The organism is Pseudomonas sp. 21, assembly GCF_000955805.1.
Taxonomy (GTDB): Bacteria; Pseudomonadota; Gammaproteobacteria; order Pseudomonadales; family Pseudomonadaceae; genus Pseudomonas.
Map to the genome: position 1 here is coordinate 302,727 of NZ_JYOA01000005.1, position 99,480 is coordinate 402,206.

The window sequence follows — 99,480 nt, forward strand, 5'->3', positions numbered from 1 at the left end:
CCCGCTCCTACAGGGGGCAGTCCTGCACCGGACTCGTTTTTCTGTAGGAGCGAGCTTGCTCGCGAACCCGCACGGCAGCCCTGCTCAACTACAGAAGCCCCCATAAAAAAGCCCGGCGTAAAGCCGGGCATGTCCAGATCAGGACAGCTCAGTGTGTGTCCAGCAGCGCCAGCGCCTCACGGCTCAGGCGCTCGACCGTGGCCCAGTCGCCGCTGTCGACGGCGGCCTTGGGCAGCATCCAGCTGCCGCCCACGCACATCACGTTGGCCAGGCGGTAATAGTCATTCAGGTTGTCCGGGCCGACGCCGCCGGTGGGGCAGAAACGGATGTCCGGGAACGGTCCGCCGAAAGCCTTGAGCGCTTCCACGCCGCCGGCGACTTTCGCCGGGAACAGCTTGAAACGACGCAGGCCGTGACGGTACGCCGCCATGATTTCCGAAGCGGTGGCCACGCCGGGCAGCAGCGGCACCGGGCGGGTTACCGCGTACTGCAGCAGCTCGTCGGTACAGCCAGGGGTGACGACGAACTTCGCCCCCGCCTCTTCCGCCAGGGCGAAGGTTTTCGGGTCGAGCACAGTGCCGGCGCCGATGATCAGCTCCGGGCGCTGCTCGCTCAACTGGCGAATCGCGGTGAGGCCCAGCGACGTCCGCAAGGTCACTTCCAGAACGGTGATGCCGCCGGCTGCCAGGGCATCCGCCATGGGCAGGATGTCCGCCTCGCGGTCGATGGTAATCACCGGCAGGATGCGAGCACGCTGCGCCAGGGCATCGATCTGCTGGATGTGTTGTTCAGACATTGCGGTAACTCCGTGCCTCAGGGGCACCAGTGGATCGAAAGAGGCGAACGCAGGAACGCATTGATCGGCATGCGCTGGTCGTCGTTGTCGCTGAGCGCCTGGCTCAGCGTGGCCAGCTTGGACTCGCCCTGGATGGCCAGGATCTGCACCCGCGCGCCCTGCAGTACGGCGCGGGACAGGGTCAGGCGTTGGTGCGGCACGGTCGGTGCCCACATCGGCAGGCAACGGCGCGTGCCGGCCGGGTCGAGCGCCTCCACCAGGTGGGCGCTGCCGGGGAACAGCGAAGCCGTGTGGCCGTCGTCGCCCATGCCCAGCACCAGCACATCGATGGGCAGCATCAGTTCATGCAGGTAGCGGTCGGCCTTGTCGGCCGCCTCTTCCAGGCTGGCCGCCGGCTGGTAGATGCCGATGAACTGCGCCTTGGCCGCCGCGCCCTTGAACAGGTGGCGGCGCAGCAGGCCGGCGTTACTGTCCGGATGCGACTCGGGCACCCAGCGCTCGTCGGCGAGGCTGACGGTCACTTTCGACCAGTCCAGCACCGCGCCGCTCAAGGCTTCGAGGAAAGCCACCGGGCTGCGCCCGCCGGATACCACCAGCAGGGCGCGGCCGCGTTCGATCAATGCCTCGCGCAGCGAGTCGGCTACCGCTTCGGCCAGGCCGCGAGCCTGCTCGGCGGCGTTGTTCCAGGTCTTCCAGGCCATACCTTCAGCCAGTTGGGGTTCAAAGATCGCCATACCAGTCCCTCCCGTCGCGTGCGATCAGGGCAACCGAGGCCTGCGGCCCCCAGCTTCCGGCCGGATAGGGCTTGGGCTCCTCGCCCAGGCGACCCCAGCCGTCGATCAGACCGTCGCACCATTTCCAGGCAGCCTCGATCTCATCCTTGCGGACGAACAGGTTCTGGCTGCCTTGCGTGACTTCCAGCAACAGCCGCTCGTAGGCATCCGGCGTCCGCGCGGTCTGGAAGGTTTCGGAGAAATTCAGTTGCAGCGGACCGGTGCGCAATTGCATGCCTTTGCCCAGGCCCTGGTCCTTGGTCATCACCTGCAGGGAAATGCCCTCGTCCGGCTGCAGGCGGATGATCAGCCGGTTGCTGATCAGCGAGCGCTGCTCCGGGGCGAAGATGTAGTGCGGCGGTTCCTTGAAGTGGATGACGATCTGCGAATGCTTCTGCGGCATGCGTTTGCCGGTGCGCAGATAGAACGGCACGCCGGACCAGCGCCAGTTGCGAATATCCACGCGCAGCGCGACGAAGGTCTCGGCATCGCTGTTGGGGTTGGCGTTTTCCTCGGCGAGATAGCCGGGCACGGCCTTGCCGTCGATGTAGCCGGCGGTGTACTGGCCACGCACCACACGGGTCGCCAATTGCTCGGGGGCGATGGGTTCCAGCGCGCGCAGTACCTTTACCTTCTCGTCGCGGATGCTGTCGGCGGTAAGGTCCGCCGGTGGGTCCATGGCGATCAGGCAGAGCAGTTGCAGCAGGTGGTTCTGCACCATGTCGCGCAGCTGGCCGGCCTTGTCGAAGTAGCCCCAGCGGCCTTCGATGCCGACCTTCTCGGCCACGGTGATCTCCACGTGGGAGATGTGGTTCTGGTTCCACTGCGTTTCGAACAGGCTGTTGGCGAAGCGCAGTGCAATGAGGTTCTGCACCGTCTCCTTGCCCAGGTAGTGGTCGATCCGGTAGATGCGGTTTTCCGGGAAGAAACGTGCCACCGCGTCGTTCACCGCGCGGGACGATTCCAGGTCGTGGCCGATGGGCTTTTCCAGGACTACCCGGGTGCGCTCGGCAAGACCGGCGCCAGCGAGGTTCTCGCAGATGCCGCCGAACACCGAGGCGGCGGTGGCGAAATAGGCGACCAGGGTCTTCTCGTCACCCACCAGCTCGGCCAGCGCCTGGTAGGAGCCGGCGTCGAGGAAATCCATGCTCAGGTGATGCAGGCGCGCCTGGAAGCGGGCCCAGACGGTTTCGTCCCACTCCTTCGTCGGCACGGCCTGGCGCAGGCGGCTCTCGATGGTCGCCAGGGGCTCTTCGCTGGCGCCGTCGTCGCGGGCCAGGGCGAGAATGCGGGTATCGCGGTGCAGCAGGTCTTCGCGGTCGAGCTGATAGAGCGCCGGCAGCAGCTTGCGCAGGGCGAGATCACCCAGGGCGCCGAACAGCGCGAGGGTGCAGGGCAGAACACGTACTTCAGGCATTTGTTGTTACCAACCAAATTTTGGACGATAGTTAGCCTTCTACGCCGGCATTAAGACAAATATGTAGTAATTAAACAACATATTTTTGCCAACTCGCGCCGTTGTTGGTCGCCTGCCGGCCTGACGTTAGGATAGCGCCGCTGGCCGCACCTACCCGGCCAACCGTCGATTGCCCAAGGAGCACGGATGAAAAACCTGCTGGAGCAGATCCAGAGCCGTCTGGAAGAGCTGAACAAGGCCGAGCGCAAAGTCGCCGAAGTGATTCTGCGCGACCCGCAGCAGGCCACGCGCTTCAGCATCGCCGCGCTGGCCCAGGCGTCCAGCGTCAGCGAACCGACGGTGAACCGCTTCTGCCGCTCCTTCGGCATGAGCGGCTACCCGGAGCTGAAGATCCAGCTGGCCCAGAGCCTGGCCAGCGGCGCGGCCTTCGTGACCCAGGCGGTGGCTGCCGACGACGGCCCCGAGGCTTACACGCGCAAGATCTTCAGCAGCACCATCGCCTCGCTGGACAGCGCCCACAAAGTCCTCGACGCGAAGCTGATCGACCGCGCCGTGGACCTGTTGATCCAGGCCCGGCAGATCCACTTCTTCGGCCTCGGCGCGTCCAGCTCCGTGGCGCTGGACGCGCAGCACAAGTTCTTCCGCTTCAACCTGGCGGTATCGGCGCAGAGCGATGTGCTGATGCAGCGGATGATCGCTTCGGTGGCGCACACCGGCGACCTGTTCGTGGTGATCTCCTACACCGGGCGCACCCGCGAGCTGGTGGACGTGGCGCACCTGGCGCGGCAGAACGGCGCCTCGGTGCTCGGCCTGACCGCCGCTGGCTCGCCGCTGGCCCGCGCCAGCACGTTGAGCCTGGACATTCCGCTGCCCGAGGACACCGACATCTATATGCCGATGACTTCGCGGATCATCCAGCTGACCGTGCTCGATGTGCTCGCCACCGGCGTGACCCTGCGCCGTGGCGTGGACTTCCAGCCGCACCTGCGCAAGATCAAGGAGAGCCTGGTGCCGACTCGCTACCAGCTCGATGAGGAAAGCTGAGGTAGACGAGGCAACCAACCTGTAGGAGCGCGCCACGCGCGCGATCGCGGGCATGGCCCGCTCCTACAGGGAAAGACCGCAAACGGATCAGTCATCCGCCGCCGGATCGAGCCCCGGGAACAGCACCTCGGTAAAGCCGAACTTGCTGAAATCGGTGATTCGCGACGGGTACAGGCGGCCGATCAGGTGGTCGCACTCGTGCTGCACCACGCGGGCGTGGAAACCTTCCACGGTGCGGTCGATGGACTGGCCCTGCGGGTCGACGCCCTGGTAGCGGATGCGCTGGTAGCGATTCACCGCACCGCGCAGGCCCGGCACCGACAGGCAGCCTTCCCAGCCCTCTTCCAGCTCATCGCCGACGGGCGTGATCACCGGGTTGAGCAGGATGGTCGGCGGCACCGCCGGCGCATCCGGATAGCGCTCGCTGCGCTCGAAGCCGAAGATCACCAGTTGCAGGTCGACGCCAACCTGCGGCGCGGCGAGGCCTACGCCGCCGACGTGGTGCATGGTTTCGAACAGGTCGTCGATCAGTTGGCTCAGCTCGGCGCTGCCGATCAGCGCCTCGGGCACCGGTGGGGCGATGCGCAGCAGGCGCTCGTCGCCCATCTTGAGAATCTCGCGGATCATCTCGGCCTCGTTCGCCGTTGCGTGAAAGCGGCATGCTTCCAATGAGAGCTGCATCCTCGGCCCCTGCAAGCGGTCTGGCAAGCCCGCGACCGCCGGGCAGCGCCACGGAGCCCGCAGCGCCACGGTGTTAGACTGGTCTGCGACGGCAACCATCGAACGACGGATATTTGCCGAATTTCACGGCAGATGGCGGTCGGACCCTGGGGGAACTTTCATTCCGAGGGGCGTGAGGTTCGTCATGAACAGGCATTACTACATCAGCGACAACCTGGACGACCTGGAGCAGGTCGAGCAGGAGCTTTCCGAAAGCGGCATCGGCATCGAACAGATGCATGTGCTCAGCGACAGCGACGCGGAAATGCAGGAGCACCGTCTCCATGAAGTGCCCTCGATGATGAAGAAGGACGTGGTGCACTGGGGCAAGATCGGCCTGATGATCGGCGCCGCGCTGGCTGTGCTGGTGCTGGTGGTCGGCTATCTGAGCGGCTGGACGCAGACGGCGGCCGGCTGGATTCCCGTGGTCTTCCTCGCCGCGGTGCTGCTGGGCTTCAGCCTGTGGGAAAGCAGCTTCTTCGGCCTGCAGCGCCCCAGCGGCGACGTACGCCGATTCCAGGACAACCTGCATGAAGGCCGCCACGTGTTCTTCGTCGACGTGAAGCCCGAGCAGGAACCGGTGCTGGACATGGTGGTGCGCCACCACCCGCGCCTGGAGATCGCCGGCTTCGGCAGTGCCATGCCGGCCTGGTGGCTCTCCGTCGAGCAGGCCTGGAACCGCTTCCGCCACATGATGTAAGGCGCACCGGCCGCGCGCCGGTGACCATGCGTACCCTCTCCGCGCCCTGGCGGCCAGCGGCCTGCCAGTTGCGGGCCGCTCGAAATCCTGTCGGCAGGACGAGAATGGCTGCCGTTCAGGAATCATTCAGAAACCGTTAGCTTGCTATTGATTCATGTCAGCCGAGTGCCTCCGGTCGAACTCGAAACTATTCGAGCTCCCCATTTCTCAGGAGGCTGGGACATGTCTTCATCGCCCAACCAGAAACTCGGTCTGGCCGCGCTCACCGCCCTGGTGGTCGGCTCCATGATCGGCGGCGGCATCTTCTCGCTGCCGCAGAACGTCGCAAAAAGCGCCAGCCCCGGCGCGGTGCTGATCGGCTGGGCCATCAGCGGCATCGGCATGCTGATGCTCGCCTTCGTCTTCCAGAGCCTGTCCAACCGCAAACCGGAACTGGACGCGGGCGTCTACGCCTATGCCAAGGCCGGCTTCGGCGACTACATCGGCTTCAACTCGGCCTGGGGCTACTGGATCAGCTCCATGCTCGGCAACGTCAGCTACTTCGTGCTGATCTTCAGCGCGCTGGGCTACTTCTTCCCGGTGTTCGGCCAGGGCAACACGGTCATTGCCTTCGTCTGCTCGTCCCTGCTGCTGTGGGGCCTGCACTGCCTGATCCTGCGCGGGATCAAGCAGGCGGCCTTCATCAACCAGGTCACCACGATCGCCAAGGTCGTGCCGATCGTGCTGTTCATCCTGATCGGCCTGGTGGCCTTCGACATGGACCTGTTCACCGCCGACTTCTGGGGCCACGGCCACGTCGATTTCGACAGCGTGATGAGCCAGGTGCGCAACATGATGCTGATCACCGTCTGGGTGTTCATCGGCATCGAGGGCGCCAACCTGTATTCGAGCCACGCGAAGAAGCGCTCGGACGTCGGCACCGCCACGGTGATCGGCTTCGTCTCAGTGATGGCGCTGCTGGTGCTGGTGAACGTGCTGTCCATGGGCATGATGAGCCAGGCGCAACTGACCGGGCTGCCCAACCCGTCCATGGCCTACGTGCTGGAGCACGTGGTGGGCCACTGGGGTGCGGTGCTGATCATCGCCGGGCTGGTCGTTTCGCTGTTCGGCGCGCTGCTGGCGTGGATTCTGCTGAGCGCGGAGATCATGTTCGCTGCCGCCCAGGACCACACCATGCCCAGGTTCCTCGCCCGCGAGAACGACAAGGACGTGCCGGTGAACGCGCTGTGGCTGAGCAACGCCACGGTGCAGGTGTTCCTGGTGGTCACCCTGTTCGCCGCCAGCACCTACACCAGCCTGGTGTACCTGGCCGCCTCCATGGCGCTGCTGCCCTACCTGTTCTCCGCCGGCTATGCCGTACTGCTGAGCCTGCGCGGGGAAGGCTACGAAGGCCTGCTGCGGGAGCGCCGCAAGGACCTGGTAATCGGTGCCATCGCCCTCATCTACAGCCTGTGGCTGGTGTATGCAGGCGGCATGGATCACCTGCTGCTCTCGGCGCTGCTCTACACGCCGGGCGTGGTGCTGTTCATCATGGCCAAGCGCGAGCGTGGCGAGCGCGTATTCAGCAAGGCGGAAGGACTGATCTTCGCCGTCCTGCTGGCCGCGACGCTGGGCGCCGGCTACGGTCTCTATTCCGGACAGCTGAGCCTCTGAGGTTCGGCGCCGATGCCCGCGGCTCAGGCCGCGGGCTTTTGCTTTCCAGGAGAACTGGCTGACTTCAGGAGAAGAGAATGAGCACGCCCGCCGAGGTCACTATCCATTCCAGCACCGGCCTCGACCGCCAGCAGTACCGCATCCGCCTGAGCTACAGGGTGGAGAATGCCGCCAGCCGGGATGCCCTGGTGAAATTCGAACTGGACGGCGAGATCGACGGCCAGCCGTTCAAGGACGGCTTCGATCTGCCCGGCGACCTCGCCTTCAATTTCGCCAGTAGCGCCACGCGCATTCTGCGCCGCCACGGCTTGCGGGTCTGCCGCGGGCCGGTGCTGCGCTTTCGCAAGGAACATGACCGGGTGTTCGACGACCTGCGCCGTCGACTGAAGGCCGAGCCGGGCACGCCGGTCGACCTGCAGCGCATGGGCTCGCTGGCCCCGGCCGAGCCGCGTTGCGCGGTGGCCGAATCCATCGTTCGCGGACGCGGCTGAGCCGGTCAGACCAGTTCGATACCGTCGTCGTGGATGACGATCAGGCCCTGTTTGAACAGGCCGCCGATGGCCTTCTTGAAGTTGCCCTTGCTGACGCCGAACTGCTGCGCGATCAGCTCCGGCGGGCTCTTGTCGCTGAGCGCCAACTGGCCGCCGGCCTCGCGCAAGGCCTTGAGGATCTGCTCGCTCAGCGCATCGGAAAGGCCGGCGCCAGCCGGCTGCAGGCTCAGGCTGATCTTGCCGTCGGCGCGCATTTCCTTGATGTAGCCGGTCTCGCGCAGGCCATTGCGCATGAACTTGAAGACTTCGTTCTTGTGGATCAGGCCCCAGTGCTTGCCATCGATGATGGCCTTGTAGCCCAGGTCGGTGCGCTCGACGACGAGCAGGTCCACCTGCTGGCCGGCCTTGTAGTTCGCCGGGGTGTTGTCCAGGTAGCGGTCCAGGCGCGCCGTGGCGGTGATACGGCGGGTGCGTTCGTCGAGGTAGACGTAAACGACGCAGTAGTCGCCAACCTGCAGCGGACGTTTCTCTTCCGAGTGCGGCAGGAGCAGGTCCTTGGGCAGGCCCCAGTCGAGGAACAGCCCGACACGGTTGACCTCCACCACCTTGAGGCTGGCGAAGCCGCCGACCTGCACCTTGGGCTTCTGGGTAGTGGCGATCAGGCGGTCTTCGCTGTCCAGGTAGATGAACACGTTGAGCCAGTCGCCCACTTCAGTGGGTTCGTTCTTCGGTACGTAGCGCTTGGGCAGCAGGATTTCGCCGTGGCTCTCGCCATCCAGGTAGAGACCGAAATCGGTGTGCTTGGCCACCTGCAACGAATTGAACCGACCTATGACTGCCATGACGCTTACCTCGTGAACGGGGCGGGCATTCTACGCGCATTGGCACGATATGGCTGCCGCCGGTTGCCGGATCGGGCATGCGTCATCGACGCACATCGCGGGCATGGCCCGCTCCTACAAGTGTTCCGCCTGGCCGAACTGAAGCTCTGCCAGACGCGCATACAGAGGGCTGCTCGCCACCAGCTCGGCGTGTCGCCCCAGTGCGACCAGGCGGCCGTGCTCGATCACCGCGATGCGGTCGGCATTGAGTACCGTGGCCAGGCGGTGGGCGATCACCAGCGTGGTGCGGTCGCGCATCAGCCCTGGCAGCGCCTGCTGGATCAGGTGTTCGCTCTCGGCATCCAGCGCGCTGGTGGCTTCGTCCAGCAACAGGATAGGCGCGTCCACCAGCAGCGCTCGGGCAATCGCCAGGCGCTGGCGCTGGCCGCCGGACAAGCCCAGGCCGCTCTCGCCCAGGTGCGTTCGGTAACCCTGCGGCAAACGCAGGATGAACTCGTGGGCGTGGGCCGCGCGGGCGGCGGCCTCGACTTCCGTATCACTGGCGCCGGGTCGGCCGTAGCGGATGTTCTCTTCCACCGTGCCGAAGAACAGCGCCGGGTTCTGCGACACCAGCGCAAAGCTGCGGCGCAGGTCCGTCGGGTCGAGTTGGGCAATGGGCTGGCCGTCGATCAGGATGCGCCCCTGCTGCGGGTCGTAGAAGCGCAGCAACAGGTCGAACAAAGTGGACTTGCCGGCGCCCGACGGCCCCACCAGCGCCAGGGTCTCGCCCGGCTCCACGCGCAGGTCGATGCCGTCGATGGCCCACTGCTCCGGGCGCGACGGATAGGCGAAGCGCACGCCCCGCAAGTCGATGCTGCCGACGATGCGCTCGGGCAAGTGCCGCAGGTCGCTGGTCGGGGCATGGATTTCACTGCGCGCCCGCAAGAGCTCGGCGATACGCTCGGCCGCACCGGCGGCGCGCTGCAGTTCCCCAATCACCTCGCTCAGCGTGCCGAAGGCCATGCCGACGATCAGGCTGTAGAACACGAAGGCCGCGAGATCGCCAGGACTGATGCGCCCGGCGATCACGTCCATGCCGCCGACCCAGAGCATCACGCCGACGGCGCCGAGCACCAGCAGGATCACCACGCTGACCAGCCAGGAGCGCTGCATGATGCGCTTGCGTGCGGTGTCGAAAGCGTCTTCCACCGTACGGCCGAAGCGCGCGCGGTCCTGCGCCTGGTGGTTGTAGGCCTGCACCGTCTTGATCTGGCCGAGGGATTCGCCGACGTAGCTGCCGACGTCCGCCACGCGGTCCTGGCTGAGCCGCGACAGGCTGCGCACGCGGCGGCCGAACAGCAGGATCGGCGCGATCACCAGCGGCAGCGAGGCGACCACGATGCTGGTCAGCTTGGCGTTGGTGAAGAACATCAGGATCACTCCCCCCAGCAGCATCAGCACGTTGCGCAGCGCCATGGACAGCGAGGAGCCGATCACCGACTGCAGCAGCGTGGTGTCGGCGGTCAGGCGCGACTGGATCTCCGAGGAGCGGTTGTTCTCGTAGAAACCCGGGTGCAGCTCGATCAGGTGGTCGAACACGCGCTGGCGGATGTCGGCGACGAAGCGCTCGCCAATCCACGACACGAGGTAGAAGCGCACGAAGGTGCCCACCGCCAGACACAGCACCAGCAGGAAAAAGATGCCGATGGCGCGGGTGAGCAACTGCTCGGACTGGGTGATGAAGCCCTGGTCCACCAGCAGGCGGATGCCCTGCCCCAGGGACAGGGTGATGGCAGCGGTGAACAGCAGCGCCAGCAAGGCGCCAAGGGCACGCCAGCGGTAGGGGGCGAGGAACGAGCGGGCCAGGCGCAAGGCATTGCGCTGGCGGGACGACAGCAGGGACATGGCGGGCTCTGAAAGGCCGGAGTGCGCAGAGGGTAGCACTGCCGCTACAAGGCGCGCGAAGGACGATTCAGGCAGCCGAATGGGACCGTTCGTTCCAGAACCGCCCCGAAAGCTGCTCGTTTGATGTACAATGGGCGGCCAATTTGCGCAGACAGGTATGGCAGATATGACTACCAAGCCCTCCACCCGCCAGAAAGCCGCCCCCAAGGCTCCCGCCGCTACCGCGACCAGCGAAGCCCTGGAAGCCCAGATCGCCGCCTTCCTGAACTCCGGCGGTGAGATCCAGCAGATCGCCAAGGGCGTGACCGGTCAGAACTACGGCGCACCGAGCCGCCACATCAGCCTCGGCAAGAAGTAATACCCCGCCGGCAGGCCTGCCGAACCTCGGCAGGCTGCCCGCCTCCTCCGCTGTTCCCCCTCCCGCTTTTCTCGATCGCCGCGCAATACCGCACTTCCTTTATTGCCTGAATACCTTGCACTCGGGCAGAGTCCGCCGATAGTTAAGGACTGGGCCACGTCGCGCCCGCTGCAAGGAGCACCCCATGCTGCCCTCCCCGGAAAAGCTGCTGTCGCGCAACCTGCTCGATGTGCTGATCCGCGCCGGCCTGATCCTGTTGCTGGCCCTGTTCTGCTTCCGCATCTTCCATCCCTTCCTCGACCTCATGCTCTGGTCGGTGATCCTCGCCATCACCCTCTACCCGCTGCATCAGTTGCTCAGCGGCTGGCTGGGCGGGCGGACCAACAGCGCAGCGACGCTGATCGTGATCCTCGGCCTGGTGATCCTGCTGGTGCCGGTGGTGGTGATCGGCATGTCGATGGCCGATTCGGTGCGCGACCTGGTGCACGCCATCCAGAACCGAACCCTGCAGATTCCGCTGCCGCCCGACTCGGTGCAGACCTGGCCGGTGATCGGGCAGTACGTCTATCCCTTCTGGACACGCGTCGCCACCGACTTCATGGGCGTGGTGCACCAGATGGCCCCGCACCTGCAGGGCGTCGCCAAGACCCTGGCGGGCCAGGCAGCGGGTGCGGGCATGGGCCTGATGCAGTTCCTCGCGGCGTTTGTCATCGCCGGCATCATCATGGCCTACGGCGAACTGGGCAGCCGTACCTCCTGCGACATCGCCATCCGCATCTCCGGCCCTGACCGCGGGCCGGGGCTGGCCGAGCTGTGCACCGGCACTATCCGCGCGGTAGCCCAGGGCGTGGTCGGCGTGGCCTTCATCCAGACCATGATCCTCGGCCTGGGCTTCGTCGTCATGGGCATCCCCGGCGCCGGCCTGCTGGCCCTGGGGGTTCTGTTGCTGGGTATCACCCAGTTGCCGGTGGTGCTGATCACCATCCCGGCGATCATCTATGTGTTCATGACCAACGATTCGCTGCTGGTCGCCATCCTGTTCACGATCTGGACCATGGCCGGCGGCCTCTCCGACAACGTCCTCAAGCCGCTGATGTTCGGCCGCGGCGGCAAGGTGCCGATGCCGGTGATCCTGATTGGCGCCCTGGGCGGCATGCTCAGCAATGGCATCATCGGCCTGTTCGTCGGCCCGGTGGTCCTGGCGCTGGGCTACGAGCTGTTCATGTCCTGGGTCCACGAGCGCGAGGCGCCGGTCGCTCCGCCCATCGAGCCGCCCGTTCAGGACGCCCCCTGAAACCTCTCACCCGCGCAGCACGCCGCGGGATTTCCCCCTGCAATGGAATGCACAAGATGTCGAAACGCTGCTCCCTCACCGCTGCCCTGCTCGCCGCCGGCCTGCTGCTCTCCCCGCTGGCCTTCGCCGAGGACACCGCGACCGTCTGGCCCGCCGTGGTCAACGCTGCCGACCAGCAACGCCTGACGACCCTCGATGGCGAGGTCAAGCACCTGCTTGATCAGTTCCAGCAGAGCGTGGACGAAACCACCCGCAACGAAGCGCTGAACCTCTACCGCATCGTCCTGGAAGACCCGGAACCACTCGCCGATGCCGCCCTGACCGGCAACTGGAAGTGCCGGTCGGTGCAGCTCGAAGCGCAAGCGTTGTACGGCTACCCCAACTTCAAGTGCTCGGTGCGGCAGACGCCCAAGGGCCTGTTCCTGGAGAAGACCAGCGGCTCGCAGCGCATCAGCGGCTACCTGCAGCGCCTGGACGACAAGCAGTTGGTGTTCGTCGGCGGCGCTTCGGTGAACGAAGACCCGCAGGTCGGCTACAGCGGTCTCGAACAGGCCGCCGCACGCGAGACCGACGTGGTCGGCGTGGTGCGCAACTCCTACGACGGCTTCGTGCTGCTGGTGCCCGAACAGCTCGGCGGCTACAACCTGTTCCGCTTCACCCGCTGAGCCGCGCTCTCATAGCAGCGCCACCATCTCCTTGAGCGTCACCGCCCAAGTGCCCCTGGCGTTGAGGTAGCGATAGCCGAAGCGCGAGCCATTGGCCTGGGTGGTGAGCACCGCATTCCAGGCCAGCCCGCGCTGCAGGTCATGGGCCGGATCGAGCAGGAAGAAGGCGTCCTCGCTCATCCCTACCGCCAGGCACCAGTGGCGGATATCGCTGTCCTTGCGGCCGTGGAAGCCCAGTACTACCGGGATATTCTCGTCCAGATGGCGCCGGGTCAGCTCGACCATCCGCGCACCACTGCCGCGCTCGACACGGTATTCCTTGTCGCTGATGACCTTGAGCAGCTCCAGCAGATCCGCGCCGGTGGTGCCGACGCGCACCAGCGTCTCATGCTGGTTCAGCGCCTCCATCAGCCGCCCGTAGCGGGTCCGCGAATCCACCGGCGCCAGCCCCTTGGCCTGGCGCCGGGCCAGCTGATTGCGGGCAAGCATGGCCATCACCAGGCAGTAGGGCCCGCAGGCACCGTCCATGTCGCCCTGGCGCAGGTGCACCTTCTCGCCACGCTTGTTGATCAGGCCGCCGCTGCCGTGTTCGTCCAGGTCCCAGCCCAGGCCATCGATCAGGGTGATCCGCATCGCACTTCCTCGTAGCTTGGTCTGAGGTTGTGACCGGACACCGCGCGGATCATTCTGCCGGCTTGCGGTTACAATGGACGCTTTCCCCTGCCTGGTTACCCGAAATGTCCGAAGCCATCCGCCTGTCCAAGCGTCTCGCCGAGCTGCTGCCCTGTTCGCGCCGCGACGCCGAGCTGTACATCGAGGGTGGCTGGGTCACGGTCGACGGCCAGCGCGTGGAGGAACCACAGTTCAAGGTCGACACCCAGCGCATCGAACTGCTGCCGGGCGCCTCTCCCGAACCGATTCCGCCGGTGACCATCCTCGTGCACAAACCGGTCGGCCTGGGCAGCGGCAACGGCGCCAACTCCGCCCAGCAACTGCTGACGCCGGACAAGCGCTGGACCGAGGACAACCTGCAACAGCGCCTGCTGCGCAAACACTTCGGCCACCAGTTCAACACCACCGTGCTGGAGACCGACGCCAGCGGCCTGCTCGTCTACACCCAGAGCCGCGGCGTGCAGCGCCGCCTGGTGGACGAGGCGGACAACATCGAGCACGAGTACGTGGTCGAGGTCAGCGGGCAGATGGCCGACAACGGCCTGAAGCGCCTGTGCCGTGGCCTGGTCATCGACGGCCGCGAGCTGCCGCCGCTGAAAGTCAGCTGGCAGAGCGAGACCCGCCTGCGCTTCGCCGGCAAGCAGTTCCGCCCCGGGCAGATCGGCGCCATGTGCCGGGCCGTCGGCCTGCACGCCCTGTCGATCCGCCGCCTGCGCCTGGGCGGCGTGGCCATGGGCAAGCTGCCCGCCGGCCAGTGGCGCTTCCTGCAGCCGGGCGAGAAGTTCTGAGGCGGCTTCTGCAAAAGGAGCCAATACCGTCGTCCTTCGATCGTCCCTGCCTGGGCTCCCTCTCCCCCGCCCTGGCTCCGCGCCCCGCTCCGAAGGGAGAGGGAGCAGATCGTACCGACTGACATCTTGGTTTCGTCCTGTTCCGAACGGTCCCCTCTCCCTTCCGGTAGAGGGCCAGCCTCCGAGCAGGACTTTCCCTAAAGGAGCAGACCGCTTTTTTAGAAAAGCGTTGTGGGCGCGCTCCTGCACGAACCACCGCCCCACATCCCGCAAAGAGCCGCTCTGCCACGCGGCTTCCAGCCGTTATTGATAACGTCGATAGTCACCAGTCGACGCATTCAGTTCTCTTGATAGTCCGCGCGCGGCATCTTTGCCCCATCAACTCGCTGGCAGGAGATTCGCCGGCCCCGCAGACGGGCCGCAGGGGCGAACAAGCTACTCGCGAGACGCCCCCAACGGATCGTCAAGAGGACACCACCATGCAAGTCATTCTCGATTTCCTGCTGCTCGTTGGCTCCCTGGTGGAGTTGCTGCTTTACGTCGCGCTGGCCAGCGTCGTGCTCGCCACCACGCTGCTGGCCGGTGGCATCGCCGTGCTGACCCTGCGCTCGCCGGGCTCGGCCGTGGTGATACCCGACCGCCGCCCCTCGGTCAGCCGCCAGCCGCGTCCGGCGGTGAAACACCAACTGGCCCGACCGGTACTGGTCGCCGTAGCGAACGATCCGATCCTGGCGAAAACCGCATGAAGCCGTCCTCGCCAGCGATTCAGCCCGGGTAGCGCCCGAGTGCGGCCCCCAGGTCGCGCTCGAGATCCCCGTCCTGCTGGCCGCCGTTGTCCATCATCCAGCGCACCCGCTCCAGCGTTTCCGGGGCAGACATGTCACCGACGAAGCGCTGCGATTCCTCCACCAGCGCCGCCTGATCCGCCGCCGTCACCTGCTCCACCACCGCCTTCACATGGGCAATGCCCGCCGCCGGAAAGGCCGCAATGCGTCGCGCCAGAGCCTCGCAGAACCCCTCCAGCTCCGCGTCCGCCAGCGCCCGGTTGATCCAGCCGTGGCGCTCTGCCATGTCCGCGTCGAAATCCTCTCCCCCTAGGCAGACCTCCAGCGCCCTGCCCCTCCCCAGCATCTGCGCCAGGCGCACCGTGCCGCCCGCACCGGGCAACAGGCCGACCGCCACTTCCGGCTGGCCGAGCAGCGCACGCTCGCGGGAGGCGAAGCGCATGTCCAGCGCCAGCAGAAACTCGCTGCCGGCCCCACGGGCGCGGCCGCGCAGTTCGCCGATGGTCACCTGCGGCAGCCGGCTGAAACGACTGAACAGCGCACTGAGCGGGCTGGCCATGCCGGCGGGCATCTTCATCGGCGGCGCATCCAGCTGGCTGCCGAGGTCATAGTGGGCGAGGAAGAAGTCCGGATTGGCGCTGCGGAACAGCACCACGCGGGTATCGCTGTCGCGCTCCAGCTCATCGGCCAGGTGCAGCAGGTCAATGACCATGGCGCGGTCGACCAGGTTGATCGGCGGGTGGTCGAAGCTCACCACGGCAACGCCGTCACGGTCTTCACGGGTGAAAGTGCGGTAGTCGCTCATCGATGGGGCCTCCGTTGCGAAGGCCCGAGGATGCGCCGGGGCGCGGGTGGCGCCCCAGCACTATCGATGCGCGGAATGGCCCGTCAGTGGTGGCCGATGCCCTGGTCTTCCAGGTGGTCCGCCTCGAACAGGGTTTCCAGCTCCTTGCGCGCCTCGCGGGCGGTCTGGATGACCGCGGTCTCGTCGTCGTAGACGCGGTACTGGGCCATCAGCACCGCTTCGTCGTGGCGCTTGAAGCGGCGGATGCGGGCGGCGACCTGTTCTTCGTTCAGGCCCAGGCCGGTCAGCAGCAGCCGGCTCATCTCCAGGCTCGAGTGGAAGGTCTCGCGCACCGGGGTCGCGTCGGCGTCCAGCAGGTGGTAGACGTGCTGGCGGTTACGGGCCCGGCCGATGACCTTCAGGTGCGGGTAGAGCTTGCGCACCAGCCGCGCGGTCTCGATGTTGGTCTGCGGGTCGTCGGTGGCGACGACGAAGAACTCGGCCTTCTCCACCTGGGCGGCGCGGAGGATTTCCGGGCGTAGCGGGTCGCCGTAGAAGATCGGGATATTGCCGTAGCTGCGGGTCAGCTCGATGGTGTCCACCGAGGTATCCAGCGCGACGAAGGGCACGCCCTGGGCGCGCATGATACGGGCGACCACCTGGCCCATCCGGCCCATGCCGGCAATCACCACGCGCGGCGCGTCGTCCGGCAGCTGGCGGTATTCGGGCGGGGGCTCACGCAATACAGCGGGCTTGGGCTTGATGCTGCGCGCCAGGGCCAGCACCAGCAGCGGCGTCATCGCCATGGACAAGGTGATGCACAGCACCAGCAGCGAGTGCAGCTTGCCGTCCATCAGCCCCTGGGCCAGGGCCAGCTTGAACACCACGAAGGCGAACTCGCCGCCGGCGCCCAGCAGCACGCCCAGGCGGATCGCCGAGACCTTGTCCAGGCCGCCGGCCAGACGGCCGATGAGGAACAGCAACGGCAGCTTGATGCCCACCAGCAGCAAGGTCAGGCCGAGCACCACGAGCGGCTCGCTCTTGAGCAGGCCGAGGTCCGCGCTCATGCCCACGCTGATGAAGAACAGGCCGAGCAGCAGGCCCTTGAAGGGTTCGATCTGCGCTTCCAGTTCGTGGCGGTATTCCGAGTCCGCCAGCAGCAGGCCGGCGAGGAAGGCACCCAGCCCCATGGACACACCGGCCCATTCCATCAGCCAGGCGGTGCCGACCACCACCAGCAGCGCGGTGGCGGTGGACAGGTCGGCCTGACCGGTGCGGGCCACCGAGCGGAACACCGGGCGCAGCAGGAAGCGTCCGCCGATGACCACCACGGCAATGCTGCCGACCACTTCCATGACGTGGGCCAGGTCGCCGCCCGGAGCCGCCGAATCGGCGCGCGCGCCCAGCAGCGGGATCATGGCGATCAACGGGATGGCGGCGATATCCTGGAACAGCAGGATGGCGAAGCCGAGACGGCCATAAGGGCTGTTCAGCTCCTTGCGCTCGGCGAGGATCTGCAGGCCGAAGGCGGTGGACGACAGCGCCAGGCCGCCGCCCAGCACCACGGACGTATTCACCGGCATGTCGAAGGCCAGCACCGCGACGCTGCCGATGGCCAGCGCGGTGAGCAGCACCTGCGCCAGGCCGACGCCGAACACCTGCTTGCGCATCACCCACAGGCGCTTGGGCGAAAGCTCCAGGCCGATGATGAAGAGCAGCAGCACCACGCCCAGCTCGGACAGGCTGGCGACGCTTTCGGGGTTGTCGATCAGCCCCAGCAGCGACGGGCCGATGAACACCCCGGCGAGCAGGTAGCCGAGCACGGCGCCCAGCTGCAGGCGCTTGGCCAGCGGCACCATGAACACCGCCGCGAGCAGGAAGACCACTGCCGACTGCAGGTAATTCGTCCCATGTTCCATCTATCAAGACTCCTTGGAAGAGGTGGGGCGAAGCGAAAATCCACCCACATAGTTCATCTCACACATCCAGCGCCACGCCCTCGGCCAGCAGGTGCCGCTGAAACTGCCCGGCCAGGGCGTGCACCTGGTCCCAGGGCTGCTCGTAGCGCTCGTCCAGCGCGACATGGCTGCTGGCACGCACACGGGCTTCGAGCCTGCAGCGCTCGTAGAAGGCGTTCACCGCGGCGACCATGGGTTCGCGCTGGTTTTCCATCAGGATGGCGCCGTGGGCCAGCACCACGTAGCGCCCGTCGCTGGGCCGGCGGCGCCAGCGCTGGGCGGTGCCCACCAGCTTGCGACCGCCCAGATTGACGTTGTAGCGGCCGTCGCAGAAGGCGCCCTCCACTTCCCCCAGGCCCGGATCGAGGCCGAGGGCCGCCAGCCAGTCGCACAGCGGCTGGCACAGGCGCAGGTAGGCGGTCTCGATTCGCGTCTGCTCGTTGTCGCCCGGCGGGATCGCATAGACCAGCGCGACGTTGAGCACCCCGGCGGACTGCGGTACCGGCTCGCCGCCGGTGTCGCGCAGGGCGATCGGCCAGCCGAGCCCGGCGCAGGCGGCCTCGGCGGCGGCAAAGCCCTCCAGGCGGCTCAGCCGTCGCGGCATCACCAGGGACTGCTCCAGCGGGCTCCAGAACAGCAGGCCGCTGTCGCGCTCACCGGCGAAGGTGGCGTCGAGCAGCGCGCGCTCGGCGTCCAGGCCCTGTTGCGCCGACAGTCGTTGCACCTTGTTCATGAGAGCGACCTTGGATTCATGACAGCGTCCTGGGGGTTCATGGCAGCGTCCTTGGATAAACCGGGTTGCGGACTATGCCCGCCGAGGGCTTATCCGACAATGTTCCAAGCCAATTTGTTGCCGCACCCGGAAATTTCAGCGTAGCGGGCTGTGACTGCCGTGGCACCGCGCCAGGTCACGTCGATCTCAATCCATGCCGCAGCGAAGCGGCGCTGCGTCTATCCTGCTACTGGCCGGCACTTGCGCAGGAGGCCAGAGCCCGTGTCCAGGACGTTGCTTCAGCGTCTGCACCACGCCATTGCCGTCAACGACGCACTGGCGCTGCCTATCGCCCGGGAAAACCTGCGGCGCCTGTACTTCTCAGCCCTGCTGGCAGTGCCCTTCGACCTGGTCCACATCCTGGTCTTCCGCCTCAACCTGCAGGGTTCCCGCCCCGAATACGACGGTTGGCGGCTGGATATCATCCGCGTCCACGCCGTGGTCGCCGTGCTCTTCAGCCTGCTCGGCCTGCTCGCCTGGCTGGCCTCCCCACCCCGACGCCAAGCGCCCCTGTGGTACATGCAAACGTTGACCGTACTGGGCAGCATCCTGCTGCTGGGATTCGGCATCGCCATCACCGGCACCGACCAGCAGGTCACCAGCAGCATTACCCCCTTCCTGATGGCCTCGGTGGCCACCTCGCTGATCATCCTGTTGCGCCCGAGCCTGTCCGTCACGCTCTATATCCTCGCGCTGGCCGTCTTCGAGCTGACCATGACGCTGACCCAGGCCAGCCCGCAGCTGCGCCTGTCGAACCAGATGGGCGGGCTGACCATCTGCGGCATCGGCCTGGTGCTGTCGTTCATCCTCTGGCACAGCCATGTGCGCAACCTGCGCCAGCGCGAGTTCCTCCGCCAGCAAAGGCTGGAGCTGGAAGAAAAGAACCGCCAGCTGGAATACCTCGCCGGCCACGACCCCCTGACCGGGCTGTTCAACCGCCGCCAGTTCGACCAGCTGGTGGGCATGGAGCTCGCGCGCGCCGCCCGCCAGCCGGCGCCGATCAGCCTGCTCATGGTGGACCTGGATCATTTCAAGTTCATCAACGACCGTTACGGCCACCCGTTGGGCGACGAAGTCATCCGCCACACCGCCAGCCTGCTGAGGAACTACACCCGCACGGGTGACAGCGTGGCACGCCTGGGCGGCGAGGAGTTCCTGCTGCTGTTGCCCGACACCTCACAGCCCCAGGCACGGGTCATCGCCGAGAAGGTGCGCCGGCTGCTGGAGGAAACCCCGCTGCCGATGAAGGACGGTCTGCTCTACCTCACCGCGAGCTTTGGCATCGCCTGCCTGGAGGCCGGCATACCGGGCACCTACGAGGGGCTCTACGCGGCGGCGGACAAGGCGCTGTACAAGGCCAAGGCGAGCGGACGCAATCGGGTGGAGGTGATAGCGCTGGGGACGGAGATGGGGACGTTCGATTGAACGCCGCCTCGGTGGAACCTGCAGGAGCGAGCTTGCTCGCGAACGAGACTCCCGGCGACACCGGCGTCAAGCGGTTCGCGAGCANNNTCGCTCCTACGAAAAGCCCGCGTTATTGCGCGTATTTGCGCGTCAGCCCCGGCGGTACGCCGCTGCTGTCGGTCTCGGTCCACGGGCCTTGCGGGCCGACGCCCCAGTACCAGCCGTTGTCCCAGTGGTAGTAGGTACGCTGGCGGTAGAAGAGGTCCTTCTGGCCCTGGATCACATAGACGCCGAGGCTCGCGTCCCAGCGGCCCTTGCCGCCGGGCGGCGGGGCGAACTGGGTCGGGCGCTTGGCGGCCGGCGCTGCGCTGGGCTGCGGAGTGATCGGCGCGCTGGAAGTCCTGGCCGGCGGGATCGGCTTGCTCGGTTGCGAGGGCGGCGGTACGTGCGAAGGCGGTTGCTCCGGCTGCTGCGGCTGCACCACGCAACCACCCAGTACCAGCATGGCGCCCAGCGCCAGCAATCTGCCCTTCATCGCTCAACCCTCTCTTGTCGTGATTACTTCTGATCCGGGCTGTCGATTGTCACGCTCTGCTCGCCCGCCTGGGAAGTAGACAACGAAGCACTTCGTCCGATCCATTCCCCGGCGGTGGCATTGCCGGCGCGGGAGATGCGCGCGACCAGTTGCACCTGCGGATGCTGGGAGAGCTTGAGCTGCGGCATCATCGCGTCGGCGTCGCTGAGGGAAACCTCGCTGGGCAGGTCGGAGACCTTCAGGCGCTTCACCGCCAGCGGCATCGGCGGGCCGCTCACGGCGCGGGCGAAGACGAACACACTGTCGTCCGGCTTGACCTGGCCCTTCACGGCCTCGGTCAGGTCGACCTTCACCTTCAGGGTCACGCCAGCGGTGGCGGCGGCAACCGGCGCCTCGGGCGGAGTCTGGCCCTTCTCGACCATGCGCTGGCGAGCGCGCTCGATGCCACCGGCGATGGCGTCGCGGGACGGATCGTCCTGCGGCAGCACGGTGACCAGACGGCCCCAGTAATCGATGGCGTCGGCGTACTTCTCGTCCTCGAACGCGGCGATACCGAGCAGGCCGAGGGTGGTGACCTCCTGCGGGTCCTTCTTCAGCGCTTCGTCAGCCAGGTCGCGAACCTGCGGGCTGAGCGCCTTGTCGCCGGCGAAGTACAGCGCCTGGGCCCATTGGCCGAGCACTTCCGGCTGGCGACCGGACAGGCGCGCGGCCTGCTCGAAGGCCTTGGCGGCGTCAGCGGCGCGGTTCTGGGTCATGTAGGCGCGGCCTAGGAAATACCAGCCTTCGGCGGAGTCCGGCTGAGCCTTCAGCGAACGCTCCAGGCGCGAGGTCATCTCTTCCATGGACTTGGGCGCGGTGGCGAACTCGCGGGCCAGCTCGACCTTGTCGCTGGCGCCCCAGTGCAGGTAGAGACCCAGGGCGAGGAACGGCAGGACCAGCGCGACTACCAGCGGTGCGGCGCGGCCAAGGCGGGAGCGACGGTCCTCGCTGGCACCCTCGGTATCGGAGAGCAGCTCGCGGGCCGCTTCGGCGCGCCCGGCTTCGAGCTGGGCGTCGTCGAGGGTCCCGGCGTCTCGCTGGGCAGTCAGTTCAGCCAGGCGCTCCTGGTACAGGGCGACGTTGAGGGCGGTACGGTCTTCCTCGGCCTGGGCCTTGCGGCCGCGCAGCAGAGGGACGAGGAGGAATGCCAGGGCCACCAGCAACAGCAGGCCGGCGGCGAGCCAGAAATCGATCATTTGTCTTGGTTATCCAGCAATTGGTCGAGACGCGCCTGCTCCTCGGCGGACAGCGTGGTGGAAGTGGCAGCGGCGGGGCGACGGCGGCGCGCGACGATGGCGCCGATGACGATCACGCCCAGGCCCAGCAGCGCGGCGGGGCCGAACCAGAGCAGCCAGGTGCGCTCGCTGACTTCGGGCTTGTAGCGCACGAACTCGCCGTAGCGGTCGACCATGTAGTCGACGATCTGCTGGTTGCTCTTGCCGGCCGCCATCTGGGTGTAGATCTGCTTGCGCAGGTCGGCGGCGATCGGCGCATTGGAATCGGCGATGTCCTGGTTCTGGCACTTGGGGCAGCGCAACTCGGTGGTCAGGTCGCGGAAGCGCGCGCGCTCGGCGTCGTTGGCGAACTCGTAGGTGTCGATGGCGGCGTGGGCCATGCCGGTGAGGCACAGCCCGAGCGCGGCGGCGGCAAGCAGACGCTTCATTTGCCCTCCGCTTCGTCGACCAGGCCCTGGTAGATCGGCGCCAGCTGTTCACGCCAGACCTTCTCGTCGACGGCGCCAACCAGCTTGTGGCGGATGATGCCGTCCTTGTCGATGATGTAGGTCTCCGGCGCGCCGTAGACGCCCAGGTCCAGGCCCAGGGTGCCCTGTGCGTCGGCGATGTTCAGCAGGTAGGGATTGTGCAGCTCCTTGAGCCACTTCTGCGCAGCGGCGCCATCATCCTTGTAGTTGATGCCGTAGATGACCACACCCTTGGCGGCGAGGTCGGTGAGCACCGGGTGCTCGAAGCGGCAGGTCGGGCACCAGGTGCCCCAGACGTTGACCAGCGCCGGCTTGCCCTTGATATCGGCCTCGGTGTAGGTCTTGCCCGGCTCGGTGACGCTGGGCAGGGAGAACGCCGGGAACGGCTTGCCGATCAGCGCCGACGGCAGTTCGCTGGGGTCCAGCCACAGGCCACGGAAGAGGAATACCGCGACGACCAGGAAGATCGCCAGGGGCAACAGCAGGATCGCACGCTTCACACTCAGGCTCCCTGTCCGGCGAGGCCCAAGGCCTCGCGTACACGCGTTTTCACTTTCAGGCGATAGCGGCGGTCCAGCGCCGCCAGTACGCCGCCCAGGGCCATCAGCAGGCCACCGAGCCAGATGAAGCGTACGAAGGGCTTAATGTGCACGCGCACGGCCCAGGCGCCGTTGTCCAGCGGCTCACCCAGGGCGACATAGAGGTCGCGGGTCAGGCTGCCGTGGATGCCGGCCTCGGTCATCATCGAGTTCTGCACGCTGTACAGGCGCTTCTCCGGGTGCAGCGTGGCGACTTCGGAACCGTTGCGGGTCACGCGGATGGTGCCCTTGTCGGAGGTGAAGTTCGGGCCTTCGAAGTGATGGGTGCCCTCGAAGCGGAACTGATAGCCGGCCAGCTCCACCGATTCGCCCGGCGCCATGCGCAGGTCGCGCTGGGCGCTGAACTGGCTGGTCAGCACCACGCCGATGGCGCAGATGGCGATGCCGAAATGCGCCAGCTGCATGCCCCAGTAGCTGCGGTTCAGCCCCGCGGCACCGGCGATCACGCCCTTGTGGCGGACCTTGTCGAAGAAGTCACGCACACCGGCCAGCACGACCCAGGCGGCGAGCATGAACACGGTCAGCACTTCCCAGTGCAGCTCGCCGTACAGGAAGCTGCCGAGACCGCCCAGCACCACGGTGCCGATCAGCACCGGGGTGAGCATGTTGCGCAGCCAGCGGGTCGGGGTGTCCTTCCAGCGCACCAGCACGCCGACCGCCAGGGCCAGCATGAGGATGGCGATCAGCGGCACGAACAGCGCATTGAAGTACGGCGGGCCGACCGACAGCTTGGCGCCGCTGATGGCGTCGAGCACCAGCGGGTAGAGGGTGCCGAGCAGGATCATCGAGGCGGTGACCACCAGGATCAGGTTGTTCAGCAGCAGGAGGGTCTCGCGCGACCACAGGGCAAAGCCGACCTGGCTCTTGACCACCGGCGCGCGCAGGGCGAACAGCGTCAGTGAGCCACCGACCACCACCAGCAGGAAGGCGAGGATGAACACACCGCGCTCGGGGTCCGAGGCGAACGCATGCACCGAGGTCAGCACGCCGGAACGAACCAGGAAGGTGCCCAGCAGGCTCAGCGAGAAGGCCGCGATGGCCAGCAGCACGGTCCAGCTCTTGAACACGCCACGCTTCTCGGTCACCGCCAGCGAGTGGATCAGCGCGGTGCCCACCAGCCAGGGCATGAAGGAAGCGTTTTCCACCGGGTCCCAGAACCACCAGCCGCCCCAGCCCAGCTCGTAGTAGGCCCACCAGGAGCCCAGCACGATACCGACGCCGAGGAAGGTCCAGGCCACCAGCGTCCAGGGACGCGACCAGCGCGCCCAGGCGGCGTCGAGACGGCCGCCGAGCAGTGCGGCGATGGCGAAGGCAAAGGCGACCGAGAAGCCCACGTAGCCCATGTAGAGCATCGGCGGGTGGAAGATCAGGCCGGGGTCCTGCAGCAACGGGTTGAGGTCGTTGCCGTCCGCCGGCACCTGCGGCAGCAGGCGGCTGAAGGGGTTGGAGGTGATGATCAGGAACAGCAGGAAGCCGGTGCTGATCATGCCCATCACGGCCAGCACGCGGGCCAGCATCACTTCCGGCAACTGGCGGGAGAACACCGACACGGCGAAGGTCCAGCCGCCGAGGATCAGTGCCCAGAGCAGCAGCGAGCCTTCGTGGGCGCCCCACACGGCGCTGAACTTGTAGAACCAGGGCAGCGCGCTGTTGGAGTTGCTGGCGACGTAGGCCACCGAGAAATCATCGTGCAGGAAGGCCCAGGTCAGGCAGCCGAAGGAGAACAGCAGGAAGGCGAACTGCCCCCAGGCTGCCGGGCGCGCCAGGCTCATCCACTGGCGATCGCCGCGCCAGGCGCCGACCAGCGGGAAGAAGGACATCACCAGCGCCATGCACAGCGCGAGGATCAGCGAGAGGTGGCCGAGTTCGGGAACCATGTCAGTTGCTCCCCTGTTGCGGCGCTGCGTTGCCGCTCTGGCTGGCTTCGTAGTGCTCCAGCTTGCCGCTGTCCTTGAGCGCCTTGGTGACTTCCGGCGGCATGTATTTCTCGTCGTGCTTGGCCAGCACTTCATCGGCGGTCAGCACGCCGGCCTCGTTGATCTTGCCCAGGGCGACGATGCCCTGCCCCTCGCGGAACAGGTCCGGGAGGATGCCGCGGTACTTCACCGTGACTTCCTTGGCGAAGTCGGTGACCACGAACTCCACGTCCAGCGAGTCCGCCGACCGCTTGAGCGAGCCCTTCTCCACCATGCCGCCAGCGCGGATGCGCGTGTCGTGCGGAGCTTCGCCGTTGGCGATCTGGGTCGGGGTGTAGAACAGGTTGATGTTTTCCTGCAGGGCCGACAGCGCCAGGCTGACGGCGACGCCAACGCCGGCGACGATGGCGAGGACGATGTACAGACGCTTCTTGCGGACCGGATTCACTTGCTGGCCTCCCGGCGCAGACGACGCGCCTCTTCTTGCAGGTAACGCCGGCGCGCCACGATCGGCGAGACGACGTTGATCGCCAGGACCACCGCGCAGATGGCGTAGGCGGACCACACATAAGGGCCATGGTGACCCATGGCGAGGAAATCGGAGAAAGACTCGAAACTCATAGCGCGCGCTCCACCTCGGCCTTCACCCAGCTCGCGCGGGCTTCGCGCTTGAGCACTTCCAGGCGCATGCGCATCATCAGCACCACGGCGAAGAAGCAGTAGAAACCGGCGACCATCATCAGCAGCGGAATCCACATCTCCGGCGGCATCGGCGGCTTTTCGGTCAGGGTGAAGGTGGCCGGCTGGTGCAGGGTATTCCACCAGTCCACCGAGTACTTGATGATCGGGATGTTCACCACGCCGACGATGGCCAGCACGGCGCAGGCCTTGGCGGCGCTGTCGCGGTTGGTGATGGCCTGGCCCAGGGCGATGATGCCGAAATAGAGGAACAGCAGGATCAGCATCGAGGTCAGGCGCGCGTCCCAGACCCACCAGGCGCCCCAGGTCGGCTTGCCCCAGATGGCGCCGGTCACCAGCGCGACGAAGGTCATCCAGGCACCGATGGGCGCGGCGCACTGCACGGCGACGTCGGCGATCTTCATCTTCCAGATCAGCCCGACTGCGCCCGCCACTGCCAGCATCACGTAGCAGGACTGGGCGAGGAACGCCGCCGGCACGTGGATATAGATGATCCGGAAGCTGTTGCCCTGCTGGTAGTCCGGCGGCGCGAAGGCCAGGCCCCAGACGGTGCCGGCAACCATCAGCAGGATCGCGGCGACCGCGAACCAGGGCATCCAGCGTCCGCTGATCTCGTAGAACCACTTGGGCGAGCCAAGCTTGTGAAACCAAGTCCAGTTCATCATCAGGCTCTGTAATTCAAAGCTCTAGTCTGCCGCCGGTGCCGCTTCCCAGCCCGGCGATCGTTCGTTCACTCGCCGACGCTGATCTTCAGCCCGGCGGCGATGGCAAAGGGCGTCAGCGTCAATGCTAACGCCGTCAGGCTGGCCAGCCACAACAGGTGCCCGGCGGTGGGCAGCCCCTGCAATGACGCCTGCAGCGCTCCGCTGCCCAGGATCAGCACCGGAATGTAAAGCGGCAGGATCAGCAGGGCCAGCAGCAGGCCACCGCGCTTGAGGCCCACGGTGAGCGCCGCGCCCACGGCGCCCAGCAGGCTCAGGATGGGAGTACCCAGCAGCAGCGACAGCAGCAGGTCTGGCAGGCAGCGCGCCGGCAGGCCCAGCATCAGGGCGAACAGCGGCGACAACAGCACCAGGGCCAGCCCTGAAACCAGCCAGTGTGCCAGCACTTTGGCCAGGACCAGTAGGGGCAGGGGGTGCGGCGAAAGGACCCACTGTTCCAGGGAACCATCCTCGAAATCACTGCGGAACAGGCCGTCCAGCGACAGCAGCACCGCCAGCAAAGCCGCGACCCAGACCAGTCCCGGCGAGAGGTTCTTGAGCATTTCCGATTCGGGGCCGACCGCCAGCGGGAACAGCGCGATGACGATGGCGAAGAACACCAAAGGATTAGCCAGCTCCGCCGGACGGCGGAACAGCAGGCGCGCTTCACGGGCGAGCAACAGGGTGAAGACGTTGCTCATCGCGCCGCCTCCCGTGCGTGCTGGCCCAGGTCGAGGGCGCGATAGCCTGAAGGCATGCGTTCAAGGGTGTGGTGGGTGGTCAGCACCACCAGGCCGCCGCGCTCGCAATGGCCGGCGAGGTGCTCTTCGAGCTGCGCCACGCCCTGCTTGTCCAGGGCGGTGAAGGGTTCGTCGAGGATCCACAGCGGTGGCGCGTCGAGGTACAGGCGCGCCAGGGCCACGCGGCGCTGCTGGCCGGCGGACAGGGTATGGCAGGGAACGTCCTCGAAACCGCGCAGGCCGACCGCTTCCAGCGCTTGCCAGATGGCATCGCGATTGGCCGGCTGGTGCAGCGCGCATAGCCAGGCGAGATTCTCTTCGGCGGTGAGCAGGCCCTTGATGCCGGCGGCGTGGCCGATCCACAGCAACAGCCGGGCCAGTTCGTGGCGTTGCTCGGTGAGCGGCTTGCCGTTGAGCAGCACCTCACCGGCGGTGGGCTGCATCAGCCCGCTGAGCAGGCGCAGCAGGCTGGTCTTGCCGCTGCCGTTGGGGCCGACGATCTGTAGCATTTCGCCCGCGCCCAGTCGCAGATCGAGACGCTCGAACAGCATGCGCCAGTCCCGCTCGCAGGCGAGCGCCACGGTTTCGAGGAGGGGATGGGTCAAGGGCATCGGCAACCGTCGGGCAGAAAACAGTCAGTAGTGCAAAAACGCGGCCATACCACGCGGGCCGCCAAGCACGGCCTCGGGCGGCGCATTATACACAGGCGTTCCTACGCCCGACGTCAGGTTTTTCGACAGGGTGTAACGTCAAATCAGCGCACCTTGAGCCGCATCTATCCGCAACCACCGCCCTGCCCTCCTGCCGCCGGACGGTCTAAAGTGCGCGCAACCGCCGCCGATACACTGGGCGCAACCCCGCCACGCCGCCTGCAGGTCCCCGATGCCGAGTGAAATTGGCGCTTCCCGTCCGCTACCGCCTACCCCGTCGCTGCGCAGCCCGCAGAGCGCGGCCGAGCTGACGCTCAAGCTCGCGCAAAGCCTGGGCGACCTGCTGCCGCCGGGGGACAAGGCCCATGCGGAAGTGCTGGCAGTACGCGACGGGCAGGTGAATTTCCAGTTGCTGCTGCGCCTGACCATGGCCAGCGGCCAGCAAGCCCTGGTGGTGGCGGAAAGCCCGCAGGCGCTGCCCAAGGGCAGCACCCTGCAGCTTTCGACATTGAGCCAGACCAGCCTTGCCGCCACCCTGCTGACACAACCGAGCCTCGGCTCGCTCGGCCTGGGCGGCGCCAGCCAGGCGCCATTGGGCAGTCTCGACCTCGACGTGCTGCCGGTGGGCACACTGATCCAGGGCAAGGTGGATGCCAGCCAGCTGATCGCCCTCGGCAAGGCCGAGCAGGTGGTCTACAAGGTCCTGGTGACGTTGCTCAACACGCCGCTGGCCGGGCGCCAGCTGAGCATCGAATCGCCCAACCCGCTCCCGCTCAACAGCCTGCTCAGCGCCCGCGTGCAGGACCAGCAGGCCCTGCAGTTCCTGCCGATGAACGCCCGCCTGGACCAGCTCGACCTGAGCCTGCAGCTCGGCGCCCAGCAGAACCGCCAGGGCCCGCTGGACAACCTGTTCAAGGCACTGCAGGGCGCCGGCAGCAACCCGGACATGAGCCCGGAGCTGCGCCAGTCGGTGGACAAGCTGCTCGGCGCCCTTCCGGACATCCGCCAGCTCAGTGATGCCAAGGGCGTAGCCCAGGCCTTCCAGCAAAGCGGCGCGTTCCTCGAAGGACAGTTGCTGCGCGGCGTGGAAGGCCTGCCCCTGGACCTCAAGGCCAACCTGCTGCGGCTGATTGCCCAGATACTGCCAACCCTCCAGGGGGGTACGGCAGCCGCGGTGCTGGGCAACCTGCCGGGCAGCGCCCTGGCCGGTGCCAACAACCTGGCACAGGCCATGCCGGCGTTCGTGCGCAATGCGCTGGGCGTGATCGGACAGACCAGCGGGCGCACAGCGCCACCGGTCAGCTTCCCGCTCCCCAGCCGGCTGGCCAATGAATTGGAAGAAGAAGGCGACCTCGAGTCGCTGCTCAAGCTGGCCGCCGCCGCGGTCTCCCGCTTGCAGACCCACCAGCTGGGCAGCCTGGCGCAGAGTGACGTGCTGCCCGACGGCACCGTGCTGAACACCTGGCAGCTGGAGATTCCCCTGCGGCACCAGCAGCAGATGGTGCCGATCCAGGTGCGTATCCAGCAGGAAGAAAAGGACAGCCCGGCGAGCGAACGCGAGCAACAACCACGCGAAGTGCTCTGGCGCGTGGATCTGGCCTTCGACCTGGACAGCCTCGGCCCACTGCAGGTCCAGGCCACCCTGGCCCACGGCAGCATTGGCACCCAGCTGTGGGCCGAACGCGCCGCCACCGCCAGCCTGATCGACGGCGAACTGGCCACCCTGCGCCAGCGCCTGAACGACGCCGGTCTCAGCGTGGGCGAGCTGAGCTGCCGCCAGGGCAAGCCGCCCCAGGGCGCGCGCACCGCGGTGGAACAACGCTGGGTGGACGAGACCGCATGAAGAAATCCAGGAAAGCGCCGCGCCAGGCCATCGCCCTCAACTATGACGGGCAGAGCGCACCGACGCTGACTGCCAAGGGCGACGATGAGCTGGCGGAAACCATCCTCGCCATCGCCCGCCACCACGAAGTGCCGATCTACGAGAACGGCGAGCTGGTGCGCCTGCTGGCACGCCTGGAGCTGGGCGATGCGATTCCCGAGGCGCTCTACCGCACCATCGCCGAAATCATCGCTTTCGCCTGGTACCTCAAGGGCAAGAGCCCGCTGAATGACAAGCCAGGGGCGCCGCCAGACGCGCTGCCGCTGTTGCTGGAAGGGCCGGGCTCCCGGCACCGGTAAGCTTTCTCAGCCGCGGCACTCGCAGCCGCTGCGGGCAGGAGGAAGGTCGCTGGCCGGGGCGAAGTCACTGAACTCGCGCACCGCCTTGCGGATCGGCTGCTCGTCTTCGCTGTGGTAGAGCACCATACTGCTGGTCACCTCGCGCAACTGCGCCAGGGAAATCGGCTTGTCCAGCACATCCAGCAACGGCACGCGGTTGGCCCAGGCCCACTGCATCAGGCCGCGCCGTTCCTCCGCACTGTAATTGCCCACCAGCAGGAACTGGCGGAAGGTGTTGCTCTGGCTCAGCGCCTTGAGGCTGAGCAGCTCGCTCTGGCCCGGGCGGAAGTCGTCGTGGATGAACAGGCTGTAGCGCTGCCGGCCAGAAAGCGCCTTGCGCACTTCGTCCAGGTTCAGGCACAGGCTCAGGTGGTAGAACTCCAGGCGATTGAGCAGCACGCTGTAGTTCAACAGCCGGCCGGGATGCGAGCACAGCACCATGGCCCGACGGGAAATGGTCGCCATATCGATGGCCTCGAAAAAATTTTGACGAGGCCAATTTAGCGACGATATGCCGCCTTTCTTATCAGACGAGTCCTAATTGCATGTAGTGAAATTCTTACAAGCTAGAAATCCCGACAGGCGGCAGGGCGCGAAAAGGGCGACGACGCGGGCTCAGTCCCGCGCCTTGCCCTGATGCAGGCGGGCGACCAGCTCGGCTTCAGCCTGGGACAGGCCGCAACTCTGGGTCAGGTCTTCGGGGCTTGCGCCCATGCCGACCAGGCGTGCGGCCTGGCTGAAGGAAAGGCTGGTGGGGTCGCGCTGCTCGATGCGCACCAGGCGCTCGGGCAGCGGCGCAACCTGTTTGTTCAGCTCGCGCAGCTCCTCGCCCATGCGGATATTGATCTGCTGGTACGACTCGATGCGCTTGCCCTGCTCCTTCAGCCGCTGCTCGAACACCGCCAGCTGCTTGGCCAGCTGCACCGCCTGGGCTTCCTGGGCACGCTGCCGGCCAGACAGCCAGACACAGGCCATCGCAAGGCCCGCGCAGGCGATACCGAGCACCACCAGAGCGATCAGCACCTCAGATGCTCTCCAGCTCCGACCACTCTTCCTCGGTCATCATCTTGTCCAGCTCGACCAGGATCAGCAGTTCGCCGTTCTTGTTGCAGACGCCCTGGATGAACTTGGCCGATTCCTCGTTACCGACGTTCGGCGCGGTCTCGATCTCGGACTGGCGCAGGTAGACGACCTCGGCGACGCTGTCGACCAGGATGCCCACCACCTGCTTGTCGGCTTCGATGATCACGATGCGGGTGTTGTCCGAGACCGGCGCCGGGTCCAGGCCGAAGCGCTGGCGGGTGTCGATCACGGTCACCACGTTGCCGCGCAGGTTGATGATCCCCAGCACGTAGCTCGGGGCACCGGGGACCGGCGCGATCTCGGTGTAGCGCAGCACTTCCTGGACCTGCATCACGTTGATGCCGTAGGTCTCGTTGTCCAGGCGGAAGGTGACCCACTGCAGAATCGGATCTTCGGCACCTTGCGCTGACGTTTTCTTCATATCCCCTCGCCTCTTCTGGTTCCACGCCGCCTGCGGCGTGGAGGTTGTCTTTCAAATCCGGTTGCGCGCAGCCTCGGGGCTACAGGCGCTTGGCGGCGCCGCTGGCGATCAGTTCGGCCAGGGCCGAGACGTCGAGCAGCGCGCACATCTGGTCGATCACCGTGCCGGCCAGCCACGGGCGTTGCTGGCGCTGGCTGCGCCACTTCACCTCGGACGGGTCCAGGCGCACGGAGCGGCTGACCTGATGCACGGCCAGCCCCCACTCGTAGCCCTGCACGGAAATCACGTACTGCAGCCCCTCGCGGTAGTCGTCGCGGTAACGCTCGGGCATCACCCAGCGCGCGGTATCGAGCACCTTCAGGTTGCCGTTCTGGCCCGGCAGGATGCCGAGGAACCAGTCGGGCTGGCCGAACAGCGGGGTCAGGTCGTGCCCCGCCAGTGGATAAATGGAGCCCAGGCAGACCAGCGGCACTGCCAGGGTCAGCCCGGCGACGTCGAACAGCAGGCACTCGAAGGGCTCGGCGGCCCACACCGGGCGGCCGTCGTCGAGCAGCTTCAGCGGCGCGGCGGGCATCTCGGCGCTGCCGGGCTGGTGCAGGTCGATGACCTGGCCCAGTTGTGCCGACGGTTCGTCGGCAACAGGCGCTTCAATGACCGGGACCACTGTCTCGGGCACGCGCAGTTCTGCCACCGGAGTCTGGGCAACCGGCACGCGGGCGGTGACGTTCAGGCGCGCATCACGGACCTGCTCTTCGAGCACGGCCGCTTCGAATTCGTCGAGGCTGACGCTGGCTTCCGGCGCCTGTACGACGGCAGCCTGAGGCTCGGCGACCAAGGGCGCGACCGGCTCGCTGACCACCAGCGCCACCGGGGCGACCGGAGCAGGAGCAACAGCAGGAGCAACAGGCTGCGCCACCGGTTCCGGGGCGAAGTCTTCGAAAGTGGCCTCCTGCAGCAGCGCGTCCAGGTAGGACTGCAGCGCAAGCTGGGGGCGAGTGGCGGTAGCGGAACGACTCATGATGGATAACCGCGCAAGGTGACTTTCCAGACTATCGGCAGCGGGCGCGCCGCTCTTGAGCGCATCCGTCGGATTCTTTTGTTCGGGCCCGCCGGCCTCGGCAACGACATGTTCAGGCTACCTGGCTCGCCGGCACGTGGGCCAGCAGATGCTTGAGCAACGCGCGGTAGGCGATCACGCCACGGCTGTTGCCGTCATTGCGCGAGGGCACCGTACCCAGGCGGCTGGCGTCGCGCAGCTTGGTGTCTACCGGGATGAACGCCTGCCAGAGAGTCTCCGGGTAGGTATCGCGCAGCACCCGCAGGGTGCCCAGGGATGCCTGGGTACGGCGATCGAACAGGGTCGGCACGATGGTGAACGGCAGCGCCTGCTTGCGCGAGCGGTTGACCATCTTCAGCGTGTTGACCATGCGCTCCAGGCCCTTGAGGGCGAGGAACTCGGTCTGCACCGGGATCACCAGGTGCTGGCTGGCCGCCATCGCATTGACCATCAGCACACCCAGCAGCGGCGGGCTATCGATGATCGCGTAGTCGAATTCGTTCCACAGCTGCGCCAGGCTCTTGGCGATCACCAGGCCCAGGCCGTTCTGCCCGGGCGACTGGCGCTCCAGGGTGGCCAGCGCAGTGCTCGACGGCAGCAGGCGGATGTTCTCGTGGCTGGTGGGCAGCAACAGCGACTCCGGCAACCCCTCGGGCACGTTGCCCTGGTGCAGGAACAGGTCGAACACGCTGTGTTCCAGGGTGTCCGGGTCGTGGCCGAAATAGCTGGTCATCGAGCCATGGGGGTCCAGGTCGACGATCAGCACGCGCTTGCCGGCATCCGCCAGCAGGCCCGCCAAGGCGATGGAGGAAGTGGTCTTGCCGACGCCACCTTTCTGGTTGGCTACCGCCCAGACTTTCATAGTGCGCGCTCCCCGGTGGCACAGCATCGGCTCAGGATCGTAGTCATGGTTCTCATTGCCCTGTGGCCGATGACGAAGAATTGACGGCGCCACTGTCGGGCGCCTCGCTGGCAAGCACTGGTGCAGATTGCGTGCCAGCATGTCGCAACGCCGGGTCCGGCTGCGCCTTGCCACTGCCCACCCCGCTGATGCTGCGGCGCACCTCGAGGTTGCGGGAGATCACCAGCACTACCCGGCGATTGCGTGCGCGGCCATCCGCCGTGGCATTGTCCGCCACTGGCTGGAATTCGCCATAGCCCACCGCCGCCAGCCGACCGGCGTCGAGGCCGTCCTGGGCGAGCATACGGACGATGCTGGCGGCGCGGGCCGCGGACAGTTCCCAGTTGGTCGGGTACTGCGAATTATGGATCGGAACGTTGTCGGTGAAGCCTTCGACGTGCACTGGGTTGCGGTAAGGCGCCAGAATCCTGGCGACCTTCTCGATGATCTCGAAGGCGGCGTCATTGGGGATGGCATCGCCGCTGGGGAACAGCAGGCTGGAATTGAGGGTGATCTCGATCCAGAACTCGTTGCCGCGCACCGACAGCTGGTCGGTGGAGATCAGGTCGCCGAAGGCCTGGCGCACGCTGTCGGTGATCTGCTGCAGGGTATCGGGGTTGCCCTGGGCCTGGCCGTCGTCCTGCGGCTCGTTGAGCGACTGGTCCGGCTGCTGGGTGCGCGGGCGCTCCTCGCCGACGGGAATCGGGCGGATCGAACGGTCCGGCTGGTTGAACACGCCGGTCAGGGTTTCCGAGAGGATCTTGTACTTGCCCTCGTTGATCGAAGAGATCGAGTACATCACCACGAAGAAGGCGAACAGCAGGGTGATGAAGTCCGCGTAGGACACCAGCCAGCGTTCGTGATTCTCGTGTTCCTCATGGCGTCTGCGGCGAGGCATGCGCATCCCCTCCCCCTCAGCCGACGAAGCCTTGCAGCTTCAGCTCGATGGAGCGCGGGTTCTCGCCTTCGGCGATGGACAGCAGGCCCTCCATCAACATTTCGCGGTAACACGACTGGCGCAGCACGATGCTCTTGAGCTTGTTGCCGATCGGCAGCAGCAGGAGGTTGGCCAGGCCGACACCGTAGATGGTGGCAACGAAGGCCACGGCAATACCGTTGCCCAGCTGGCTGGGGTCGGCGAGGTTGCCCATCACGTGGATCAGCCCCATCACCGCACCAATGATACCGATGGTCGGCGAGTAGCCGCCCATGGCCTCGAATACCTTGGCGGCGGCCAGGTCGCGGCTTTCCTGGTTGAACAGGTCGACTTCGAGGATGCTGCGGATGGCCTCGGGCTCGGTGCCGTCCACCAGCAGTTGCAGGCCCTTGCGCGCATAGGGGTCGCGCTCGGCGTCGGCGACGGTTTCCAGGCCCAGCAGGCCTTCCTTGCGCGCCGTCATGCTCCAGCCGACCACATGGTTGATGCCGCCGACCAGGTCCACCTTCGGCGGCAGGACCATCCAGCGCAGCATGGTCAAGGCGCGCTTGAGCACTGCGACCGGGGTCTGCAGCAGCGCAGCGGCCAGGGTGCCGCCGACCACGATCAGCGCCGCCGGGCCGTTGGCCAGGGCACCGACGTGCCCGCCCTCGAGGAAGTTGCCACCGATGATGGCAACCAGCGCAAGGATCAGGCCGACCAGGCTGAGGACATCCATCAGCCGCAGGCCTCGGTCAGGTGGCGGCCGATGTCGTCCAGGCTGTACACCGCGTCGGCCAGGCCCGCCTTGGCGATCGCCATGGGCATGCCGTAGATCACGCAGCTGGCTTCATCCTGCGCCCAGACATGGGCACCGCCCTGCTTGAGCATGCGCGCGCCCTCGCGGCCGTCGGCGCCCATGCCGGTGAGGACCACCGCCAGGACCTTGTCGCCATAGGCCTTGGACGCGGAGCCGAAGGTCACGTCGACGCAAGGCTTGTAGTTCAGGCGCTCGTCGCCGGGGAGGATGCGGATCGCGCCACGGGCGTCGACCATCATCTGCTTGCCGCCGGGAGCCAGCAACGCCACGCCGGGACGCAGGATGTCGCCATCCTCGGCTTCCTTGACGGTGATCTTGCACAGCTTGTCCAGGCGCTCGGCGAAGGCCTTGGTGAAGGCCGCCGGCATGTGCTGGATCAGCACCAGCGGCGCGGGGAAGTTGGCAGGCAGCTGGGTCAGGACCCGCTGCAGCGCCACCGGCCCACCGGTGGACGTACCGATGGCTACCAGCCGGTAGGGCTTACGCTTTGGGGCGGCGGAAGTCGCCGGAGCCGGAGCAGCCGGCGCGTGGCTGCCGCCCGACGAAGCGGGAGCGGCCGGGCGCGCAGTGCCGGCAGCGGGAGTCGACGCCGCCGCGGCCGGGCTCGACGAGTACGAAGAGTACGCGGCAAAACGGCGGTTGCTCTTGGCGATGGTGTGGACCTTCTCGCACAGCAACTGGCGGACCTTGTCCGGGTTGCGCGAGATGTCCTCGAAATTCTTCGGCAGATAATCGACGGCGCCGGCGTCCAGCGCGTCCAGGGTCACCCGCGCGCCCTCGTGGGTCAGCGAGGAGAACATCAGGACCGGCGTCGGACAGCGCTGCATGATGGTCCGCACGGCGGTGATGCCGTCCATCAGCGGCATCTCGTAGTCCATGGTGATCACGTCGGGCTTGAGCGCCAGCGCCTGATCGATCGCCTCGCGGCCGTTGGTCGCCGTGCCGACCACCTGGATCTGCGGGTCAGCCGAAAGAATCTCCGAGACGCGGCGGCGGAAGAACCCCGAATCGTCCACCACCAGGACTTTGACAGCCATAGACACTCCTGAAAAAAACTTCTTCCATCACGGGCGCGGACCTCGCGGCCCGCGCACGGCGGTCAGATACGACGGGCGTAGCGCTTGAGCATGCTTGGCACGTCGAGGATCAGCGCGATGCGCCCGTCCCCGGTAATAGTCGCCCCCGCCATGCCCGGCGTGCCCTGCAGCATCTTGCCCAGCGGCTTGATCACCACCTCTTCCTGGCCCACCAGCTGGTCGACCACGAAGCCAATGCGCTGGGTGCCCACGGAGAGGATCACCACGTGGCCCTCGCCCGGCTCGTCATGCTGCGCGCCCGGCACCAGCCAGCGCTTGAGGTAGAACAACGGCAGCGCCTTGTCGCGGACGATCACCACTTCCTGGCCGTCGACCACGTTGGTGTTCGACAGGTCGAGGTGGAAGATCTCGTTGACGTTGACCAGCGGGAAGGCGAAGGCCTGGTTGCCCAGCATCACCATCAGGGTCGGCATGATCGCCAGGGTCAGCGGGACCTTGATGACGATCTTCGAGCCCTGGCCCTTGGTCGAGTAGATGTTGATGATGCCGTTGAGCTGGGAAATCTTGGTCTTCACCACGTCCATGCCGACACCGCGGCCGGAGACGTCGGAAATCTCGGTCTTGGTCGAGAAGCCCGGGGCGAAGATCAGGTTGTAGCAGTCAGACTCGGACAGGCGATCGGCCGCGTCCTTGTCCAGCAGCCCCTTCTCCACGGCCTTGGCGCGCAGCACGTCCGGATCCATGCCCTTGCCGTCGTCGGAGATCGACAGCAGGATGTGGTCGCCTTCCTGCTCGGCGGACAGCACCACCTTGCCTGAACGCGACTTGCCAGCGGCTTCGCGCTCGTCCGGGCCTTCGATGCCGTGGTCCACCGCGTTGCGCACCAGGTGCACCAGCGGGTCGGCCAGCGCCTCGACCAGGTTCTTGTCCAGGTCGGTCTCTTCGCCGATCAGCTCGAGGTTGATCTCTTTCTTCAGGTTGCGCGCCAGGTCGCGGACCTGCCGCGGGAAGCGGCCGAAGACCTTCTTGATCGGCTGCATGCGGGTCTTCATGACCGACGACTGCAGGTCGGCGGTGACCACGTCGAGGTTGGAGACGGCCTTGGCCATCGCCTCGTCGCCGCTGTTCAGGCCCAGGCGCACCAGGCGGTTACGCACCAGCACCAGTTCGCCGACCATGTTCATGATCTCGTCCAGGCGGGCGGTGTCCACGCGCACGGTGGTTTCCGCTTCGTTGGCCGGCTTTTCTGCAGCGGCAGCGGCGGGCTTGGCCGGCGCAGGCTTGGCGGCAGCGGCCGGCGCCGGAGCGGCAGCGGGCCTGGGCGCCGGCGCTGCAGCAATCGGCTTGGCGGCCGCGACCGGCTCTTCCTTCGCGCCCGTGAACTGGCCCTTGCCGTGCAGCTCGTCGAGCAGCTTTTCGAATTCGTCGTCGGTGATATTGTCGTCGCCGCCGGCAGCCGGAGCTTCCTCAGGCCGGGTCTCGGCAACAGCCTCGACGGGAGCGGGGGTTTCTTCCTTCGCACCGGTGAACTGGCCCTTGCCGTGCAACTGGTCGAGCAGCGCTTCGAACTCGTCGTCGCTGATCTCGTCGCCAGCACCCGCGGCAGGCGTCTCGGCAACCGGGGCCGGAGCCGCGCTGACGGGCTCCTTGGCAGCGGCGCTGAACTGGCCCTTGCCATGCAACTGGTCAAGCAGTGCTTCGAATTCGTCGTCGGTGATGTCGTCGCCGCCGCTGCCAACCGGCGCAGCAGGCGCCTCGGCGGCCGGCTCGAGGGCATCCATCAGCTGTTCGAACTCGGCGTCGGTGATGTCGCCATAAGCGGCCGCAGCGGCCGGGGCCTCTGCCACGACCGGCTCGGCAACAGCCGCAGCGGGAGCTGGCGCAGGAGCGGCGTTCGGATCCGCCAGGCGCGACAGCGCGGCGAGCAGCTCGGGAGTCGCCGGCGTCGGCTCCTCCGCGTCACGCACCTGCTGGAACATGACGTTGACGGTATCCAGCGCCTGCAGCATCACGTCCATCAGCTCGGCATCCACGCGGCGTTCGCCCTTGCGCAGCATGTCGAAGACGTTCTCGGCGATGTGGCAGCACTCCACCAGCGCATTCAGCTGGAGGAAGCCGGCACCACCTTTGACGGTATGGAATCCACGGAAGATTGCGTTGAGCAGGTCCATGTCATCCGGGCGGCTTTCCAGCTCGACCAGTTGTTCGGACAGTAGCTCGAGAATCTCGCCGGCCTCCACCAGGAAGTCCTGGAGGATTTCGTCATCGGCGTCGAAGCTCATTCGGTGCTCCCTCTACAGCGTCAGCGGACGCTTAAAAACCAAGGCTGGACAACAGGTCATCGACATCGTCCTGACCGGATACGACGTCCTTTCTTGTATCGGCAGCAATCTGCGGACCTTCACCCTTGGACGATCTTTCTTTTTCCACCGCGTCGCGCATGCTCTCGTGGTCATGCTCGATACCGGCGTAACGATCAACCTGCCCCGCCATCCAGACCAGCTTCACCAGGTTCGACTCGACCTCGGTCACCAGCTTGGTGACGCGCTTGATCACTTGCCCGGTGAGGTCCTGGAAGTCCTGCGCCAGCAGGATGTCGTTCAGGTGCGCGGAGAGCTTGCGGCTGTCCTGGGCGCTGATGTAGAGGAACTGCTCGACACGCTTGGCCAGGTCGCGGAAGGCCTCGGGGCCCAGCTCGCGGCGCATGAAGCGCGACCAGTCTTCCTGCAGCTCCTTGGCCTGGGTCTCGATGTGCATGACCACCGGGGTGCACTCTTCCACCAGGTCCATGGTGCGATTGGCCGCTTTCTCGGTCATCGTCACCACGTAGGACAGGCGATCGGTGGCGTCGGCAATCTGCGAGACTTCCTGGGCGCGCGGGGAGCTGGGATCGATCTGGAAGTTGACGATGGCGTTGTGCAGCTCGCGGGTCAGTTTGCCTACCTCTTGGTAGAGCCCGCGATCACGCGCCTGGTTGAGCTCGGAGATCAGCTGCACGGCGGTCTGTACGTCGCCCTGCTCGAGGCAGTCGACCAATTCGCGCGCGTGTTTTTTCAGGGTCGACTCGAAGTCACCCGCGGATTCGTTGAAATCCATGACGCCCTCTTGGTCAGCCTCAGCTGCCGACCCGCTCGAAAATCTTCTCGATCTTTTCTTTCAGCACCTGAGCGGTGAAAGGCTTGACCACATAGCCGTTGACCCCGGCCTGGGCCGCTTCGATGATCTGGTCGCGCTTGGCTTCGGCGGTGACCATCAGCACCGGCAGGTGCTTGAGGCGCTCGTCGGCGCGGACCGCACGCAGCAGGTCGATGCCGGTCATGCCGGGCATGTTCCAGTCGGTAACGAGGAAGTCGAAGTTGCCGCTGTGCAGCATCGGCAGCGCAGTGGTGCCATCGTCGGCTTCTGCGGTGTTGGTGAACCCCAGGTCTCGCAGGAGGTTCTTGATGATGCGCCTCATCGTGGAAAAGTCGTCCACGATGAGAATTTTCATGTTCTTGTCCAAACCTGCCTCCATCGATACCAAACGCGCCCTGGCGGGCGTGCCGTCAATTCATCGAGCGTCGTGCGCTCTTTGCTGTGGGCGCGTCAAAGGAACGTCACCCAAAAATTCGTAAGCCTATAACTTGCCTAAGGAAAATCCCTTCAGCACCGCCTCTCAGAAGCAGCCGACGCGAAACTACCCGATGCTCAGCGAGCGCGCCACTCCGCCAGTCGCGAACGCAGTCGCGCGGCGCACTGGCTGTGCAGCTGGCTGACGCGGGACTCGCTGACGCCCAGCACTTCGCCGATCTCCTTGAGGTTGAGTTCCTCGTCGTAGTACAGGGCCAGCACCAGTCGCTCGCGCTCGGGCAGCTTGGTGATGGCGTCAGCCAGGGCCGCCTGGAAGCGCTCGTCTTCCAGGCCATGGGATGGCTCGTTGTCGTGGTGCGATGCGTCTTCGGCAAAGCCGCCGCCCTGGTCGCCGTCCTGCAACATGTCATCGAAGCTGTACAGACGGCTGCCCTGGGTGTCGCTGAGGATGCCGTAATAATCTTCGAGGCTCATATTGAGTTCGGCAGCAACCTCCTGATCTTTAGCGTCGCGTCCCGTGCGCGCTTCGACGGCGCGGATGGCGTCGCTGACCATGCGGGTGTTGCGGTGGACCGAACGCGGGGCCCAGTCGCCCTTGCGCACCTCGTCGAGCATGGCGCCGCGGATGCGGATGCCGGCATAGGTTTCGAAGCTCGCGCCCTTGCCCTGATCGTATTTCTTCGCAGCCTCCAGCAGGCCGATCATGCCGGCCTGCATCAGGTCCTCCACCTGCACGCTGGCCGGCAGACGGCCAAGCAGGTGGTAGGCGATGCGCTTCACCAGCGGAGCGTGTTTCTGGATCAGCAGTTCCTGGGAGTTGTGCGCCTGTGCCTTGCTGTACATACGCGCTCCGGAGGCCGCGGTCATACGGCCGAACCCGTGGGATGTTGCACCAGGCGCTCGACGAAGAACTCCAGGTGCCCTCGTGGGTTGGCCGGCAGCGGCCAGCTGTCGACCTTCTGCGCCACCGCACGGAAGGCCAGGGAAGCCTTGCTGCGCGGGAACGCCTCATACACCGAACGCTGCTTCTGCACGGCCTTGCGCACCGACTCATCGTAGGGAATGGCGCCGACGTACTGCAGCGCCACATCCAGGAAGCGGTCGGTGACCTTGGTCAGCTTGGCGAACAGGTTGCGGCCTTCCTGGGGGCTGTGCGCCATGTTCGCCAGCACGCGGAAACGGGTCATGCCGTAGTCGCGGTTGAGCAGCTTGATCAAAGCGTAGGCATCGGTGATGGACGTGGGTTCATCACAAACGACCAGCAGCACTTCCTGGGCGGCACGGACGAAGCTCACCACCGAATCGCCGATGCCGGCGGCGGTGTCCACCACCAGCACGTCGATGTTGTCGCTGATGTCGCTGAACGCCTGGATCAGACCGGCGTGCTGCATCGGCGTGAGGTGCACCATGCTCTGGGTGCCCGAGGCCGCCGGGACGATGCGAATACCGCCAGGCCCCTGGAGGATCACGTCACGCAGGTCGCACTCGCCCTCGATGACGTCGGCCAGCGTGCGCTTGGGCGACAGCCCCAGCAGCACGTCGACGTTGGCCAGGCCCAGGTCGGCGTCCAGCAGCATGACGCGGCGGCCGAGGTCGGCCAGCGCCAGCGACAGATTCACCGACACGTTGGTCTTGCCCACGCCACCCTTGCCGCCGGTGACTGCGATTACCTGAACGGGATGCATACCCATATCAATACCTTGTCTCGTCGTTCGACCGTCACGCTTCTGGCGTTTCGGCTATTCCGGTTGCAGTGCTCTACCGCCTCCGGCGCTCGCGGATCGTCTTGCAGAGCATCCGCATCGCTTGGGTGGCTCAACCGGCCACCCCACGCCCCACGCGGGGCTCACAATCTTCAGCTGGCGCGACGCACCGGCTGTTGGTAAAGGCCGGCGAACATGTCCGCCATGGCATCCTCGCAGGGCTCTTCGGGCGACTGCAGGCTCACCGCACGGCTGACCAGTTGGTGCGCGCGTGCCACCTGCAGGTCGTCCGGGATCTTCGGCCCGTCAGCCAGATAGGCTACCGGTAGATGCTGGCTGATAGCCAGAGCCAGAGCTTCACCGAGGCTTCCCGCTTCGTCCAGTTTGGTCAGGATGCACCCGGCCAGCCCACAGGAACGATAGTTCTGCCAGGCGGACTTGAGTACCTGGCTCTGGCTGGTCGCGGCCAGCACGAGGTAATTCTTCACGTTCAGGCTCAGCGAAGACAGCGCCTCGAGCTGCATGCGCAGTGCCGGATCGTTGGCGGGCAGCCCGGCGGTATCGATCAGCACCAGACGCTTGCGCGCCAGCGGCGCCATGGCCTGGATCAGCGACTGGCCAGGGTCGACCAGGGTCACCGGCACATTGAGGATGCGACCCAGGGTCTTGATCTGCTCCTGCGCACCGATGCGGAAGCTGTCCATGGACACCAGGGCGATGCTCTGCGCGCCGTACTTCAGCACATAACGAGCGGCCAGCTTGGCCAGGGTGGTGGTCTTGCCCATGCCGGCCGGGCCGACCAGGGCGATCACACCGCCCTGCTCCAGCAGGTCGATTTCCGGGGTATTGATCGAGCGCGCCAGGTGCGCCAGCAGCATGCGCCAGGCCTGCTTCGGGTCGGCGATGGAGGCCACGCGCTCCAGCAGGTTGCGCGACAGGTCAGCCGGCAGCCCCATGCGCTGCAGGCGACGCCACAGGCCGGCCTGTTTCGGGCGCTGGTTCTGCAACTGGTTCCAGGCGATGGAGCCCAGCTGCACTTCGATCAGCTCGCGCAGGCCGTTGAGCTCGAAGCGCATGGCTTCCAGCGCCTGCTGGCCCACCGTGGCCGGCGCCGGGGCAACCGGCGCATCCATGGCTGCGGCCAGGGTTTCGGCAGCGCTGCGACGCGGCGCTTCGGTGCCGTACATTTGACGGTCCTTGCGCACGCCATCGGTTGCGCGGGCCGGGGCCGACAGGTCCGCCCTGGCCTGGGCGATCTTCGCCTGGGTCTTGCGCAGCTCGGCTTCCAGCGCCGGGTTCGGCTTGCTGGCGGCCACCGGTGCCTGGTAATCCAGCGCGGCGGTCAGCTCCACGCCGCCGGCGACACGGCGATTGCCGATGATCGAGGCATCCGGGCCCAGCTCGTCACGGACCAGTTTCATGGCCTGACGCATATCGGCGGCGAAGAAGCGTTTTACCTGCATGGCCTTGGACCTCAATCAGTTCTGCCCAACAGTGGCGACAATCGTGACTTGTTTGTTGTCCGGGATTTCCTGGTAAGCCAGCACGTTCATGGTGGGAACCGCCATCCGGGCGAATCGCGACATCATCGCGCGGATGGGACCTGCCACCAGCAGAATCGCCGGCTTGCCGAGCATCTCCTGACGCTGCGCCGCTTCAACCATCGAGCGTTGCAGCTTTTCGGCCATTCCGGGCTCCAGCAACATGCCGTCTTCGGAGCCTTGTCCGGCCTTCTGAAGACTATTGAGCAATATCTGTTCCAACCTGGGTTCCAGAGTGATCACAGGCAGCTCCGGCTCTAGTCCCACAATGGTTTGCACGATTGCGCGGGCCAGCGCGACGCGAACCGCCGCCACCATCGCGGCGGGATCTTGACTCTTCACCGCCACGTTGGCGATGGCTTCCGCGATGGTACGGATGTCGCGTACCGGCACCTGTTCCTGCAGCAGCGCCTGGAGAACCTTGAGCAGCGTCGACAGGGAAATCATCCCCGGCACCAGCTCTTCGGCGAGCTTGGGCGAAGTCTTGGCCAGCAGTTGCATCAGTTGCTGGACTTCCTCGTGGCCGAGCAGCTCGTGGGCATGCTTGTGCAGCACCTGGTTCAGGTGAGTGGCGACCACGGTGCTGGCGTCGACCACGGTGTAGCCCAGGGACTGCGCCTGGTCGCGCTGCGAGGCTTCGATCCACACGGCTTCCAGGCCGAAGGCCGGGTCCTTGCCGGCGATGCCGTTGAGGGTGCCGAACACCTGGCCGGGGTTGATCGCCAGGTCGCGGTCCGGGTAGATCTCGGCCTCCGCCACGCTCACGCCCATGAGCGTCAAGCGATAGGCGTTGGGCAGCAGATCGAGGTTGTCGCGGATGTGCACCGACGGCATCAGGAAGCCCAGGTCCTGGGACAGCTTCTTGCGCACGCCCTTGATCCGCGCCAGCAGTTGCCCACCCTGGTTGCGGTCCACCAGCGGAATCAGGCGGTAACCCACTTCCAGGCCGACCATATCCACCGGCGTCACGTCGTCCCAGCCCAGTTCCTTGGTCTGCTCGGCGCGCTGCGCCGGCAGCAGTTCCTGCTGGGTCTGGGCCTCCTGCTCGGCCTTCTGGCTGGCCTGGCGCTGGCGGTGCCAGATCAGGTACGCGCCGGCAGCGGCCAGGCCACCCAGGCCGACGAAGGACACGTGCGGCATGCCGGGGACCAGGCCCATGGCGATCAGGATGGCGGCAGAGATCGCCAGCGCCTTGGGCGAGGCGAACATCTGGCGGTTGACCTGCTGGCCCATGTCCTCGGAGCTGGAGACGCGGGTCACCATGATCGCAGCCGCGGTAGACAGCAGCAGCGAAGGCAACTGCGCCACCAGACCGTCACCGATGGTCAGCAGGGCGTAGACCTTGCCGGCGTCGCCGAAGCTCATCGAGTGCTGGATCATGCCGATGGCCACGCCACCGATGAGGTTGATGAAGAGGATCAGCAGGCCGGCGACGGCGTCACCGCGGACGAACTTGCTGGCACCGTCCATGGAGCCGTAGAAGTCGGCTTCCTGGGCCACTTCGGCGCGGCGCTTCTTGGCTTCGGCCTGCTCGATCAGCCCGGCGTTGAGGTCGGCGTCGATGGCCATCTGCTTGCCGGGCATGGCGTCGAGGGTGAAACGCGCGCTCACCTCGGAGATGCGCCCGGCACCCTTGGTGACCACCACGAAGTTGATGATCATGAGGATCGCGAAGACCACGATACCGACGACGTAGTTGCCACCGATCACCACCTCGCCGAAGGCCTGGATCACCTTGCCCGCCGCCGCGTGGCCGTCGTGGCCGTGGAGCAGCACGACGCGGGTGGACGCGACGTTCAGCGCCAGGCGCAGCAGGGTGGCGACCAGCAGGATGGTCGGGAACACGGCGAAGTCCAGCGGGCGCAGGGCGTACACGCTGACCAGCAGGACCACGATGGACAGGGCGATGTTGAAGGTGAACAGCACATCCAGCAGGAACGGCGGAATGGGCAGGGTCATCATCGCCAGCATGGCGAGCAACAGCAGCGGCACGCCGAGGTTGCCCCGGCTGAGCCCTACCAGATTGCTGCGAACAGTGCCGATCAGTTGCGTACGATCCACCCGTGATTCCCCTGCGCGTTGGCGGCCGAGGCGGCCACCGGATCAAACTTTTGACGCCCAACCGGGCATCCGCACAGGGTTTTGCAGGAAGCGTTCCAACTTTTTCGAAGGGCTGGAAATAGCCGATTCAGAGCGGCCGGATCACCAGCGCCCGGAGGCGCCGCCACCCCCGCTGGAACCGCCACCGCCGGAATAGCTGCTGCCCCCACCGGAGGACGACCCGCCTCCCGAAGATCCCGACCCTGACCCCGAACTGCCGCCACTCATGAAGGCGACCAGGAAGGGGAAATACAGCATGGGAATCAGCACCAGGGAATCGGGAAACACCCAGGGCCGCTGCAGGACTCCCACCGTATGGATGACGAATCCGGCGATCACCACGGCAAACCCCAGGCGGACGGAGAACTCCACACGGCTGCGCTTCCAGGTACCGAAGGCGAGGAAGAACGGCAGGCACAGAAACACCAAGCCGATACCTGCAGCAAAGGGCACTGCCAGGCCGAAGAGCGGCACGTCGCTGCCGAACTGCGCCGCGCCCAGCGCGATGGCGGTCAGGTAAAGGACGATACCGCCCACTATCATCGCCGCCTTGCCCGATGACGCCGCCACGGCGCCGACACCCCCACCCATCAGCAGGCAGAACGACAAGGCGAACAGCACCACCGGAGCGCTCTGCAGGCCACAGCCTAGCGCCAGCACCATCGCCACACCCGCAGCGCCCAGGATGACCCTCTTCACGCCAAGCCAGCGGCGGCGCAGTGCGGCTCCCGCCAATGCGCCGACGCCCAGGCCGATCAACAGCGCCCAGCCCTCCGCCGTCAGATGGAAGTCGCGACTTTCTTCCGGGAGGGTCTCGCCGTCGATCAGGCGCTCCAGCACTCCCACCGCCTGCTCGATGCCGCCGGCGAAGTTGCCCTCGCGGAACGCCGGAACCATCTCATCGCGGATGATGCGCCCGGCAACCACATCGGGAATCGCCCCTTCCAGGCCGTAGCCGACCTCGATGCGCATGTTCCGGTCGTCCTTGGCCACCAGCACCAGCACACCATCGTCCACCCCTTGCCGCCCCAGGCGCCATTGCTCGAAGACGCGGGTGGCGAACTGCTCGATGCTGTCCTCGCCGGTGCTGGGCAGCATCAGAATGGCGATCTGCGACCCCTTGCGCTGCTGCAGCGCCAGCAGCCGCTGCTTCATCGTAGCGATCCAGTCGCTGTCGAGGGTGCCGGTGAGGTCGGTGACGGGGCTTTCCAGCTCAGGCACCTTGATGGCAAAGGGAAGCTCGTCGTCAGCTTCCGCTTTGCCGGGCGCGGCGATGAACTCGTCCTGCGCCGGACGGGCGGCGTCGGTCGGAACCTCTGCCTGGACGCCCGCCGTACCGAGCAGGATGGCGAGCAATAGAGCACAGCGAATCCAGATGTTCATACCTTCATTCCTTGACAATCGCCCCAGGCAGCGCGAACCACACCGTCACCAACTGCCGGATGCGCCCCCGCCGCCGCTGGAACCACCGCCACCCGAACTGCCACCCGAACTGCCACCGGAGGAGCCGCCGGATGAACCACCGCCCGAGCCGGAGCGACCTCCCGCACCACCCCGCCCCGCGCCGAACACCCACAGCCCCGGCAGGGCCATGAAGGGCAGTATCACCAGCCAGTTCAGCGGCGCCGATGGCGCACCGATCGCCAAGCCCAGCAGCAGGTACAGGCCGATGAAGACCGCCAGGCGCTTGTAGAAGCCTTTGCGACTTCCCTGCGCGCTGGCCGCATTTCGGCCCTTGCGGTTCTTGCGGTTCTTGCCGGCCTTGCTTTCGCCGCGCCAGACGTCGCGCATCATCGAGATCAGCAGCCACCAGAGGCCCAATACGAACAGCGCCATGATGGGAACGGCGAGCGCGTAAACCCACAGGGCGCCGCCGAAGTGCGGCGTCAGGAAGCCGAGCAGGATGCAGTAGGCGATCAGCCCGAGCACCGTGTAGAACACCGCCCGCGTCGTCCACAGCGCGCCGAAGGTGGCGCCGCCGATGAGCAGGCACAATGGCGTGATCGCCACGGTCGCCAGCGCGTCCTTGCCGCTGGCCAGCAGCGCCACCAGCACAACGACCGCCACGCAGACCGCCAGTCCGCCGCGCCAGCCGATACGGCGCGCGGCCAGCAGCACGCCGCCCACGCCGCCCACAACGAAGGACGCCAGCAGCAACCAGGCTTCCAGCGGAATATTCAACGGTTCGGGCGCGGGCTCAGGCAGCGCCTCGCCGTCGACCAGCGTGATCAACGCATCCACCGCCGACTCGATGCCGCCGGCGTAGTCGCCCTCGCGGAACGCCGGCGCCATGCGCTCGCGGATGATGCGTCCGGCCAATACGTCAGGAATCGCCCCTTCCAGGCCATAGCCCACCTCGATGCGCATCTGGTGGTCGTCCTTCGCCACGACGACCAGCACGCCATCGTCGATGCCCTTGCGGCCGAGCTTCCAGAGGTTGAAGAGCTGATTGGAGAACGCCTCGATGCCCATCTTGCCGACGGTGGGCAGCATCACCACGGCGATCTGTGCGCCGCGCCGCTCCTCCAGGGACTTGAGCTTGTCGATCAGGCGGGCCTTGGCGGCCGGGTCGAGGGTATGGGTGACGTCCACCACGCGCTCGTTCAGCGGCAGCAGGACTCCGCCTTCGGCATCCGAAGCCGCCCAGGCGAACTGGGAACAGAACAGGCAGAGCAGAAACCAGAACGTCGAGCGCCAGCCGGCGGAGTATCCATGAAGCATCGAAGTGTCCCTTCGCGATCCTTGCAGCCGGAGCATGCGGCCCGGCCATGAACCGCCCATGCTACTGCGGTCTGACGGACGAGATATGTCGGACGCGTCCTATATCACTCGTCTCGCCGCAAATCCGGCGGGATCGGCAGGTCCGGCATCGGCCCCGGGCGCTTGCCCTTGCCGGCACGGTACTGCTTGAGCTGGTAGACGTAGGCCAGCACCTGGGCCACGGCGAGATACAGGCCGGCGGGAATCTCGTGGTCGAGTTCGGTGGAGTAGTACACCGCCCGCGCCAGTGCCGGCGACTCGAGCACGGTGACCTTGTGCTCCTGGGCGATCTCGCGAATCTTCAGCGCCATGAAGTCGTTGCCCTTGGCCAGCAACTTGGGCGCACCGCCCTTCTCCGCGTCGTACTGCAGGGCCACGGCAAAGTGCGTCGGGTTGGTGATGACCACGTCGGCCTGGGGCACCGCCTGCATCATCCGCCGGTTGGCCATCTCGCGCTGCATCTGGCGGACCTTGGCCTTGACCTCGGGCTTGCCCTCGGAGTCCTTGTACTCGTCCTTGACCTCCTGCTTGGTCATCATCAGCTTCTTGCGGTTGTCCCAGAGCTGGAAGGGAACGTCCGCAGCGGCAATGAAGATGATGCTGCAGGCCAGCCAGAAGGCGCTCCAGCCGACGATCCGGGCGCTGTGCACCATGGCCTGCTCCAGCGGCTCGTGGGAGATGGCCAGCAGGTCGTCCTGGTCGGACTTGAGCACCAGGATCGCCACGATCAGCACCAGCACGAACTTGGCCAGGGCCTTGAGCAGCTCGGTCACCGAGCGCACCGAGAACATGCGCTTGATGCCCGCCAGCGGGTTGAGTCGGCTGAACTTGGGCGCCAGCGCCTCGGCGGAGAACAGCCAGCCGCCCAGGGCCACCGGGCCGACCAGCGCCGCAACGAGCAGCACCGCGAGGATCGGCCAGACCGCATCGGCGCCGATCTTGCCGCCGGCGATCAGCAGGTTGAGCATGCTCTCGCTGTTCATCACCGTGGCGCGGTCCAGCTGGAAACTACCGCGCATCAGGCGCATCAGCGCATCGGCCAGGCTCGCGCCGAACATCAGCAGGGCTCCGGCGCCGGCCAGCAGCACGGCCAGGGTGTTCAACTCCTTGGACCGAGGGAGCTGGCCCTTCTCGCGCGCCTCCCGGCGCCGTTTCTCTGTAGGTTCCTCTGTCTTGTCTTCGCTACTGTCGTTCTCGGCCATCAGCGGGCCCCCACGAGTTCGCGAAGCAGGCGCAGGCCCTCACTGGCCAGCGCCTGGTACTGAGTGAGTATCTCGGCACTGCCAATCCAGACAATGACGAAGCCCATGATCAGGGTGAGCGGGAAACCGATCGAGAAGATGTTCAGCTGCGGCGCGGCGCGGGTCATGGCGCCGAACGCCAGGTTGACCACCAGCAGGGCCGTGATCGCCGGCAGGGCGATCATCAGGCCGGCCCCCAGGACCCAGCCGAGCTTCCCGGCCACGGTGATGAAATGGTTGCTCGACAGCCCCTCACCGACTGGCAGGGTGGTGAAGCTTTCAGCCAGCACCTCGAACACCACCAGGTGCCCGTTCATGGAGAGGAACAGCAGCGTCACCAGCATGGTGAAGAACTGCCCCAGCACCGGCACGGAAATGCCGTTGGTGGGGTCGACCATGGAGGCGAAGCCCAGGCCCATCTGCATGGAGATGATCTGCCCGGAAATGACGAAGGCATGGAACATCAGCTGCAGGACGAAACCGAGCATGGCGCCGACGAGGATTTCCTGGGCGATGTAAACCATCGCCTTGAGGCTCAGCGCATCCACCTGCGGCATCGGCGGCAGGTTGGGCACCAGCGCCACGGCAATGGCCACGGACAGGTACAGGCGCACACGGGTGGGCACCAGCTGGGTGCCAATGATCGGCATCACCATCAGCATCGCGGCAATGCGGAACAGCGGGAACAGGAAGGCCCCGATCCAGCCGCCGATCTGCGCGTTGCTGAGCTCGAGCATCAGCCGATCAGCGTCGGGATGCTGGTGATCAGCGACTGGGTGTACTCCATCAGCTGACGCAGCAGCCAGGGACCCAGCACGATGAGGGTGAGCAGCACCACCAGCAGGCGCGGCAGGAAGCTCAGGGTCTGCTCGTTGATCTGCGTGGCGGCCTGGAACATCGCCACGATCAGGCCCACCAGCAGACTGGGCAGCACCAGGATGCCGACCATCACGGCGGTCAGCCAGAGCGCTTCACGGAACAGGTCGACGGCGACTTCGGGGGTCATGGTGACTCCGTTCTTTCAGGCTTGGGCAGGAGCGAGCTTGCTCGCGAAGCTTTTGTGCCATTCCGGTTCGCGAGCAAGCTCGCTCCTACAAGAGCAGAGAGCATCGCTAGACCGTCCCGAAACTGCCGGCGAGCGTGCCGATGATCAATGCCCAGCCGTCCACCAGGACGAACAGCATGATCTTGAACGGCAACGAGATGATCAGCGGCGAGAGCATCATCATGCCCATCGCCATCAGCACGCTGGACACCACCAGGTCGATGATCAGGAACGGGATGAAGATCATGAAACCGATCTGGAACGCCGTCTTCAACTCCGAAGTGACGAACGCCGGCACCAGGATGGTCAGGGGCGTGGCGTCGGCGCTGGCGATGTCGGTGCGCTTGGACAGCCGCACGAACAGCTCCAGGTCCGACTGCCGGGTCTGCGCCAGCATGAAGGCCTTGAGCGGCACTTCGGCGCGGGTGATCGCTTCCTGCGCAGGGATCTGCTCGCTCAGGTAAGGCTGCAGCGCAGTCGTGTTGATCTTGTCGAACACCGGCGCCATGACGAACAGGGTGAGGAACATCGCCAGGCCGATCAGCACCTGGTTCGACGGCGTGCTCTGCAGGCCCAGCGCCTGGCGCAGGATGGAGAAGACGATGATGATCCGGGTGAAGCTGGTCATCAGCATGACGAACGCCGGGATGAAGCTCAGCGCGGTCATGATCAGCAGGATCTGCAGGCTGACCGAGTATTCCTGCTGCCCCTGCGGGTTGGTGGTCACGGTGATCGCCGTCAGCTGCGTCGGATCGGCGGCGAAGGCCTGCGGCGCCATCAGCGCCAGCAGGGCCAGTAGCAACGGTGCGATGGCCTTGAATGCGGCGATCAGAACGGAAGAAGTCGGCGAACGGGTCACTGCGGGCGGCCCTTGTCCTTGTTCAGCAATTCCAGCAGACGCTGGGCGAATTCCGGCTGCGCCGGCTCCGATTCGGCGGCATGCACCGGCTGGCGCAGGACGTGCAGCGGGGTGATGCGGCCGGGCGTCAGGCCCAGCAGCACCTGCTCCTCGCCCACCTGCACCAGCACCAGGCGATCACGCGGGCCGAGGGACTGGCTGGAAATCAGGCGGATCGCCTGGTTGCCGCGCGGCACGACCTGCTGCACGCGACGCACCAGCCAGGCCAGCAGGAAGATCAGGCCGACCACCAGCACCAGGCCCAGCAGCAACTGCATCAGCTGCGCGCCGGCACTGCCGGTGATGATGCTCGGCGTGGAGCTGGCGTGGACGATCGCCGGGTTGGATGCCGGCGCCTTGGCCTCCTCGCCCAGGGCGAAGAGGGACAGCCCCAGCAGCGGCAGGGCGCACAGGTTCGCGAGCAGGCGGCCCATGTCAGCGCAGCTTCTTGATGCGTTCGCTGGGGCTGATCACGTCGGTGAGGCGGATGCCGAACTTCTCGTTCACCACCACCACTTCGCCATGGGCGATCAAGGTGCCGTTGACCAGCACGTCCAGCGGCTCGCCGGCCAGGCGATCGAGTTCGATCACCGAGCCCTGGTTGAGCTGCAGCAGGTTGCGGATGTTGATATCGGTATGCCCGACCTCCATGGAAATGGTCACCGGAATATCCAGGATCACATCCAGGTTGGGGCCTTCCAGCCCGGCGATCATCGGCGTCTTGGGCGCCATGCCGAACTCTTCCATCGGTGCGCGCGGTGCGGCGGGCGCGGCCGGAGCCGCAGCGCCGGCCATCATCGCGTCGATGTCGTCCTGGTTGGCGTCACCGGATTCGGAGAGCGCCGCGGCCCACTCGTCGGCCAGCGCCTGTTCTTCGGGAGTCACGTTTTCTTCATCAGACATGGTGGGTCCTCGTGGGATCCGCTCAGCGCAAGCGCTCGAGGGGATCGAGAATCTGCAAGGCCAGGTTGCCCTTGTGCGAACCCAGCTTGACCTTGAAGGAAGGCACGCCGTTGGCGCGCATGATCATGTATTCGGGCAGCTCCACCGGGATCACGTCGCCCGGCTGCATGTGCAGGATGTCGCGCAGCTTGAGCTGGCGGCGCACGACGGTGGCCCCCACCGGCACGCTGACGTCGAGGATGTCTTCGCGCAGGGCATTGATCCAGCGCTCGTCCTGATCGTCCACGTCGGACTGGAAGCCGGCATCGAGCATCTCGCGGATCGGCTCGATCATCGCGTAAGGCAGGGTGATGTGCAGGTCGCCGCCGCCACCGTCCAGCTCGATGTGGAAGGTGGAGACCACCACCACTTCGCTGGGGCTGACGATGTTGGCCATCGCCGGGTTCACCTCGGAGTTCACGTACTCGAAGTTGATCGGCATCACCGCGTGCCAGGCCTCGGCGAGATCGACGAAGGCCTGCTCGATGACCATGCGCACCACCCGCAGCTCGGTGGGGGTGAACTCGCGGCCCTCGATCTTGGCGTGGCGACCGTCACCGCCGAAGAAGTTGTCCACCAGCTTGAACACCAGCTTGGCGTCGAGGATGAACAGCGCGGTGCCGCGCAGCGGCTTCATCTTCACCAGGTTGAGGCTGGTGGGCACGTACAGCGAGTGAACGTACTCGCCGAACTTCATCACCTGCACGCCGCCCACGGCGACATCCGCCGAGCGGCGCAGCAGGTTGAACATGCTGATGCGGGTGTAGCGGGCGAAGCGCTCGTTGATCATCTCCAGGGTCGGCATGCGGCCCCGGACAATGCGGTCCTGACTGGTCAGGTCGTAGGACTTGATCGCCCCCGGCTCGACGTCGGACTCGGTTTCCACCAGACCGTCGTCGACGCCGTGCAACAGCGCGTCGATCTCGTCCTGGGAAAGTAGATCCTGCATGGCCATGGCGGGTACCTACTGCAATACGAAATTGGTGAAAAGCACTTGCTCCACGGTCAACTGACCGGTCGCCTTCTTCGCCAGTTCCTGAAGACTGGAGGTCGCCTGCGAGCGAAGCATCTCCTTACCGACCGGCGTTACCAGGGTGTCGAAATTCTGGCTGGAGAACAGCATCACCAGCTGGTTGCGTACCAGCGGCATCTGCTCGCGCAGGGCATCCATCTGCGCCTGGTCGCGGCCCATCAGCGCAACGGCTACTTGAAGATAGCGCTGGCGGCCGTTCTGATTGAAGTTGACCACGAAGGACGGCGCGAGGATCTCGTAGACCGCCTGTTTCTTCGTCGGCTCGGCATGTTCCGCGGCCTTGGCTTCGGCCTCGTCGGGCTTGGCGCTCTTGTGCAGGAAGAACCAGGTACCGCCCACCGACGCACCCACCGCCAGCAGGAAGGCCAGCACGATGATGATGATGAGCTTCAGCTTGCCCTTGCCGGGCGCCTGGCCATCGGGGAGAGAAGGCGTCTGTTCTTTCTTGGCCATGCCAATAATCCGTCACTTTTGCGGCGCGATGCGCTGATACCGGGGTAGCAGCAAGGGCTGTGCCAGTTCGGACGAGTCCTGCTGGCGACGCCGCGGATATTACAGGCTAGACGGAGGATGTCACGGGGAGGTGTAAGAATTTTCGCCTGGGACGATCCAGACAGATTGACCAGGGGGCGAATCGAGGCTGGAGCTTGATGCTCGACGCTCCCCTCTCCCCAGCCCTGGCTGCGCGCCCCGCTCCGAAGGGAGAGGGGCGCGCAGCCAGGGTTAGGGAGAGGGCGCTACAAGACCACGCCCATCGCTCGCAGGATCGCCAGGGATCACGCGTAGTAATCCACCAGCCCCCTGCCCTGCGCCGCCGCCTGCGGGCGAATCTCGGACACGCCACTGATCATCGGCTCGTCGTCACCGCTGCCGGTACCGCCCATGCGCCGCGAGCCGCCGCGGTCATCACCCTGCTGCTGTTGCTGCCAGCCACGGGCGGACTGGTCGGAAACGTTCACGTCCAGCTGCATGCCCTGCTGGTTGAACATCTCGCGCAGGCGGTGCTGCTGGCTGTCCAGCGCTTCACGAACGTTGGCGTTGGCACTGACGAAGTTGACCTGGGTCTGGTCGCCGGTCATGTGAATGCGCACTTCCAGGCGGCCGAGGTTGGCCGGGTCCATCTGGATCTCGGCCGACTTGAGGTTCTGCGAGGACATCCACATCACCCGGTCCACCACCTGATCGGTCCAGCCGTTCTGCTGCACCGACACGGCCTGTCCCGGCACCAGCGGGTTCACCGGGCGACTGGTCATGGCCTGCGGCGTGTTCAGCGCCTGCGTCAGCGACTCCAGGCGCGCGGCGAAGGCTTCGTTGCGCGGCATCTCCGGCTTGGCATCGGTCTGCACGTCCGCCAGCCGCTGGGTCAGGTCGACGCCATCCTTCAGCGCACCCTCGGCAAGCTTGCCTTCGGCGCCCTTGGCTGCCGCATCCGGGCTCAGCGCAGCGAGGGCGGCCGTCAGATCATTCTTGCCGCCGGCATCCAGTGGCTTGTCCCCCGACTTGGCGGCGAGGTGGCCGGTAAGCTGGGTCTGCTGCGCCTGCCCGGCCTGGTCGTCGGCGCCCACGCCGAGCGTCAGGTTCACCCCCGGAATCTCGTTGAGCTTCTGCAGGTCGCCATCGCTGCTGGCCTCGGTCAGCTGGCTGCTGCCGGTGCTGACCACCAGCGGCGGCGCCTCGGGCTCCGGCAACTGGCCGGTCATGCCGAGCATCAGCAACGGGTCGAGGGTGGCGTCGGGACTGGTCTCGGTATCCGCCACCTTCTCGTCCGCCTTGCTGGCGCCATCGGCCGGCAAGGCCTTGCCGTCCTCGGCAACCTTTGGCTGGTCGGCGGCAGCCGGTGCGCCGGCGTCCTTGCTCGCGGTGTCCTTGTCGGCACTGTCCCGCGGCTTGTCGTTCTTCGCCTTCACTGGCTTGTCGGTCCGCTCGCTGGCGGCCGGACGCTGCTCCTTGGCGTAGACGTCGGCGAAGCTGGAACCCTTGTCGCTGCTGGTGCTCGAGGAGCCCTGGGCAGCCTTGGAGAGCGCCGTCCTGGGCCGGGTGTCAGGCGTCGACGTCAATAAAATATCCGGGGCGACAGCCATCGGAGTTCTCCGTTGATGTGAATATCCAACACGGAGATAGCAAGGCGCGGGCCAACTCGGAAAAGGTCAGGGGCGACCGGGCAACAGCAGGGTGCGGACGATGGAAAATTCGTGCTCGATCTTGCCGATCAGGCCTTGCGCGCCGGCCAGGTCGTTCTGCCGCGCGGCCTCCTCCAGGCGCTTGCACAGGCTGCTCAGTACCGAGGCCCCCATGTTGCCGCAGCTGCCCTTGAAGCTGTGCGCGGCGTGGCGCAGGGCCGGTGCATCGCTGGCGGCGAATGCCTCGCGGATGCTGCGCAGGCGCTCCTCGGAGTCGCTGAGGAAGGTTTCCACCAGGAGCGGGTACTCGTCTTCCATGATCGACAGCAAATTGCTCAGCACGGCGCCATCGAGATGCGGCTCGGACATTGGGCACTCCCTGAAGGACGGCTCGCCACCCTTCAGGGGGACAAGAAGGCCTCGATTATGCCTGAGCCGACCAGAAGAACTCCACGGAGACCGCCTTGCCGTCGCCCGACCACTGACAGCGGTCAGACAGCTGCCGGACCAGTGTCAGGCCGCGCCCGCAGAGGCTGCCGGCAGCCCGCTGCGAAGCCAGCACCGCGCCCACGTCGAAACCGTCGCCGCTGTCCTCCACCCGCACCAGCAGGCGCCCGCCATCGCCGTGGGGGGCGAGGTCGAGATGGAAGCGCACGAAGCCGTCGCGCAGGGTGACCAGGCGCTTGCTGCGCTCCTGGTAGTAGCGGGCGAAGCCGGCGGCGTCGCACTTGAGCGAGGAGTCCAGGCCCATCACGCCGTGTTCCAGGGCGTTGGAGTACAGCTCGGCGAGCACGGTGTAGAGCGCACCGCCGCGCGGGCGCAGGTCCTGCACTTCCATCAGCAGCTGCAGCAGGAAGGGCAGCGGGTTGAAGTTGCGCAGGGTCGGCGCGCGGAATTCGAAGCTGGCGGACCAGTCCAGCGGGCTGCTCAGGCCGTTGTCGGAGAACGCCAGCGGCGGGCGCTGCAGCGAATCCTCGGGGACCAGCGCGATCTCCAGCATGCTGACGTCGTCCTGGGCCTCGCCGCGAAACCGCGCCACCGCCGCCTGAATGCCGTCGAACAGGCGCGACGGCGCGAGGCCCTCGCCGAACACTTGCTGCAGGCGCTCCTCACCGAAAGCTTCGCCCGCGGCATTGCGCGCCTCCAGCACGCCATCGGAGAAGAGGAACACGCGGTCGCCCTCCTCCATCGCATAGACCTCGCAATGGTCGCTGAAGGCCGACGAGTCGAGAATGCCCAGCGGCAGATGCCGCGAAACCAGCGGCTGCAGTTCGCCGCTGTCGTGGCGGTGCAGGTAGCCGTTGGGCAGGCCACCGTTCCACACCTCCACCAGGCCGCGCTGGAAGCTCAGGTTGAGCACCGCGGCGCAGCAGAACACGCCGACCGGGAGAATGCGTTTGAGCTTGGCGTTCATCTCGCGAAGGATGTCCGCCATGGGGTAGCCCTTGGCGGTCATGCCATAGAACACCTCGGCCAGCGGCATGGCGCCGATGGCGGCCGGCAAGCCGTGGCCGGTGAAATCGCCAAGCAGCACGTGCATGCCGCCGGAGGGCTTGAACGCCGCCAGCAGCAGGTCGCCGTTGAACAGCGCGAAGGGCGATTGCAGGTAGCGGATGTTCGCCGCGTTCAGGCAGCCCGAGTGCGCCACCTTGTCGAACACCGCCTTGGCCACCCGCTGCTCGTTGAGCAGGTGTTCGTTGTGCCGGGCGATCAGGTCGCGCTGCTCCAGCACCATCCGCTGCAGGTGATGCAGGCGCCCCATGGCGCGGATCTTGGCTTCGAGGATGACGCGGTTGTAGGGCTTGGAGAGAAAGTCATCGCCGCCTGCCTCCAGGCTCTGCACCAGCGCTTCGGGCTCGCTCAGCGAAGTGAGGAAGATGATCGGGACCAGTTCTTCGCCTGCCTGCCGGCGAATCCGCCGCGCCGCCTCGAAGCCATCCATCACCGGCATCAGCGCATCCATCAGCACCAGCTGCGGGCGCTCCTGGGCGAACAGCGCGAGCGCTTCCAGCCCGTTGGCGGCGGTGAGCACCCGATGGCCCTGGCGGCTGACGATGGTCGACAGCAGCAGGCGGTCGGCGGCGTTGTCGTCGGCGATCAGGACGGTGAGGAGTTCGGACATGGCCGTTGCCACTGCAAAGCGCGCCGCGTCAGCTGATCTTGAACAGCTGCTCGAAATTGGAGATGGACAGCACCTTGCGCACGTCCGGGTTGCAATGCGCCAGGCTGATCTGCGCGCTCTCGCCGCCAGCGTGGTCGCGCAGCAGCAGGAGCATGCCCAGCGCCGAGCTATCGAGGTAGGTGGCGCCCTTCAGGTCCACCACGTAGCGCTTGGGCGTCGCTTCGACACGCTCGTAGGCATTGCGGAATTCCTGGTGTGCGCCGAAATCGAAACGTCCCTGGACCACGATGGTGAGCTCCTGCCCGTCGGCGGAGGGAACGGAAGTGATGGCCATGGGATTCTCCTTATCGATCGATGGTCGCGCACGAGCTTGAAGATGTAGCAGCTAGCGATGACAGCGGCAACCTCGGCGAGCGATGGGAAACCGCCTCGCCAGACCGGTCGAACGGCACCCGCCAGGTCGATTAATGGACCACCGGTCGCCACAGACCCGACGAATGCCTTTACCCTTTTACGCGTGCGACGCAGGACGAAGGCTCGCAAGAGGCCTTGGAGGGGTCGCACCCGCAAGCAGGGGGGAGCATGTACAAGTCCATTCTCATCGCGGCCTGCGTGTTGTGCGCGGCGCCGTACGCAGGTGCCCAGGTGATGCAGCGCGAGCTGGGCGATTTCGACCTCAAGTTCGCCAACTCGCCGACACGCAGCATGGCCCAGGGGCTGGTCCAGCCGGGCCAGGCCAACAGCGCCCAGGGCGGCCTCGACATCACCCACGACAGCGGTTGGTACGTCGGCAGCTGGACCTCGAACATCGAGCAGGAAAAGCCGCTGGAGATCGACAGCTACGCCGGCTTCAAACACCCGCTGGGTGACGGCAAGCTGGGCTACGAAGTGGGCACCCTGCGCTATAGCCGGCCGGAACAGCCCGACTACGACAGCCAGGCGCTGTATGGCGGCCTCTCGGTATTCGGCAGTCGTCTCGGCGCGGCCTACAGCGCCCAGGCCGGGCGCAGCACCACCACACTGTTCACCGACCTGGGCGTGCAGCCTGACCTCGGCTTCGACGTGACCTTCAAGTACTCCACCTACAACCTTGCCTCCCCCGTGAGCCTGAACAGCGGTGGCAGCGTCAGCGAATTCGGTGACTGGTCGGTGAACTTCAGCCGCCCCTGGAACGGCATCGACCTGAACTTCTCCTACAGCGGCAGCAGCCTCACCGGCGGCGACTGCAGCGCCTACTCCGGGCATAACGCCTATTGCGACTCGGCGTTCATGTTCAAGGCCTCGCGGCCGTTCTTCTGAGCCTGGGCATTTTCAGTCCCCGAAGCACCCACACCCCAGCCCTCTCCCTCTGGGGGAGGGCTGGGGTGAAAGGTAAACCGAGTACCGACGGTCGGCGGCGGCGAAAGAGTCAATTTCATTCAAGAGCACCGCTGCACAAGGGGCTACTCTGCCAGTCACCACCCCACGCCCGCAGGCTCTGACCCATGCTGCACCGAGTGAACTGCACCTCCGCCGCCCTGCCCGGCCTGCGCATCGTCGAGATACTCACGCAGCGCAGCTTCCCGCGCCACGCCCACGACGAGTACGGCATCGGCGTGATGCTCGAGGGCGGGCACCGCTCCTGGAGCGGCCGCGGCCAGGTCGAAGCCGGGCCCTGCGACATCATCACCGTGAACCCCAATGAGCTGCATGACGGCATTCCCCTGCGCGGTGCGCCGCGGCGCTGGTGGATGCTCTACGTCGAGCCGACGCTGCTGGCAGAACTGGCCGGCGGGGAAATGGCCCGTCGCGAGTTCACCCTCCCCGCCCTCGCCGACCCGCCACTTGCCCAGCGCATCGCCAGCTTGCTGCAACAGCTGCCGGGCGCTTGTGCAGATGAGGCCGGCGAAGGCGTGCTTGACCTGTTCGGCGAGTTGCTCGACCCGCGCCTCGATACGAGTGTGGTGCCCCTGCCTTCGCGGAGCGTGGCGCGCATGCTCGAACGGATTCACGACGATCCGCGCAATGCCCCCGCGCTGGCGGAACTGGCCGGCATCGCCGGGCTGACGCCCTACGCGGCGCTACGTCGCTTCCGCCGCGAACTGGGCACCACGCCCCACGCCTACCTCCTGCAGTACCGCGTGCGACAGGCCCACAAGGCCATCGGCGAGGGCCGCACACTGGCCGACGCCGCCCTGCTCGCCGGCTTCGCCGACCAGTCGCACATGACCCGCGCCTTCGCCCGCCAGCTCGGGCTGACGCCGGGGCAATGGCGCTCATCGTTCAGGCAACCACCAGCGCCCTGAATCCGCAGGCCCCACGGCCTCGCCTCTCCCACACAGGAAACCCACGGGAATGAACTCAGAATTCCTGCTGACGGCGTTCGTCGTCGTATTGCTGCCCGGCACCGGCGTGCTCTACACCCTGGCTGTCGGTCTCGGCCTTGGCGCCCGCGCAGCCAGCCTCGCGGCACTGGGCTGCACGCTGGGCATGGTCCCGCAATTGCTGCTCGCCACTTTCGGCCTGTCGGTGATCCTGCAGGCCAGCGCGGCCAGCTTCCAGATCATCCGGCTACTGGGCACGGCCTATCTGCTGTTCATTGCCTGGCAGGTGTTTCGAGGCAGCGGCGCCCTGGCGCTGGATTCGGCCAGCAGCCCGCGCAGCACCCCGCAACTGGTGGGTACCGGGCTCTGGCTGAACCTGCTCAACCCCAAGCTCGGGCTGTTCTTCCTGGCCTTCCTGCCGCAATTCGTACCGGCCGGCAGCGAGGACGCGCGAGGGCTGTTCCTGGTGCTGGGCCTGGTGTTCGCGCTGATGACCTTCGTCGTGTTCATCGGCTACGGGCTGCTGGCTTCCTGGGTACGCGATTACGTGATCGGGCGTCCGGCGGTGATGACGCTGATCCGCTGGAGCTTCACCCTCGCCTTCGTCGCACTGGCGCTACGACTGGCTGTCGAGACGCTTGCCCCCTGAACACCCGTCCTAGCCGATCAGCCCCGCGCCCATATTGATCGCCAGCCCGAGGATCGCGGTGTTGAACAGGAAGCCGATCACCGAGTGCGCCAGCACCACTTTGCGCATCGCACGCGAGGCGACTTCCACGTCAGAGGTCTGCACCGCCACGCTGAGGGTGAAGGAGAAGTAGAGGAAGTCCCAGTAGTCCGGATTCTTCTCGCCCTCGGGGAAGCGCAGCACCGGCTCCGCCGCAGCGGCCGAATAGAACTGTCGGGCGTAGTGCATGGTGAAGATGGTGCCGATGAGGAACCAGGACCCCAGCACCGTGCTGGCGGTAAAGGCGTAGCGGACGATCCTCTCGCTGCCGTTGGCATGCCCGGCGGTGGCCAGCTCGACGACGATGGCGACCAGGCTGGCCACGGCGGCTACGGTGACCAGCACCAGCACCGCCTCGGCGTTCTCGTCCTCGATCTCGGCCAGCCGGCGCACTTCGGCGGGCGCAGCGCGCAGGGCCAGCCAGCCGATCAGCAGCACGTAGAGCCAGGCCATGCAGTTCCAGCCCAGCAGCACGCGGGTCATGGGCGCAAACGGGTAGCACGCCAGCCCCACCAGCACACCCATGACGACGGAGCTGATCAGTCGCGGATGCGCCTGCAAAAGGGCTCGGTTCAGGCGCAGCATGCCATGCGGTCCAGCTCGGCGGCGGCCAGGTGCGCCACACTCAGGTCGCTGTCGGCGGCCATGCCGTCGTCGAGGAACCAGGCGGCGGAGAGTCCGGCGAAAGCCAGCACCCATTCCAGCAAGCGGCGCCGGTCGACGCGCGCGTGCTCGACGATCACGTCGAGCTGACGCAGGAAGCGCGTACGCTCGCGGGAGGTCGGCAGGTCCGGATTGCACAGCAGGTTGGCGTAGTCGAACAGCCGCTCGCCGCAGAGACGCTTGGGGTCGATGGCCCGCCAACCGCGCTCGGCGAAATCCAGAATGTTGTCATGGTGAATGTCGCCATGCAGCACGCACTGGTCATGCTCGCTGGCCAGCAACGCTTCGGCGGTTTCCAGGCAGCGCGGGAACAGGCCGCCATAGCGCACGGCGGCAGGCGCGAGATCGCGGAACCACTCGCGCAGGCCGATCACCTCCGGCAGGGGTTTTTCCCTTGGCTGGTGCAGCTTGCGCACGACATTGCAGACGATCCGGCTGGCCTGGTCGTCCTCGCCGTGCAGCGCCATGTGCATCAGCGACCGCGTGCCCTCGGCGCGCTCCATGAGGATGGTGTCGCCGTCGTAGGCATAGACCAGCGCAGCGCCGTCGCCGTCCCACCAGTCGAGCACCTTCGAACCCAGGCGCTCGTCGACGTCCAGGGCGCGCTTGAGCATTGCCGCCCGGCCCTGCCAGCGAACCGGCAACAGGTGGCTGCTCGGCGTGATGATCGGCTCGCCTTCGGCGCTGAGGCACCACAGGGAGAAGACGTGCTGGAAATCCACAGGCACGGGAGCGGGAAGCGGCATGGACAGGTTCCGGTCGTGATCTGACAGCAGCCTAGCACGGCCGCGGGCCGGGTCAGTCGGCGGAAGGTTTCAGGCGCTGGGCGAATTCGTCGAGCTGCTTCTGCTCGTACTTGTCGGCGGCCAGGCGCGCTTCCTCGCGGTAGCGTTCCACCAGCTTGCGCAGGCCTTCGAGGCGAGCGTACTTCTCCTGCCAGATGACCCGCGCCTTGCCCACGTTGGTCTCGTGGAAAGCCACCGAGCGATTCTGCTGCTCGACGGCGCCTTCGAGCTGGGACAGGAAGCGCTGGTAGTTGATCAGCCACTGGCCGCTGACGCCCTGCTGGCCGTTGCTGATCCATTGCTGCTGGTAGTCGTAGCGGTAGCGCTCCAGCTCGGCGAGCTTGCGCTGCGCCTGCTGCAACTGGCCCTGCATCTGGCCGAGCTGGCGAGCGGCCTCGCGCTCGGCCTTGAGCGCCATGTCCACCACCGGGGCGAGGCGTTCGGCGCGGCGGTTCATGCGCTACACCCTCCGTGCGCAATGCTCATCAGCCGGCCTTGCCGCTGACCACCGCATCCAGCAGCAGGCGGCTGTCGTCGAGGTTCTGGCTCTCGTCGAGGGCCTGGCGCAGGAACTGGCGCATGATCGGGAAGCGCTGGATGGCCAGGTCGGTCTCCGGATCGCCACCGGCCACGTAGGCGCCAACGCTGATCAGATCGCGGCTCTGCTGGTAGCGTGACCACAGTTGCTTGAAGCGCTGGGCATCACGCAGGTGTTCGGGTGTGGTGACCTGCGGCATCACCCGGCTGATCGAGGCTTCGATGTCGATGGCCGGGTAATGGCCTTCCTCGGCCAGCCGGCGCGACAGCACGAAGTGGCCGTCGAGAACGCCCCGTGCGGCATCGGCGATCGGGTCCTGCTGGTCGTCGCCCTCGCTGAGCACGGTGTAGAACGCAGTGATGGAACCGCCGCCCTTCTCCCCGTTGCCGGCGCGCTCGACGAGACGCGGCAACTTGGCGAACACCGACGGCGGGTAGCCCTTGGTCGCCGGCGGCTCGCCGATGGCCAGGGCGATCTCGCGCTGGGCCTGGGCATAACGGGTCAGGGAATCCATCAGCAGCAGGACGTTCTTGCCCTTGTCGCGGAAATACTCGGCGATTCGGGTGCAGTACTGCGCGGCGCGCAGGCGCATCAGCGGCGCATCGTCCGCCGGCGAGGCGACGACCACGGAGCGCTTGAGGCCTTCCTCGCCGAGGATGTGCTCAATGAATTCCTTCACCTCGCGGCCCCGTTCGCCGATCAGCCCGACGACGATGATGTCGGCCTTGGTGAAGCGGGTCATCATGCCCAGCAGCACGGATTTACCGACGCCGGTACCGGCGAACAGACCCAGGCGCTGGCCACGGCCGACGGTGAGCAGGGAGTTGATCGAGCGGATGCCGACGTCCATCGGCTCGTGGATCGGGTCGCGCGCCAGCGGGTTGATGATCGGGCCATCCATCGGCACCCAGTCCTCGGCGCGCATGCCGCCCTTGCCATCCAGGGCACGGCCGACACCGTCGAGCACGCGACCGAGCATGGACATGCCCATGGGCAGCCGGCCGGAATCCGGCAGCGGCACCACGCGGGCGCCGGGGGCGATGCCAACGAGGCTGCCCACCGGCATCAGGTAGATCTTGCTGCCGGCGAAACCCATGACTTCGGCTTCCACCTGCACGGGGTGATAGCCGCCGTCGTTGATCACCTGGCAGCGGCTGCCGACGGCGGCCTGCAGGCCTTCGGCCTCCAGCGTCAGGCCGACCATGCGCAGCAGGCGGCCTTCCACCACCGGCTGGGTCGGCAGGCTCACGGCGTCGCTGTAGCCCTGCAGGCGGCGGGCGAAGCTGACGCGGTCAAGACGCATCGGAGCCGCCCAGATCGGCTTCGAGGTTCACATGCAGGTCTGGCTCCAGGGCGTGGGTCGCCTGGTCGCGCTGCTGCTCGAAGAGCTGCTTCACCGCCTGGGCCAGGCGCGTCTCGACAGTGGCGTCGATGCGCGAATGTTCGGTCTCGATGCGGCAGCCGCCGGGCAGCAGGCCGTCGTCCTCGATGATCTTCCAGCTTTCCTCGTGGCGGTCGCGCAGCGCTTTCACCAGTTCGAAGTCCTGCGGGTTGACCTGGATGCGGATATTGCTGGCGCCCATGGGCAGCAGCTTGAGCGCCTCGCGCAGCACCAGGCGGATCTGGCTGGAGTCGGTGGCCAGCTCGCGCTGCACCACCTGGCGCACCACGTGGGTCACCAGGTTGAGCATGCCCTGTTCGAGCATCTGGTCCTGCTCGGCGATGGGATCGAGCAGGTGCGACATCAGGGTTTCGAGACTCTGCAGGCGCGGTTGCAGCGCCGCGTCGGCATCCTGACGCGCCTTGATCTGGCCGGCGTGGAAGCCGTCCTTCTCGCCGGTGGAAAAGCCCTCGTTGTAGGCCTCCTGACGGATCGCCTCGAGCTCGTCGAGCGTCAGCGGCTTGACCTCTTCCTCCGGCACCTCCTCGATCTGCGGCGGTTCCTCGATTTCCGGCTCGGGTTCCGGCTCGGGCTCGGGGGCCGGCCGCGCCGGGTCGAAGCTGGGCAGCGACCAGCGGTCGAAGCCCGCCACGTCGCGCGCGCGGATCAGTTCGCTGAGTTTGTCTTCGTCCTTCGCCGGCGGTACCACGTCAGATCATCTCCTCGCCGCCCTTGCCACCCAGCACGATTTCGCCGGACTCGGCCATACGGCGGGCGATGGTGAGGATTTCCTTCTGCGCGCCTTCCACTTCGCTGACGCGCACCGGGCCCTTGGCCTCCAGGTCGTCGCGCAGCAGTTCGGCGGCACGCTTGGACATGTTGCGGAAGATCTTCTCGCGGATCGCTTCGTCCGAGCCCTTGAGGGCCAGCACCAGCACGTCCGAGGAAACCTCGCGCAGCAGCGCCTGGATGCCACGGTCGTCGACGTCGGCAAGGTTGTCGAAGACGAACATCAGGTCTTCGATCTGGCCCGACAGGTCCTCGTCGACTTCGCGGATGGCGTCCATCAGCGCGCCTTCGACCGAGCTGTCGAGGTAGTTCATGATGTCCGCCGCGCGCTTCACGCCGCCCATGGTGGTGCGGGTGGAGTTGGCGTTGCCGGCGAACTGCTTCTCCAGGATCAGGTTCAGTTCCTTGAGCGCGGACGGCTGCACGGTGTTGAGCGAGGACACGCGCAGGATGATGTCCAGGCGCACCTTGTGGTCGAAGTGGCTGAGCACTTCGCCGGCCTGGTCCGGGTCGAGGTAGGCGACCACGATGGCCTGGATCTGCGGGTGCTCGTAGCGGATCACGTCGGCCACGGCGCGCGGCTCCATCCACTTCAGGCTGTCCAGGCCGCTGGTGTTGCCGCCCAGCAGGATGCGGTCGATGAGGTTGTTCGCCTTGTCCTCGCCCAGGGCCTGGGTGAGCATCTTGCGGATGTAGCTGTCGGCGCCAACGCCCAGGCTGGTCTGGTCGCCGACGATCTCGACGAACTCGCCCATCACCTGCTCGACCTGCTCACGGTGCACGTTACGCATCTGAGCCATGGCCACGCCGACTTTCTGCACTTCCTTCGGGCCCATGTGGCGCAGCACCTGCGCGGCATCGGTCTCACCCAGGGAGAGCAGGAGGATGGCAGCCTTGTCGACCTTGTTCAGTTTGGCGTTCATGCGCGCTTCACTCATCGGAATTGATCCAGTCCTTCACTACCTGGGCAACGCGCCCCGGGTCCTGGGCGACCAGTGTCTTGATCGCATTCAATTGTGCATCGTACCCCTCGGAGGGGCTGGGCAGCAGGATGCTGGCCGGGCCACCGAGGCTCACGCGGTCTTCGGACAACTCGCCCTCCAGACCGCCCAACTCGCCCAGGCCACCTTCGCCTGCTGCGCCACCGGCCACCAGGGCCTTGCTCTTGTTGCCCGACAGGTTGTTCAGCACCGGGCGCAGTACGCCCAGCACCAGCACCAGGATGAAGACGATGCCCAGCACCTGCTTGATCACGTCCCAGAACCAGGGCTGCGAGTAGAACGGCGGCGACGCGATTTCATCGCCCAGCTCCGGGGCGAACGGAGCGTTGATCACGCTGACGCTGTCGCCACGGCTGGCGTCATAGCCTACCGCGTCCTGCACCAGGCGGGTGAAGCGCCCCAGCTCGTCGGCGGTCCAGGGCTGGTGGCTGACTTCACCGGTCTTCGGATCGGTGATCATGCGGTCATCCAGCACCACCGCGACGGAAAGCCGGCGCAGGCGACCCTGCTGCTGTTTGGTGTAGCTCACCGAGCGATCCAGCTCGTAGTTGCGGGTGTTCTGCTGGCGCTTGTCGGTCGGGTACGGGGCCAGTTCCGGCTTGCCGGTCTTCGGATCGATGATCGGCTGGCCGTTGGCGTCCTTCAGCGGCTGGCCCGGCGCGACGAAGTCCGCCGGCTTGTTCTGCGCAGTGGTCTGCGGTGCGCTGGCCGGGCCCGGAGGCTGGTTCGACAACGCACCCGGCACGCCCTGCGGGCCATTGCTGTTCTGCCGTTCCTCGTTGTTGCTCTGCTCGCTGCGCAGGGCCGGCTGGTCCGGGTTGAACGACTCCGAGGTGGACTCCACCGCGCTGAAGTCGACGTCCGCCGACACTTCCGCCTTGTAGCGGCCGCTGCCCAGCACTGGCGCAAGGATGCTGTGCACGCGCTGGGTGAAGTTGGTTTCCATGCGACGGGTGAAATCGAACTGCTTGCCGGCCATGGTCAGCTCGGAGAGCTCCTGCTGGTCGGAGAGCAGGTTGCCCTTCTGGTCGACCACGGTGACCTGGGATTTATCCAGTTCCGGCACGCTGGTGGCGACCAGGTTGACGATGGCCAGCACCTGGCTCGGCTCCAGGGTGCGCCCCGGGTACAGCTCGACCAGCACCGAGGCGCTGGGCTTGCGGTCGTCACGGACGAACACCGAGCTCTTGGGGATCGCCAGGTGCACGCGGGCACCCTTGACGTTGTTCAGGCTGGAGACGGTGCGCGCCAGCTCGCCTTCCAGGCCGCGACGGTAGTTGGTCGCTTCCATGAACTGGCTGGTGCCCAGCGCCTGTTCCTTGTCGAGGATCTCGAAGCCGACGTTGCTGTCGGTCGGCGCCAGGCCGGCGCCGGCGACTTTCATGCGCGCGCGGCCCAGGTCATCGGCCTTCACCAGCAGCGCGCCGGAGTTGGGCTCGATCTTGTAGCCGATGTCGGCGGCCGACAGCGCCTCGACCACCTTGTTGGCGTCGACGCCATTGAGGCTGCCGTACAGCGGCTTGTAGTCCGGCTGCTGCGACCACAGGACCATGCCGAAGCCGATGGCGATGCTGGCGGCGAGGCCGACCAGCAGGCCGACCTGGCGCAGCACCGGCATGTCCGCGAGGTTCTCGAGGAAAGTCAGGCCGAGCAGCGGCTTTTTCGGCGCGTCGGCGCCGACCTTGGCCGGAACCTGACTGTCAACAACGGAGGCTTGGGACATTACCTACGATCCTCGCCGCTCAAACCGGCATCTGCATGATGTCCTGGTACGCCTGCACGAGCTTGTTGCGTACCTGGGTCATCGCCTGGAAGGAAACACTGGCCTTTTGGGATGCGATCATCACCTCGGTGAGATCGACACCGCCCTGCCCCATCTCGAATGCGTTCGCCATGTCGGAGGCGACCTGCTGGGTACCGTTCACCTTGTCCACGGCCTGCCCGAGCATCTGCGAGAAGCTCGGCGCCCCCGCTTCGACCGGCGCTGCCTGCGTCGTCTTCGCCTTGGCCATGGCCTCCATTTGCATGGAGCGCATTTCCAGCAGCAGACGATTGAACTCGATACCCTGACTCATCACTTACCCCTCCGACTGGCCGCGGTTTTTTGACACTGCGCGGCGCTTTGCAGAGGTGATTGCAACTTGGGTGCCAGGTTTTAGCGGCGTGGGAAATATGCGAAAGATGGCTCTGGGGCGGGACTTTCAAGGGGAAGGGAAAACGCGCTCAAGGTCCACCCTCTCGCCCTGAGGCCGCGGCCTTTCTGTAGGAGCGAGCTTGCTCGCGAACTGCCTGCCTCTGGCGTCGCCGGTTGGCCTTGTTCGCGAGCAAGCTCGCTCCTACAAACAGCGTTCGCCGCCTGCGCGTGAAGACCGTCAAGAAAAGGCCCGCACGAAGGCGGGCCAAGAGGGGGTTCTTAGTTCACCGGTCAGCTGGCGTAGAGGTAAGCCTCCACATCCATGCCGGCATCGCGCATCTGCGCAAGCTTGTAGCGCAGGGTGCGCGGGCTGATGCCCAGGCGCTCGGCGGCTTCCTTGCGGCGGCCACGCTCGCTGCGCAGGGTGTCGATGATCATCTGGAACTCGCGGCGCTTGAGGTCTTCGCCCAGTTGTCCGGCTTCGGCGGAGGCAGGCGACGGAATATCGACACTGGCGGGAACCGACGGAGCAACAGACGCCGGAACTGCCGCCAGCACCGGGCGCGGCGCCAAGCCGATAGGCGCAGTCAGGCACAGGTCGGCGGCCTGCACCTGGCCGCCCTGCTGCAGGATCAGCGAGCGCTGGATGGCGTTGTCCAGTTCACGCACGTTGCCCGGCCAGGGATGCGCCAGCAAAGCGGCGCGGGCGTCGTCGGCCAGGGTCACCGGTGCGTGGTTCATCTTGCGGGCGTACTTGGCCAGCAGGCGTTCGGCCAGCGGCAGGATATCGGCAGGGCGTTCGCGCAACGGGCGCCAGGCCAGCGGGAACACTGACAGGCGATAGTAGAGGTCTTCGCGGAAACGCCCGGCCGCCACTTCGCCCAGCAGGTCGCGGTTGGTGGTGGCGAGCACACGGATATCGAGGCTGATCGGCTTGCGCGCACCGACGCGCTCCACTTCCCGCTCCTGCAGCACGCGCAGCAGCTTGGCCTGCAGGGCCAGCGGCATCTCGGAGATTTCATCGAGCAGGATGGTGCCGCCGTCGGCCAGTTCGAACTTGCCCGGCTGGGCGGCAATGGCACCGGTGAAGGCGCCTTTCTCGTGGCCGAACAGGGTGGCCTCGAGCATGTTGTCCGGGATCGCCGCGCAATTGATTGCCACGAAGGGTTTGCCGACACGCGGCGACTGCTGGTGGATGTACTGCGCAAGGACTTCCTTGCCGGTACCGGATTCACCGGAAATCAGCACGGTGGAATCGCTGCGCGCCACACGGGCAGCCAGCTCCAGCAGTTGCTGGCTGGCCGGTTCCAGGGCTACCGGACCTTCGCCGGCACTGGCGGGAACGGCGCCCAGTGCATGGCGGGCCACCAGCTCCAGCAGCGCGCGCGGCTCGAACGGCTTGACCAGGTAATCGGCGGCGCCCTGGCGCATGGCGTCCACGGCGCGATCCACGGCGCCATAGGCGGTCATCAGCAGCACCGGCAATTGCGGGTAGCGCTTGCGGATCAGGCCGAGCAACTGGTGCCCGTCCATGCCCGGCATGTTCACGTCGCTGATCACCAGGCTGAAGCTGTCCTTCTCCAGCGCCGGCAGCGCAGCCTCGGCGCAATCGACGGCGACGAAGTCGTGCCCACCGAGCGACAAGGTATCGGAGAGGGCTTCACGAAGGGCACGGTCGTCTTCGACCAGCAGGACTTTGGCGGCCATGGAAATCACTCCTCGTGGACGACGGGTTGAGCCAGGATCAGCGGCAGGATCAGGGTGGCGCAGGTACCGACACCGGGACGCGAGCGCAGGCGCAGCTCGCCCTGGTGAGCCTTGGCGACGGCTTTCACCACGGCGAGGCCGAGGCCGGTGCCGGTGGTCTTGGTGGTGAAGAACGGCTCGCCGAGACGCGCCAGGGTTTCGGCGCTCATGCCCGGGCCGTTGTCGCTGATGGACAGCCGCAGGCTGTTGTCACGCTGGTACAGGTGCACCTTCAGGCGCACATCACGGCCAGCGGCCTGGATGGCGTTCTCCACCAGGTTGAGCACGGTGCCGACCAGCGTGTCGCGGTTGCACAGCAGCTCGCCGACGCGAGCGTCGCACTGCCAGCGCAGGTTCAGGCCGGCGACGTGGGATTCGGCGGCGGCGCGCAGGCTGCTGAACAGTTGGCTCGGCGCAATGCGATCCGGCAACGGCAGCTCGCCGCGGGCGAACACCAGCATGTCGCGCACCTGGCTTTCCAGTTCGTGCAGGCGCTCCTTGATGCGCCCGGCGAATCGCTGCTGCTGCTCGACCGGCAGCTCGCCCTCGCTCAGGTGCCCGGCATAGAGCATGGCGGCGGACAGCGGAGTACGGATCTGATGCGCCAGGGAGGCCACCATGCGCCCCAGGGCGGAAAGACGTTCGTGACGGGCCAGCTGGTCCTGCAGGCGACGGGTTTCCGTCAGGTCATTGAGCAGGATGAGCTGGCCGGGCTCGCCGTTCAGCGGGCGGATGGCGATGGACACGCGGCGTCCATCGCGCAGGGAAACTTCGTGGCCGTCGTCGGCACGCGGGGCGAAGCTGCGGGCAATGACTTCACGCCAGAGCATGCCCACCAGCGGCTTGCCCAGCAGCGCGACCGCCACCGGATTGGCGTCGCGCACCACGCCCTGGCCGTCGATCATGATGACGCCGCCGGGCAGTACATCGAGCAGGCTCTGCAGGCGGTTGGCCTGACGCTCCTTCTCTGCCAGCTCCTGCATGCGCTGCGCGCTGACCAGGGCCAGTTCGCCCTTCAGTTCGGTGACGCGGGCTTCCAGCAGGCTGTAGGACTGGTTGAGCTGGCTGGACATCTGGCTGAACAGCTCGAAAGTCTGCTCCAGATGGGCACGGCTCTGCTGCTCCACCGGCACCTGCAGCGGTTCTGCTGGCAGCTGGGGAGCAAGTTCAGTCTGGCGATTGGCGGCTGGCATCATGCGGGTTTTCCTCATCCGTCCGACGGCGTGAATCTGTCGGTCGGATGAGTCTTAGCAAACCCCGTGCCTAAAATTTACTCGTTATATTTCAATGGCTTGAAAAAACGAGTGAGGCGAAGGCGTCAATCCTCCGCCATTTCCTCTTCGCGGCGGCTCATGCCGTACTTGCGCATTTTCTCCACCAGGGTGGTACGGCGGATGCGCAGGCGTTCGGCGGCACGGGCGACCACGCCGCTGGCGTCGTCCAGCGCCTGCTGGATCAGTCCCTGCTCGAGGTTGGCCAGGTAGTCCTTCAGGTCGATGCCCTCGGCCGGCAGCATGGCCGGCGAGTCGAGGCCCGGCAGCCCGGCGGTGATCGCCGCGCGCTCTTCCAGCTCCTCGCGCAGGCTGGTCGCCAGTTGCTCGTCCTCGTCGTCGACGTGACGGAATTTCTTCGGCAGCTCGCCCACGCCGATCACGCCATAGGGATGCATGATCGCCAGGCGCTCGACGAGGTTCGCCAGCTCGCGCACGTTGCCCGGCCAGTCGTGGCGGCAGAGCGACATGATGGCGGCGGAGTTGAAGCGGATCGAGCCGCGCTTCTCGTGCTCCATGCGCGAGATGAGTTCGTTCATCAGCAGCGGGATGTCCTCCACGCGCTCGCGCAACGGGGCCATCTCGATGGGGAAGACGTTGAGGCGGTAGTACAGGTCTTCGCGGAAGCTGCCGTCCTCGATCATCTTCTCGAGGTTCTTGTGGGTCGCGGCGATGATGCGCACGTCCACGTTCTGCGTCTTGTTGCTGCCCACGCGCTCGAAGGTGCGCTCCTGCAGCACGCGCAGCAGCTTGACCTGCATCGGCAGCGGCATGTCGCCGATCTCGTCGAGGAACAGGGTGCCGCCGTTGGCGAGCTCGAAGCGCCCGGCACGGGTGGTGATGGCGCCGGTGAAGGCGCCCTTCTCGTGGCCGAACAGTTCGCTTTCCAGCAGCTCGGCCGGGATCGCACCGCAGTTGACCGGCACGAAGGGCGCATCGCGGCGCTTGGAGTGGTAGTGCAGGTTGCGCGCTACCACTTCCTTGCCGGTGCCGGATTCGCCGAGGATCAGCACGCTGGCGTCGGTATCGGCGACCTGCTGCATCATCTGCCGTACCTGCTGGATGGCACGGCTGGTGCCCACCAGGCTGCGGAACAGGTTGGGTTCGCGCTGACGGCCGCGCTCTCGGGCCTGGTCGTACATCTCGCGGTAGACCTGGGCGCGGTGCAGGGAGTCGAGCAGCTTGTTGTAGCTGGGCGGCATCTCGAGGCTGGCCAGCACGCGGCGACGCAGCTCTTCGGGCCACTCGTTGGGTACCGGTTCACCCATCAGCAGGACCGGCAGGTACTCGTCCCAGGACGCGAGCTGCTTGAGCAGCTCCAGCGCCCCGCCCTTGCTTTCCACGGCGCCGACCAGTACGCAGAGCACGTCACGGCTGCCGTTGGGCAGCGGGTCGACGACCTGGCGCCAATCGCGGCTGCTGCAGGACAGTTGGTCTTCACCCAGGAAGCTGATGATCACCGAGAGGTCCCGGCAACGGTCCTGGTTGTCATCGATCACGAGGATTTTCGTTTCGCGCCACATCTTAGCTTGTCATCCCGGGCTTGAAGGCCGTACTACGGCGGCTGACACGATCTGGCCACAGCACAATTTCCTCATGCTAGCCAGCATTTGGCCACTAGTTAAGTCAAAATTGTGGCTCGAGTCAAATTTATGGCGTGTTTTTTTTGGTGCGGCCCGACGAAGGGTGTTGATCCCTGTCATGGCAATTGAAGTGGAGCGTAGTTCGAAGCGGAGGCGGCGGCCACCGGCACCTGGCCGATCACCGCCGAAAGAGAGCCGATCCGGATGGATCAGCCGAACATCTGGTAAACCTTGGCGCCCTGGTGCGAACGGTTGACGCGGACGATCTCGGTGGCCACTTCTTCGCGCTGCCGGGTAACCGCCTGGACCAATTCGCGGTACAGCGCCAGCAACCCTTCGAGGCTGCGCTTGAGATCGCTGTCATCGTCCATCGGCTCGACCATGGCGGCATCCACATGCTCGCGACACTGGAGGTCGAGTTGAGCGACGGCTTCCCAGTCTTCCTGGGCCAGCGCCGCCCCCAAAGCAAGGCGGGTCTGTTCGATCTGCTGGACGGCGAGCGTCATGTTCGGTATCTCCTGGCAGGCCGCGATCACGGAGCGATGGCGTCCCAACCTTCCTTGATGGTGCGCAGCAGGCCGGATACTTCGTCGAGAACCTCGACTTCGTTGCTGCGGTTGGCGTCGCCCAGGCGACGACTCATGTAGTCGTACAGGTTGGCATAGTTCTCCGCCACCTCACCACCGGCTTCGAAGTTCAGCGCTTCGCGCAGGCCGGCGATGATCGCGGTGGCCTTGGCGATCAGCATGCCCTTCTGGGCGAACTGCTCGCGCTCCATCGAACCACGAGCCTGGGCGATGCGGCTCAGGCCACCATCCATGAGCATCTGGATCAGGCGATGGGGGGAGGCGTCGTGCACCTGCGACTGGTTGTTCACATTCTGGTACTGACGCAGTGCGGCCGAAGCATTCATCTGATTTCCCCTTTGATTCGCTGAACGATCAAATCGTCGATGTTCAAAGTATCGGCGCGGGCGGGAAAAGCTTTAGGCAAAAATCTGCACTGGCGTACTGCCTCGCAACCCGCGTTTCAGACACGGGCGGCTCAGAAATCAGCTGTCGGAACTGCTGGTCTTGTTCAGCGCGTTCAGCGTGGTCAGCACGCTGGACTTGGTGGCATTGAGCTGAGCGACCAGGGTGTCCATGGCGGTGTACTTGGCCATGAGCGTTTCGGTCAGCTTGGTCATGCGGTTGTCCAGCTTGGTCGACTGGTCGGCCAGGTCGCTCAGGGTGTCGTTCAACGACGCCTTGCGCTGGTCGAGCAGGCCGTTGGACTTGGTATAGATATCCATGCTGCTGCTCATGCGGTTGAGCAGGCCGCCGTCACCGGTGAAGAACCCTTGCACCGACGCAAAGTTTTTCTCCAGCGCCTTGTCCAGCTTGGTGTCGTCGACGTCCAGGGTGCCATCGGTCTTGGTGGAGATACCCAGCTGGGACAGCAACTTGATGCTGCCACCCTCGGTCGACGACCCGACCAGCTGGGTGCGCAGCGTGTTGAGCAGGTTGCGGGTCATCGAGTCACTGGCCAGCGAAGCGGCCGTGGTCGTCGGGTTGCCGCTGGAGTCGGTGGTGTTGGTGACCTTGGTCAGCGAGTTGATGCTGGTGATCAGCGCGTTGTACGCCGAGACGAAGGACTGGATGGAAGTCTTCAGGCCGTCGGTGTTGGTGTCCACGGTGACGGTCGACTTGCCCGTGGTCACCAGGTTGAGCTCCACGCCGCTGATGGCGCTGGAGATTTTGTTCACCGAACTGCTCATTTCCAGGCCGTCGATGGTGTACTTCGCATTCGCCGCGGGCGCACTGACATAGCCGCCGGCGGTGGCCGAGGCCTTGGTGCCGGCGCCATCGATCTTGAGCACATCGAGGCTCGAGTCGCCGCTGGTGGATACGCTGATATCGCTGCCTGCACCGGTGACACTGGAGCCCAAAACCAGGCGCGGGCCGTTGGCATCAGTGATGATGTTGGCGGTGAGGCCCTGGTCCTTGAGCTGGGTGTTGATGCTGTCGCGGATGTCGGACAGGCTCGCCCCCGCCTTGACGGTGACGTTGTAGGTGCTACTGCCCTGGGTGATCGTCAGCTTGCCGGCGCCGAAGCTGGCCGACTTGTCGATGTACTGGGTAGCGACCTTGGAGCTGGTGGCCAGGCTTTCCACATCGATGGCATAGGTACCGGCGGCAGCGCCGGTGCCCAGGGTGGCGGTCAGCGCATCGGTGTTCGACGATTTCACGGCCAGGCCGGCGAAGGAGTTGGCGTCGTTGAGCTTGCCCATGGCCGTCTGGAAGGTATCCAGGGCACTCTGCAGCGAGCCGATACCGGACAGCGTGGTATTGGTCGCGGTCTTCTGGGTGGCGATCTGGTTCGATTTCGGCGCTTTCTGCGCATTCACCAAAGCAGTCACGATGGAGTCGATGTCGTATCCCGACCCTACGCCATTGATCGAAGTCCCGGCCATTTGCCTACCCTCCTGTCCAAATTTCTGGCGGTTTTCTGATTGCCGCCTGCGTCTTGTGACGCTTCATTCAAGAATCGCGCCAGAGCTCTCGAATTCGATGACTCTCAACCGAGATCAGGCGCGTTCACTGAACAGCAGATTACCCGCTTCCTTCAGGCTTTCTGCCAACTTGAGCGCAACTTCCGAAGGTATCTGGCGGATCACCTCGCCGGTATCGGCGGCCACCACCTTCACGACGGTTTCGCCGCTGGCGTCATCCACCGAGAACTCCAGGTTGCGTTGCACCGACTGGGCCTGCTCGCGCAGACGGCTGACGGCTTCGTTCAGGCTGCGACGGTTGTTGGCCGCCGGCGATTCCTTGGCGCTCTGCGGCAAGCTGTTGCCGCTGGCCGGCTTGCTGCCCGCGGCGGCGTTGTCGGCCGGTCGCAGGGTGTTGATTCCGAGGCTGGTATCCATCAGGCATTACCCTCCGAATGCAAAGCAAGGAAGGGCGCAGGGCGCCCTTCCTTTCCGTTTTTGCCTTGCGGCAACCCCTTACTGGAGCAGCTTCAGGACAGCGGAAGGCAGCTGGTTGGCCTGGGCCAGTACCGCGGTGGCGGCCTGTTGCAGGGTCTGCTGCTTGGTCATCTCCGCGGTTTCTGCGGCGAAGTCCACGTCCTGGATGGTGCTGCGTGCAGCGGTGGCGTTCTCGGACACGTTCTGCAGGTTCGAGATGGTGCTGTCCAGACGGTTCTGGATGGCACCCAGCGCGGAACGCTGAGTATCGATCTGCTTCAGGGCGGCGTCGATCACCTGGGTAGCCGATTGAGCGCCCTTGGCAGTGGTGATGTCCAGTTGCTGCACGGTGAAGGCGGAGCTGGTGGCGGTGGCAGGGGAGCCTGCACCTGCGCTGACCAGACCGGCACTGGCAACCACACCGGCGTTGAAGTCGGAGCTGGAGGTCAGGGTGATGACCGGGGCAGCACCTGCGCTGGCTGCGCTGTTGACTGCAGCGACACCGCTGACGTTGGTGTTGATCGCGCCAACGATGTCGTTGACGGTGGCGCCCTTCTCGTAGGACACAGCAGTGCCGTTGATGGCAATGGTGCCGGCGGTGGAAGCCAGGCCGGCGCTGTCGAAGGTGATACCGCTCAGGTTGGCCGAGGCCAGCTGCGAGGAGCCTTTCAGCGCGGTGGCGCTCATGTCGCTCAGGGTGAAGCTGACGGTTTCGTTGGCGTTGGCGCCGACCTGGAAGGTCAGGGTGCCGTTGGTGCCGGCAGTGCCGTCGAGCAGCTTGATGCCGGAGGTGCCGCCACCGAAGGTGGTGGTCTTGGAGATACGGGTCAGTTCAGCGGTCAGCGACTTGAACTCCTGGTTCAGGGAAGTCTGGTCTTCGCTGCTGTTGGAACCGTTGGCGGACTGCAGGGACAGTTCGCGCATACGCTGCAGGATGTTGGTGGACTCTTGCAGAGCACCTTCAGCGGCCTGGGCGATGGAGTTGGCGTCCTGGGCGTTCTTCACGGCTACGTTCAGGCCGTTGACCTGGCTGGTCAGACGGTTGGAGATCTGCGAGCCGGCGGCGTCGTCCTTGGCGCTGTTGATACGCAGGCCGGTGGACAGACGGGTCATGGAAGTGTTCAGGTTGTTGGCGGCCTTGGTCAGGTTCTTTTGAACCGACAGCGAGGCGATGTTGGTGTTGACGGTAAGAGCCATGACGAATTCCTCGTATTAGGGCTAAGTGGCCTCCCTGCCGCGATTTGTTTCGAAATGGCGTGGAGAACCTTCGTTAGGGTTATCGTCCCAACTCGGGGGGGCTTTAATTTTTTTTCGAAGAATTTTCAGGAAGGCCATTTCTGCCCGCTGGCCCCAATCTTGCTGTACCCACGCAAAGCGCCAAACTGCCGCCACATGGAACCGCTCATGTCTGAACAAAACGATCGGGCCGAAATACAACGCATCGCCCATGCCCTCCAGCAGGCAGAACTAGCCGACGACATGCCTGGCCAGGTGCAGCTGTACGAACGCCTGGTAGCCATCACGCCCCAGGTCGCCCTGATTCATGCCAAGCTCGGCCACCTCCACTTACGCCTGAAACAACCGCAATCCGCCCGCCCCTATATTGAAAGGGCACTCTCGATGCCGGGCGACGACAAGGTGGATGCCGAGATCTTCGATCGCATGGCTGAAACGGCCGAGTTCAGCGATCAGCTCGCGCAGGCGCGCAGCTGGTATCAGCAACGTCCGAACCTCTGGCGCTTCAAGCTCTACATCAATGCCCTGCAAGCAGGACAGCAGAATGAAGAAGCGGAGCAGCTTCTGCTGGAGACCCTGCAGGGCAAACTCGATGCCAGCCAGCAGACCTGGATTCTCTGTGCGCTGTCAAAGCTCTACTTCGACACCGGCCGTTACCATGATTGCATCGCCTGCTGCCAGCTGGGCCTGGAAGCCTCGCCGGACGACATACGCCTGCACTTCAACATGGCCACGGCACTGGAGCAGGTAGGGCGATATGAAGATGCCTTCCGGCACTACCGGGTAGTACTGGACAAGGATCCTCAGCACGTGGGCACCCACAACAATCTGGGCCTGCTGATGCTGCGCCTGAAGGAGTTCGAGGCAGGCTGGCCGCACTACGAGTGGCGCTGGCCAGCCAGCCAGCAGAACCAGCAGCAGGTATTCAACATTCCCCAGTGGCAAGGCGAGTCGCTCCAGGGCAAGTCGCTGCTGGTGTGGGCTGAGCAAGGCATTGGCGACCACATCATGTTCGCCAGCATGCTGCCCAGTCTTCTGGCGTTGGGCGGCAGGATATGTTTCGAGAGCTACGCAAGACTCGACCCCATCCTCAAGCGCAGCTTCCCGCAGGTCGAGTTCATTCGCCGCGAACAGTCAGGCACAGTCAACGACGGGGTGCAGATGCTGTATCGGCAGCACTGGCCGCACTGCGACTTCCATATCCCTATGGGCAGCCTGGGCCGCTGGCTTCGCCCGAACGTGCCTTCCTTCGCGGGCACGTCGGGGTATCTGAAGGCCGATCAAGCCGGCGCCCGGGCCAAGCGCGAGGAATACGAAGGACTTTTCCCCGGCAAGCGTCTGATCGGTCTCTCCTGGCGCGGCGGCACCAACGTGTCCAACGATATGCAGAGCCGCCGCATCACCATGTCCGAACTGGCCCGTCTGTCCAGTCTGCCGGATGTGCAGTTCATCAACCTGCAGTACGGCGACACCCTGCTGGAGCGCTACGAGGCACAGATCCTGGGTCTGAACATCCACCACGACCCGAGCGTGGATCCGCTGACCAACATGGACGCCCAGGCCGATCAGCTGGCAGCGCTGGATGCAGTGTTGAGCATCGACAACACGACTGTGCACCTGGCCGGCGCCCTGGGTATTCCGACCTATGTACTGCTTCAACTTAATCCCAACTGGCGTTGGGCCCTGAATGACGTCCAGAGCTACTGGTACCCAACGGTCCATCTCGTGCGCAACACGGAGATCGGCAAGTGGGGCAAGGTGCTGGACAAGGCCGTCACCGCCATGCGCGACAACGGCCACCTCTGACCCGACCGCAGGACAAGACCATGAAGTGTTGTGTGATCATCCCCGTAGGCCCCGGCCATCAGGACATCGTCAGCCGCGCGAAGGACTCGGTGGCCCGAGCGGTCGCGCATGGCCAGGGACTCTTCGACGAAATCCAGGTACTGGAGATGGATGACAGCCAAGGGCTCCTCGGCCGTTCCCACGTCCGCAATCTGGCAGTCAAGGAAGCCGGAAATCGTGGTATCGACTGGCTGTTCTTCCTCGACGCCGACGATGTGATGTGCCCCAGCGCCTTTGTTGACGTCGCTAGTCTGCTGCCGACCCATGACGCCATTTGGGGAGCCATTTTCGTCGCCGATCTGAAGGCGGGCCAGGTATCACGGCGCGAGAACCAGATCAGTCCGATCGATAGCCTGGAACAGGTACTGTTGAACGACCCCTACCTGACCCTGCAGATGGGCCACTTCGTTCGCCAGGGCGTGGCAGAGGCGAATGCCTTCGATACCGAACTCGATACCGGCGAAGACTTCGACTACTACCTGCGCCTCTGGAAGGACCAGCGCTGCATCAAGATCGACACCCCGTTGTTCCTGAACATCCGCGGGCAGCACTCGACCGGCCCACGTGCAGCCAGTGGCAACGACTGGCGCAAGGCGATCAACCAGGTGTTCGCCGCCTTCTGCCGCAACAACGATGTGGTGGCGTCGATCCCGCTCAGGGAAGGCAGCCTCTCCCTGCGCCTGAGCAATACCCTCGACCCGATCCAGGCTTTGCTTGCCCAGGAGCGCCTGCATGACGGTGAAGAGTTGATTGAAGTGCTGCGTCGGCTTCCCCAGGACGCACGGCTGATCGACGTGGGCGCCCACCTGGGCAGCCACTCGCTGTTCCTGGTGCTCGCCGCCCACGCGGCTTCCCTGGACAGCTACGAAGTGGACCCGGAACTGGCCGAGTACCTGGAGTACAACCTGCGCCTGAACGACCTGGACCCGGAACGCTATCGGGCTCACCAGGCCATTGTCGGTGCGGGCCCGAACAACCCGGACAAGGCAGAAAGCCTGTTTGGCCGCATGGACCTGAAGGACTACAGCCAGCCGCTCGGCCATGCACTGGACGCCCTGCACCCCGATGCTGGCTGCCACCTGCTGCGGATTGATCGACCCGGCCTGGAGAGCGGCATTCTTCGCGGTGCCGCCCGACTGATCGAGAAGAACCGTCCGCTGATCCTGGCGCGCGCGATGAATGACAACAAGGGCAGGCTCATCGCCTGGAGCGAAGACAACGGCTACCAGGTAGCGCGGGTGTTCGAATACTCGCTCAGCAGCAATTACCTGCTGGTGCCGAACGAAGGGGCCTGATCCCGATCGCCGGGGAGGCCCCCCTGGGGGTCACGCCCGGCGGCGGTAGACGTGCACGGTCAGGCGCACATCGCGCCCGACATTGAAAGCCGGCGTGTCATAGCGGGCATACACGGCCTTGCCATATCTTTCCAGCTCGAAGCCCTGACGCAACATGGCGCCTACGTAGGCCTCCGGATCGCGGTTGAAGATCGGCGGATTACCGTCGCGGCGCCAGCGCTCATCCATCACCTCCCCTATCACCACACGGTCCACGGCCGCACAGATCGGCGCCAGGAATCGCCCCAGCTCCTCGTCCGGAATGTGGCAGGCAACGGTGTAGATCAGGGCGGTTCCCGACTTCGGCAGTTCGGCTCCCGGCTCGATGCATTCGAAGCGATAGCCCGGATGGTTTTCCCGCGCCGTGCTGACCGCCGAAACGTTGACGTCCACGCCCAGGTAGCGGTCGCTGGGGAAAGCCTTGCACAGGCGCCCGTAACCGCAGCCGACTTCGAGCACACCATCGCTGGCATCGATGACTTGGCTGAGCATCAACCGAACGTCGAAGCCCTCGGGAAATTCGCCACCCACATCAGGGATGACGTGCCTCAGGCCTTCGGCATTCCAGAACGCCGCCAGGTCTTCAAGGGTTGCCATGCTTCTTCTCTCCCGATCTTCAATCAGAGTTTGTTGAACAGACTGAGCTGGCTGATCCGCGCGAACGCCGCCTGGGCGGCTTCGAGCATGGTCTGCTGCAGCACCAGCTGCGAGGTCGCCGCGGCCATGTCGGTATCACGGATCGACGACTGCGTAGTGGTGTTGGTCAGCGCCAGGCTCTGGTTCTCCTGGTTCAGCACATCGATGGTGTTGAGCCGCGCGCCAATGGACGACTGGGTCGCCAGCACCTGGTCGCTGGCCTTGTCGAGGTTGGTGAGCGCAGTCGCGACCATGTTGCGGATATTCAGCTGCGCCTGCGGATCCCCACTGGTAGAGGTATCCAGCGCGGTCCGCAGATCGCCGATGGTATTGAGGATGTTCTGCCGCTCCGGCGAGTTGGCGGTGACGCTGAACTGGTCGCCGGCAGCCGGCGCTGCGCTGATGCTCATGTCGACGCCGGCCACGGTGACGGTCTGCGGGAAGGTCGCGCCGAGGGTTCCGGTGGACAGCGGCGAAGCGCCCTGGCTGGTGGGCAGGGCATAGACCTCGTAGGCGGTGGCACTGGTGAACTTGAGCTGCACGCCGCTGCTGGGGAACTGCGTGGTATAGGCCGTGTTGTTGCTCACCGAGGCCGAGGTGATCTGTGCCATCGAGGTGTTGGTCGCGCTGCGCTTGATCGACAGGCTCTCCGGCGCCGCGCCGAAGCTGAAGCTGTAGCCGCCCACCAGGCTGTCCATGGTGCTGGCGTCATCGGTCTTCTGCAGCGAGACGTCGAGCTGGAACTGCGCACCGCGGAAGTTGATGGCGTTGCTGTCGGTGGAAGTCGCGTCATACACGCCGTTGGTGGTGGCTTCGCTGGTGACGTCGTTGCCGTTCTTGTCGAGGATCTGGTACTGCGTTCCACTGAGCACGTTCAGCGTGTAGGGCGCACCGTTGCGGAAACTGGCGTTGTAGCTGCTGTCGCTGGTCACGTTGCCCTGGGACAGGAATGCGCGCTGCACACCATCGGCATTGGGGTTGCTGGCCAGCGAGCTGGTGGTGCGGCTGGCGTTGGCCGCCATCTCGAAGATGCTCCAGCCGTTGTCGTTGGTCGACAGCGTCAGGTTGTCGGAGATCTGCAGCTTGAGGGAGCTCTGGTCGCCCTGGTAGCTGAAGCTGCCGTCGGCGTTCTGCACGAAGGGCTGCACGGTGCTCTTGCTGCCGGAGAACAGGTAGTTGCCACTGGCGTCCTTGCTGTTCATGAGGGTCAGCAGCTGGTTCTGGATCTCGCCCAGTTCATCGCTGATGGCGCCGCGGTCCTCGTCGGTCATCGAGCCGTCGCCGGCGCGCAGCGTCAGTTCGCGGGCGCGCTGCAGGGCGGTGGTGATGGAGTCGAGAACGCTCTGCTCCTGGTTCAGGCTGTTGGTCGCGGAGGTCATGTTGCCGCTGTACTGGGTCAGCAGCGCCTGCTGCTGTTCCAGCTGCAGCAGACGCGCGGCGCCGACGGGGTCGTCCGCCGGGGTCTGGATGCGCGTGCCGCTGGAGATCTGCTCCTGCAGTTTGGCCAGGCTGGCATAGCCGCGGTTGTAGTTGTCGATGTTCGAATTGAAGATCTGCGGGGTGGAAATTCGCACAACCATTTCAGCCTCCTCAGATGTTGTTGATCAGGGTGTCGAAGAGCGTCTGCGCGGTCTTGATGATCTGCGCGGAGGCCGTGTAGTACTGCTGGAACTTGACCAGGTTGGCCGCCTCTTCATCGAGGTTCACCGCCGACAGCGAGTCGCGGCTGCCTTGCGCCTGGGTCAGCACCGCCTCGGTGGCGGTGGCGTCGAGCTTGGCCTGGTTGGCCGTGGCGCCGACGGTCTCGGTCAGGCTGCTGTAAGCGCCGGTCAGGCTCATGCCGCTGCCGCTGCCCGTGCCGCTGCCGACGGTCTTGGTGGTCTGCAGGTCGATGAGCTTTTGTGCGTTGGTGTTGTCGGCATCGCCATTGCTGTTGAAGGCCACGCCGAAGCTGTCGCCGTCTGCTGGATAACCGGCGATGGTGGTCTGGAAACTGAACGACGGCGAGCCCGGCACCGTGATGCTGATGTCGTTGCTCTGGCCCGGCACGATGTTGCCGGTGCCCAGCGAGTTACCCGCGGAGTCGTAGATGGTGTAGCCCTGGGTGCCGCCGCTGGCCGCATCGAAGACCAGCTTCACCGGCAGGCCGGCCTTGATCGAGGCGCCCAGCGCGGTGCCGTTGCTGGCATCCAGCTGGCTGGTCAGGGTGGTGCCGCTGATGGTGCCGCTGCCTTCATTGCCAGTGGTGGTGCTGGCGACGACCGGCGAGGCGAAGGCCAGGCGGTTGGAGTCGGTCATGGTGACCGAGATGTCCGAGGCCGCAGTGCGGGTCGGGATCACCGTGAAACGGTCGCCCGCCTGCACGGTACCGACACTCTGCTGGCTGATGCTGAAGCCGTCGAATTCCTTGGGCGGGTTGTCGGTCAGGTCGCCGCTGCCCAGCACCGTGCCATCGGAGGAGCGCTTGATGGTGTAGCCGGTGGCGGAGGTGAAGGTCACCTCGTAGTCGCTGGTGGTCAGCGCGCTGCTGTCGGTGATGTTGACGTTGAGGTTGCCGGTGCCGGTGTTGTGGGTGTTGGCCAGGCTGCGGTTGCCGATGACGCTGGCGTCATTGATGTCCTTGAACAGCTGCGCGCCGAAGTTGCCGTTCAGGTCCAGGCCCTGGGCGAGCTGACTGTTGAAGGTGTCGGCAAGGACGATGGCCATGCGCCCCAGTTCGTTCTGGGTCGTGTCCAGCACATCGCTGCGGTAGCGCAGCAGGCCGCCCATCTGGCCTCCGGTGACCACCGAGGTGACGTCCATGGTCGAGCTGCCGGAGCTCAGGCTCAGGCTGAATTGCGACGGGTTGTTGGCGCTCGGGCCGGCGGTCAGGGTGGAGGAGTTGGCGCCCACCACCAGCGGCTGGCCGGAGCCCAGGTAGAGGTTGAGGCTGCTGCCCTGCTTGACCACGCTGACGCCGATCATGTCGGAAAGTTGCAGCACCGCCTGGTCGCGCTTGTCCTGCAGGTCGTTGGCGCTGGCACCGCCGGCCTCGGCCGCGATGATCGCCTGGTTGTACTGGGCGATGGTCTTGGCCAGGTCGGTGACCTGCCCGGCCAGGCTGTCCATCTGGGTGTTGACGTAGCTGTTCTGGGTGCCCAGCTGGGTGGAAATCGAGTTGAAGCGCTGCGCCAGGTTCGCCGCCTGGGTCAGCACCAGCTGGCGCGAGGCGGCATCGGTCGGCGTTGCGGCAGCGGTCTGCAGCGAGGCGAAGAAGTTCTGCATGACCTTGGACAGACCGGTGGTGCTGTCGGACAGCAGCGAGTCGATCTGGTTGACCTGGGAAAGGTAGGTCTGCGCATCGCTGTCCACCGAGGTGGCGCCACGCAGCTGGTTGGCCAGGAACTCGCTGTACATCCGGCGGACGTCCTGCACCGTGGTGCCGGTGCCGACGTAGTACTGCCCCGCGAACTGCTCGGCGGAGGTCACCTGCGACGTCGTCTGGCGGGTGTAACCAGCCGTGTTGACGTTGGTGATGTTGTTGCCGGTGGTGCTCAGCGCCGCTTGCGAGGCATTGAGGCCGGACAGTCCGATGGATAAGAGGCTCATGGTCTTTCCTTAGCGCAGTCCTTTGTACAGGGCTTCACAGTGTGCGAGTCGGGGCGTCGGCCATCGCGACGGTCTGGTAGACCTGCATCTGCCTGGCGATCTGGTTCACCTTGCGCGCGTACTGCGGGTCGGTGGCGTAGCCGGCGCGCTGCAGTTCCTTCATGAACTGATCCGGGCGCGCGGCGGAATCCAGCGCGCCCTGGTAGCGATCGTTGTTCTGCAGGAAGCTGACGTAATCCTGGAAGCTCTGCTCGAAGGAGTTGTAGGCACGGAACGAAGCAACTTCCTTCACTTCCTTGCCCTTCTCGAATTCGGTGGTGGTGGCGCGGGCGGAGTCACCCTTCCAGCTCGAGCCGGTCTTGATGCCGAACAGGTTATGGCTGCTGCTGCCGTCGCGCTGGGCAATCATCTTCTTGCCCCAGCCGGTTTCCAGCGCGGCCTGGGCCACCAGGTAGCGCGGATCGACGCCGATGCGCTTGGCGGCGCGTTCGGCCATGGGCAGCATGGTGCTGATGAAGTCGTCGGCCGAGGCGAACATCGACTTGCCCGGCTTGGTGGAAATCGCCGAGGTATCGATATCGGCCACCGGCACAGTGGTGTCGATCTGCTTCGTGTAGGCCTGGCTGCCACGCCAGTCGTTGCTGGCCAGTTGCGCCGGCTGGTTGGTGGTGGAAGCCACGGAGCTGTCGGCGCCAGGTACCAGGCCCGCGGCGATACGCTGGGCGAGCTTGCCCGGCAGCGCGAGGCGACGGGCGTTCAGCGCCTGTCGATCGTCACGGCCGGCTTCGGGTTGCGGCAAGGCCTTGCCGTTGGCGGCAAACACGCTCGGGGTCTTCTGCCGATCGGAAGCCGCGGCGGTGGCTGCAGCGCTCGGGGTAGCGTCAGTGGCGGACTGTACGCCGGCCTGGGCAAAGGGATTGTTGCCGGTGTGGCGGACGCCCTGCATCTTTTCCATCTGCTTGACCAGCACGTCGGCCAGGCCGATGCCATGCCCCTGGGTGGCCAGGGACACGGACAGCTGATGGTCATACATGTCCTGGTACTGCTTGGCCGCTTCGCTGTTCATCGGGTTGTCCTTGGCGAACACCTCGTTGGCCGAGCGCATGGATTTCAGCATCTCGTTCATGAACAGCGATTCGAACTCCTGGGCGACCTTGCGGATGTTTCCCGCGCTGTCGCGGTTCGCGCCGGTCTTCATCGCCGACAGGCGATTGAGGTCGGAGTAGGAACCGGAGTCGGTGGTGGAGGTACCAGCAGAAAGCAGTCGGGCGTCCACGGCGGCGTCCTCAGATCACGATCAGGTCGGCTTGCAGCGCGCCGGCCTGTTTCAGGGCTTCGAGGATCGCCATCAGGTCGCCGGGCGCAGCGCCCACCTGGTTAACGGCGCGTACGATTTCATCCAGGGTGGTGCCGGGGCCGAACTTGAACATCGGCTTGGCTTCCTGGTTGGCGCTCACGTTCGAGCGCGGGACCACGGCGGTCTGGCCGTTGGAGAACGGACCGGGCTGGCTGACGATGGGGTCTTCGGTGATGGTCACGGTCAGGCTGCCGTGGGTCACGGCGGCCGGCGACACGCGCACGTTCTGGCCGATCACGATGGTGCCGGTGCGCGAGTTGATGATGACCTTGGCCACCGCCTCGCCGGCCTGCACGTCGAGGTTTTCCAGCACCGACATGTAGTCCACGCGCTGGTTCGGATCCAGCGGCGCGCTGACGCGCACCGAGCCGCCGTCCACGGCCTGGGCGACGCCCGGGCCCAGCAGTTCGTTGATGCGATCGACGATGTGCTTGGCGGTGGTGAAGTCCGGACGGTTGAGGTTCAGGGTCAGGGTATTGCCCTGGTCGAAGCCGCTCGGCACCGCGCGCTCGACGGTGGCGCCCGCCGGGATACGACCGGCCGACGGCACGTTGACGGTGATCTTGGAGCCGTCGCGGCCTTCGGCATCGAAGCCGCCGACCACCAGGTTGCCCTGGGCCACGGCGTAGGTCTGGCCGTCGATCCCCTTGAGCTGGGTCATCAACAGGCTGCCACCGCGCAGGCTCTTGGCGTTACCGATGGAGGACACGGTGATGTCGATGGCCTGGCCCGGCTTGGCGAACGGCGGCAGGTCGGCATGGATGGACACCGCGGCGACGTTCTTCAGCTGCACGTTGCCCGAACCTGCCGGCACCTTGATGCCGAACTGCGCCAGCATGTTGTTGAAGGTCTGCAGGGTGAACGGCGTCTGCGTGGTCTGGTCGCCGGTGCCATTGAGGCCGACGACCAGGCCGTAGCCGATCAGCTGGTTGTTGCGCACACCCTGAATGGTGGCGATATCTTTCAACCGCTCGGCGTGAGCAACCGGCACCATGACCACTGCACAGAACACCACCATGACGTAGGAGCGGACTTTGTCCGCGATCGCTACCAACGTTTTTCCAGAGGCCATCATCGTCATCACCCTCAGAACGGGAACAGCGGGCTGAGGAAGAAGCGATCGAACCAGCCCGGCTGACTCGCATCGGCGAACGCGCCGGTGCCCGAGTAGGTGATGCGCGCATCGGCCACGCGGGTGGACGACACGGTGTTGTCGGTGGCGATGTCGTCGGCGCGGATCAGGCCGGCGATGCGTACCAGTTCGTTACCGGTGTTCAAGGTCATCCACTTCTCCCCGCGCACGGCGAGGATGCCGTTGGGCATGACGTCGGCCACGGTGACGGTGACCGAGCCAGTCAGGCTGTTGCTCTGCCCGGCCGCGCTGTCGCCCTTGGTTTCGCGGTTGCCCGAATACTCGGCGGAGAGGCTCAGGTCGCCGCCGCCCACCGGGTTGTTGGTGGTCAGGCTGCTGCCGAACATCGAGGTCAGGCCGAGCTTGTTCTTGCTGTCCTTGGAGATGTCCGAGTTGGCCTTCTTGCTGGCCTGGGTCTTCTCGTTGAGGGTGATGGTGATGATGTCGCCCACACGGAAGGCTTTGCGGTCGCCGTAGAGGTTGTTCTCGAACCCGGCCTGGTAGATCGACCCGTTGTTCTGGGCAGCCGGCGCAGGCGTGCGCGGCAGCACCGGAGCGTAATAGGGATCGTCCGGCTTGGGCGGAGGGCTCACGCACCCTGCCAACGCGGCGATGGCCAGCAGCGGAAGGAGGTGGGAACGGTTCATCTACAGCTACCTCTCGGGGAGAGCGACTACGTGTTGGCCCAAGGGCCGGTTTGTCTCACGACCGCGCGAGCCAGGTCAGGCAAGGCGAAATCGAATTTGGAAGCGGAGTTGGCTCCAGCCAATGAGCATTCCTAATTCGATTTCAACGCCGCATGGCCGACGCGCAGCCGGTCGTTAAAGGTTCTGGGTGACGAACGAGAGCATCTGGTCGGCCGTGGAGATCACCTTGGAGTTCATCTCGTAGGCGCGCTGGGTGGTGATCATGTTCACCATCTCCTCCACCACGCTGACGTTGGAGTTCTCCAGGGTGTTCTGCAGGGTGGTACCCAGGCCGTTCAGGCCAGGGGTGCCGACCTGGGGCGCGCCGCTGGCGGCGGTTTCCAGGAACAGGTTGTTGCCGGTGGCCTGCAGGCCGGCCGGGTTGATGAAGTCGGCGGTCTGGATGTTGCCGATGATCTGCGGCGTGGCGTTGCCGGCGACGGTGACCGAGACGGTGCCGTCGTTGCCGACGGTGAAGGTCTGGGTTTCCGCCGGGACGACGATGGCCGGCTCCAGGGCATTGCCGTTGGAGGTGACGATCTGGCCGTCGGAGTTCAGGTGGAAGCTGCCGTCACGGGTGTAGGCGACGGTGCCGTCCGGAGTCAGCACCTGGAAGAAGCCGCGACCGTTGACCGCCATGTCCAGCGGGTTGTCGGTGGTCTGCAGGCTGCCGGCGGTGAAGTTCTTCTGGGTGCCGACGATGCGCACACCGGTACCCAGTTGCAGGCCCGAGGGCAGCTCGGTGTCCTGGGTCGAGTTGGCGCCGGGCTGACGCTTGATCTGGTAGAGCAGGTCCTGGAACTCCGCGCGGTCGCGCTTGAAGCCCGTGGTGGACACGTTCGCCAGGTTGTTCGAGATGGTGGTCAGGTTCATGTCCTGGGCGGACAGACCGGTCTTGCTGACCCAAAGTGCCGGAAGCATGTCGTTCTCCTCGGGCGCCGGATTCGTGGCGCCGTGGACGGTTAATCAGGTTCTGAATCAACTGAATTGCAAAACACGCGCCATCGACTGGGAGTCTTCTTCGGCGGTTTTCATCATCTTCACGTGCAACTCGAACTGCCGAGACAGCGCCAGGATCGAGGTCATCTCGTCGACAGCGTTGACGTTGCTGGCTTCCAGCACACCGGACTGCACGCTGGCATTGGCATCGACCTGGGGAGCGGGCTGGCCCGACTTCATGCGGATGAGGCCGTCGCTGCCCTTCTCCAGTTGCTTGGCATCGGGAGTCACGAGTTTGATGCGGTCGACGGTGGCCAGTGCATTGGGGTTGTTGCCCTGACCGCGGATGGTGATGGTGCCGTCCTCGCCGATGTCGATCTTTTCTTCCGGAGGAATCGCGATCGGCCCGCCGTTGCCCATCACCGGCATGCCGTCGCTGGTGCGCAGCTGGCCGAGGGCGTCGATTTCCAGGCTGCCGGTGCGCACGTAGGCTTCGCCGCCGTCCGGCGCCTGCACGGCAATCCAGGCATCGCCCTTGGCAGCCACGTCCAGGTCACGGCCGGTTTCCTGCAGGGAGCCGGTGGTGAAGTCGGTCGCCGGGCGCTCGCTCATGGCGAAGACGCGCGCCGGAAAGCTGTCGCCGAACACGGGCATGGCGCGAGCTTGTTCGAAGTCGCGACGGAAACCGGTCGTGGAGATGTTCGCCAGGTTGTTGGCGTGAGCCTGCATGGCTTTGGTGTTCTGGCTCGCGCCGCTCATGGCGACATACAGCATTCTGTCCAAGACATTCCTCCAGTGCCGAGTCGGATTCCCGGCGGTGCTGGAGTGACTTCAGCAAGGGCTGTGCCAACACACGAAAAATCAATGCAAGACGTTGATAGGGAAAGATTTATTCAAAAAGAAAGGCTCCCGAAGGAGCCTCGATGGCCGTCAGGCGGCGAATGACTGCCGCCTGCGGCAAGGGGACGTTGCCGTCATCAACGCAGGTTGATGATGGTGTCGGAGATGGTGCTTTCGGTCTGGACAGTCTTGGCGTTCGCCTGGTAGTTGCGCTGCGCCACGATCAGGTTCACCAGTTGCGCGGTGAGGTCGACGTTGGAGTCTTCCAGGGTGCCCGAGCCAACCGAACCCAGAGTGCCGGAGGTCGGCGTGCCGATCACCGCCTCGCCCGACGCCAGCGACTGCTTCCAGCCGGTGTTGCCCACCGGGGTGAGACCCTGGGTATTGGCGAAGTTGGCCAGGATCACCTGGCCGATCACCTTGGACTGGCCGTTGGTGTAGGTGGCGTACATCTGCCCGTCTTCGGCGAACGACAGACCGGACATCTGGCCCGTGGCGTAGCCGTCCTGGGTCACCGCGGTCACGGCGAAGGAGCCGTTGGTCTGGGTCGTCTTGGTCAGGTCGATGCTGATGCCGCCAGTGGCGCCCGCCGCGCCGTTGGCACCCCAGGTCACCGGACTGGTGGTGGAGTCAGTGACGGCCGCAGGAGTCCAGCCAGCCAGGGTCAGGGTCTTGTCGGCATTGACGGTCATACCGGTGGACGTAATGCCCGTCAGCTGGCCGGCGCTGTTGAAGGTGATGTCGCTGCTCAGCGGCGTGGTGCTGGTCGGGGTCTGCGGGTTACGACCATCGACCAGAGTGTACATGCTCCAGTTGTTGGCGCTGTCCTTGACGAAGTAGTTCGTCATGGTGTGCGAGTTGCCCTGGGAGTCGTAGATGTCCACGGAGGTCGACCAGTTGTAGCTGTCCGAGTCGGTGGCATCGAACGGAGTGGTGGTCGGCGTGGTCGCGTTGGAGTTCAGGCTCAGGGTCGAGGTGATCGAGGAGGTCGGGCTCGGCGGCTGGTTGGCGGTGTCGACCTTCAGGTCGGTGATCACGCCGTTGACGATGTTGCCGTTGCCATTGACGCCATAACCCTGCAGGCGATTGCCCGAGCCATCGACGATGTAGCCGCTGGCGTCGGTGTTGAAGGTGCCGTTGCGGGTGTAGACGCGGCTGCCGTTGTCGCTGGTCATGAAGAAGCCGTTGCCGCTCACCGCCAGGTCCAGGCTGCGACCGGTGGTGCTCAGGTTGCCCTGGGTGAACTGCTGCGAGACGGCCTGGGTGACCACGCCGTTACCCACGGCGATGCGGCCGGTGCCGAGCATCGAGGAGGCGTAGAGGTCGGCGAACTCGGTCCGCGAGGATTTGAAGCCGGTGGTGCCGACGTTGGCAATGTTGTTGCCGGTGACGTTCAGGTCCATCGACGCGGCGTTGAGTCCACTCAGGGCGGTATTGAAAGACATGTGTTGCTCCTGTGCCGAAACGCGGCGTTATTTTCCGATGGTCTGAATGCTGGAGGCGGAAACGGCGCCAATGCCAGCCAGGTTCAGGGACATTTCCCCGCCGTTCTGGCCGAGCGTGACGCTGTTGACCGTGGCAGGCAGGTAGGTGGTCAGGGCGGTGCTGGTACCGTCCAGACTGGCGGTGGCCTTGACGGTGTAGGTACCGGCACCCACCAGCTCGCCGCTGTCGTCCTTGCCGTCCCACTTGAAGTCGATGTTGCCGGCCTTCTGGCTGCCCATGTCGACGGTGCGCACCAGGTCGCCGGAATCGTCGTAGATCTTCAGGGTCACGCCATCGCCGCCGGACGGCATCACCAGGGTGCCGTTGACGCCGGCACTCGGGTCGTCGACCTGTACCTTGCTGGAGTTGACGATCACCGAGCGGCCGACCAGCGAGGAAGCCTGCAGGGCCTGCGACGACTGGAACGAGGAATAGAAGGTACCCAGGGTGGTATCCAGGTTCTGCATGCTCTCCAGGCTGCTGAACTGAGCCAGCTGGGAGACGAACTCGGTGTTGTCCTGCGGGTCCAGCGGGTTCTGGTTGTTCAGCTGGGTGACCAGCAGCTGCAGGAAGGAGTCCTTGCCCAGCGCGCTGGTACCGGTCTCGGTGGTCGACGACGAACTCTTGGACCCGGCGTTCAGCGACATCAGGACCGAGTTCGCCGTGGTGTTATCGGTATTGATGCTCATGGGGCGTCCTCTGCGCTTACTGACCCAGGGTCAGGACCTTCTGCATCATCTGCTTGGCGGTGTTCATCATTTCCGCGTTGCTCTGGAAAGAACGGCTGGCGGAGATCATGTCGGCCATCTCCTCCACCACGTTGACGTTGGGGTAGTAGACGTAGCCGTCCTTGTCGGCCGCCGGATGGTTCGGCTCGTAGCGCGGCACCAGCGGGCTCTGGTCCTCGACCACGCCCAGCACCTGCACGCCGGAACCGGCCTGGTCGGTCTCGCCGAACAGCGAACCCTGGTCGCCGCCCTGGGCGTTCTGCAGCATGGTGGAGAACACCGGGTGACGGGCGCGGTAGGTCTGGTCGATGCTCGAGGAGACGCTCTCGGCGTTGGCGATGTTCGACGCGGTGGTGTTCAGACGGGTGGTCTGGGCACTCATGCCGGTACCGGCGATGTTGAAGACACTGGCGAGCGACATGGCGATTACTCCCCGCGCAGGGCGTTCATCAGCCCTTTGAACTTGCTGTTGAGGAAGGTGAACGAGGCCTGGAACTGCACGGAGTTCTCCGCGTAGTTGGCTTGCTCGATCTGCTCGTCGACGGTGTTCTGGTCGACCGAAGGCTGGTTCGGGATGCGGTACTTCACCGACTCGTCACCCATGCCGAAACCATCGGCGGCGATGTGATGCGAATTGGTCAGGGTCGCGCTGAAGGTGCCGTTCTTCATCTTGTCCGACTGGGCCGCCAGCACCGAGGCGAAATCCAGGTCGCGCGCCTTGTAGTTGGGCGTGTCGGCGTTGGCCAGGTTATTGGCCAGGACTTCAGCGCGCTGGGAGCGGAAGTTCAGCGCTTGCTGGTGGATGCCGAGGGCTTTGTCGAAGCTGATGCTCATGGTCACGAACCTGTTTGCCGGTGTGGGCTTGCCAACACTTCAGCAAGGTGCGTGCCATATTTGTATTTCCTTGTTAATCAAGGGCTTGAGGCAATACAGGTAGCGGCAAGAGGCGGCAAACAGCGGCAAAGCGGCAACCCTTTTCCTTGCCGCTGCGGACAAGGCGGCAAGCTTTGCCACCCTTCCTTGCCGGTCAATTTGCAGGAGCGAGCTTGCTCGCGAATCTCGTCACGCTGCGCCGTTTGTTCGCGAGCAAGCTCGCTCCTACAGAAACAGCACACGAAGCGGATGACATGCCGCAAATCGCGGACAGAGTCCGCCCCCATCTGCCGGTCCTGGCGTAGGAGCTGACTTCGTCCGCGATCGGGTGACTGCGATTGCAAGAACCCCGCCCGAACAGGCGGGGCGTAGGCCAATCACTTGGCCTTGTAGATGATCCCCGGGCTGCACTGGACCATCTGGTAGTGGTCCGGCAGCGCGTTGAGCGCTTCAGATGCGCCGAGGAACAGGTAGCCGCCGGGCTTGAGCGTGGCATGGATGCGCAGGAGGATGTCGCGCTTCACCTCGGCCGAGAAATAGATCAGCACGTTGCGGCAGAACACCATGTCGAACTTGCCCAGCGTGGCATAGCTGTCCAGCAGGTTCAGCGCGCGGAACTCCACACGGCTCTTGATCGGCGGTTTCACCGTCCAGCGCCCCGGCGTCTTCTGGTCGAAGTAGCGCGCCAGGCGCTCCTGCGACAGGCCGCGGCCAATGGCCAGGCTGTCGTACTCGCCGGCCTTGCAGGCGCTGAGCATGGAACCGGAGAGATCAGTGGCGACGATCTGAACGCCCGCCTTCAGCTGGCCGAGGTTGGTGCGCTCGAACTCGTCGATGGACATCGACAGCGAATAAGGCTCCTGCCCCGAGGAACAGGCCGCCGACCAGATGCGCAGGCGCTGGCCGGGCGAGGCCTTGATCATCTCCGGCAGCACGCGGTTCTTCAGCACTTCGAAGGGGTAGGTATCGCGAAACCACAGGGTCTCGTTGGTGGTCATGGCGTCGACCACCTGTTCGCGCAGCTGGCTGCGCATCTGGATCTTCTGCACCAGTTCGCCCAGGGACTTGATGCCCTGCTGCTCCATCAACTTGTTCAAGCGGCTGGAGACCAGGTACTGCTTGTTGGCGCCCAGGAGGATGCCGCAGGTCTTCTCCAGGAAATCCCGGAACAGCTCGAATTCAGAATTGGTGGATGTCACAGATAAGCCTCTTTGCTCGTGGACGGCTGCCGGCAAAACGACGACAACTGCCTGACCGGTGCTCAAAAAACCATAGACGATGCGGGCGGCACCGGCGCCACCCGCATCTCGTCACGCCGGCATCAGGCCGTTGCGCCATCCACTGCCTTGATGCGGTCCGACACGCGGGCCGCCAGGTCATCGGGACGGAACTTGGCGAGGAAGTCGTCAGCGCCGACCTTTCTCACCATCGCCTGGTTGAACACCCCGGACAACGAAGTATGCAGGAGAATGTGCAGATCCTGCATGCGCGGGTCGTGGCGGATTTCCGCAGTGAGCGTGTAGCCATCCATTTCCGGCATCTCGATATCCGAGATCACCATCAGCAGATCGCTGCCCGGATGCCCGCCGGCTTCCACCATCTGGCGCAGATAATCCAGCGCCTGGCGGCCGTCGTTGAGCGCCAGCACTTCCACGCCGACGGTCTCCAGGCAACGCACCAGTTGCTTGCGCGCCACGGAGGAATCGTCCACCACCAGCACGCGCTTGCTCACCGCGCGAGCCTGGGTCTCGGCATCCAGCACGCCTTCGGAGATGTCCTCCGAGGTCGGCGCCACTTCGGCGAGGATCTTCTCCACGTCGATGATTTCCACCAACTGGTTATCCACCCGCGTCACCGCCGTCAGGTAGTGGTCGCGGCCGGTTCCCTTGGGTGGCGGATGGATCGACTCCCAGTTCATGTTGACGATGCGCTCCACCGAGTGCACCAGGAAGCCCTGCACCTTGGTGTTGTACTCGGTGATGATCACGAAGCTGTTGGCGATGTCCCGCAGGGCGTGACGCCCCGTGGCCAGCGCCAGGTCGAGGATCGGAATGGTGCCGCCACGGATGTTCGCCACCCCGCGCACCACCTGGCTGGATTTGGGCATCACGGTCAGGCGGGGGCACTGCAGCACCTCCTTCACCTTGAACACGTTGATCCCGTACAGCTGGCTGCCGTTCAAGCGGAACAGCAGCAGTTCGAGACGATTCTGGCCAACCAGCTGCGTACGCTGGTTGACCGAATCCATGACTCCGGCCATTGAGCCTCCTGTGCACGCAACGCCGCCCGACTCACGAAGGCGGCATGACCATTGCTTGGATCGTTGCATGAAACGAGCAACGACATTTTTCCGACAGCTGAGACCCGCGCGCGCCCTGATGGCTGCGCTGCTCGGCATGACGGGTGCGCTGACCCTCTCCCCGGCAGGGGCGGAAGCCTTCACTGCGCCTGAGATCCTTATCGGCTCCACCCAGGGCTTTCTTGAGTTCAAGGTGGAAGATTATCTGCAGACCTCGGGCATAGACGCACGCTACGAGATCGAAGTCGCACGCATCGACCCCCGCCTGCGCCTGGCGGAATGCGACAAGGACCTGACACAGAAGCTGGAAAGCCCGGCGCAGCCCGTTGGTCGGGTCACCGTGCGGGTGCTCTGCGAGGGCAGCTCACCCTGGACGGTGTTCGTGCCGGCGACGGTCAAGCTGTTCCGTCAAGTTGTCGTCACCACCCTGCCCCTGCAGCGCAACCATGTCGTCGAGCCCGGTGACATCAGCGTCGTCGAACGGGACGTCGGCCAACTGAGCCAGGGCTACCTGACCGACCCCAACCAGGTGGTCGGCATGAAGCTCAAGCGCCCGACGGTCAATGACCAGGTGCTGGCGCCGGTGTTCCTCGAACAGGCGGCGGCCGTGCGCAAGGGCGACCAGGTGGTGATCCGCGCCAGGACCACGGCGATCAACGTGTTCATGCCCGGCGAAGCGCTGTCCGACGGGGTAACCGGCGAGCAGATCCGCGTGCGCAACCTGCGCTCCCAGCGTATCGTCAGGGCTCGCGTGGTCGAGGCGGGGACGGTGGAAGTCAGCCTGTAGCGCTCGGCCCGGGGCTTTTTCTGGCATGATGGGCGCAGCCCTCTGCAAAATGTGCTCGGGCGCACGAAAATTCGGCCTAAAGTTTCTCTCAGGACGGCCGAAAAGCTTGGCAAGCGTCCAATACCTCCAGAGGTTTCCACCATGGTCATCGACTTCAACCGGCTGAACCCGGCCTCTACGACAGCCAGCACTGGCCGTAGCAGTGCTGCCCAGAGCGGTCGCAGCGAAGCCGCCGCAGAGAATGCCTCCGTCAACGCCCCGGCCAAGAGCGGCGAGTCGGTACAGCTGAGCGACACCGCGCAGCAACTGCAGAAAGTAAGCGATCAACTGAAGGACCAGCCCGTGGTCGACAACGAGAAAGTGGCTCGCATCAAGGCGGCCATCGCTGACGGCAGCTACCAGGTCGACAGCCAGAAAGTCGCCAGCAAGCTGCTCGATTTCGAATCCCAGCGCTGAGTTCGTTCAGCGCCTGGTCAACCGCTAGTACGCCGAGCCCAAGATGTCCGATGCCCTGCTTTCTCTGATCAACGGCGACATCGAAGCAGCCAGCAACCTGCTGCAGCTGATCGACGACGAGTACCAGGCGTTGCAAGCCCGCGACCTGGATCAGTTGCAGAAGCTGCTCGACAGCAAGCTGCCGCTGCTGCATCAGCTCGAGCAGAACGGTCGCATCCGCACCCTGGCGCTGCAACAGGCCGGGGTCAGCGCTGACAGCGAGGGGCTTGCGCAGATCGCCCAGGCGACCGGCAACGCCGCTCTCACCGCCCGTGCGCAGGAGCTCGGCGCCCTGCTCGAGCGCTGCCAGGAAGCCAACCAGCGCAACGGCCGCATCATCCGTTCCGGCCAGGCCAGTACCGAGCGCACGCTCGACATCCTGCGTGGCCAGGAAACTCCGCGACTCTATGATCGCTACGGCGGCTCCACCCAGAGCAACCGCCAGCGTCCGCTCAGCCAGGCCTGAACTCTTCTGGCCTGAAGGCTTGCCCTAGGGCAGAATGCCACTATTCGGCCCTGCCCCGTGCACGACTCATAACAAACACAATGGAGACCCGCGGACCGTGTCCAATCTGTTCGCCGAGGAAAATGGCCCTCAACCACCGAAGGTGTTGAAAGCTCCGGTGGAGATCCACGCCAGCCTGAAAATGCTGATGGACAGTCACGATCCCCTGGTAATCACCTTCGAAGGGCGCAGCCAGCGCTTCCAGAGCTTCGTCGTCGAGATCAACCGCGAACGCAACATCGTCGCCCTCGATGAGCTCATCCCCAACGACGGCGAGCGCTTCCTGCAGAACGGCGAGCAATTCCGCATCGAAGCCTTCCACGAAGGCGTGCGCATCGCCTGGGAAAACACCCAGAACGCTTTCTTCTCCGAGATCGACGGCGCCCGCTGCTACTGGCTGCCAGTGCCGGCCGAAATGCTTTACCACCAGCGCCGCAATGCCTTCCGCGCCCCCGTGAGCCAGGGCCAGCCGGTGGCCGTGGAGATCGGCGGCAGCAAGCTGAAGTCGCCGCTCAAGGGCAGCCTGATCGACATTTCCGCCACTGGCTGCAAGATTCGCCTGGAAGGCAACGCGGCCGATCGCCTGCAACCCGGCCAGGTCTACGAAGAGTTCACCGCACGCCTGCCCTTCGGCGCCCTGACCATGGAAGTCGAGCTGCGCCACGTGCACTTCGAGGAAAAGGTCGGCTACAGCTTCGCCGGCATGCGCTTCCACCAGATGAGCGGCCTGGCACAGCGCAACATCGAGCGCTTCGTCTACCAGCTGCAACGCGAAGCCCGGCGCTTCGAGAAGGACGAGCTGTTCTAGCTCGTCCCGGGCGGCAAGCTCTTGCCGCCCTTCCCTTGCGGCCTCACGCGGGCCGGCTTTCTTCCTCTGCTTCCGTTTCCGCCTCGGGTACCGGCGCGCTGTTGTCGTTCCCCTTCATCTGCTCTTCCACGGCCGCCTCGTCGACCCGCGGATCGAGGGCGGCTGACAGCGGCGAGGACGCCAGGCTGTCCGGCGTGGCGACGTGCTTGACCGGCGCCTCGTCGACCCGGTGCACACCACTGACCTTCTCCGGGCGCACGCGCCAGATGAGGATCAGCGAACAAGCGCAGACGAAGGCATAGAGCATGTTGGCGCCGAACAGCTTCATCAGCGCGCCGGCCGCCAGCGGGCCGATACAGGCGCCCACGCCGAAGGTCACCAGCAGCATGGCGGTCAGCGAAACGCGGCGCTCACCTTCGACGTGGTCGTTGGAAAAGGCCACCGCCAGCGGATACAGGGTGAACTGCACCAGACAGACGATGAAGCCCATCGGCAAAAGCCACGCCAGTGAAATCGGCGGCACCGGCAGCAGCGGCAACAGCGCCAGCGGCAGGGCCACCAGCAGCAGCAGGATGGCGGCATTGCGGATCAGCACGGCGCGGTCGATGCGGTCCGACAACCAGCCCAGCGGCCACTGCACCAGCAGGCCGGCGAAGATGCAGCCGCCCATGAACAGGCCGATCTCCTCGGTGCCCAGACCCTGGTCCACCGCATAGAGCGGCGCCAGACCGTAGAACGAGCCCACCACCAGCCCGGACACCAGCACCGTGGTCAGCGACTGCGGCACCCGCTGGATGAAGAAGCGCGGCTCCAGCGGCGCCGGGCGTAGCGGCGCGGGGTGGACCTTGTGGGTGATCGCCACCGGGATCAGCGACAGCGCGAAGCACAGCGCGATCATCATCGGCAACTCCGGGCCCAATCCCGGATGAACCACCAGCACCAGTTGGCCGAGCACCAGCCCCAGGTACGAGGCCACCATGTAGCCGGCGAACACCGCGCCGCGCTGGCGCGCCTCAGCCTGCTCGTTGAGCCAGCTTTCGATGACCATGTACTGGCACATCATCCCCAGGCCGATGGCGACCCGCAGCAACAGCCAGAAGCCCAGCCAGGGCAACAGGCCGATACCCAGCACCGCAGCGGTCACCAACCCACCGCAGGCGACATAGGCGCGGATGTGGCCGACGCGGGCGATCAGCCGGTGGCCGATCTTGCCGCCCAGCACCAGGCCGAGGTAGTAGGCGGCCATCATGGCGCCGATCCACAGCCCGTCGACCTTCTCCGCGCCCAGGCGCAAGGCGAGGTAGGTACTGAGCAGACCGGAACCGGTCAGGAGCATGACGGCGGCGAAGTACAGAGCGCGGAAGGCAGTGACGATCCGAAGCATTGGACCTCCTGGTCCAGAACAACCCCGGCACAGTGTCCGGGCAGCGGAAAGCGGGACTTGCCGTGACACATTAGAGGCTGCCAATCGGCGCGTCGAGAGGCCTGCCGGGCCCGGAATAGCGAGTGTCGCGCCCGGTGACGCGGGCCAGTTCGAAGGATAGCGGCGGGATGAACGAGGATGGCTTGAAGATCGCCTGGAGATGTCTGCCGATCACAGCTGCACCGGTTTTCGGCGCAGCTGTGTCAGCGCGCCCGCGAATCAGGCCTGGGCGGCCAGGACGCGGCGCTCCCACGGGGTGATTTCGTCGAAGAAGCTGGTCAGCTCCATGGACTTGGTCGCGCAGTAGCCGTCGATGAACTCGTTGCCGAACACCTCGCGGGCCAGTTCACTGCGTTTGAGGCGCTGCATCGCGTCGTACATCGTGCAGGGCAGCAGCAGCTCATCCGGCACCTCGAACTCGCCCTGGATCGGCGCGGTAGGCTCCAGTGCCTGCTCGATGCCGTGCAGGCCGGCCGCCAGGCTCGCAGCGATGGCCAGGTAGGGGTTGGCATCGGCGCCGGCCAGGCGGTTTTCCACGCGACGAGCCACTGGCGCGCTGGCCGGAATGCGCAGGCCGGCGGCGCGGTTGTCGTGGGACCAGCAGGCGTTGTTCGGCGACGCGTACGGGTGGCACAGGCGCTGGAAGGAATTCACGTTCGGCGCGAACAGCAGGGTGAAGTCAGCCAGGCAGGCCTGCTGGCCGCCGATGAAGTGGCGGAAGAACGGCGTGGCGTCGCCGTTGGCATCGGTGAAGATGTTGCGGCCCTCGCCATCGACGATGCTCTGGTGGATGTGCATCGAACTGCCCGGCGTGTGCGCCAGCGGCTTGGCCATGCACACCACGATCAGCCCGTGCTTGAGCGCGACTTCCTTGAGCAGGTGCTTGAACAGGAAGGTCTGGTCGGCCAGCAGCACCGGGTCGCCGTGCAGGAAGTTGATCTCGAACTGGGTGGTCCCCATCTCGTGCATGAAGGTGTCGCGTTCAAGCCCCACCGCTTCCATGCAGCGGTAGACGTCCTGGAAGAACGGCCGCAGGCCGTTGTTGGAGGACACGCTGAAGGCCGAGTGACCCATCTCGCGACGACCGTCGAGGCCGAGCGGCGCCTGGAAGGCTTCGTTGGCGTCGGGGTTGGGCGCGAACACGAAGAACTCCAGCTCAGTCGCCACCACCGGGCTCCAGCCGCGTTCGGCGTAGCGCGCCACGACCTGCTTGAGCAGGCCACGGGTGGACAGGCCGGAAGGCTTGCCGTCGAGCTCCACCGCATCGCAGATGGCGAAGGCGCGGGGTTCGTCGCTCCAGGGCAAGCGGTGGATCTGGGTGGGCTCGGCGATCAGGGCGAGGTCGCCGTCGTCGCTGCCATAGAACTTCGCGGCCGGGTAGCCGCCCATGATGCACTGCAGCAGGACGCCGCGCGCCAGCTGCAGCCGGCGCCCGGGGAGGAAGCCCTCGCCGGTCATCACCTTGCCACGCGGCACCCCGTTGAGGTCGGGGGTGACGCACTCGATCTCTTCCACTCCAGCCAGGCGTTCGGCGAGTGGGATTCCTGGATCGCTACTCATGACTTCTTATCCTTGTTCTTTTGTCCTTGTCACAGGACGCCGCGCGAGGCGCGCGAGCCCGTACAAAATACGCACCACGCGTTCGATATTTCAAGCGGGGGTCAGTCGGAAACGAAGAAGACACGTGTAGGAGCGCGCCATGCGC

General features: G+C 65.6%; 102 protein-coding genes. 21 read left to right on the forward strand and 81 right to left on the reverse strand.

Annotated elements, in window-relative coordinates; all coding sequences use genetic code 11:
* Positions 1–148: 148 nt before the first annotated feature.
* The 3 genes from UB43_RS14175 to zwf are packed head-to-tail and all read right to left on the reverse strand — an operon-like array spanning position 149 to position 2,986.
* Positions 149–796, reverse strand: coding sequence for a bifunctional 4-hydroxy-2-oxoglutarate aldolase/2-dehydro-3-deoxy-phosphogluconate aldolase (locus tag UB43_RS14175; RefSeq protein ID WP_045211971.1), 648 nt, complete (start codon positions 794–796; stop codon positions 149–151).
* 17 nt (positions 797–813) lie between these two features.
* Entirely contained in the window at positions 814–1,530 is a 717-nt protein-coding gene (gene pgl, locus UB43_RS14180; protein ID WP_045211973.1) for a 6-phosphogluconolactonase, read from the reverse strand.
* Positions 1,517–2,986 carry a glucose-6-phosphate dehydrogenase gene (gene zwf / locus UB43_RS14185; RefSeq protein ID WP_045211975.1) on the reverse strand — a complete coding sequence of 490 codons (1,470 nt, stop codon included), beginning with the start codon at positions 2,984–2,986 and terminating at the stop codon, positions 1,517–1,519. Before zwf ends, pgl begins: the two co-directional genes overlap by 14 nt.
* 186 nt (positions 2,987–3,172) lie before the next feature.
* Here zwf and UB43_RS14190 point away from each other — a divergent pair, with 186 nt between their 5' ends.
* Positions 3,173–4,030 (forward strand): MurR/RpiR family transcriptional regulator, encoded by an 858-nt coding sequence (locus UB43_RS14190; protein WP_045211978.1) that lies wholly within the window; start codon positions 3,173–3,175, stop codon positions 4,028–4,030.
* Between the two features lie 87 nt (positions 4,031–4,117).
* Here UB43_RS14190 and def read toward each other — a convergent pair whose 3' ends face one another.
* Positions 4,118–4,657, reverse strand: coding sequence for a peptide deformylase (gene def, locus UB43_RS14195; protein ID WP_045211980.1), 540 nt, complete (start codon positions 4,655–4,657; stop codon positions 4,118–4,120).
* Positions 4,658–4,895: 238 nt separating this feature from the next.
* Between def and UB43_RS14200 the strand changes: the two genes are divergently transcribed.
* The 3 genes from UB43_RS14200 to UB43_RS14210 all read left to right on the forward strand — a co-directional run bounded on the left by UB43_RS14200 (position 4,896) and on the right by UB43_RS14210 (position 7,594).
* A complete protein-coding gene (locus tag UB43_RS14200) occupies positions 4,896–5,450 on the forward strand; it encodes a hypothetical protein (protein ID WP_045211982.1) in 555 nt (184 codons plus the stop codon).
* Between the two features lie 222 nt (positions 5,451–5,672).
* Positions 5,673–7,103 carry an arginine-ornithine antiporter gene (gene arcD, locus UB43_RS14205; RefSeq protein ID WP_045211985.1) on the forward strand — a complete coding sequence of 477 codons (1,431 nt, stop codon included), beginning with the start codon at positions 5,673–5,675 and terminating at the stop codon, positions 7,101–7,103.
* Positions 7,104–7,180: 77 nt separating this feature from the next.
* Positions 7,181–7,594 (forward strand): DUF5064 family protein, encoded by a 414-nt coding sequence (locus UB43_RS14210; RefSeq protein ID WP_045211987.1) that lies wholly within the window; start codon positions 7,181–7,183, stop codon positions 7,592–7,594.
* Positions 7,595–7,599: 5 nt separating this feature from the next.
* Here the strand turns inward: UB43_RS14210 and UB43_RS14215 are convergent, their stop codons facing one another.
* Together UB43_RS14215 and UB43_RS14220 are read right to left on the reverse strand one after the other, a co-directional pair.
* The gene (locus UB43_RS14215) at positions 7,600–8,436 is read right to left on the reverse strand and encodes a S1 RNA-binding domain-containing protein (RefSeq protein ID WP_045211990.1); all 837 of its coding nucleotides are present in this window, start codon (positions 8,434–8,436) and stop codon (positions 7,600–7,602) included.
* A 114-nt stretch (positions 8,437–8,550) separates the two neighbouring features.
* A complete protein-coding gene (locus UB43_RS14220; RefSeq protein ID WP_045211993.1) occupies positions 8,551–10,320 on the reverse strand; it encodes an ABC transporter transmembrane domain-containing protein in 1,770 nt (589 codons plus the stop codon).
* A gap of 157 nt (positions 10,321–10,477) precedes the next feature.
* Between UB43_RS14220 and UB43_RS14225 the strand changes: the two genes are divergently transcribed.
* The 3 genes from UB43_RS14225 (at position 10,478) to UB43_RS14235 (ending at position 12,637) form a co-directional block, all read left to right on the forward strand.
* Positions 10,478–10,678 (forward strand): hypothetical protein, encoded by a 201-nt coding sequence (locus tag UB43_RS14225; RefSeq protein ID WP_024765957.1) that lies wholly within the window; start codon positions 10,478–10,480, stop codon positions 10,676–10,678.
* 184 nt (positions 10,679–10,862) lie between these two features.
* The gene (locus UB43_RS14230) at positions 10,863–11,972 is read left to right on the forward strand and encodes an AI-2E family transporter (RefSeq protein ID WP_045211998.1); all 1,110 of its coding nucleotides are present in this window, start codon (positions 10,863–10,865) and stop codon (positions 11,970–11,972) included.
* A 56-nt stretch (positions 11,973–12,028) separates the two neighbouring features.
* Positions 12,029–12,637, forward strand: coding sequence for a DUF4893 domain-containing protein (locus UB43_RS14235; RefSeq protein WP_052969547.1), 609 nt, complete (start codon positions 12,029–12,031; stop codon positions 12,635–12,637).
* Positions 12,638–12,646: 9 nt separating this feature from the next.
* Here the strand turns inward: UB43_RS14235 and UB43_RS14240 are convergent, their stop codons facing one another.
* The gene (locus UB43_RS14240; protein ID WP_045212001.1) at positions 12,647–13,270 is read right to left on the reverse strand and encodes a hypothetical protein; all 624 of its coding nucleotides are present in this window, start codon (positions 13,268–13,270) and stop codon (positions 12,647–12,649) included.
* Positions 13,271–13,374: 104 nt separating this feature from the next.
* On the opposite strand from UB43_RS14240, the gene UB43_RS14245 reads away from it, so the two are divergent.
* Together UB43_RS14245 and UB43_RS14250 are read left to right on the forward strand one after the other, a co-directional pair.
* Positions 13,375–14,097, forward strand: coding sequence for an RNA pseudouridine synthase (locus UB43_RS14245; protein WP_045212004.1), 723 nt, complete (start codon positions 13,375–13,377; stop codon positions 14,095–14,097).
* A gap of 479 nt (positions 14,098–14,576) precedes the next feature.
* Entirely contained in the window at positions 14,577–14,843 is a 267-nt protein-coding gene (locus UB43_RS14250) for a hypothetical protein (protein WP_045212007.1), read from the forward strand.
* Between the two features lie 19 nt (positions 14,844–14,862).
* Here UB43_RS14250 and UB43_RS14255 read toward each other — a convergent pair whose 3' ends face one another.
* The 3 genes from UB43_RS14255 to UB43_RS14265 form a co-directional block, all read right to left on the reverse strand.
* Complete coding sequence (locus tag UB43_RS14255; protein ID WP_045212010.1) at positions 14,863–15,687, reverse strand: enoyl-CoA hydratase/isomerase family protein; 825 nt, start codon at positions 15,685–15,687, stop codon at positions 14,863–14,865.
* An 83-nt stretch (positions 15,688–15,770) separates the two neighbouring features.
* A complete protein-coding gene (locus tag UB43_RS14260) occupies positions 15,771–17,585 on the reverse strand; it encodes a monovalent cation:proton antiporter-2 (CPA2) family protein (protein ID WP_045212012.1) in 1,815 nt (604 codons plus the stop codon).
* Positions 17,586–17,643: 58 nt separating this feature from the next.
* Positions 17,644–18,357, reverse strand: a complete 714-nt coding sequence (locus UB43_RS14265; RefSeq protein WP_045212015.1) for a lipoate--protein ligase family protein — start codon at positions 18,355–18,357, stop codon at positions 17,644–17,646.
* Positions 18,358–18,618: 261 nt separating this feature from the next.
* Here UB43_RS14265 and UB43_RS14270 point away from each other — a divergent pair, with 261 nt between their 5' ends.
* Positions 18,619–19,821, forward strand: a complete 1,203-nt coding sequence (locus UB43_RS14270) for a GGDEF domain-containing protein (protein WP_045212018.1) — start codon at positions 18,619–18,621, stop codon at positions 19,819–19,821.
* Between the two features lie 109 nt (positions 19,822–19,930).
* Here the strand turns inward: UB43_RS14270 and UB43_RS14275 are convergent, their stop codons facing one another.
* The 10 genes from UB43_RS14275 to ccmA all read right to left on the reverse strand — a co-directional run bounded on the left by UB43_RS14275 (position 19,931) and on the right by ccmA (position 27,342).
* Positions 19,931–20,335, reverse strand: coding sequence for a lipoprotein (locus UB43_RS14275; protein WP_045212021.1), 405 nt, complete (start codon positions 20,333–20,335; stop codon positions 19,931–19,933).
* Between the two features lie 23 nt (positions 20,336–20,358).
* On the reverse strand, positions 20,359–21,570 hold the full coding sequence (gene ccmI, locus UB43_RS14280; RefSeq protein ID WP_045212023.1) for a c-type cytochrome biogenesis protein CcmI: 1,212 nt from the start codon (positions 21,568–21,570) through the stop codon (positions 20,359–20,361).
* Complete coding sequence (locus UB43_RS14285; protein WP_045212024.1) at positions 21,567–22,037, reverse strand: cytochrome c-type biogenesis protein; 471 nt, start codon at positions 22,035–22,037, stop codon at positions 21,567–21,569. The genes ccmI and UB43_RS14285 overlap by 4 nt, the downstream gene beginning before the upstream one ends.
* A complete protein-coding gene (dsbE, locus tag UB43_RS14290; protein WP_017520316.1) occupies positions 22,034–22,576 on the reverse strand; it encodes a thiol:disulfide interchange protein DsbE in 543 nt (180 codons plus the stop codon). The genes UB43_RS14285 and dsbE overlap by 4 nt, the downstream gene beginning before the upstream one ends.
* A 2-nt stretch (positions 22,577–22,578) precedes the next feature.
* The gene (locus tag UB43_RS14295; RefSeq protein WP_045212027.1) at positions 22,579–24,552 is read right to left on the reverse strand and encodes a heme lyase CcmF/NrfE family subunit; all 1,974 of its coding nucleotides are present in this window, start codon (positions 24,550–24,552) and stop codon (positions 22,579–22,581) included.
* A gap of 1 nt (position 24,553) precedes the next feature.
* The gene (ccmE, locus tag UB43_RS14300; RefSeq protein ID WP_045212029.1) at positions 24,554–25,039 is read right to left on the reverse strand and encodes a cytochrome c maturation protein CcmE; all 486 of its coding nucleotides are present in this window, start codon (positions 25,037–25,039) and stop codon (positions 24,554–24,556) included.
* A complete protein-coding gene (gene ccmD / locus UB43_RS14305; RefSeq protein WP_024765945.1) occupies positions 25,036–25,212 on the reverse strand; it encodes a heme exporter protein CcmD in 177 nt (58 codons plus the stop codon). Before ccmD ends, ccmE begins: the two co-directional genes overlap by 4 nt.
* Positions 25,209–25,955: a heme ABC transporter permease gene (locus tag UB43_RS14310; RefSeq protein WP_088416741.1), complete on the reverse strand. Its 747-nt coding sequence runs from the start codon at positions 25,953–25,955 to the stop codon at positions 25,209–25,211. Before UB43_RS14310 ends, ccmD begins: the two co-directional genes overlap by 4 nt.
* A 65-nt stretch (positions 25,956–26,020) precedes the next feature.
* Positions 26,021–26,692: a heme exporter protein CcmB gene (gene ccmB, locus UB43_RS14315; protein ID WP_017520311.1), complete on the reverse strand. Its 672-nt coding sequence runs from the start codon at positions 26,690–26,692 to the stop codon at positions 26,021–26,023.
* Positions 26,689–27,342, reverse strand: a complete 654-nt coding sequence (ccmA, locus tag UB43_RS14320) for a cytochrome c biogenesis heme-transporting ATPase CcmA (RefSeq protein WP_156160412.1) — start codon at positions 27,340–27,342, stop codon at positions 26,689–26,691. The genes ccmB and ccmA overlap by 4 nt, the downstream gene beginning before the upstream one ends.
* Before the next feature lie 271 nt (positions 27,343–27,613).
* Here ccmA and UB43_RS14325 point away from each other — a divergent pair, with 271 nt between their 5' ends.
* Positions 27,614–29,224 (forward strand): flagellar hook-length control protein FliK, encoded by a 1,611-nt coding sequence (locus UB43_RS14325; protein WP_045212034.1) that lies wholly within the window; start codon positions 27,614–27,616, stop codon positions 29,222–29,224.
* The gene (locus UB43_RS14330; protein ID WP_045212036.1) at positions 29,221–29,562 is read left to right on the forward strand and encodes an EscU/YscU/HrcU family type III secretion system export apparatus switch protein; all 342 of its coding nucleotides are present in this window, start codon (positions 29,221–29,223) and stop codon (positions 29,560–29,562) included. Before UB43_RS14325 ends, UB43_RS14330 begins: the two co-directional genes overlap by 4 nt.
* Before the next feature lie 6 nt (positions 29,563–29,568).
* Here UB43_RS14330 and UB43_RS14335 read toward each other — a convergent pair whose 3' ends face one another.
* The 29 genes from UB43_RS14335 to UB43_RS14475 form a co-directional block, all read right to left on the reverse strand.
* On the reverse strand, positions 29,569–30,066 hold the full coding sequence (locus UB43_RS14335; protein ID WP_256205163.1) for a hypothetical protein: 498 nt from the start codon (positions 30,064–30,066) through the stop codon (positions 29,569–29,571).
* A gap of 150 nt (positions 30,067–30,216) precedes the next feature.
* Positions 30,217–30,576 (reverse strand): DUF2802 domain-containing protein, encoded by a 360-nt coding sequence (locus UB43_RS14340; protein WP_167523289.1) that lies wholly within the window; start codon positions 30,574–30,576, stop codon positions 30,217–30,219.
* 49 nt (positions 30,577–30,625) lie between these two features.
* The gene (locus UB43_RS14345) at positions 30,626–31,105 is read right to left on the reverse strand and encodes a chemotaxis protein CheW (RefSeq protein ID WP_015476565.1); all 480 of its coding nucleotides are present in this window, start codon (positions 31,103–31,105) and stop codon (positions 30,626–30,628) included.
* Positions 31,106–31,184: 79 nt separating this feature from the next.
* Entirely contained in the window at positions 31,185–32,123 is a 939-nt protein-coding gene (locus tag UB43_RS14350) for a CheW domain-containing protein (RefSeq protein WP_045212040.1), read from the reverse strand.
* Between the two features lie 112 nt (positions 32,124–32,235).
* Positions 32,236–33,024 (reverse strand): ParA family protein, encoded by a 789-nt coding sequence (locus tag UB43_RS14355; protein ID WP_045212042.1) that lies wholly within the window; start codon positions 33,022–33,024, stop codon positions 32,236–32,238.
* A 52-nt stretch (positions 33,025–33,076) separates the two neighbouring features.
* Positions 33,077–33,961: a flagellar motor protein MotD gene (gene motD / locus UB43_RS14360; RefSeq protein WP_045212524.1), complete on the reverse strand. Its 885-nt coding sequence runs from the start codon at positions 33,959–33,961 to the stop codon at positions 33,077–33,079.
* A 16-nt stretch (positions 33,962–33,977) separates the two neighbouring features.
* Positions 33,978–34,718 carry a flagellar motor protein gene (locus UB43_RS14365; protein WP_045212045.1) on the reverse strand — a complete coding sequence of 247 codons (741 nt, stop codon included), beginning with the start codon at positions 34,716–34,718 and terminating at the stop codon, positions 33,978–33,980.
* Positions 34,718–35,836, reverse strand: a complete 1,119-nt coding sequence (locus UB43_RS14370; RefSeq protein ID WP_045212048.1) for a chemotaxis response regulator protein-glutamate methylesterase — start codon at positions 35,834–35,836, stop codon at positions 34,718–34,720. Before UB43_RS14370 ends, UB43_RS14365 begins: the two co-directional genes overlap by 1 nt.
* A gap of 62 nt (positions 35,837–35,898) precedes the next feature.
* Entirely contained in the window at positions 35,899–38,118 is a 2,220-nt protein-coding gene (locus tag UB43_RS14375) for a chemotaxis protein CheA (protein WP_045212051.1), read from the reverse strand.
* Positions 38,119–38,149: 31 nt separating this feature from the next.
* Complete coding sequence (locus UB43_RS14380; protein WP_045212054.1) at positions 38,150–38,932, reverse strand: protein phosphatase CheZ; 783 nt, start codon at positions 38,930–38,932, stop codon at positions 38,150–38,152.
* A gap of 19 nt (positions 38,933–38,951) precedes the next feature.
* Positions 38,952–39,326, reverse strand: coding sequence for a chemotaxis response regulator CheY (locus UB43_RS14385; protein ID WP_085988857.1), 375 nt, complete (start codon positions 39,324–39,326; stop codon positions 38,952–38,954).
* 197 nt (positions 39,327–39,523) lie between these two features.
* A complete protein-coding gene (gene fliA, locus UB43_RS14390) occupies positions 39,524–40,273 on the reverse strand; it encodes an RNA polymerase sigma factor FliA (RefSeq protein ID WP_045212057.1) in 750 nt (249 codons plus the stop codon).
* Complete coding sequence (gene fleN / locus UB43_RS14395; RefSeq protein WP_017520297.1) at positions 40,270–41,097, reverse strand: flagellar synthesis regulator FleN; 828 nt, start codon at positions 41,095–41,097, stop codon at positions 40,270–40,272. Before fleN ends, fliA begins: the two co-directional genes overlap by 4 nt.
* Positions 41,098–41,261: 164 nt before the next feature.
* Entirely contained in the window at positions 41,262–42,572 is a 1,311-nt protein-coding gene (gene flhF, locus UB43_RS14400; protein ID WP_045212059.1) for a flagellar biosynthesis protein FlhF, read from the reverse strand.
* Positions 42,573–42,587: 15 nt separating this feature from the next.
* A complete protein-coding gene (gene flhA, locus UB43_RS14405; RefSeq protein ID WP_045212062.1) occupies positions 42,588–44,711 on the reverse strand; it encodes a flagellar biosynthesis protein FlhA in 2,124 nt (707 codons plus the stop codon).
* A gap of 141 nt (positions 44,712–44,852) precedes the next feature.
* Positions 44,853–46,133 carry a YgcG family protein gene (locus tag UB43_RS14410; RefSeq protein ID WP_052969548.1) on the reverse strand — a complete coding sequence of 427 codons (1,281 nt, stop codon included), beginning with the start codon at positions 46,131–46,133 and terminating at the stop codon, positions 44,853–44,855.
* Between the two features lie 45 nt (positions 46,134–46,178).
* A complete protein-coding gene (locus UB43_RS14415) occupies positions 46,179–47,471 on the reverse strand; it encodes a YgcG family protein (RefSeq protein WP_052969549.1) in 1,293 nt (430 codons plus the stop codon).
* Positions 47,472–47,575: 104 nt separating this feature from the next.
* Complete coding sequence (gene flhB, locus UB43_RS14420) at positions 47,576–48,712, reverse strand: flagellar biosynthesis protein FlhB (RefSeq protein WP_045212065.1); 1,137 nt, start codon at positions 48,710–48,712, stop codon at positions 47,576–47,578.
* Entirely contained in the window at positions 48,712–49,488 is a 777-nt protein-coding gene (gene fliR, locus UB43_RS14425; RefSeq protein WP_045212068.1) for a flagellar biosynthetic protein FliR, read from the reverse strand. The genes flhB and fliR overlap by 1 nt, the downstream gene beginning before the upstream one ends.
* Complete coding sequence (gene fliQ / locus UB43_RS14430) at positions 49,488–49,757, reverse strand: flagellar biosynthesis protein FliQ (protein ID WP_045212070.1); 270 nt, start codon at positions 49,755–49,757, stop codon at positions 49,488–49,490. The genes fliR and fliQ overlap by 1 nt, the downstream gene beginning before the upstream one ends.
* Positions 49,758–49,863: 106 nt before the next feature.
* The gene (gene fliP / locus UB43_RS14435) at positions 49,864–50,574 is read right to left on the reverse strand and encodes a flagellar type III secretion system pore protein FliP (protein WP_156160422.1); all 711 of its coding nucleotides are present in this window, start codon (positions 50,572–50,574) and stop codon (positions 49,864–49,866) included.
* 77 nt (positions 50,575–50,651) lie between these two features.
* On the reverse strand, positions 50,652–51,128 hold the full coding sequence (gene fliO / locus UB43_RS14440) for a flagellar biosynthetic protein FliO (protein WP_156160413.1): 477 nt from the start codon (positions 51,126–51,128) through the stop codon (positions 50,652–50,654).
* Between the two features lies 1 nt (position 51,129).
* Positions 51,130–51,597 (reverse strand): flagellar motor switch protein FliN, encoded by a 468-nt coding sequence (gene fliN, locus UB43_RS14445; RefSeq protein ID WP_045212072.1) that lies wholly within the window; start codon positions 51,595–51,597, stop codon positions 51,130–51,132.
* Between the two features lie 22 nt (positions 51,598–51,619).
* Positions 51,620–52,591 (reverse strand): flagellar motor switch protein FliM, encoded by a 972-nt coding sequence (gene fliM, locus UB43_RS14450; RefSeq protein WP_045212074.1) that lies wholly within the window; start codon positions 52,589–52,591, stop codon positions 51,620–51,622.
* A 9-nt stretch (positions 52,592–52,600) separates the two neighbouring features.
* On the reverse strand, positions 52,601–53,122 hold the full coding sequence (gene fliL, locus UB43_RS14455) for a flagellar basal body-associated protein FliL (RefSeq protein WP_045212076.1): 522 nt from the start codon (positions 53,120–53,122) through the stop codon (positions 52,601–52,603).
* Positions 53,123–53,445: 323 nt separating this feature from the next.
* On the reverse strand, positions 53,446–54,750 hold the full coding sequence (locus UB43_RS14460) for a flagellar hook-length control protein FliK (protein ID WP_045212079.1): 1,305 nt from the start codon (positions 54,748–54,750) through the stop codon (positions 53,446–53,448).
* 66 nt (positions 54,751–54,816) lie between these two features.
* Positions 54,817–55,158, reverse strand: coding sequence for an Hpt domain-containing protein (locus tag UB43_RS14465; protein ID WP_045212082.1), 342 nt, complete (start codon positions 55,156–55,158; stop codon positions 54,817–54,819).
* Between the two features lie 55 nt (positions 55,159–55,213).
* The gene (locus UB43_RS14470; RefSeq protein ID WP_045212084.1) at positions 55,214–56,911 is read right to left on the reverse strand and encodes a SpoIIE family protein phosphatase; all 1,698 of its coding nucleotides are present in this window, start codon (positions 56,909–56,911) and stop codon (positions 55,214–55,216) included.
* Between the two features lie 28 nt (positions 56,912–56,939).
* Positions 56,940–57,245, reverse strand: coding sequence for an STAS domain-containing protein (locus UB43_RS14475; RefSeq protein ID WP_045212086.1), 306 nt, complete (start codon positions 57,243–57,245; stop codon positions 56,940–56,942).
* A 248-nt stretch (positions 57,246–57,493) separates the two neighbouring features.
* On the opposite strand from UB43_RS14475, the gene UB43_RS14480 reads away from it, so the two are divergent.
* The 3 genes from UB43_RS14480 (at position 57,494) to UB43_RS14490 (ending at position 59,863) form a co-directional block, all read left to right on the forward strand.
* Complete coding sequence (locus tag UB43_RS14480; protein ID WP_045212089.1) at positions 57,494–58,210, forward strand: TorF family putative porin; 717 nt, start codon at positions 57,494–57,496, stop codon at positions 58,208–58,210.
* A 185-nt stretch (positions 58,211–58,395) separates the two neighbouring features.
* On the forward strand, positions 58,396–59,196 hold the full coding sequence (locus tag UB43_RS14485; RefSeq protein WP_045212091.1) for an AraC family transcriptional regulator: 801 nt from the start codon (positions 58,396–58,398) through the stop codon (positions 59,194–59,196).
* A gap of 49 nt (positions 59,197–59,245) precedes the next feature.
* Complete coding sequence (locus UB43_RS14490; protein ID WP_045212094.1) at positions 59,246–59,863, forward strand: LysE family translocator; 618 nt, start codon at positions 59,246–59,248, stop codon at positions 59,861–59,863.
* A 9-nt stretch (positions 59,864–59,872) separates the two neighbouring features.
* On the opposite strand, the gene UB43_RS14495 is transcribed toward UB43_RS14490, so the two are convergent.
* From UB43_RS14495 to UB43_RS14570, 16 genes are all read right to left on the reverse strand, one after another.
* Positions 59,873–60,526, reverse strand: coding sequence for a DUF1345 domain-containing protein (locus UB43_RS14495; RefSeq protein WP_045212096.1), 654 nt, complete (start codon positions 60,524–60,526; stop codon positions 59,873–59,875).
* Positions 60,514–61,350, reverse strand: coding sequence for an aminoglycoside phosphotransferase family protein (locus tag UB43_RS14500; protein WP_045212098.1), 837 nt, complete (start codon positions 61,348–61,350; stop codon positions 60,514–60,516). Before UB43_RS14500 ends, UB43_RS14495 begins: the two co-directional genes overlap by 13 nt.
* 52 nt (positions 61,351–61,402) lie before the next feature.
* Positions 61,403–61,846, reverse strand: a complete 444-nt coding sequence (gene fliJ / locus UB43_RS14505; protein ID WP_045212101.1) for a flagellar export protein FliJ — start codon at positions 61,844–61,846, stop codon at positions 61,403–61,405.
* Positions 61,847–61,874: 28 nt separating this feature from the next.
* Positions 61,875–63,230, reverse strand: coding sequence for a flagellar protein export ATPase FliI (gene fliI / locus UB43_RS14510; RefSeq protein WP_045212103.1), 1,356 nt, complete (start codon positions 63,228–63,230; stop codon positions 61,875–61,877).
* Entirely contained in the window at positions 63,220–64,017 is a 798-nt protein-coding gene (fliH, locus tag UB43_RS14515) for a flagellar assembly protein FliH (protein ID WP_045212105.1), read from the reverse strand. The genes fliI and fliH overlap by 11 nt, the downstream gene beginning before the upstream one ends.
* Position 64,018: 1 nt before the next feature.
* Complete coding sequence (gene fliG, locus UB43_RS14520; protein ID WP_045212107.1) at positions 64,019–65,035, reverse strand: flagellar motor switch protein FliG; 1,017 nt, start codon at positions 65,033–65,035, stop codon at positions 64,019–64,021.
* Positions 65,028–66,821 (reverse strand): flagellar basal-body MS-ring/collar protein FliF, encoded by a 1,794-nt coding sequence (gene fliF / locus UB43_RS14525; protein WP_045212109.1) that lies wholly within the window; start codon positions 66,819–66,821, stop codon positions 65,028–65,030. Before fliF ends, fliG begins: the two co-directional genes overlap by 8 nt.
* A 19-nt stretch (positions 66,822–66,840) precedes the next feature.
* Positions 66,841–67,173 (reverse strand): flagellar hook-basal body complex protein FliE, encoded by a 333-nt coding sequence (gene fliE / locus UB43_RS14530; protein ID WP_045212111.1) that lies wholly within the window; start codon positions 67,171–67,173, stop codon positions 66,841–66,843.
* 350 nt (positions 67,174–67,523) lie between these two features.
* On the reverse strand, positions 67,524–68,939 hold the full coding sequence (gene fleR, locus UB43_RS14535; RefSeq protein WP_045212113.1) for a sigma-54-dependent response regulator transcription factor FleR: 1,416 nt from the start codon (positions 68,937–68,939) through the stop codon (positions 67,524–67,526).
* 5 nt (positions 68,940–68,944) lie between these two features.
* Positions 68,945–70,174: a PAS domain-containing sensor histidine kinase gene (locus UB43_RS14540; protein WP_371318949.1), complete on the reverse strand. Its 1,230-nt coding sequence runs from the start codon at positions 70,172–70,174 to the stop codon at positions 68,945–68,947.
* A gap of 122 nt (positions 70,175–70,296) precedes the next feature.
* A complete protein-coding gene (locus UB43_RS14545) occupies positions 70,297–71,772 on the reverse strand; it encodes a sigma-54 dependent transcriptional regulator (RefSeq protein WP_045212115.1) in 1,476 nt (491 codons plus the stop codon).
* A gap of 269 nt (positions 71,773–72,041) precedes the next feature.
* Complete coding sequence (gene fliT / locus UB43_RS14550) at positions 72,042–72,338, reverse strand: flagellar protein FliT (protein ID WP_045212118.1); 297 nt, start codon at positions 72,336–72,338, stop codon at positions 72,042–72,044.
* 26 nt (positions 72,339–72,364) lie between these two features.
* On the reverse strand, positions 72,365–72,745 hold the full coding sequence (gene fliS / locus UB43_RS14555) for a flagellar export chaperone FliS (RefSeq protein WP_045212120.1): 381 nt from the start codon (positions 72,743–72,745) through the stop codon (positions 72,365–72,367).
* A gap of 138 nt (positions 72,746–72,883) precedes the next feature.
* Positions 72,884–74,284 (reverse strand): flagellar filament capping protein FliD, encoded by a 1,401-nt coding sequence (fliD, locus tag UB43_RS14560; protein ID WP_045212123.1) that lies wholly within the window; start codon positions 74,282–74,284, stop codon positions 72,884–72,886.
* 114 nt (positions 74,285–74,398) lie between these two features.
* The gene (locus UB43_RS14565) at positions 74,399–74,740 is read right to left on the reverse strand and encodes a flagellar protein FlaG (RefSeq protein WP_045212125.1); all 342 of its coding nucleotides are present in this window, start codon (positions 74,738–74,740) and stop codon (positions 74,399–74,401) included.
* Between the two features lie 78 nt (positions 74,741–74,818).
* Positions 74,819–75,976 carry a flagellin gene (locus tag UB43_RS14570; RefSeq protein ID WP_045212128.1) on the reverse strand — a complete coding sequence of 386 codons (1,158 nt, stop codon included), beginning with the start codon at positions 75,974–75,976 and terminating at the stop codon, positions 74,819–74,821.
* A 207-nt stretch (positions 75,977–76,183) separates the two neighbouring features.
* On the opposite strand from UB43_RS14570, the gene UB43_RS14575 reads away from it, so the two are divergent.
* Together UB43_RS14575 and UB43_RS14580 are read left to right on the forward strand one after the other, a co-directional pair.
* Positions 76,184–77,821, forward strand: coding sequence for a tetratricopeptide repeat protein (locus tag UB43_RS14575; protein WP_045212130.1), 1,638 nt, complete (start codon positions 76,184–76,186; stop codon positions 77,819–77,821).
* 20 nt (positions 77,822–77,841) lie between these two features.
* Positions 77,842–79,155, forward strand: a complete 1,314-nt coding sequence (locus UB43_RS14580) for an FkbM family methyltransferase (protein ID WP_156160415.1) — start codon at positions 77,842–77,844, stop codon at positions 79,153–79,155.
* 30 nt (positions 79,156–79,185) lie between these two features.
* On the opposite strand, the gene UB43_RS14585 is transcribed toward UB43_RS14580, so the two are convergent.
* From UB43_RS14585 to UB43_RS14650, 14 genes are all read right to left on the reverse strand, one after another.
* Positions 79,186–79,791 carry a trans-aconitate 2-methyltransferase gene (locus UB43_RS14585; protein WP_045212132.1) on the reverse strand — a complete coding sequence of 202 codons (606 nt, stop codon included), beginning with the start codon at positions 79,789–79,791 and terminating at the stop codon, positions 79,186–79,188.
* Between the two features lie 23 nt (positions 79,792–79,814).
* Positions 79,815–81,410 carry a flagellar hook-associated protein 3 gene (locus tag UB43_RS14590; RefSeq protein ID WP_256355163.1) on the reverse strand — a complete coding sequence of 532 codons (1,596 nt, stop codon included), beginning with the start codon at positions 81,408–81,410 and terminating at the stop codon, positions 79,815–79,817.
* Positions 81,411–81,420: 10 nt separating this feature from the next.
* Positions 81,421–83,418 carry a flagellar hook-associated protein FlgK gene (gene flgK / locus UB43_RS14595; RefSeq protein ID WP_045212134.1) on the reverse strand — a complete coding sequence of 666 codons (1,998 nt, stop codon included), beginning with the start codon at positions 83,416–83,418 and terminating at the stop codon, positions 81,421–81,423.
* A 34-nt stretch (positions 83,419–83,452) separates the two neighbouring features.
* The gene (gene flgJ / locus UB43_RS14600) at positions 83,453–84,694 is read right to left on the reverse strand and encodes a flagellar assembly peptidoglycan hydrolase FlgJ (protein ID WP_045212137.1); all 1,242 of its coding nucleotides are present in this window, start codon (positions 84,692–84,694) and stop codon (positions 83,453–83,455) included.
* 10 nt (positions 84,695–84,704) lie between these two features.
* Positions 84,705–85,793: a flagellar basal body P-ring protein FlgI gene (locus tag UB43_RS14605; RefSeq protein ID WP_082085849.1), complete on the reverse strand. Its 1,089-nt coding sequence runs from the start codon at positions 85,791–85,793 to the stop codon at positions 84,705–84,707.
* Positions 85,794–85,861: 68 nt separating this feature from the next.
* The gene (gene flgH / locus UB43_RS14610; protein ID WP_045212139.1) at positions 85,862–86,554 is read right to left on the reverse strand and encodes a flagellar basal body L-ring protein FlgH; all 693 of its coding nucleotides are present in this window, start codon (positions 86,552–86,554) and stop codon (positions 85,862–85,864) included.
* Positions 86,555–86,728: 174 nt separating this feature from the next.
* Complete coding sequence (gene flgG, locus UB43_RS14615; protein ID WP_045212142.1) at positions 86,729–87,514, reverse strand: flagellar basal-body rod protein FlgG; 786 nt, start codon at positions 87,512–87,514, stop codon at positions 86,729–86,731.
* 57 nt (positions 87,515–87,571) lie between these two features.
* The gene (gene flgF, locus UB43_RS14620; RefSeq protein WP_045212145.1) at positions 87,572–88,315 is read right to left on the reverse strand and encodes a flagellar basal-body rod protein FlgF; all 744 of its coding nucleotides are present in this window, start codon (positions 88,313–88,315) and stop codon (positions 87,572–87,574) included.
* 194 nt (positions 88,316–88,509) lie between these two features.
* Positions 88,510–89,817 (reverse strand): flagellar hook protein FlgE, encoded by a 1,308-nt coding sequence (flgE, locus tag UB43_RS14625; protein WP_045212148.1) that lies wholly within the window; start codon positions 89,815–89,817, stop codon positions 88,510–88,512.
* A 27-nt stretch (positions 89,818–89,844) separates the two neighbouring features.
* Positions 89,845–90,540, reverse strand: a complete 696-nt coding sequence (gene flgD, locus UB43_RS14630) for a flagellar hook assembly protein FlgD (RefSeq protein WP_373420694.1) — start codon at positions 90,538–90,540, stop codon at positions 89,845–89,847.
* A gap of 22 nt (positions 90,541–90,562) precedes the next feature.
* Complete coding sequence (flgC, locus tag UB43_RS14635; protein ID WP_045212156.1) at positions 90,563–91,006, reverse strand: flagellar basal body rod protein FlgC; 444 nt, start codon at positions 91,004–91,006, stop codon at positions 90,563–90,565.
* A gap of 5 nt (positions 91,007–91,011) precedes the next feature.
* Positions 91,012–91,419: a flagellar basal body rod protein FlgB gene (gene flgB / locus UB43_RS14640; RefSeq protein ID WP_045212157.1), complete on the reverse strand. Its 408-nt coding sequence runs from the start codon at positions 91,417–91,419 to the stop codon at positions 91,012–91,014.
* A gap of 416 nt (positions 91,420–91,835) precedes the next feature.
* On the reverse strand, positions 91,836–92,657 hold the full coding sequence (cheR, locus tag UB43_RS14645) for a protein-glutamate O-methyltransferase CheR (RefSeq protein ID WP_045212158.1): 822 nt from the start codon (positions 92,655–92,657) through the stop codon (positions 91,836–91,838).
* Positions 92,658–92,779: 122 nt separating this feature from the next.
* Entirely contained in the window at positions 92,780–93,718 is a 939-nt protein-coding gene (locus tag UB43_RS14650) for a chemotaxis protein CheV (RefSeq protein ID WP_045212160.1), read from the reverse strand.
* Positions 93,719–93,854: 136 nt separating this feature from the next.
* Between UB43_RS14650 and flgA the strand changes: the two genes are divergently transcribed.
* The 4 genes from flgA (at position 93,855) to UB43_RS14670 (ending at position 96,352) form a co-directional block, all read left to right on the forward strand.
* The gene (gene flgA / locus UB43_RS14655; RefSeq protein WP_156160424.1) at positions 93,855–94,544 is read left to right on the forward strand and encodes a flagellar basal body P-ring formation chaperone FlgA; all 690 of its coding nucleotides are present in this window, start codon (positions 93,855–93,857) and stop codon (positions 94,542–94,544) included.
* A gap of 141 nt (positions 94,545–94,685) precedes the next feature.
* Positions 94,686–95,000: a flagellar biosynthesis anti-sigma factor FlgM gene (gene flgM / locus UB43_RS14660; protein WP_045212162.1), complete on the forward strand. Its 315-nt coding sequence runs from the start codon at positions 94,686–94,688 to the stop codon at positions 94,998–95,000.
* Positions 95,001–95,043: 43 nt separating this feature from the next.
* Complete coding sequence (locus tag UB43_RS14665) at positions 95,044–95,505, forward strand: flagella synthesis protein FlgN (RefSeq protein ID WP_045212163.1); 462 nt, start codon at positions 95,044–95,046, stop codon at positions 95,503–95,505.
* Between the two features lie 97 nt (positions 95,506–95,602).
* Entirely contained in the window at positions 95,603–96,352 is a 750-nt protein-coding gene (locus tag UB43_RS14670; RefSeq protein WP_045212165.1) for a flagellar brake protein, read from the forward strand.
* Between the two features lie 43 nt (positions 96,353–96,395).
* Here UB43_RS14670 and UB43_RS14675 read toward each other — a convergent pair whose 3' ends face one another.
* Entirely contained in the window at positions 96,396–97,736 is a 1,341-nt protein-coding gene (locus tag UB43_RS14675) for an MFS transporter (RefSeq protein ID WP_045212167.1), read from the reverse strand.
* 258 nt (positions 97,737–97,994) lie between these two features.
* A complete protein-coding gene (locus tag UB43_RS14680; protein WP_177329799.1) occupies positions 97,995–99,233 on the reverse strand; it encodes a glutamine synthetase family protein in 1,239 nt (412 codons plus the stop codon).
* Positions 99,234–99,480 lie beyond the last annotated feature (247 nt).

Bases quoted from the DNA above. Each gene is read 5' to 3' on its own strand.
- UB43_RS14175 (WP_045211971.1), bottom strand. From the start codon at position 796: ATGTCTGAACAACACATCCAGCAGATCGATGCCCTGGCGCAGCGTGCT.
- pgl (WP_045211973.1), bottom strand. From the start codon at position 1,530: ATGGCGATCTTTGAACCCCAACTGGCTGAAGGTATGGCCTGGAAGACC.
- zwf (WP_045211975.1), bottom strand. From the start codon at position 2,986: ATGCCTGAAGTACGTGTTCTGCCCTGCACCCTCGCGCTGTTCGGCGCC.
- UB43_RS14190 (WP_045211978.1), top strand. From the start codon at position 3,173: ATGAAAAACCTGCTGGAGCAGATCCAGAGCCGTCTGGAAGAGCTGAAC.
- def (WP_045211980.1), bottom strand. From the start codon at position 4,657: ATGATCCGCGAGATTCTCAAGATGGGCGACGAGCGCCTGCTGCGCATC.
- UB43_RS14200 (WP_045211982.1), top strand. From the start codon at position 4,896: ATGAACAGGCATTACTACATCAGCGACAACCTGGACGACCTGGAGCAG.
- arcD (WP_045211985.1), top strand. From the start codon at position 5,673: ATGTCTTCATCGCCCAACCAGAAACTCGGTCTGGCCGCGCTCACCGCC.
- UB43_RS14210 (WP_045211987.1), top strand. From the start codon at position 7,181: ATGAGCACGCCCGCCGAGGTCACTATCCATTCCAGCACCGGCCTCGAC.
- UB43_RS14215 (WP_045211990.1), bottom strand. From the start codon at position 8,436: ATGGCAGTCATAGGTCGGTTCAATTCGTTGCAGGTGGCCAAGCACACC.
- UB43_RS14220 (WP_045211993.1), bottom strand. From the start codon at position 10,320: ATGTCCCTGCTGTCGTCCCGCCAGCGCAATGCCTTGCGCCTGGCCCGC.
- UB43_RS14225 (WP_024765957.1), top strand. From the start codon at position 10,478: ATGGCAGATATGACTACCAAGCCCTCCACCCGCCAGAAAGCCGCCCCC.
- UB43_RS14230 (WP_045211998.1), top strand. From the start codon at position 10,863: ATGCTGCCCTCCCCGGAAAAGCTGCTGTCGCGCAACCTGCTCGATGTG.
- UB43_RS14235 (WP_052969547.1), top strand. From the start codon at position 12,029: ATGTCGAAACGCTGCTCCCTCACCGCTGCCCTGCTCGCCGCCGGCCTG.
- UB43_RS14240 (WP_045212001.1), bottom strand. From the start codon at position 13,270: ATGCGGATCACCCTGATCGATGGCCTGGGCTGGGACCTGGACGAACAC.
- UB43_RS14245 (WP_045212004.1), top strand. From the start codon at position 13,375: ATGTCCGAAGCCATCCGCCTGTCCAAGCGTCTCGCCGAGCTGCTGCCC.
- UB43_RS14250 (WP_045212007.1), top strand. From the start codon at position 14,577: ATGCAAGTCATTCTCGATTTCCTGCTGCTCGTTGGCTCCCTGGTGGAG.
- UB43_RS14255 (WP_045212010.1), bottom strand. From the start codon at position 15,687: ATGAGCGACTACCGCACTTTCACCCGTGAAGACCGTGACGGCGTTGCC.
- UB43_RS14260 (WP_045212012.1), bottom strand. From the start codon at position 17,585: ATGGAACATGGGACGAATTACCTGCAGTCGGCAGTGGTCTTCCTGCTC.
- UB43_RS14265 (WP_045212015.1), bottom strand. From the start codon at position 18,357: ATGAACAAGGTGCAACGACTGTCGGCGCAACAGGGCCTGGACGCCGAG.
- UB43_RS14275 (WP_045212021.1), bottom strand. From the start codon at position 20,335: ATGAAGGGCAGATTGCTGGCGCTGGGCGCCATGCTGGTACTGGGTGGT.
- ccmI (WP_045212023.1), bottom strand. From the start codon at position 21,570: ATGATCGATTTCTGGCTCGCCGCCGGCCTGCTGTTGCTGGTGGCCCTG.
- UB43_RS14285 (WP_045212024.1), bottom strand. From the start codon at position 22,037: ATGAAGCGTCTGCTTGCCGCCGCCGCGCTCGGGCTGTGCCTCACCGGC.
- UB43_RS14295 (WP_045212027.1), bottom strand. From the start codon at position 24,552: ATGGTTCCCGAACTCGGCCACCTCTCGCTGATCCTCGCGCTGTGCATG.
- ccmD (WP_024765945.1), bottom strand. From the start codon at position 25,212: ATGAGTTTCGAGTCTTTCTCCGATTTCCTCGCCATGGGTCACCATGGC.
- UB43_RS14310 (WP_088416741.1), bottom strand. From the start codon at position 25,955: ATGATGAACTGGACTTGGTTTCACAAGCTTGGCTCGCCCAAGTGGTTC.
- ccmB (WP_017520311.1), bottom strand. From the start codon at position 26,692: ATGAGCAACGTCTTCACCCTGTTGCTCGCCCGTGAAGCGCGCCTGCTG.
- ccmA (WP_156160412.1), bottom strand. From the start codon at position 27,342: ATGCCCTTGACCCATCCCCTCCTCGAAACCGTGGCGCTCGCCTGCGAG.
- UB43_RS14325 (WP_045212034.1), top strand. From the start codon at position 27,614: ATGCCGAGTGAAATTGGCGCTTCCCGTCCGCTACCGCCTACCCCGTCG.
- UB43_RS14330 (WP_045212036.1), top strand. From the start codon at position 29,221: ATGAAGAAATCCAGGAAAGCGCCGCGCCAGGCCATCGCCCTCAACTAT.
- UB43_RS14335 (WP_256205163.1), bottom strand. From the start codon at position 30,066: ATGGCGACCATTTCCCGTCGGGCCATGGTGCTGTGCTCGCATCCCGGC.
- UB43_RS14340 (WP_167523289.1), bottom strand. From the start codon at position 30,576: ATGGCCTGTGTCTGGCTGTCTGGCCGGCAGCGTGCCCAGGAAGCCCAG.
- UB43_RS14345 (WP_015476565.1), bottom strand. From the start codon at position 31,105: ATGAAGAAAACGTCAGCGCAAGGTGCCGAAGATCCGATTCTGCAGTGG.
- UB43_RS14350 (WP_045212040.1), bottom strand. From the start codon at position 32,123: ATGAGTCGTTCCGCTACCGCCACTCGCCCCCAGCTTGCGCTGCAGTCC.
- UB43_RS14355 (WP_045212042.1), bottom strand. From the start codon at position 33,024: ATGAAAGTCTGGGCGGTAGCCAACCAGAAAGGTGGCGTCGGCAAGACC.
- motD (WP_045212524.1), bottom strand. From the start codon at position 33,961: ATGCCTCGCCGCAGACGCCATGAGGAACACGAGAATCACGAACGCTGG.
- UB43_RS14365 (WP_045212045.1), bottom strand. From the start codon at position 34,718: ATGGATGTCCTCAGCCTGGTCGGCCTGATCCTTGCGCTGGTTGCCATC.
- UB43_RS14370 (WP_045212048.1), bottom strand. From the start codon at position 35,836: ATGGCTGTCAAAGTCCTGGTGGTGGACGATTCGGGGTTCTTCCGCCGC.
- UB43_RS14375 (WP_045212051.1), bottom strand. From the start codon at position 38,118: ATGAGCTTCGACGCCGATGACGAAATCCTCCAGGACTTCCTGGTGGAG.
- UB43_RS14380 (WP_045212054.1), bottom strand. From the start codon at position 38,932: ATGGATTTCAACGAATCCGCGGGTGACTTCGAGTCGACCCTGAAAAAA.
- UB43_RS14385 (WP_085988857.1), bottom strand. From the start codon at position 39,326: ATGAAAATTCTCATCGTGGACGACTTTTCCACGATGAGGCGCATCATC.
- fliA (WP_045212057.1), bottom strand. From the start codon at position 40,273: ATGACCGCGGCCTCCGGAGCGCGTATGTACAGCAAGGCACAGGCGCAC.
- fleN (WP_017520297.1), bottom strand. From the start codon at position 41,097: ATGGGTATGCATCCCGTTCAGGTAATCGCAGTCACCGGCGGCAAGGGT.
- flhF (WP_045212059.1), bottom strand. From the start codon at position 42,572: ATGCAGGTAAAACGCTTCTTCGCCGCCGATATGCGTCAGGCCATGAAA.
- UB43_RS14410 (WP_052969548.1), bottom strand. From the start codon at position 46,133: ATGAACATCTGGATTCGCTGTGCTCTATTGCTCGCCATCCTGCTCGGT.
- UB43_RS14415 (WP_052969549.1), bottom strand. From the start codon at position 47,471: ATGCTTCATGGATACTCCGCCGGCTGGCGCTCGACGTTCTGGTTTCTG.
- flhB (WP_045212065.1), bottom strand. From the start codon at position 48,712: ATGGCCGAGAACGACAGTAGCGAAGACAAGACAGAGGAACCTACAGAG.
- fliR (WP_045212068.1), bottom strand. From the start codon at position 49,488: ATGCTCGAGCTCAGCAACGCGCAGATCGGCGGCTGGATCGGGGCCTTC.
- fliQ (WP_045212070.1), bottom strand. From the start codon at position 49,757: ATGACCCCCGAAGTCGCCGTCGACCTGTTCCGTGAAGCGCTCTGGCTG.
- fliP (WP_156160422.1), bottom strand. From the start codon at position 50,574: ATGGCGCCGCAGGCCTTCGCCGCCGATCCGACGCAGCTGACGGCGATC.
- fliO (WP_156160413.1), bottom strand. From the start codon at position 51,128: ATGGGCCGCCTGCTCGCGAACCTGTGCGCCCTGCCGCTGCTGGGGCTG.
- fliN (WP_045212072.1), bottom strand. From the start codon at position 51,597: ATGTCTGATGAAGAAAACGTGACTCCCGAAGAACAGGCGCTGGCCGAC.
- fliM (WP_045212074.1), bottom strand. From the start codon at position 52,591: ATGGCCATGCAGGATCTACTTTCCCAGGACGAGATCGACGCGCTGTTG.
- fliL (WP_045212076.1), bottom strand. From the start codon at position 53,122: ATGGCCAAGAAAGAACAGACGCCTTCTCTCCCCGATGGCCAGGCGCCC.
- UB43_RS14460 (WP_045212079.1), bottom strand. From the start codon at position 54,750: ATGGCTGTCGCCCCGGATATTTTATTGACGTCGACGCCTGACACCCGG.
- UB43_RS14465 (WP_045212082.1), bottom strand. From the start codon at position 55,158: ATGTCCGAGCCGCATCTCGATGGCGCCGTGCTGAGCAATTTGCTGTCG.
- UB43_RS14470 (WP_045212084.1), bottom strand. From the start codon at position 56,911: ATGTCCGAACTCCTCACCGTCCTGATCGCCGACGACAACGCCGCCGAC.
- UB43_RS14475 (WP_045212086.1), bottom strand. From the start codon at position 57,245: ATGGCCATCACTTCCGTTCCCTCCGCCGACGGGCAGGAGCTCACCATC.
- UB43_RS14480 (WP_045212089.1), top strand. From the start codon at position 57,494: ATGTACAAGTCCATTCTCATCGCGGCCTGCGTGTTGTGCGCGGCGCCG.
- UB43_RS14485 (WP_045212091.1), top strand. From the start codon at position 58,396: ATGCTGCACCGAGTGAACTGCACCTCCGCCGCCCTGCCCGGCCTGCGC.
- UB43_RS14490 (WP_045212094.1), top strand. From the start codon at position 59,246: ATGAACTCAGAATTCCTGCTGACGGCGTTCGTCGTCGTATTGCTGCCC.
- UB43_RS14495 (WP_045212096.1), bottom strand. From the start codon at position 60,526: ATGCTGCGCCTGAACCGAGCCCTTTTGCAGGCGCATCCGCGACTGATC.
- UB43_RS14500 (WP_045212098.1), bottom strand. From the start codon at position 61,350: ATGCCGCTTCCCGCTCCCGTGCCTGTGGATTTCCAGCACGTCTTCTCC.
- fliJ (WP_045212101.1), bottom strand. From the start codon at position 61,846: ATGAACCGCCGCGCCGAACGCCTCGCCCCGGTGGTGGACATGGCGCTC.
- fliI (WP_045212103.1), bottom strand. From the start codon at position 63,230: ATGCGTCTTGACCGCGTCAGCTTCGCCCGCCGCCTGCAGGGCTACAGC.
- fliG (WP_045212107.1), bottom strand. From the start codon at position 65,035: ATGAGTGAAGCGCGCATGAACGCCAAACTGAACAAGGTCGACAAGGCT.
- fliF (WP_045212109.1), bottom strand. From the start codon at position 66,821: ATGTCCCAAGCCTCCGTTGTTGACAGTCAGGTTCCGGCCAAGGTCGGC.
- fliE (WP_045212111.1), bottom strand. From the start codon at position 67,173: ATGAGTCAGGGTATCGAGTTCAATCGTCTGCTGCTGGAAATGCGCTCC.
- fleR (WP_045212113.1), bottom strand. From the start codon at position 68,939: ATGGCCGCCAAAGTCCTGCTGGTCGAAGACGACCGTGCCCTTCGTGAA.
- UB43_RS14540 (WP_371318949.1), bottom strand. From the start codon at position 70,174: ATGATGCCAGCCGCCAATCGCCAGACTGAACTTGCTCCCCAGCTGCCA.
- UB43_RS14545 (WP_045212115.1), bottom strand. From the start codon at position 71,772: ATGTGGCGCGAAACGAAAATCCTCGTGATCGATGACAACCAGGACCGT.
- fliT (WP_045212118.1), bottom strand. From the start codon at position 72,338: ATGACGCTCGCCGTCCAGCAGATCGAACAGACCCGCCTTGCTTTGGGG.
- fliS (WP_045212120.1), bottom strand. From the start codon at position 72,745: ATGAATGCTTCGGCCGCACTGCGTCAGTACCAGAATGTGAACAACCAG.
- fliD (WP_045212123.1), bottom strand. From the start codon at position 74,284: ATGGCCGGGACTTCGATCAATGGCGTAGGGTCGGGATACGACATCGAC.
- UB43_RS14565 (WP_045212125.1), bottom strand. From the start codon at position 74,740: ATGGATACCAGCCTCGGAATCAACACCCTGCGACCGGCCGACAACGCC.
- UB43_RS14570 (WP_045212128.1), bottom strand. From the start codon at position 75,976: ATGGCTCTTACCGTCAACACCAACATCGCCTCGCTGTCGGTTCAAAAG.
- UB43_RS14575 (WP_045212130.1), top strand. From the start codon at position 76,184: ATGTCTGAACAAAACGATCGGGCCGAAATACAACGCATCGCCCATGCC.
- UB43_RS14580 (WP_156160415.1), top strand. From the start codon at position 77,842: ATGAAGTGTTGTGTGATCATCCCCGTAGGCCCCGGCCATCAGGACATC.
- UB43_RS14585 (WP_045212132.1), bottom strand. From the start codon at position 79,791: ATGGCAACCCTTGAAGACCTGGCGGCGTTCTGGAATGCCGAAGGCCTG.
- UB43_RS14590 (WP_256355163.1), bottom strand. From the start codon at position 81,410: ATGGTTGTGCGAATTTCCACCCCGCAGATCTTCAATTCGAACATCGAC.
- flgK (WP_045212134.1), bottom strand. From the start codon at position 83,418: ATGAGCCTCTTATCCATCGGACTGTCCGGCCTCAATGCCTCGCAAGCG.
- UB43_RS14605 (WP_082085849.1), bottom strand. From the start codon at position 85,793: ATGGTGGTGTTCTGTGCAGTGGTCATGGTGCCGGTTGCTCACGCCGAG.
- flgH (WP_045212139.1), bottom strand. From the start codon at position 86,554: ATGAACCGTTCCCACCTCCTTCCGCTGCTGGCCATCGCCGCGTTGGCA.
- flgG (WP_045212142.1), bottom strand. From the start codon at position 87,514: ATGCTTCCGGCACTTTGGGTCAGCAAGACCGGTCTGTCCGCCCAGGAC.
- flgE (WP_045212148.1), bottom strand. From the start codon at position 89,817: ATGTCTTTCAATACCGCCCTGAGTGGACTCAACGCCGCGTCGATGGAC.
- flgC (WP_045212156.1), bottom strand. From the start codon at position 91,006: ATGTCGCTCGCCAGTGTCTTCAACATCGCCGGTACCGGCATGAGTGCC.
- flgB (WP_045212157.1), bottom strand. From the start codon at position 91,419: ATGAGCATCAGCTTCGACAAAGCCCTCGGCATCCACCAGCAAGCGCTG.
- UB43_RS14650 (WP_045212160.1), bottom strand. From the start codon at position 93,718: ATGGCCGGAGTCATGGATTCGGTCAACCAGCGTACGCAGCTGGTTGGC.
- flgA (WP_156160424.1), top strand. From the start codon at position 93,855: ATGACGGGTGCGCTGACCCTCTCCCCGGCAGGGGCGGAAGCCTTCACT.
- flgM (WP_045212162.1), top strand. From the start codon at position 94,686: ATGGTCATCGACTTCAACCGGCTGAACCCGGCCTCTACGACAGCCAGC.
- UB43_RS14665 (WP_045212163.1), top strand. From the start codon at position 95,044: ATGTCCGATGCCCTGCTTTCTCTGATCAACGGCGACATCGAAGCAGCC.
- UB43_RS14675 (WP_045212167.1), bottom strand. From the start codon at position 97,736: ATGCTTCGGATCGTCACTGCCTTCCGCGCTCTGTACTTCGCCGCCGTC.
- UB43_RS14680 (WP_177329799.1), bottom strand. From the start codon at position 99,233: ATGACCGGCGAGGGCTTCCTCCCCGGGCGCCGGCTGCAGCTGGCGCGC.